This window comes from Phenylobacterium kunshanense, from assembly GCF_003254525.1.
In the GTDB taxonomy this organism is placed as follows: domain Bacteria; phylum Pseudomonadota; class Alphaproteobacteria; order Caulobacterales; family Caulobacteraceae; genus Phenylobacterium; species Phenylobacterium kunshanense.
The window spans coordinates 163,468-273,281 of the sequence record NZ_QFYS01000006.1 but is presented as its reverse complement, the minus strand read 5'-3'; the positions used below and the strand labels follow the sequence as shown (position 1 = coordinate 273,281).

The window sequence follows — 109,814 nt, the reverse complement described above, 5'->3', positions numbered from 1 at the left end:
GTGCTGGGCGGCGAGGCGGTCGATGATCGCCTCTTCGCCGTAGAGGCGGCCCTCGACGAGGTCGACCGCCAGCATCCGGCCGGGCTGGATGTGGCTCTTGCGGACGATCCGCGATTCCTCGACGCGGCACATCCCGGCCTCGGACCCGACGATCAGCAGGCCGTCGGACGTTTCGGCGACGCGCAGCGGACGCAGGCCGCTCCGGTCCTTGCCGGCCACCACCCAGCGGCCGTCGCTGGCGCAGACGGCGGCGGGGCCGTCCCACGGCTCCATCACCGCGTTGCAGTACGAATAGAGCGCGCGATGTTCGGGCTTCATCTGCGCTTCCGGCCGGGCGTTCCAGGCCTCGGGGATCAGCAGGGCCTTCGCCATGGGCGCCTCGCGGCCGGCGCGCACCAGCACCTCGAAGGTGTTGTCGAGGGCCGCGGAGTCCGAACCGCCAGGCTGGATCACCGGCTTGATGTCATCCTGGTAGTCGCCGAAGGCCCCGGCCGCCATGCGGATCTCGTGGCTCTTCATCCAGTTGACGTTGCCCTTCAGCGTGTTGATCTCGCCGTTGTGGGCCAGCATCCGGAACGGCTGGGCCAGGCGCCACTCCGGGAAGGTGTTGGTCGAGTAGCGCTGGTGGAACACAGCCACCGCGGCCTGAAACCGAGGGTCCGTCAGGTCCGGGTAGAACTCGTCGATGTGCTGGGCGAGGAACATGCCCTTGTAGATCAGCGCCCGGGCCGACAGCGAGCAGATGTAGAAGTGCTGGATGTTGGCGGCGGCGACCCGCTTCTCGATCCGCTTGCGGCAGAGGAACAGTGCCCGCTCCAGCGCCTCGCCCTCCAGGCCCTGGGGCGGCGAGAGCATGATCTGCTCGATCTCGGGCCGGGTGGCGTTGGCCTTCTCGCCGATCACCGAGGTGTCGGTCGGCACCTGTCGCCAGCCGTAGATGTAGAAGCCGAAGCGCAGGGCCTCGCTCTCCACGATCGTGCGCGCGGCCTCCTGGGCGGCGAGGTCGGTGCGGGGCAGGAACACCTGGCCCACGGCGATCGGGCCGGGACGCACCACGTGGCCGATGCGCTCGACGTGGGCGGCGAAGAAGTCGCGCGGCACGCTGACCAGCACGCCGGCGCCGTCGCCGGTCTTGCCGTCGGCGTCGACCGCGCCCCGGTGCCAGACGGCCTTCAGCGCGCGGATGGCCAGCTCGACCACCTCGCGGCGCGGCTTGCCGTCGATGGCGCAGACCAGACCCACGCCGCAGGCGTCGTGCTGGGCGGTGATGTCGTAGCCGCCGTTGGCCTCCAGCAGGCGCAGGCGGTCGTGTTCGTAACGGGCGAGGATGTCGGTCACGGGAGTCACTCCGCCGGCTGGAGGGCGTCGGCGCGGGCGTGCGCGGCGAGGTAGCGGTGGATGGCGTCGGCGGCGTCGCGGCCGTCGCGGATGGCCCAGACCACGAGCGAGGCGCCGCGGACGATGTCGCCCGCCGCGAAGACCCCCGGAATCGAGGTCATCAGGTTGCGAAGGTCGGCCTTCACCGTGCCCCAGCGGGTGACGTCCAGGTCGTGGGCCTCGAGGGCGGTCTGCAGGTCTTCAGGGTCGAAGCCGAGCGCCTTGATCACCAGGTCCGCCTTGAGGTCGAAGTCGGCGCCGGGAATCTCTTCCGGGCTCTGGCGGCCGGAGGCGTCGGGCGCGCCGAGGCGCATGCGCGCGGCCTTCAGGCCGGCGGCCTTCAACGCTTCGCCGGTGACGGCTTTCGGCGCCGCAAGCCACTCGAAGATCACGCCTTCCTCAATGGCGTTCGCGACCTCGCGGTCCGAGCCGGGCATGTTCTCCCGGTCGCGCCGATAGAGGCAGGTCACCGAAGTGGCGCCCTGGCGGATGGCGGTGCGCACGCAGTCCATGGCCGTGTCGCCGCCGCCGATCACCACCACGTGCTTGCCGTCGGCGTTCAGCCGTCCGTCGTCGAACTCCGGAACCGTGTCGCCGAGGCCCTTGCGGTTCGAAGCGATCAGGTAGTCGAGCGCGGCCACCACGCCTTCCGACCCGGCGCCCGGCACGCTGAGTTCGCGGGCCTTGTAGACGCCGGTGGCGATCAGCACCGCGTCATGCCGCTCGCGCAGCTGCTGCAGGGTGGCGTCTCGGCCGACCTCGAAACCCAGGACGTACTCGACCCCGCCCTCCGCAAGGCGGCGGGTTCGCCGCTCCACGACGTCCTTCTCCAGCTTGAAACCGGGGATGCCGTAGACCAGCAGGCCGCCGGGCCGGTCGTGGCGGTCGTAGACCGTCACCGCATAGCCCTGCTCGCGCAGGCGCTCGGCGGCGGCCAGACCCGCGGGGCCCGCGCCTATGATCCCGACGGACTGGCCACGGTCACGGGCAGCCGCCAGCGGTCGCACCCAGCCTTCCTCCCAGGCCTTGTCGGACAGGTAGCGCTCGACCGCGCCGATGGTGACCGTGCCGTGACCCGACTGCTCGATGACGCAGTTCCCTTCGCACAGCCGGTCCTGCGGACAGATGCGCCCACAGATTTCGGGCATGGCGTTGGTGGCCTGGGAGAGGGCGTAGGCTTCCTCCAGCCGGCCCTCGGCCGTCATCCGCAGCCAGTCCGGGATGTTGTTATGGAGCGGGCAGTGGGTCTGGCAGAACGGCACGCCGCATTGCGAACAGCGCGAGGCCTGCTCGGCCGCCTTGGCGTCGATGAAGTCGCGGTAGATCTCGTGGAAGTCGTGCGCGCGCGCCTCGGCCTCGCGCTTCTCCGGCGTCGCCCGCGGCGTGACGGTGAACTTCAGCATGCGCTCGGCCATGGCCGCGACCTCCGGAACCCGAGCCGGCCAAATAGACACAGATTTCCGCCTGGGAAAGACTATAATCCAAATATGGGACCATAGTGCGGCTGCATCTTAGCTCCACCCATGATGTACGACGGGCGCTTTCCTCTAATAGTCCAATTTTGAGATTAACGGCGAAGCGGCATAGGGTGCGCGGCCTTTGCTGTGTTGAGAGGGACGCCGTGCTGCCGGATTGGGTCTATGCGATCGTGCTCGCCGTCATCGAGGGCCTGACCGAGTTCATCCCGGTCTCGTCCACGGGCATGATGCTGCTGGCGAAGCAGGCCATGGGGCTGCCGGACGGCTTCTGGGACACCTTCGCGGTGATGATCCAGCTCGGCGCGATCCTGGCGGTAGTGGTCCTCTACTTCGGAAAGCTCTGGAAGCAGGTGATCAGCCTGCCGACCGACCCTGAGGCGCGGCGGTTCGCGCTCAGCGTCATCCTGGCCTTCGTGCCATCGATCGTGCTGGGGCTCGCCTTCCACGACTTCATCAAGGCGGTGCTGTTCGACAGCCCGGAGATCCAGTGCATCTCGCTGATCCTGGGCGGGATCGTGCTGCTGTTCATCGATCGCTGGGCGCCGCCGCCGGTCGCCCATGACGCGTTCAAGCTGCCGCTGGTGAAGGCCTTCGCCATCGGCATGTTTCAGGTGCTGGCGATGATGCCGGGCGTGTCGCGGTCGGGCGCCACCATCGTCGGCGGCATGCTGTTCGGGGTCGAGAAGCGCGCCGCAGCGGAGTTCACCTTCTTCCTGGCGATTCCGACGATGCTGGGCGCCTTCGTGCTCGACGCCTGGGAGAGCCGCTCTCAGCTCACGGCCGATACGATGCCCCTGATCGCGCTGGGGTTCGTGGTGGCCTTCGTCGTGGCCCTGGTGGTGATCCGCACCATGCTGGCGGTGGTCACCAGCCGCGGCCTCGCGCCGTTCGGCTGGCTGCGCATCGCCATCGGCGGCGCGGGCCTGGCGCTGCTGAGCCTGACCTGATCGGAATGGACCGGGCCGGGCTCAGGCCCGGCCGGCTTCCATCTCGCGCGCGTCCTGGTCGGCGTACTGGCCGCCCTTGCGGTAGCGGTAGAGGTAGGTCGGCAGAACGGCCTCGAGCGAGGTCGGCGTGATCCCCAGCTCCGCCAGGCCGGGAGCCTGGCCGCTGACCACGTTGTCGGCCTTCAGCAGTGTGACCTGGTCGGACGTGATCGGGGGTGGAAGGATCGCTGAAACGAGATCGCCCACGCTGCCGAGCATGCCGGCGACCGGCCACGGAACGGGGACGAGGGCGCGGCGCTGATCCGTCTCGGCCAGCATCATCTCCAGCAGTTCCCGGAAGGTGTGCGTGGCGGGGCCGCCCAGTTCATAGGTCTTGGCCGCCGCGCCGGGATCGGTGACGATCTTCGCCAGCGCACGGCCGACATCACCCACGAACACCGGCTGGAAGCGGGTATGCCCGCCGCCGATCAGCGGCAGCACCGGGCTGAACTGGGCCATGGCGGCGAAGCGGTTGAAGAAGCCGTCGCCCTGGCCGAACACGATGGACGGCCGCACGATCGCGGCGTCCGCGTAGACCGCGCGTACTGCGGCCTCGCCCTCTGCCTTGGTGCGGGCGTACTTCGACGCCGAGTTCGGATCGGCGCCGAGGGCCGACATCTGGATCATCCGCGCCACGCCCTGAGCCCTGGCGGCTTCTGCGACGTTCTTCGCGCCCATGGCGTGGACAGCCTGGAAGCCCTGGCGCCCGCCCTCGTACAGAACGCCGACAAGGTTGAGCGCCGCTGTCGCGCCCTCGAGCGCGCGATTCAGCGAATCAGGGCTGCGGATGTTGGCCTGAGCGATGTCCACCTGGCCGACATCGCCAAGCAGGCGCATGCGATAGGCGAGGTTGGGATTGCGCACCGCGACCCGGATGCGCCAGCCGGCCTTGGCCAGGTAGCGCACGGCCTGCGTCCCGATAAAGCCGGATCCCCCGAAGACGGTGACGAGGTTTTGCATGGCGGCGTGACCGGTCCTCTGGCCCCTGGAAAGCCTGCGGCTTAGACGATGCGGCCCCGCGCCGCAATGCGACTGAGCCGTCATCCCAAAAGGCGCGTTGACCACGGGGGTTCGGCGCCATATGTAGCCGCCTCCCGATCCGACGGGTTGGGCCCAGGTGGCGGAATTGGTAGACGCGCTGGCTTCAGGTGCCAGTGGCTTAACGGCCGTGAAGGTTCGAGTCCTTTCCTGGGCACCACCCGTCGGTCGGGATGTTGCTCTTCCCGATCAGATTTAGCGATCAGCGGGCGCCAGACCGGCGCTGGCGGCTGCCCGCGCATGACGAAGGCGACGAGGGATTTCCCCGCCGCCTTCATGGTCGTCGACCTGTAGGGAGATGTCGGGCGGCCGCAGCGACCGCCCTTCCTCAGGCTCAGTGCATCTTGAAGCGGATCGGCACCGACTTCGGGCCGCAGACGAAGCTGGCTTCCATGCGCCGGCCGGGGCCGTCCATCTCCACCGACTCAAGGCGCGGCAGCAGCTCTTCCCAGAGGACCCGCATCTCCATACGGCCCAGGTGCTGGCCAAGGCACACGTGGGCGCCATAGCCGAAGGCCACGTGCTTGTTGGGCGTGCGGGTGACGTCGAAGTCGTAGGGATTGTCGAACACCGCCTCGTCGCGATTGCCGGACGGATAGCTCAGGAACAGCCAGTCGCCCTTGGCGATCTTCTTCCCGGCCAGCTCGGTGTCCTCGGTCGCGGTGCGCATGAAATGCTTCACCGGCGTCTCCCACCGGATCGATTCCTCGATCAGCCCCTTGATGAGGGAGGGGTCCTCCTTGACCTTCTTGAACTGGGCCGGGTTCTCGGCCAGGGCCCAGAGGGCTCCCGCCGTGGTGCTGGAGGTGGTGTCGTGGCCCGCGGTGGCCGCGATGATGTAGTAGCTCATGGCCTCCAGATGGCCGAGCGGCTGGCCCTCGATCTGGCCATTGGCGATGATGCTGGCCAGGTCGCCGCGCGGGTTGCGGCGACGGTCCTCGGTCATCTCGTTGAAGTAGGCGATGAAGTCCGCGACCGTGCCCTGGATGTTGGCGAGGGCCTGGTCGGTGTCGCCCACCTGGCCCTGGCTGCGGTTCAGCTCGGGGTCGGCGCTGCCGAACAGTTCCTGGGTCAGCTTCAGCATCCGCGGCTCGTCGGCCTCGGGCACGCCCAGCACCTCCATGATCACGTGCAGCGGGTAGAGGAAGGCCACGTCCTTGGCGAAGTCGCAGCGGTCGCCATGGGCGGCCATCCGGTCGACGAAGCCGCGCGCGATCTCGCGGACCCGATCTTCCAGCGGGCGCAGGTTTTGCGGCGCGAAATAGCCCTGGGTAAGGCGGCGGTAGTTGGCGTGGTCCGGGTTGTCCATCTGGACCAGCGAGCGGACCAGGTGCGGCGAGCCGCCCATCATCGCGCGAACCTTCCGGTCGGCCTCGATGGTGGTGAGGACGGTCGACCGGTCACCGTTGTGGAAGAGCTCGTTCTTCAGCTCCACCTCGCGGATATCCGCCTGGCGGGTCACGACCCAGAACGGGTCGAAGCCTTCGACCTCCGCAACGTCCAGCGGGGAGTCGGCCCGCAGCGCGCGGAACGCATCCTCAATCGGCTGGAAGGCGGCGTAGGCCTTCGGATCCACGATGGTTTCGGCGATCTCCTTGGCGATCATGTCGCGACTTCCCTCTCCTGCCGGCGGCGCCGGGTGTTCGTTGCGCTGAACGTAAGTCCAACTTGCTATACGTTCAACAAGTAAGTACGAATCGGGCCATGGGCCAGGCGATGCGGCGCACACAGGCGGAACGAAGCGACGAGTCCGAGCGGAGGCTCTTGGACGCGACGGCGCGCGTGGTGGCGGAGCACGGCGTGTCGGCCGCGACCTTCGACGCCATCGGCCGCAGCGCGGGCTACAGCCGGGGGCTGGCGACTCAGAAGTTCGGTTCCAAGCAGGGGCTGATCGAGGCGCTGATCTCGGACCTGCACGATCAGCAGGAGGCGAAGCTTGCCGCCTATCACCTCGACCAGCGTCCGGGCCTCGAGGCCGTGCTGGAATACGTCGACCTCTACCTCCGACACCTGGGCGACAGCCCGGCCTCGCGCGCCTACTTCATGCTGCTGGCGGGTTCGGTCGCCGACGCATCGGACCTGCGCGCGGCGTTCGAACGCTCGCACGAGCGGGTGAAGGCGCGGCTGGTCAGCCTGATCCGGCGGGGCCAGGCGGGGGGCGGCCTGCGGCCGGAGCTCGACGCCGACTCGGCGGCGCTGATGGTGGGCTCGCTGCTGCTGGGCGTGAGCGTGCAGTGGCTGGTCGACCCGCAGGTCGACCTCGACGCGATCCGGCGCACCAGCCTGCAGACACTGAAGCTGGCGCTCGCGGCGCCGGCCGGGAAATAACAGAAGAACGGGAGGGGCCCGCGTGACACAGGAACCCTACAAGACCTGGCAATGCCGCACCTGCGGCTACCTCTATGACGAGGAAGCGGGCGATCCGGGCGAAGGACTCGCCCCGGGCACGCGCTGGGCCGACATTCCGGCGGATTGGGTGTGCCCTCTTTGCGGCACGCCCAAGGCCGATTTCGACATGGTGGAGATCTAGGCGGTATCGGGCGGCGTCGCTATGCGCCGCGCCGAACACCGGGCGGCCTCACGCGGCCTTGGCTATCTCGCGCTTGAGGGCCGAGATCGCGACGCCCACAGCGCTGCTGGCGGCCGCATAGGTCGTTCCCGCGCCGAGGAGCTGGGTGGCCGCGTCGTAGTTCCGCGCGTTGATCTCGCGGGCCACCTGACCGGCGGCGCGGTGAAAGGCCGTATGCTTCGTGCCGAGGTCGCTGAACATGACCGACGCACCGTGTGCACGCTTGCCTTCACCCTGCAGCCAGCGGCCGAGCTCGCAGCAGTTGTCGGCGGCGATGGTGGCTGCATCCACCGCTTCACAGCGTTCGATGGCGCTGCGCAGCTTGATCTTCCATTCGGTATGGGCCGCGATGGCCGAATCCAGGTTCATCTGCCTTCCTCTTTCATCTCGCGACGAAGTCTGAAGCGCTCGCGAGGTGAAGGGCGGCTTAATAGGCGGGTCTCGTGACACAAACTGGGTAGGGACCTATAAGCCGCAGGACGAAGGCCGTCGAAACGGCCTCGGCCGGGCCTGCCAGGCAAGCCCATGCCGTTGAGGTTGGAGTTCTAGGCCGAAGTGACCACTTACGTTCATGAAGGCGACCTGCCTGTCGGCGTGCTGGCCGGGGCGAGCGCCGTTGCTGTCGATTCCGAAACCATGGGGCTACGCCTGGGGCGTGACCCGCTCTGCGTGGTCCAACTCTCCGACGGGCAGGGCGACGCCCACTTGGTGAAGCTTGATCGCTCGACCTACGACGCGCCCAATCTCAAACGCCTGCTGACCGATCCTGCGGTGCTGAAGATCTTTCACTTCGGCCGCTTCGATATCGCCATGTTCTCGCTGCACCTGGGCGTGGTGACCGCACCCGTCTACTGCACCAAGATCGCCTCGAAGCTCGCTCGCACCTACACGGATCGCCACGGCCTGAAGGACGTGACCAAGGAACTGCTGGGGGTCGACATCTCCAAGGCGCAGCAGAGCTCGGACTGGGGCGCGGCCAAGTTGTCGGACGATCAGGTGGCGTATGCCGCGTCGGACGTCCTGAACCTGCACGCCCTCAAGACCCGCCTGGACGACATGCTTGCCCGCGAGGGCCGCGACCACCTGGCGAAGGCCTGCTTCGACTTCCTCCCGCAACGCGCCCTGCTGGACGTGGCGGGGTGGGAGGATGTCGATATCTTCGCGCATGCTTAGATAGGTCCCATGACGGCCGCTCACGCCCCGATCTCCGCCGAGCCCCGCCGCGCCGATTTCGAGCGCTGGCGCCGCCGTTCGCGCCTGATCCGCACGCTGCGCGTGGTCCTGCCCGCCGTGATCGTCCTGATCTTCCTCGGCCTGATCGGCAGCGTCGCCTGGTCCACCTTCAACGCCCAGCCCCGGGCGGCGCAGGTGGGTGATGAGCCCATCCGCCTGATCAGCCCCCGCTTCGTCGGCCGCGACGACAAGGGGCGGGCTTTCGTGCTGACGGCCGAGTCCGCGATACGCGATCGGCTCGACTACCAGCGCGTGATCCTGAAGAAGCCGGCGCTGGTGCTGGACGAAAACGGTCCCGACCAGATGCGGATCAACGGCGCCGACGGGGTCTTCCACGAGCAGAGCGGGAAGCTGGAATTGTCGAATGGGGTGCGCATGGAGGACGCCGAAAACGCCTTCACGACCGCGGCTTCGCTGTTCGACACCAAGACCGGCGAGGTCGTGGGTTCAGGCCCCATTCAGGGCGCGGGTGGTCTTGGAGAAATCCAGGCTCAGTCCTATGGCGTATACGGCAAGGGCGAGACCATGGTTTTCAAGGGCGGCGTCCGCACGCGACTTGAGACGAAGAAATAGGCGGCGAGCGCAGAAAGAAAAAAGATGAAGTCCCTCGTCATTCCCACCGTCATCGCCGCGGCCCTGATGGCCGCTACGACGGCGCACGCCCAGCAACTCGGCCCCAACTCGGAAGGTCCGGTCGACATCACTGCCGATGAGCTAGAAGTCCAGAACAAGGCCTGCGTCTCCACCTGGCGCGGCAAGGCCGAAGCTCTTCAGGGGCAGGCGCGTCTGCGCGCGGACGTCATTCGGGCGATCTTCGCCACCAAGCCGGGCGCGGCCGGCGGTACGGGCACAGGCGCCTGCGGCGACCTCATCCGGATGGAGGCCGAGGGCTCGGTCTACTACGTGACCTCCAAGGACCAGCGCGTCCGCGGCGACAACGGCGTCTATGACGCGCAGAACTCGACGGTCACGCTCACCGGGGACGTCGTGGCGGTGCAGGGGCAGAACGTGCTGCGCGGCTCCAGGATGGTGTTCAACACCGAAACCGGCGAGGGTCGTATGGTCGGCACGGCCACGGGCAAGAACGCCAGCGCCCGCCCGCGCGGCGTCTTCTATCCCTCCAAGAAGTCGCAGAGCGCCTCGAAGTGAACGCGCCGGAGCGGATCCAGACCCAGGCCAAGGGCGCCATCCCGACGGATGGCCTCGTGGTCGACAACATCGGCAAGTCGTTCCGCGGCCGGCCGGTGGTGAAGGGCGTCTCCCTGCGGCTCTGCCGGGGCGAGGTGGCTGGCCTGCTGGGTCCGAACGGCGCGGGCAAGACCACCTGCTTCTACATGATCACCGGCCTGATCCCGGCCGACTACGGCGCCATCTACCTGGACGGCGAGAACATCACCGCCCAGCCGATGTACCAGCGCGCCCGCATGGGCGTGGGCTACCTGCCGCAGGAGACCTCGATCTTCCGCGGTATGAGCGTCTGGGAAAACGTCATGGCCGTCGTCGAACTGCGCCAGCGTGACGCCAAGAAGGCCCGGGACACTGTGAACGAGCTGCTGGGCGAACTGCGGATCGAGCACCTCAAGAATTCTCCGGCGGTTTCGCTGTCGGGCGGCGAGCGCCGCCGGGTGGAGATCGCCCGTGCGCTCGCGTCCGAGCCGTCGTTCATGCTGCTCGACGAGCCCTTCGCCGGCATCGACCCGCTGGCCATCGCCGACATCCGCGAGGTGATCGGCTATCTGAAGCAGCGCGGCATCGGCATCCTGATCACCGACCACAACGTCCGCGAGACGCTCGACATCATCGACCGCGCCTCGATCATCCACGCGGGCGAGGTGCTGTTCGAGGGCAGCCCCGACGAGATCGTCGATGATCCGGAGGTGCGCCGCGTCTACCTCGGCGACCGCTTCACCTAACTGCGCCAGCGCAGGGTCGCGGGCTCCACGGGGTTGACGAACGGCCGGCCCTCTCGGCGGCTCGCCAGCCATTCCCGCTTCAGCGCCTGGTACCACTTGGCCTGCCGGTCGGCGTCGTCGATCCAGAGCAGGGTCGGGTCGTGCTTCAGCCCCTGGTTCTGCAGGTTCACCATTTCGGCGTCCTGCCGCAGGAACGTCCGCGCCATCCGCGAGATCACCGGCTTCAGCAGAGTGAAGGCCGGGTGGTCCGACCAGGCGAGCTGGGTGATCTGGGTCCGCCCCGCATCGATCGGTGTCAGGCAGGTGAGGGACAGCACCTGTCGCCGGCCCACGGTGACGTGCTCCCAGCGGTAGCCCGGCAGCCGGAAGGTGATCTCGGTCTGTGGCTGGCCGCCGAGGATCGCGTAGGCGCGGCTGTTCTTCGACGGGGCGTGTCGCGCCATGGCGAAGCCGTAGTCCCGCGGCTCGAACCGCTTCTCCTTGTCATGCTCGCTGCCGGCGGTCCGCCACCACCACTGGCGATGGACGTAGGGGCCATGCGCCGGGTCCATCAGGCCGACGACCGCCTGGTCGATGTGGGCCTCGAAGACCATGCGGTCGGCGATCTTCGGCCGCCCGCCGACCACGCCCGGGAACTGCGGCGGCGGCATGTCCGGCTCGGCCGCTGGATCGGCGCCCACCCAGACGAACACCATCCCCTGGTTTTCCGCGACAGGATAGCGGCGCACGCGGATGCGGGAGATGTCCATCGCCTGATCCGCCGTCAGCGAGGGGATCGCTGCGCAGGCGCCGTCCGCGCCGAATCGCCACCCATGATAGGGGCACGCGATCGTCTCAGCGCCCCCGACCTCCCGGTGGAAACTGCCAGCCGACAGGGGCGCGGCGCGGTGCGGACAGACGTCCCGCAGGGCGAAGATCGCCCCTGAGCGTGAGCGGCCGAGCGCCACGGGCTCGCCCGCCACCTGCATGTGCGTCAGCCGGCCGGGCTTCAACTCGTGGCCGAGGCCTGCCAGGTACCAGGCGTCGGTCAGGAATCCGTGGCCGAAGCGCGCATCGGCGCGCGCGGTGCGGGTCTCGCCGTCGGGCATGCTGCGACTTTAGCGGGCTAGACGAGCCGCAGGAAGGCCGCGGCGAGGGGCGACAGGCCCACCGATCCGCCGCGCAGGTCGGCCTCGCCGGTCCGCAGCGGCAGGAGTTCGGCCCGCTCCAGCGACGGGTGCGCGAGCACCTGTGGCGCGTCCCCGAAATTGAAGACGCAGATCACCTCATCTCCGGCATGTCGCCGGACGAAGGCCACCAGCGGCGCGTCCACCCCCAGGAACTCGATCTCGCCCAGCGCCAGCGCGGACGTCGCCTTCCGGAAGGCGATCATCTCGCGGGAAAAGTTCAGCACGGAGTCGGGGTCTTCGCCCTGTTCCTCGACGGAAAGGCCCGCGTGTTCCCGGGCGAGCGGCAGCCAGGGATCGCCGGTGGTGAAGCCCATGTTGGGCCCGGTGGTCCAGGGCATCGGCGTGCGGCAGCCGTCCCGCCCGCCGTCGTAGGGCCAGTAGAGATCGCCCACGGGGTCGCGGAGCTGGTCGCGGGTCAGGCTGGCCTGCGGCAGGCCCAGTTCCTCGCCCTGGTAGATGAGCGTCGTTCCCTTCAGCGAGACCAGCAGGGCGAACAGCATCTTCGCCAGCTCGGGCGATGCGTCCTTGCCGCCGAACCGGCTCACCGTGCGCGGCACGTCATGATTGGAGAAGCTGATCGTGGGCCAGTGGCCGGGGTAGCTCTCCAGCGTCGCATAGTGCTGGGTCACGAACGTCGGCTGCAGCTTGCGCGCCAGCAGCATCACGAAGGTGTAGCCGGAGTGCAGGCCCTCCGTCGGCGTGCAGTAGGCGCCGCACCGCGCCTCCTCCTCCGAGAACTCGCCGAAGACGAAGCGGTCGCCGCCGTTCCGCCCATCGTGCGCCTCCACGCGGCGCCGGATGAGGTCCAGCATCTCCACGTTCTCGGCCAGGTTCGAGTCGTAGAGGTGCTGCTGCAGGTTGCCGGCGTGGCTCCAGTGCAGACCCCGCCGTTCGTCCATCGGCACCGGTGGGTTGGGCGTCAGCGCCTCGTCATGCAGATAGGTGCCGGCGACATCCAGGCGGAAGCCGTCGACGCCCCTGGAGAGCCAGAAGTCGAGGACGGAGAGGGCCGCCTCGCGGGCGTCCGGGTCGCGCCAGTTCAGCTTGGGCTGCTGTCGCAGGAACTTGTGATGGTAGTGCTGGCGTCGCGCCGGCTGGTAGGCCCAGGCCGGGCCGCCGAAGACGCTGAGCCAGTTGTTCGGCGCCGTGCCGTCATCCTGAGGGTCAGCCCAGACGTACCAGTTCGCCTTCGGCCCCTCTCGCCCGCCGGTGAGGCTCTCCACGAACCAGGGGTGGACGTCGGAGGTGTGGCTGAGCACCTCGTCCAGTACGACCTTCAGGCCGCGATCATGCGCGGCGTCCAGAAGCCGCTGGAAATCCTGGGGCGTACCGTAGTCCGCCTGGATCCCCTCGAAGTCGGCGATGTCGTAGCCCCAGTCGCGGTTCGGCGAGGGGTGGATCGGCGACAGCCAGATCCCGTCCACCCCCAGCGACTGGATGTAGTCCAGCTTGGCTTCGACTCCCGGCAGGTCGCCATGACCGTCACCGTTGCTGTCGAAGAAGCTGCGGACGTAGACGTGGTAGAGGATCGCGCCCTTCCACCACGCCTCGGCCACGGGATCAGACCTCGGACGCGTCGGTGATGATCTTGCCCACCAGGCCGTACTCGACGGCCTGCTCGGCGCTCATCCAGAAGTTCCGCTGGGTGTCCTTGACGATCTTCTCGTAGGTCTGGCCGGTCTCGCGGGCGATGAGGCGGTTCACCCGCTCCTGCATCTTGATGATCTCCTCGGCCTCGATCTGGATGTCCGAGGCCTGGCCGCGCACGCCGCCGGCCGGCTGGTGCAGCAGGAAGCGCGTGTTCGGAAGGCAGAGCCGGTTTTCCTTGGTGGCGCCCAGGTAGATGTGGGCGCCGGCGCTGGCGACCCAGCCCGTGCCGATGACCTTCACCGGCACGCCGCAGAAGCGGATCATGTCGTGGATGGTGTCGCCGCTTTCGACGTGGCCGCCGGGCGAGTTGATGATCACGCGGATCGGCTGGTCGCTCTCGGTGGCGAAGGCCGTGATCTGGGCCGTGACCCGTTCGGCCAGGCGCATGTCGATCTCGCCGAAGATCAGCACGGTGCGCGACTTGAACAGCGCGTTCTGAACCGGCCCGGCGGTCATCGGCATGTCGGGCTGGCGGCCCTTCTCGTCGCCGTCCTCGTCGTCGAGATAGGAAGTCCACTTCAGCATAGGGGTCGCCTTCAAAGAGTGTCTCGTCTCTGGAGTTATTGGTCCTCGCGCCGGACGGCAAGCCCGGAGGCGGTCGGCCGTCGGTCTTCCGCACCCCGACAAGCCAGTCGCCTGAACCAGGAGGCCCGCGCGCACGGCGCCCAGACAGCCAATGCATTTGAACATCCGGGATGCCGGCGCGCCTTGACCGAACGTCAGGAGCCGTCGCAAATGGCGCCAACTTTAAACAACCGTTTGGATGGAGCGCCCCGATGAGCCAGGTCCTGGAAGCCCCCCCTGTCAGCGTCAACGGCCTGTTCGACCTCACCGGCAAGGTGGCGGTGATCACCGGCTCCTCCCGCGGCATCGGCCGCGCCATCGCCGAGCGCATGGCCCAGCAGGGCGCGAAGGTGGTGATCAGCTCGCGCAAGGCCGGCCCGTGCGAAGAGGTCGCCGCGGTCATCAACGAGCGCAGCCCCGGCCACGCCATCGCCGTGCCGGCCAACATCTCGTCGAAGGAAGACCTTCAGCGTCTGGTGGACGAGACCCGCAAGGCGTTCGGCAAGATCGACATCCTGGTCTGCAACGCGGCCTCGAACCCGTTCTACGGCAGCCAGCTCGACATCCCGGACGAGGCGTTCCGCAAGATCCTCGACAACAACATCATCGCCAACAACTGGCTGATCCAGATGGTCACGCCCGAGATGCGCGAGCGGAAGGACGGCGCGATCATCATCGTCTCGTCGATCGGCGGCCTGCGCGGCTCCACCGTCATCGGCGCCTACTGCATCTCCAAGGCGGCCGACATGCAGCTGGCGCGCAACCTCGCCCAGGAGCTGGGGCCCGACAACATCCGCGTGAACTGCATCGCCCCCGGTCTCGTGAAGACCGACTTCGCCAAGGCGCTCTGGGACACCCCCGCCGGCGAGGCCCGCGCCAGCTCGGGCACGCCGCTGCGCCGTCTGGGCGAGCCCGACGACCTGGCGGGCGCGGCCGTCTATCTCGCCTCGCGCGCCGGCGCCTGGACGACGGGCCAGACGCTGGTGGTGGACGGCGGTTCGACCTGCTGACGATCCCAACCCCGGCTTGCCATTTTTCAAACGGGCGTTAGAGCCTTCGGTATGGCTGATGACGTGACCAAGCCGGCGGCGGCTACGAAGGAAACGTACGACGATCGTCCGTTCCACTCCGAGGACCTGCCGCCGGAAGTGCGGGCTCCGCTCGCGCCCTACAAGGGCGAGGCGCCGGCGTCTCCTGCCTGGTTCCAGTGGGCGATCGCCCAGGAGCCCGAGCGGTCGTTCGTCGGCTCGCACGGCGCGCGGCTGGAGGCCCTGACCTGGGGCGAGGTGGGCAGGCCCGGCCTGCTGCTCGTGCACGGCAACAGCGCCCACGCCGACTGGTGGAGCTTCATCGCGCCCTATCTGGCGAAGGACTTCCGGGTCACCGCCATGTCGCTGGCCGGCATGGGCGATTCCGACTGGCGGGAGAACTACCGCTTCCACGACTTCGCCGAGGACGCCGATGCGGTGGCCAAGGCCACGGGCCTGTTCGCCGACGGCCAGAAGCCGATCTACATCGGCCACTCGTTCGGGGGCGGGCAGGTCTTCTTCGCCGCCGCCCGCTATCCGCACCTGATGCGCGCGGCGGTGCTGGTCGACACGGGCTTCGGCGGGCCGCCGCCCGAGGTGCTGGAAGAGCGCAAGAAGCGGGCGGAGATGCTGGCCAACATCCCCAGCGCCGACCGGCCCAGCCGCGTCTACCCGACCATGGAGGCGGCGCTCGCCCGGTTCCGGCTGATGCCGCCGCAGCCGGCCGAGAACCACTACATCCTCGACTTCATCGCCCGCCGCTCGCTGAAGCGCGCGCCGCTGCCCGAGGGCGGCGAAGGCTATGCGTGGAAGTTCGATCCCAACATGTGGGACAAGCTGGACCGCTCGGGCGGCTTCTTCGACGGCGTGATGCCGAAGCTGGAAGTGCCGATGATCCATCTCTATGGCGACAAGAGCCGGATCATCGAGCGTCGCGCCTCGGGCGAGAAGAGCTTCCTCGACGAGCAGGTGCGCGAGATCGAGATCCCGGACAGCCACCATCACGTCATGATCGACCAGCCGCTCGCTTTGGTCGCAGCCCTCAGGACGCTTTTGGCGACCTGGCCGGGTTGAGCCCGAACAGGGGTTCGTGTATCGCCGCAGGCGACTTTTTCCATTTTCCGAAGAGAGTGAAATCCTGATGGCCGGAGACACGTCCGACTACCAGCGCGGCGCCATGGAGATCGCCGAGCAGACCTCGACCTACAACCTGGTCATGGGCATGACCAAGTGGGGGTCGCTGTACCTGTCCGCGTTCCTGCTCCTGCTGGTCCTGTGGTTCTGCGTGCCGACCGCCGGCTTCTTCGCCGGCCTGATCGCGGCCGTGGTCATGATCGCCGCCGGCACGGTCGTGCTGCGCGATAAGAAGGACGCCGCCGCCCACTGAGGCGCGTGAACGTCTGATTCGAGAGGCCTCCGCTCCGGCGGAGGCCTTTTGCATTTGCGGAACTCTTGATCCTCGAACGCGGGTCGGCCCGGGGCAAAGCTCGTGCGTGCGGGCATCCTCCTGGTCCGGGTTCGGCTCGAAAATTCCACGACTTCCCGCGTTGCAGCAAAATTCGTTCAAACAATCGTTTGAACCGACCGCCGCTGCGTCTGGACACCCCGACTGACGCTGCCTATGGTCCGGCCCCTGTCGCGCTTCATGGGGGTCGTCGCGAACCATGCCCGTTATCGCTGTCACCAAGGAACGCCGGGCCGGTGAAACCCGCGTGGCGGCGACGCCCGAGACGGTGAAAAAGTTCATCGGCGCAGGCTATTCGGTGGTCGTGGAGTCTGGCGCCGGCGACGGCGCCTCGATTCCCGACGCCGACTACGAGGCCGCCGGCGCGACGCTCGCCAAGTCGGTGAAGGACGCCGTCGGCAAGGCCGATATCCTGTTCAAGGTCCGCGGTCCCGAGGCCGACGAGATCAAGGCGCTGAAGCCCGGCGCCATCGTCGCGGCGACGCTCAACCCCTATCAGGACCGCGCCACGCTGGACGCGCTGGCGGCGCAGGGCGCCACAGCCTTCGCCATGGAGTTCGTGCCGCGGATCACGCGCGCCCAGGTCATGGACGTGCTCTCCAGCCAGGCGAATCTGGCCGGCTACCGTGCGGTGATCGAGGGCGCCGAAGCCTATGGCCGCGCCCTGCCGATGATGATGACCGCCGCGGGCACGGTCGCCCCGGCCAAGGTGTTCATCATGGGCGTCGGCGTCGCCGGCCTGCAGGCCATCGCCACGGCCCGCCGCCTGGGCGCGGTGGTCACCGCCACCGACGTGCGCCCGGCCACCAAGGAACAGGTCGAGAGCCTGGGCGCCAAGTTCATCGCCGTCGAGGACGAGGAGTTCCAGAACGCCCAGACGGCCGGCGGCTACGCCAAGGAGATGAGCAAGGAATACCAGGCCAAGCAGGCCGCGCTCACCTCCAGCCACATCGCCAAGCAGGACATCGTCATCACCACGGCCCTGATCCCGGGCCGGCCGGCGCCGCGCCTGATCACGGCCGAGCAGGTGGCCTCGATGAAGCCGGGCTCGATCATCGTCGACCTGGCCGTCGAGCAGGGCGGCAACACCGAGGGCGCCAAGCCGAACGAGACGGTGGTCACCGCCAATGGCGTGAAGATCCTCGGGTTCACCAACCTTCCCGGCCGCATCGCGGCCGACAGCTCGGCGCTCTACGCCCGAAATCTCGTGGCCTTCTCCGAGCTGTTCAAGACCAAGGAGGGCGCCTTCGCCCCGGACCTCGAGGACGAGATCCTGAAGGCGGCCTGCGTCACCCACGGCGGCGCCGTGGTCCATCCCTCGCTCAAAGCTTAAGCCGGAGCCCCGCAATGGACGTCGATCCGACCGTCTTCCGCCTGGCCATCTTCGTGCTGGCGATCTTCGTCGGCTACTACGTGGTCTGGAGCGTGACCCCGGCCCTGCACACGCCGCTGATGGCCGTGACCAACGCCATCTCCTCGGTGATCATCGTGGGCGCCCTCCTGGCCGCCGCGGCGAGCGGCGCGGGCGGCGAGGCCTCCGGCAACGTGATGATCTCCAAGGGCGCCGGCGCGATCGCCGCGGCCTTCGCGGCGGTGAACATCTTCGGCGGCTTCCTCGTCACCCAGAGGATGTTGGCCATGTACAAGAAGAAGTCGAAGTAGCGGATCGGGTTGGGGGCAAACGCAATGAACGCCAACCTCGCGGCGATCCTGTACCTCGTTTCCGGGGTGCTGTTCATCCTGGCCCTGCGCGGGCTGTCCTCGCCGGTCACCAGCCAGGCGGGCAACCGCAACGGCATGATCGGCATGGCCCTGGCCGTGGGCGTGACGCTGGTCACCCTGTTCGGCGAGGGCAAGCTGGACGGCCTGACCCTGGCGCTGATCGGCGCCGGCGTGGCGGTCGGCGGGACCATCGGGGCGGTGATCGCCCGCCGGGTGGCCATGACCTCGATGCCGCAGCTCGTCGCCGCCTTCCACAGTCTGGTCGGCATGGCGGCCTGCCTCGTGGCCGTGGCCGCGATCTACACGCCCGACGCCTATGGCATCGGCGTGCCGGGCGAGATCCACCTGACCTCGCTGATCGAGCTCAGCCTCGGCCTCGCCATCGGCGCCATCACCTTCTCGGGCTCGGTCATCGCCTTCGCCAAGCTGAACGGCAACATGAGCGGCGCGCCGATCCTGCTGCCCGCCCGTCACCTGCTGAACATCGTGATCGCCCTGGCGATCGTCGCGCTGGTCGCCATCCTGGTGATGAGCGGCGGTACGGCGATCTGGGCCTTCTGGGCGATCTTCGCGCTCAGCCTGCTGATCGGCGTCACCCTGATCGTCCCGATCGGCGGCGCGGACATGCCGGTCGTGGTCTCGATGCTGAACAGCTATTCGGGCTGGGCGGCCGCGGCCCTGGGCTTCACGCTCGAGAACATCACCCTGATCATCACGGGCGCCCTGGTGGGCAGCTCGGGGGCCATCCTCAGCTACATCATGTGCAAGGGGATGAACCGCAGCTTCATCTCGGTGATCCTGGGCGGCTTCGGGGCCGACGACAGCGCGGCGGTCGCCGGCGGCAAGGTCGAGACGCGGCCGACGAAGCAGGGCTCTGCCGACGACGCGGCCTTCATCATGAAGAACGCCTCGAAGGTGATCATCGTCCCGGGCTACGGCATGGCCGTGGCCCAGGCCCAGCACGCCCTGCGCGAGATGGCCGACAAGCTGAAGGAAGAGGGCGTGGAGGTGAAGTACGCCATCCACCCCGTCGCCGGCCGGATGCCCGGGCACATGAACGTGCTGCTGGCCGAGGCCAACGTGCCCTACGACGAGGTGTTCGAGCTGGAGGACATCAACTCCGAGTTCGCCACCGCCGACGTCGCCTTCGTCATCGGCGCCAACGACGTCACCAACCCCGCCGCCAAGACCGACCCGGCCTCGCCGATCTTCGGCATGCCGGTGCTGGACGTGGAGAAGGCCCGCACCGTGCTGTTCGTGAAGCGCGGCATGGCGGCCGGCTACGCGGGCGTCGAGAACGAACTGTTCTTCCGCGACAACACCATGATGCTGTTCGCCGACGCCAAGAAGATGGTCGAAGGGATCGTGAAGGCGCTCTGACGCGCCTTCAACCCGAACTCAGCCGAGGGGGTCGCCCGGGCCGAAGCTCTGGCCGGTCACGCCGATGGGCGGCTCGTCCTGCTCCAGAGGCGCGCCGCGACGGGTCACCAGGATGTAGCCGTCTGCCTGGCCGTCTCCGTCCAGGTCCACGTCCACGCGAATGACGGGCGGCGCCAGCGATGGCCCGAACGCGCCACCGCCGCTGCCAGACTGCACGCCGAAGTCGGAGGTCGGATCCGTGTTCGGGCCCGGCGGCGCGAGGTTGGTCGGGTCCGTCGCCGGCGGCTCACCGGGATTCTGCCGGAACTCCGGCAGCCGGATCTCCTGCCCGAGTTGGGTGAACAGGCGATCGCCCTCGCCGGCTGAGAAGTCGAGGATCACCCCCAGCAGCGTTCCGGCATGACCTTGTCCCGGCGCGCCCGTGACCACGAAAGTGTCGGCGCCTTCGCCCCCTTCGGCGACCACGCCCGCGGACAGTTCGACACGGTCGTCGCCGGCGCCCCCCAGCAGGGTGTCGTGGCCGCCGCCGCCGCGAAGCGTGTCGTCGCCGGCGCCGCCCTCGATCCGCTCGCTGGCCTCCGTGCCGACCAGCAGGTCGTCATCGGCCGTGCCGGCGAGCGTGGCGGGAGCCTTGGTTTCCGCGGGGGCTGCTGCGATGACGATGGTCGGCGCCGGCGGAGCTTCTGGCTCGGCCGCTGGCGGTGGGGCCGGAACGCCGGCCGTCTGCACCTCCATGGGCGTGCTGCGGGAATCGGCTCCGGCGGACAGGGCCGCCTGTGCAGCGCGCTGATCCGACGGGTCGCGCAGTGCGGCCCCTTGCACGGCCAGTTCGCGCTCCTGCGTCGGCGCCTCGGCGTCGGGAGCCGGGGGTGCGTCCTCGATCGGCAGGGGCGCGGCGGGGAGTTCGGCCGCTTCGGCAGCGTCGCCGACACTGGCGCTCTCGTAGAAGAAGGCGGTGGCCGCCAGCAGCGCCAGGAAGGTCTGTCCCTGACGGGCGCTCAGCGAGAACGGCAGGATGGTCGCCGACTGCGGGGCTAACGCTTCCTCGGCCGCGTCGAGACGTTCGCGCAGGGCGGTGTGCAGGTCGACACTCTCGTTGACCATGTCATCGATGGCCGAGTGGACGACGAACTTGCCGTCGATCCTCGCCACGTGGATCAGGACATCGCCGCTCTCATCGGTGACGACGCACCAGGGATCGCCCTCGTCGGTGGCGCCGAAGATCACTTCGACCCGGACGCCGCTCGCCGCCAATCGATCGGCCAGTTCCTCCAGGCGCGCGCGCTCGGCGGCGCTCCAGTCGCCGCTGTCCCGAACCCGCGCGATGAAGGGAACGACCTGACCCATGTGCCCTAGCGAAACGTCTCCTGCGGCCTAGCCGGCGGCCTGGCTCTTGGCCTGCTCGCCGCCGAACAGCAGCCGGAACAGTTCCGGCTCGTAGTAGCGGAGCAGGGTCTTGGCGAACTCACCGGGCTCCAGGCCCAGAGCCTCGGCCCAGGCGCCCTGGGTCTCGATCGGAAGGCGGCCCAGGCCGCTCTCCACCTGCGAGACGAAGGTGTAGTAGCGCAGGCCCACCTGCTCGGCCAATTCCGCTTGCGTCAAACCGGCCTGCTCGCGCTCGGCCTTCAGCCAACGGCCAGCCTGCTGGCGCAGCAGCTTGATCTGGGCGGCCTTGGCGGGATCGGTCGCAGGTCTCGGCATCAGGGGCTCCAGGGCTGGCGCATACGCCCTTGCAGGACGTCCGCAAGCCCGATAATACAGTATTTACGCAACAAATAACTACGCGACGTGTAGCCGCTGGTTCACCGCCTATCACGGCGATGGTTTTCGGGAAAGCTATGAAGCGACTGTTCGTGTCCGCGGCTCTGCTGCCGCTCCTGCATGCGGCCTCGGCAAGCGCCGAGACGAAGATATCCACCGCGACGACCGCGCCGGTCCGGACATCGACGATCGCCGGCGGCCAGCCCGATAGCATCCTGATCGAGACGGCGGGCTCCATCGCTCCGACGACAGCGGGGGCGGCCGTGACGGTCGACAGTTCCCACGCCGTCACCAATAGCGGCTCCATCACCTTCAATGGCGTGAGCGGCGCCACCGGCATCCTGGCGACCGGCGAGGTCGGGATCGGCATCGCGAACGCGGGCTCGATCAGCCTAGTGGAGGACTATACCGCGACCGACACGGACTCGGACGGGGACGTCGACGGCCCGTTCGCCCAGGGGACCGGGCGCTATGGCGTGCGGGTGCAGTCGCCGACGTTCGTAGTCGGAAACATCGCCAGCAGCGGATCGATCGCCATCGAGGGCAATGACTCGGCGGGCATCTCGGTCGAGACGCGGCAGATCGGGGCCGTGACCACCTCGGGAACCATCAGCGTCATCGGCGACCGCAGCGTCGGCGTGCGCGTGGACTCGATTTCAGGCGACGTGAAGATCCTCGGCGCCGTCTCGGCGCAGGGCGAAGGGTCGGTGGGAGTCCAGGTGGGCCAGGTCGACGGGGCGCTGGTGCTGCAGAACGGCATCACCGTCACCGGCTATCGCACCAACTCGCGCCAGACCGACGCCGTGCGGGCCAAGTTCGACGCCGACGACCTGAAGCAGGGCGGTCCGGCGGTGCGGATCACGGGCAGCGTCGCCAAGGGCGTCCTGCTTGATCGCCCGCCGGCGGATACGTCGACGACCGACACCGACGAGGACGACGACGGCGTCGTCGACACGGCTGAGGCCACGGCCTCGATCATCTCCTACGGCGGCGCCCCCGCCATCGACATCGGCGGCGCCACCGCGACGACGCTTGGGGCGGTCGGGACGGGCGTCCTGCAATACGGGTTCGTGAACCGGGGCACGATCACCGCGGACGGTGTCAACGACGGCGTGGCGGCCACGGCCCTTCGGATCGGCCAGCCGGGCGGCGGGACCGTGACGGTGCAGACGGGCATCCACAACGACGGGGGCACGATCGTCGGCCGGTCCTATCTCGCGCAGTCCACCGGCGTGCTCCTGGGCGCCGGCGCCGTCGTCCCCGCGTTCGTGAACTCGGGCGTCGTGGGCGCCGAACAGAATGGCGGCCTGCATGACGCCCGCGCCCTGGTCGACCAGTCGGGCACGCTGTCGTTCGTCGACAACTTCGGGACCATCAAGGCGGTGGTCACGCCGGCGACCGGCGTGACCCAGACCGGGCGGGCGGTCGCCATAGACCTGTCGGCGAACACGTCCGGCGCGCTCATCCGCCAGTCGAAGCTGACGAGCACCGCGGTTCCCACGATCGGCGGCGACGTTCTGCTCGGCAGCGGCGACGACCGGCTCGAACTGCTGGGCGGCACGCTGAGCGGCACGATGAGTTTCGGGGCGGGCCGTGACTCCCTGCTCATCGACGGCGGGGCTGCGGTGGCCGGCCGTATCGTGGATGCCGACGGGACGCTCGCTCTCGATCTCCGCGAGGGCAGCCTTACGCTCTCCAACACCGCTGTCGTCGGGCTCAGCACGCTGAACATCGGCGCAAAGGGCGTGCTCGCCGTCAGCATCGATCCGTCGGTCACGACGACCCGCCTCAATGTCGCGGGCGCAGCGACGGTGGCCGCGGGCGCCCAGGTGGCGGTGACCCTGACCGGCATCTCCCGGGGGACGAAGTCCTTCCAGATCGTCCAGGCGGGTTCGCTTGAGGTGGGGCAGGCCGGGGCGACGCTGGCGGGGGCGCCATTCCTCTACCAGGCGGCGCTGCGCGCCGAGACTTCGGCGGGCGCCCTCTATGTCGATCTGCGCCCCAAGACGGCGGCCGAACTGGGACTCAACCGGTCCGGAGGCCAGGCCTATGAGGCCATCCTCGCCTCCCTCGACAAGGACGAGGCCATCGAACAGGCCTTCCTGGGCCAGAGCGCCAGGGCCGGGTTCCAGAACCTGTATGACCAGATGCTGCCGGATCACTCCGGCGGCGTGCTGATGTCGGCGGCGGCGATCTCCTCCGCCGTCTCTTCCGCCGTCGCCCAGCCGATGGCCATCGACACGACGTCCGGCTCGGGCGTGTGGGCCCAGGAGGTGGTCTTCAACATGCGCCGCGACCGGGTCGACGCCATGGGATTCAAGAGCCAGGGCTTTGGCTTCGCGGCCGGCTATGACCTGCAGGGCGAGGCCAACGCCCTCGGCGCCAACGTCAGCTTCGTCACAGCGGACGTGAAAGACCGGGGCTCGGCCGCCGGCGAGGAAACCTCGATGAACCTGATCGGCGCCGGCCTCTACTGGCGCGTCGATGGGGGCCCGCTCCAGGCGGCGGTGCGCGGCGGTTTCGGCTACGCCTTCCTCGAGGGCGACAGGCGCCTCATCGCCGAGGATCTTGGCTTGCGCGCCAAGGCCAGCTGGAACGCCTGGATGGTCGACGCCTACGCCGGCGCCTCCTACGAGTTCCGGGCCGGCCCCTTCTACGCCCGCCCCGAGCTGTCGGCGAGCTACCTGCGGCTTGCGGAGGATGGGTACAGGGAGAAGGGCGAAAGCGCCGGCTTCAACCTGACGGTCGACAAGCGCTCTGCCGACATGCTGACCGGCGAAGCCCTGCTGGCGATCGGCTGGCGGTTCGGCGACGAGGTCTACTTCGCGCCCGAGATCAAGGGCGGCTATCGCACCAAGCTCGCTGGCGGTCCCGGGAAGACCACCGCCCACTTCGAAGGCGGTCAGGATTTCACGCTGTCACCGGAAGATGCGTTCAAGGGCGGCGCCGTCGTGCGCGCGGGGTTCCGGGGCGGGGCCGCGCGCGTCCTCTACGCCGTCAACGGCGGAGCGACGCTGGACGATGACTACGAGGAGTATGACGTCCGGGCGACCATCCGCTTCCAGTTCTGAGTCTCCGGAGGATGTTCGCCTGTCGGGGGCGCCGGTTTGCCGCCGGCCCGGATTTTGCCTAGAACGCCCGGCAGCCTGCCGACCGGTCCCGCGTTGGAAACGGCGGGCAGGATCGCGGTGGTGGAGACTCTGGGTTGGCGGACCGCAACGGCATCGGTGGCAGACGTGGGCGGCGACGGGCGGCGGAAGCCGGGATCGTCGTGGTCGCGGGGCTGGCCGCCTTTGCGGTGGCGCATGCCTCGCTCCTGACCCCTGAGCCGGCGTCCAGGCCGGCGGCTCGCGCCGTCCTGACCAGTGCGCCGGCCACGGTGCGTCAGCCCGTCGAGGACGACGTGCTCATCGCGTTCGAGGAGCCGGTTCCGGGGCACGCGGTGGTCTCGCCCTTCGGCCTGCGCCAGCTTCCCTGGGAGGGCAATGGCCGCCTTCACGAAGGCGTCGACATCTCGGCCGACAGCGGCGTGCCGGTTGTGGCCGTCGCGGACGGCACGGTCGTGGAGGCGGGGACCAAGGGAGGCTACGGACGCTACGTCGCCGTCCGGCATGCGGCAGGCCTCACGACATTCTATGCTCACCTTGGCGGCATCCGCGATGGGGTGAAGCCGGGCTTGCCGATCAAGGCGGGCGAACCGCTCGGCCGTATCGGATCGACGGGGGTGTCGACCGGCCCGCATCTGCACTTCGAAATCCGCGACCCGCAGGACCGGCCGCTCGATCCCGCCATGTTCCTGGGGCGTGCGTTCGCGGAAGCGGGCGATCTGCCACTCGACAAGGCAAAGCGCTATTCCGGTCGGGTGCGGATGGCCTACGTCTCCTTCATTCCCGAGAGCAAGCGCGCGCTGATGGCGGCGAAGGAAGGCAAGCCCATCGTCGTGCGCCGCGCCACGACCGACGCCCAGGACCTCGTCGCCGCCGAGCGCAATCTCGAAGGCCTGGCGCGCGATGCGGCCAAGGCCGAGAAGATCGACGGGCTCAAGCAGTTGTCCATTGGCCCCGACGGCCGCCCGCGGGCGCAGCTCGCCCTTTGAGCCCGCCAACCTACCGGGGCCAGCGTGTGGACATCGGCGGCCGCGCGTTGCGTACGGTCCGCGCCGGGCCATCGTCCAGCGATCATCCCCTGATCGTGTGCGAGCACGGCGCCTTCGGCTGCGCCACGGACTGGGCGGTCGTGCAGGAGAAGCTGGCTCAGAAGGGCCTTCGCAGCCTGTCCTACGATCGTGCCGGCCTTGGCCACTCCGACCCTGGTCCGGCGCCCCGCGACGGCCGGTCGATCAACGACGACCTGGAAGCCTTGCTGGGGGTGCTGGGCGAGGCCGGCCCCATCCTGCTGTGCGGACACTCCATGGGCGGGCTGATGGTCCGCCTCTTCGCGCTTGAGCGGGAGCGCGACCTGACCGGCCTCGTGCTGGTGGATGCGGTGACGCCGGACGTCTTCAGTCTTCCCGGTGGGCCCGCCGCGATCCGGGGCTTCGGACGGGTGCTGCAGGCGGTGAGCTATGGCGCGAAGGTCGGGCTGATGGTTCCGGTCTCCTACGTCAGCGGCAACCTGATCGGCCTGCCCGGGGCGTCGGCGGCCGAGAAGCGGCGTATCCACGCCTCAGCGCCCCACGCCCACGCGGCGGCCGCGGAGGTCATGTGCTGGCCGGCGACATCCGTCATGGCCGGGGCCATCGACCTGCCTACGGACCTGCCCGTCGCCGTGGTGACCGCCGGGGCCGTCAGGTCACGCCGGGCGCTCAAGCACATTCAGGAAGCGCCGGCGCGGCGCTCGCGGAGCGGCTACGTCGAACACGTGGAAGCGGCGACCCACGCCAACCTGCTGGGCCCCCGCTACGCGGACGCCGTCGTCCGCGGCGTCGAGCACGTGCTTCAGTCGGGCTCGCGCTGAATCAGGCCCGCGGCGGCGCGCAGCCGCGCGCCCACCAGGCTGGGCGTTTCGGCAGCGGCGAGGAGCCTCGCGGCGCCGTCATCCATAGAGATCGGCAGTGCGCCCCGCGCGGCCGGCGGCAGGCCGCGCAGGCTGGCCCGTTCCGTGGGCGACAGCCGCCGGGCTGCGCCGGCGAGCCGCCGCACGGGACCGTCGCCATGCAGCTCGAAGCGGCCGTCCCAAACGCAGGGGCGTATCCCGTCGGCGAGTCCCCCCCGTCGGGCCTCGCCGGCTTCGCGGAAAACCCGAAACTCCGCGCTGTCGGCTTCGACGCGCGCGCCGGCCAGGGTTGCGACCACGGGGTCGCCGTCTCGCAAGGCCGCCGCAAGGCGCGCGACCCGGCTCGCCGCCGGGAGGTGGGAGCCGCCGCCTGCACAGACGGTCGCCAAGGACACCAGCCGCGTGACCTCGGGCTCGGATGCAGCCGCCAGGGCGCTTCGCGGCAGGCTGATGACCCCGCCCGCCTCCGACGCGAGAGCCGCGAGCGCGAGGGGGGGCTCCTCGTCCACTGGCTCGACCCAGGGCGCGCCGGCCGCTCGCGCGCGGCTGCGGGCGAAGCGCGGATCGTCGTTTGCAGGGTCTTCGATCCAGGTTTCGCCGCGCGCCTCGAGCCAGCTTCTGAGGTCGGCGCGCGAGACCCCGAGCAGGGGGCGAAGGACGAAGATCCCCCGACCCTCCGGCCAGGCTGGCGAGGGGGACCATTCGCGCGGCGAGGGGGTGGTCGACCCGGCGGCTCTCATAGCGGCGGCCTCGCTGACGTCGTCGGCCGTGTGGCCCATCAGCAGCACCTTGGCGCCGGCGCGGCGTGTCGCCTCCGCCAGCAGGCGGTGCCGGGCAGACCGGGCCGCGGCCGGCAGACCGGTCGTCGGCTTCTCGCCTGTCCAGACCGCCGCCTCGAAGCGTCGGCCAAGCCGCGCGGCCAGGCCGGCGCAGCGTTCCGTCCAGGTGACGCTTTCGGGCCGCAAGCCATGATCCACGGTCAGGATGACGAGCTCGCGACCCTGCGCGTGCGCCCAGGCGTCCGCCATGAGCGTCAGCGCCAGGGAGTCTCCGCCCCCCGACAGGGCGACGGCAAGGGGCGGGCCGGATCGCCGGAGGCGTCGGTCGAGGACCGCTCGGACGGCGGCCTCTAGGCCGCGCACTTCGCCTGGGTGCGGGTCGCCGCAGCGCGGCTTGCCACGTTGGCCGGCGCCTTCGGGTAGCGGCGGGTGAACTCGGCCAGGGTCTGGCAGGCGTCGGCCGGCTTCTTGAGCGCGACGAGAGACCGAGAGAGCTCGACCACGGCGTCGGGCGCCCACGAAGTCTGGGGCCAGCCGCGGATGGCCCCGATGTAGGCCTTGGCGGCGTCGGCGTGGGCGCCGCGGACGCTGAGCGTCTTGCCCCACCAGTAGCTGGCCTCGGGGGCGCGGGGCGCGTCGGCATGGTTCGCCACATAGGCCGAGAAGGCGGCTTCGGCGGCGTCGTAATCGCCCGCCAGCATAAGCTGCCGCGCCTCGGTGAAGTCCTTGGCAGGATCGCCGGCGGGGACCGCGGTTGCGGCCTCTGCGGCGGCAGGCGTCGCACCCGCCGCGAGATCACCCTCGATCTTCGCCAGCTTGTCCGACAGGGCCTGGACCTGGGCCTTCAGGGCGGCGTTCTCCCGCTTCGCCTGGTCGAGGTCGAAGGTGGTTGTCTCGAGGGACCCGTTAAGGCGCCGGAGGGTCTCTTCGAGGTCCTTCAGGCGCTCGCCCATCTCCAGCATGCGGGCGTCGGTGTCCGCCGGCTGCACGACGACCGGCTTCCCGGAGTCGCGCAGCTGGAAGACGATGGATCGCAGCTCGCGAACGATCTTCTCCATCCGCTCCACCCGCCGGGCGTCGCGGGCGTCGAGCGGATCGACCGCGGCTTCGGGCAGCGGTGTCTGCGCCACGGCCGGACCCGCCGTCGCGAGGACGGTGAGCGCGGCCAGGATCAGGGAGAGTCGTGCGCGCATCGTCGGGCTAGCGGGCGCCGGAGACGATGGCGGTGCGGGCGTTCCGGTTCTTCTGCCAGGCCTCCTCGCCGCTGCCGGCGTCGAGCGGCTGCTCCTTGCCGAACGAGATGGTGGCGATGCGGTCGGCCGCGATGCCGCGGTTCACGAGGAACTCGCGCACCGAATTGGCGCGGCGTGCGCCGAGGGCGAGGTTGTATTCCCGCGTGCCGCGCTCGTCGGCGTTCCCCTCGATGCGCACGCGGACCGAACCGTACTGGCGCAGCCAGCCGGCCTGGGCGTCCAGGATCGGCTGGGCGTCGGCGCGGATGTCGTGCGAGTCGGTGTCGAAATAGACCCGGTCACCCACGTTGACGACGAAGTCCTGGGCCGAGCCCGGGACCGGGGCCGTCGACTGCTGGTCCACCGGACCGGGGCCGGGGGGCAGCGGTGTCTGCGGTTGGGTCTGGGCCGGCGGCTGCTGCACCGGGTAAGTGGGCTGGGCCTTCTTGGCGCAGGCCGCCAGCGAAGTGGCGGCGACGCCCACAAGGGCGAGCCGGACCAGGGTGTAGCCGTTCAAGCTGCGGACCATCTGGGTCTCCTGCGGTCGAGGTTGCGAATCACTATCGAGATGTATCGGGCGGGATTGGGGCGCAAGACTAGTTAAGCAAAGGCGACCATGCTGGATCCGATCCCGCCCCGGGATAAGGCATTGGCTGAAGGATCCGGCCCGTGACATCCACGCTCCATAACTTGGGCGGGCCGCCGGGGGTTTCACGCGAGAACATCAGAACCCGGCCATTGGGCGCCCAGGTCGGGCCTTCGTCCAGATAGCTGGTGGTCAGCAGCCGCTCGTCCGAGCCGTCGGGCCGCATCACGCCGATATGGAACTGGCCGCCGGCCTGCTTGGTGAAGGCGATGAACTCGCCGGTCGGGCTCCACACCGGCGTCGTATAGCGCCCGCCGCCGTTCGAGATCCGCCGCGCGCCCGAGCCGTCCGCGCCCATGACGTAGAGCTGCGGCGATCCCGAGCGGTCCGAGTTGAACACGATCCGCGCGCCGTCGGGCGAGAACGACGGCGAGGTGTCGATGGATGGGTCCGAGGTCAGTCGGCTGGAGGAACGGTTCGACAGGTTCATCACATAGATGTCGCTGTTGCCGCCCCGCTCGACCGAGAATGCGACGCGGCCGCCGTCGGGGGAGAAGCGCGGTGCGAAGACCATGCCCTGGAACGACCCCAGGCTTTCCCGCCGGCCGCTCTCCAGGTTGTAGAGATAGACGGAGGCCGAATCCGGCCGCAGCGCCATGTAGGTGATTTCCTGGCTGGTGGGCGAGAAGCGCGGCGTCATCACGATGGAGTCGCCGCCTGTCAGGTAGCTGGGGTTTGCGCCGTCCTGATCCATGATGGCGAGGCGCTTGATCGTCTTTCCGCGCGCGCCGCTCTCGGCGACGAACACCACGCGGGTGTCGAAATAGCCCTTCTCGCCGGTCAGCCGCTCGTAGACCGCGTCCGAGATCTTGTGCGCCACGCGGCGCCAGTTCTCAGGGCTGGAGGTGAACTGCAGGCCCAGGAGCTGCTGCTCGGCGAACACGTCCCACAGGCGGAAGTCCACCCGCAGGCGGCCACCCTCGACAGTGACCTGGCCGTTGACCAGGGCCTGGGCGTTGATCGTCTTCCAGTCGCCGAAGCGCGGCTGGACGGCGGCGGTGAGGTCCTTCTCGATGAAGCTGGCAGGGTCCAGCGGCCGGAACAGGCCCGAGCGCTGCAGGTTGGCGGCGATCACCTGCGAGACGTCGGCGCCGACCTGGCCGCCGCCGAAGGCCGGTACGGCGATGGGCAGGGGCTGGACGTCGGCGCGGTTGACGTTGATCTCGATCTCCGCGCGGGCAGGGCTCGCCAGCGCGAGCGCCGTGATCGCGCAGAGCAGCGAGAACAGCAGGGCCATGATCTGGCCGGCGTGGCTGCGGGCGGTCTTGGTCATCGGTCGCAGGCCTCTCGGGCGTTGAAGTTGACCGCGATGCGGTCGCCGTAGAATTCGCGGGGCAAGCCCCGGAAGGGCGCGGCCGCATAGACGGCGCGCACGGCGCGCTCGGCGGCGGCCTGGGAGACCGGCGTGCGTGCGCCCCTGATCTCCGAACTCACGTCACCGACCACCTGGCCGCCGACGCCCAGGCGGAACGTCACGCGGACCAGGACGTCGCGTCCGCCCTCGACCTCGCAGTTCGGGTTCCATCGACGCTGGAGCTCCTCGGCCAGGCCCTGCAGCGCCGCGCCGGCGGCGAGACCGGAGCCGGTGGTCTGGCGTGCGACGGGGGCGGTCTCGGGGCGGCTGGCGCCCTGGGCGGCCGAGGATGGGCGCTGGGGCGCGTTCCGGGCCGGCCGCGTCAGGCTGGCGGCGAGGGCGTCCAGGTCCAGGCTCTTCTCCGCCGGCTTCGCGGCCGCTTTTGGGGCGGGGGCGGGGGCCTTCTCGGCGGGCTTGGGCGCGGCCTTGGGCGAGGGCGGCGGGGGCGCGGGTTGCGGCGGTGGCGGGGCCGGCTCAGGCGGCGCCTCGGCCACCGGCTCCTCGGTCTGCGCCGTCAGCGTCTCAGGACCCTGGACGGCAGGACGGGTGTCGACGTCGGGCGCGCTCGAAACGATCGTCACCGGCACCACCGATCCGACCTTCAGGTCCCGACTGCCCCAGCTCACCATGAACGCAGCCGCCACCGCCGCGTGCAGGGCGATGGAGCCGAGCGCCGCCGGGGAGACCTCGAACCGCCGGGCGCGGGCCGTCGTCACGGAGCGGCCTCCTCCCCCGCCGTCGCGTCGGAGCCTTCGCTGCCCGAGGATGGGCCGCCGGTGTCGGTGATCAGGTTGATCGAGGTGAAGCCCGACGTGGAAAGCGAGGCCATCACCCGCGCCACGACCTCGTAGCTCGCCCGCCCGTCAGCGCGGACATAGATGGGACGGGTGGTGTCGCTGGCCATTTCCTTGAGGCGGGGCGACAGGCTGGCGAAGGGCGTCTCGGTCTCGCCCACATAGAGGCGGCCGTCCGAACGGATGGAGATGGTGATCGGGTCGGGCACGTCCTGCATGGCGCCGGCCTCGGTCTTGGGCAGCTCCACGGGGACGCCGGCGGTGAGCAGAGGCGCCGAGATCATGAAGATGATCAGCAGCACCAGCATCACGTCGACCAGGGGCGTGACGTTGATCTCGCTGAGCGCGCCGCGCCGCCCGCGCCCGTAGCGTCGCCGCCGCTTCGCGCCGCCGCCTGCCGCGAAGGCGTCGTTGGCCGAGAGCGCCATATCAGGCCCGCTCCGCCAGCCGCCGCTGGATGGCGGTGGAGAGGTCGTCGGCGAAGCCTTCGAGGCGGGCCGCGTACTTTCCCGCAGCGGTCGAGAAGCTGTTGTAGAAGATGTAGGCCGGGATGGCGGCGACGAGACCGATGGCGGTGGCGAACAGGGCCTCGGCTATCGAGGGCGCGACCACGGCCAGCGACGTGTTCTTCTGGATGGCGATGGCCTGGAAGGACCCCATGATCCCCCAGACGGTCCCGAACAGGCCGACGAACGGCGAGGCCGTGGCGACGATGGCCAACGAGCCGAGGCCGGCTTCGACCTGCGCCGCCTCGCGCGCGATGGTGGTGTCGAGCTGACGGTCGATGCGCTGGATCAGCAGCGCGATCTGGCCCTCGCTGGCCGACCCCTTGGCGCGGGACTCCCGCCACTCCTTCAGGGCGCCCTGCAACATGCGGGGCAGGGCGTGCTTCGGTCGTTCCCCGGCTTCGGCGGCGACCTCCTCCAGGCTGCGGCCCGAGGCGACGGCGTCTTCGAACCGGTCGGCCTCGCGGTTGAGGCGGGCGAACTTCACCAGCTTGTCGATGATGATCGTCCACGACCAGAGCGAGGCGAGCGCCAGGCCGATCATCACCAGTTTCACGACCCAGTCGGCGCGCAGGAACAGCGACACCATGCTGAAGCTCTCGGGGCTGACGGCGGTGGCCGGGTCCATCGTGTCTCCTGGTCGTCTCGGCTCTGGTTGGCGGGCTTAGGTGGCGAACTTATGGCGCGGCGAGGTAGGGCGTGATCGCTTCGGTCAGCCCGGCCGGCGGCCGGCGCGCACGGCCGGCGGCGTCGATGCAGGCGGCCTGGACCACCGCCTCGGCGATCAGCTCCTCGCCGCGCAGGATGCGTTGGCCGATGAACAGCCGCGGCCCCTTCACCGCATCGTAGGTGGTGCGGACCAGGAGGGCGTCGTCCACGCGGGCCGCGCGCCGATAGTCCACCTCGATCCGGGTGACGGTGAAGGCGGCGTTCTGGGCCAGCAGGGCCTGATGGCTGACGCCCATCACCCGCAGGAAGTCGCTCCGGCCCCGCTCGAAATAGCGCAGGTAGTTGGCGTGATAGACGACGCCGGTGAAGTCGGTGTCCTCATAGTAGATCCGGACCGGCAGGACGTGCTCGCGGCCGTCCACCCAGCCGGCGCTGGGCTCGGCGTTCATTCGAAGAGGTCTCCGGCCGGCGGCTGGCCGACGCCCTTCGGGGCGGCGAGGCCAAGGTGGTCGTAGGCCTTGGCGCAGGCCATCCGGCCGCGCGGCGTGCGCTGGATGAAGCCCTGCTGCAGCAGGAACGGCTCGATCACGTCCTCGACCGCGTCGCGAGCCTCGGCGATCGCATAGGCCAAGGTCTCCACCCCCGCCGGACCGCCGGCGTAGTTCTCGATCAGAGCCCGCAGGTAGCGGCGGTCCAGGGCGTCCAGGCCCTGTTCGTCCACATCCAGGCGGGCAAGCGCCGAGGCGGCCGCCGCCCGGCCCACGACCTCGGCGCCGTCGGCGGCGGCGAAGTCACGGACCCGGCGGAGGAGCCGCCCGGCCACCCGTGGCGTGCCCCGCGAGCGGGCGGCGATCTCCAGCGCGCCCTCGGGCGTCAGCGCCATGCCCATCTTGGCCGCGGCGCCCATCAGCACCTTCTGCAGTTCCTCGTGAGTGTAGAATTCCAGGCGGATCGGGATGCCGAAGCGGTCGCGCAAGGGCGTGGCCAGGAGGCCCGCGCGGGTGGTGGCGGCGACCAGGGTGAACGGCGCGAGGTCGATGCGGATCGATCGCGCCGACGGGCCTTCGCCGATCACCAGGTCGAGGACATGATCCTCCATCGCCGGATAGAGGATTTCCTCCACGTTGGCGGCCAGGCGATGGATCTCGTCGATGAAGAGGACGTCGCGCGGTTCGAGGTTCGTCAGGATGGCCGCGAGGTCGCCGGCCTTGGCGAGCACGGGCCCCGACGTGGCGCGGAAGTTCACGCCGAGTTCGCGGGCGACGATCTGGGCGAGGGTGGTCTTGCCGAGGCCCGGCGGTCCGAACAGCAGCACATGGTCCAGCGCCTCGGCCCGCTGCTTGGCCGCTTCGATGAAGATCGACAGGTTGGCCTTGGCCTGCTGCTGGCCGACGAACTCGGCGAGCGTCTGGGGGCGCAGCGCCTTGTCCGTCGGCTCGAACGGCTGAGCGTCGCCCGAGACGATGCGGGTCACCGTCCCAGCTCCTGCAGGGCCGCCTTGATCAGGGCGGGCGGCTCGGCGTCCTCGCCCAGCCGGACGGCGGCGGCTTCGACGACCCGTCGGGCGGCGGGCTCGGCGACGCCCAGGCCCATCAGCGCCGCGACAGCCTCGCCCGAGGCCGAGGGCTTCGCGGGCTGGGCGCTGGGGATGGTCGCGTGGAAGGCCGCCACAGGGCCGTCGTGGATCGGCTTACCCTTCAGCTCGGTGACGATCCGCAGGGCGAGTTTCGGCCCGACGCCGTTGGCCCGCGCCACAGCGGCCTTGTCGTCGCGCGCCACGGCGGCGGCGAGCTCGGCGGGCGGCAGGACGTCCAGCACCGCCAGCGCCGCCTTTGGGCCCACCCCCTGGATGGTCCGGAGCAGCACGAAGGCCTGCCGGTCGTCGCGGGTCAGGAAGCCGTAGAGGGTCAGGCCGGTCTGTTCGCCCCAATGGCTTTCAACATGCAGCAGGGCTTCCTGGCCGATCTCCGGCAGGCGCGAGAGCGTGCGGCTGCCGCAACGGGCGACGTAGCCCACGCCCATCACGTCGATCAGGGCCTCCTCTTCCCCGATCTCGGCCACGGTTCCGCGCAGGCGCCCGATCATGCGGCGCGCTCCCGACGGCGGCAGGGGCGAATCAGGTTCGGCATGTGTTCCCAACAGGTACCGCAGGGCGGACTCAGGGGGAATGATGCGCGGCTTATGCGGCGCGTGATCTGGCCAGCTCGGGCGGCTAGGATCACAGAGGATGGAGGCGGTGATGATGCGCATGATCCTGGCGGTGCTGGCCCTGACGCTGGCGTTTGCGGCTCCGGCCTCAGCGGGGAGCCCGCGGGATCGGCTGGTGGCCTCGCCCCAGTGGCTCGCGAAGCGGCTGGCCGATCCCGACCTCGTGATCCTCCAGGTCGGGGACAAGGCGGGCTACGCGGCGGGCCACATCCCCGGGGCGCGGCTGGTGAGCCTGGCCGACGTGGCGGCGCCGGCCCAGGGACCGGACAGCCTGATCCTTGAGATGCCGGATGCGGAGACCCTTCGCGGCAGGCTCGCCGCGCTGGGCGTCTCGGATCGCTCGCGCATCGTGGTCGTCCCGACGAAGGACGGCATCCAGTCCGCGACGCGCGTGGTGTTCACTCTGGACATGGCCGGTCTCGGCGCACGCACGCGCCTGCTCGAGGGCGGGCTGCCGGCCTGGAGTGCAGCCGGCCTGCCGCTCTCCAGCGAGGCGCCGGTGGTGAAGCCCGGCAAGCTTTCCGCGCTGAAGATGCGTCCCATGATCGTGGACGCGGCATTCGTGCAGCGCCACGCCGACGCCAAGGGCTACGCCGTGGTCGATGCGCGGGCGCCCGAATTCTACTCCGGAGCGAAGGCCGGCGGTACGCCGGCGCGGCCCCACAGGGCGGGCCACATCCCCGGCGCCCGCAGCGTGCCGTTCGTCTCCGTCACCACGCCCGACCTGACGCTCGCGCCGGCGGACGAGGTGGCCGCGCGGTTCAAGGCCGCCGGCGTGAAGCCTGGCGACACCGTCATCACCTACTGCCATGTGGGCCAGCAGGCCTCGGCTACGCTGTTCGCGGCCCGGTCCCTTGGTCTGAAGGTGCTGCTGTACGACGGTTCATACGAGGACTGGTCCCGCCGCGACGGCGCCGTCAGCGCGGACGCGCCCTAACAATTCGGCCCGGCCGGTCAGGCCACCCGGCGTGCGCTGCGGGTGTGGGCGTGGGCGATGGCGACGGCCAGGGCGTCGGCGGCGTCGGCGCTGGTCTTGCCCGCGGTGGGCAGCAGCCGGGCGATCATCCAGCCGACCTGGGCCTTGTCGGCTCCGCCGGTCCCCACGACCGCCTTCTTGACCACGCTGGCCGCGTACTCGGCGACGGGGAGCCCCGCCCGGGCCGGCGCCACCAGGGCCATGGCGCGGGCGTGGCCCAGCTTCAGCGCCGACTGGGCGTTGGTGTTCATGAAGGTCTCTTCCACGGCCGCCTCGTCCGGCGCGTGGGCGGCGACCACGGCCGAGATCTCTTCGAAGAGGATGAGCAGTCGTTCTGAGAAGGGCAGGCTGTCGTTGGGTGCGATCACCCCATGGGCCACATGGCTGATCCGCGCGCCCTCGCAGGCGATGACGCCCCAGCCGGTGCGACGGAGCCCGGGATCGAGGCCCAGGATGCGAAGGGGGCGAGTCGCGTTCATCGTCTGTTCGGCTAGGATGCCGGAACGAGAGACGCCTGGGAATGGTGAAGGGGTGGTAAAGGACGACCAGCGAAGGGGGCGGCCAGGCCCCCAGATTGGGTAAGTCGGCGCCTCTGAAAGTGCCTGGAATTCCTCGAAAAACGCCTTTCCAGCGAATCCCGAGCGCAATTGCAGCCTCCAGGTAGTGGCGCGAAAGTTGTACCGCCGATACCTAAACTGCAAATACGTGCCATTTCGGGGTATCGCATGTTCAAGCATCTGGTTTCTGGCGTCGTCGGCGCTGCGGCGCTCGCCATCGCCGGCTCGGCTTCGGCGGCGACTTATGTGTCGTATCTTGAGTACAAGAACGACGCGCCTTTCACGAAGGTGGCCCCGCTCGGCAAAGTCACCCTCACGGAAATCTCGCCGGACACGGTGGACGTGGTGGTGACGCTGTTCGCCCCTCAAGTCGGCTTCGTGAACACCGGCAACGGCAGCAACAAGGCCCCATTCACCTTCAATCTTACGGGCGACTTCGAAGTCACCGTGTTCAACGAGGTGGCTGGCCAGCAGTTCGTGGATGGCGGGTACGGCGCCTTCCAGAACAACAACTTTGGCATCTACACCAACAAGATCGGTTGCTGCGGCGGCGTGCAAGGCGGCGGGGCGTACGATCCGACCGATCTGCATTTCCGCGTGACGAACCTGGGCGCGGGCGGCCTCACCTTTGCGGGCGTCGGCGCCACGATCGTGGATGGCAAGCTGACTGCGATGGGCACTGGGCCGAGCTTCACGTCCACTTCCGAGGTTACGGTCCCGAACGGCAATGGGCGAGGCAACGGCGGCGGCACGGTTCATCCGGCGGGCTTCTGGTTCTCGGCTGATGTCGTCACCAGCACCGGTGCGACGTTTAACATCGCCGCCCGCGACGCCTTCGTTCAGACCGGCGCCATCCCCGAGCCGGGCACCTGGGCGCTGATGATCCTGGGCTTTGGTGGCGCGGGTGCGGTCCTGCGGCGCCAGCGCCGGCTGGCGCTCGCCTAGTACTCTCCTGCAAGCAAATGACAGAAGGCCCCGGTGGAAACGCCGGGGCCTTTCTTGTTGGGCGAGATCTCAGGCTCAGCGTCAAATGTCTCAGGGACGGCAGCCAGACGGATGCACGTCCAGGGCGGTAGATTCCGCCAGGTTTCCCCCTATGAGCGACTGAACGTCGTGAAGTTGACTGACCGTCGCGCTCAGGCTGAGTCACGTCGTTGTGAGTATACCTATGGGTGGTGAACGACGTTTGGCGAAAGTGTTAACGACCTTCCCTCGGCATAGGGAACTTCAGCTGAGGGCTTGGCCATGATGAAGACTCTACTCGGCAGTCTGGCCGGCGTGACGATTCTCGCGGCAGCGGCTTCGGCGTCAGCGGCCGTGGTCATAGACACCGGCGCAAACGGGCCGGCCAACAAGAACGTCGACTGGGCCCAGGAAGCTGGTGGCGACAACTTCGTCTACGGGGTCATCAACAACACCAGCATCGGTGTCGTCGTTGAAGGCGCCGAGGACATCAAGACCAGCAGCCAGGGCGGCGTGGTTTGGATCGTCCCGACCGTCGGCTCGGGCCTCGACTTCCTGAGGTTCAGCCTCGACGGTTACGATTTCAGCTCGTTCGAGGTCGACCTGAAGGATCCGACCGGAAACAACGACACCTGGTCCGTGACGATCCTGACCAACGATGGGACCACGGAAACCTTCAACAACTTCAACGGCGGGTTCATCAACGCCTACGGCACCGGCGGCACGCGGATCAGCAGCGTGGAGTTCCAGACCAGCGGCGACATCACCGGTGTCGGCCAGGTCCGCTTCGGCGGGGCTCGGGAGATCGGCGTGGTTCCGGAACCTGCGACCTGGGCGATGATGATCATGGGCTTCGGCGCGGCCGGCGCCTTGCTGCGGCGTCGCCAGAGCGCGTTCGCCTAGACCAGTTCCCCGGCGCCTGACCCCAGGCGCATCCCCGAGGGGGCCCCGACGCCGCGCGCCGGGGCCCTTTGGCGTTCAGCGCCAGAAGTGGAAGGCGTCCCAGCCGGCCTGCATCGCCTCGGGCGGCACGCCGAGCAAGGCGGCCAGGGTGACGGCCACGGCGAACAGGCCCGCGCTGAATCCCGGGATGAAGAAGACGGCGCCCAGCAGGATCACCAGCGCCAGCCCCTCCAGCTTGTGAACAGCGGGGGCCCAGGTCTTGGGAAGGAACGGCCGGAGGGCGTTGAAGCCGTCGAGCCCTGGTAGCGGCAGCAGGTTCAGCACCAGCGCGGTGGCCTGCAGGAAGGCCAGCATGGCCACGGCGGCGAAGAGCGGACCCGGGAGGGCGACCCGGCCCCAGAGGTTCAGCACGAAGGCCAGCACAAGCAGCACCGCCAGCGTCGCTCCCGGCCCGGCCAGGGAGGCGGCCGCGCGCCAGCTGCGGCTGCGCATCAGGTCGTTGCGCAGGTAGACCGCGCCGCCCGGGAAGCCGATGCCGCCCAGCGCCAGGGCGATGAGGGGCAGGATGAGGCTGGTTCCCAGATCGCCGTACCGGCGCGGGTCGAACGACAGATAGCCCTTCTCGGCCACCGTATGGTCGCCGGCGAGGTAGGCGACGCCGGCGTGCGCGAACTCGTGCGCCATGACGGCCAGGATCCATCCGGTCAGCACGAAGCCGAAGGTCAGCGGCGTCGGCCCGTCCGGCCACAGCGCGAGACCCGCGCCCAGGCCGACGAAGATCGCGAGCAGGCTCAGCCCCACGAGGTTGTTCGGCGGCTTCGCCGCGGCAGGGCTCGCCGCGGCGGGCGCATCGGTCTCGAACGTCATCGCGCAGAGATCGTCCGTCGCCGGCGGGCTGGCAAGGCCGGTCGGCTGTTGCGAAAGCTCTGCTGTAGGGGTTTCCTGCGCCCATGAGCGAACTCGCCTCACCTCCGGCGCCAGAAGGCGCCAGCCGCGCGCGCCTCGACGAGCTGCTGTCGCGCATCATCGACCACCCTGAACAGCGGGTTCAGATCTCCGAGGAGATCGAGCGCGACTTCACCCAGCGGCGTGCGGTGATGGTGCTGGACATGAGCGGCTTCTCGCGCACGACCCAGGTTCACGGCATCGTCTCGTTTCTGCTGATGATCCACCAGATGCGGTTTCTGGCGGTGCCGACCATCGAGGCCTGCGGCGGTACGATGGTGAAGGCGGAGGCCGACAATCTCTATTGCCTGTTCGAGCGGGTGGAGCAGGCGGTGGCCGCGTCACGCGAGATTATGCGCCAGCTCGCGACAGTGAATGTCCTGCTGCCCGCGACCCGCCGGCTCTACGCCTCGATCGGCATCGGCTTCGGCGACCTGCTGGTGCTGGGCGCGCACGACCTGTTCGGCGACGAGGTCAATCTCGCCTCAAAGCTGGGCGAGGACGTCGCCCAGGGCGGGATGATCCTGCTGACGGAGGCGGCGCGCCGTCAGCTCGACCCCGCGGTGGTGACGCTGGAGGAGCGGGCGAGCATCTCGGGCCTGACGCTGGTCTATCACGCGCTGGCTTAGTCGGCCTCGGCGTCGGCAAGCTACGCCTTGCGCGCCGCGGCCACGAGCGCCCGTATCATCCAGTGACGGACGGCGCGCGCCTGGTCCTTGTCGACGCCCAGCACGTCCTTGAAGGCGACAAGCGCCTCGACACCCAGCAGCGGGACCAGCGCGGCCTTCAGGTGGCGCAAGGCGTCCGGCTGGAACTGGTCCCGCACCGGATCCAGGGCGGCGTCGATCAGCGGCGAACGGCGGTTCTGGCGCACTGGCGCGTCTGCGTCTGTCGTTGGCTGCAGGCTGCCGGCCAGCAGGGCGCGCATGGCTGGCTCGTTCGCCTCCAGCATGGTGAAGAGCGCATCGTCGAGCCGCTCCAGCCGCTCCGCCGGATCCGTCGGCGCCCCGGGGCCAAACAGGTCTTCGGCGCGGGGCACGGCGACGTGCAGCCCGGCCTCGAACAGCAGCGCCTCAAGGCCGGGAAAGTAGCGGTAGGCCGTTGCGCGCGAGACGCTGGCCGCCTCGGCGATCTCCTCGAAGGTGGGGGTGCGCCCGTCGCGCATCAGGCGGCTGGCGGCGTCCAGCAGGTCCCTTCGGGTGCGCAGGGCGCGGTTGCTGACGGCCTGGCTCACTGGGGAAGCTGCTGGAGGATCGCGGCGAGGTCGACCCAGACGTTCTCGCGCTTCATGCGGCCATCGTCGGCATACTCGACGACGTGCAGCAGGCGAAATTCAAGAGGCCGATTGCGGCCTTCGACGCCGAACGGGCGGCCGGGCGCGCGGCCGCTCCAGACGCTCTCGTCGACCAGGAAGTCGTCGCCGTAGAGCCGCCTCACGGTGCGGATCCTGCCATCCGCCAGGTCCGCGAACAGCGCCTCGTAGAAGCCGCGGGCCCCATCCGGGCCGGTGGTCGGGCCCGTGGGCGAGCCGACGATATCGTGGACGGCGTCGGGCGTCAGGGTGGCGAGCACGCCCTCCACGTCGTCGGCCTGTTCATAGCCGAAATGTTCGTCGATACGGGCGTCCATCTGGGCGTGGGTGAGCGACATGGCGCGTCTCCATCGGTTGTGGAGACGTCCACTAATGAGACGCAATTCTCAAATCAAGACAAAAATCTTATATTGAGGGTGGCCCGTCAGCCGCTGGGGACGGCGTAGTCGCGGGCGCCGGCGGGGCCGGGGGCGGCGCCGCTGGCACGCGGCTCACCCTGAGAATCCGCACGGGTCTGACCAGCATCTCGCCGTGCATGGCGCCTTCGCCCTTGTTGGGGTCGGTCGGCATCACGATGATCTTGCGGATGACCTCGAGCCCTTCGACCACCTGACCGAAGGCGGCGAAGCCTGGGGTGGCCCTGGGGTTCTTGGGGTCGGCGTCCAGATAGCTCATGTCCCCCAGCATGATGGACCAGTCGGCCTGGGCGGTGCCGGGCGCATGGCGCCCCATGGAGATCACCCCGTCCTTTCCATGGGTCAGGCCGGTCTTTGTCGTCGGCTCGTGGGCGATGGGCGGCAACACCTTCCTGGGGTCGTTCTGCAGGCCGCATTGCACCAGACCGTAGTCGTCGCCCTTGTAGTCCTTCGGCTTGCTCGCCCGGTAGCAGGCCGCGCCGCTGAAGAGCCCGCGGTCCACGTACCGGAGGTAGTTGGCCACGGTGACCGGCGCCTTGTCGCGATAGAGCTCCACCACGAATGCGCCGGCGGCCGTCTCGACTTTCACGCGCGGATTGGCGGGGGGCGTCGGCGGGCTCGGGGCGGGCGTGGCTGGCGGCGGAGGAGCCGTGGGCGTCTGGGCGATCGCAACGGAGGCGAGGGCGAGGGCGGCGGCAAGGCCGGGCAGGACAGCGTGGAGCATGCAGCCAGGTTAGCCTCGCGGCGCCGGCGGCGTCATCCTCTCCGGCACTTCACGTAGGTGTCTGTCCGGCTGACGGCCCGCAGTCCGGCGTTTGTCTCGATCAAGGCCTGGACGCGCGTGGCGCAAAGCCGTCGGGCGCGGCCCTGGTCCCAGACCGTGGAGCCGACCACCGAGACGACGCGCCCCGAGCGCCCGTCGGGAGCCATCTCGACCCGCAACACCCGCCCGGCCTCCCGCGGCGTTGGAGTCCCCGCGAAGGCCTTGCGGGCGTTGGCGCGGGCCTGGTCGAGCGTGCTGGCGCCGTAGGGCACGGGGGGCTTGTCGCCGACGTAGGCCTGGTCGGTGAAGGTTGCATCGGCCGTGAAGCTGGCGAAGTAGCGATCGAGTTGGCTGGCGTTCCAGGCGGCTTCCTGCCGGGCGACGAAGGCGCGGACGTCCGCCTCGCGGATCTGGGCGGCGGCCGGCATGGCCGCCAGGACGGTCGCGGTGGTTAGCAGGGAAAGCCAGCGCATCGGGTCAACCTTCGAGCCATCGCATTCGGTAGCCGTTCATCGCGGTTTCGCCCAGCCGCTCCAGCAGCCGCCAGTTCACGATCGCGCCGATCGGTGCGCCGACCACCGGGATCATCTGGGCCAGCTTCGCCAGGTCGATGTAGTCGCGATATTGCTGCTGGAAGGCGCGCCAGTCGAAGTGTTCGAAGTCTGCGGGATGCTGCCGGGCGCTCCAGCCCTCCAGTTCGTGGAACACGGCGGCGCGGTGTTCGGCGCCGGAGAACGCGAGCTGGAACAGGCCCAGTATGAACAGTCGCTCCTCGAAGTGGTCGGCCTCGTGGCCGTAGACGGCGCTGAGGTCGAACAGCAGCTTGATCTTGATGACCAGGAGGGCCGGGAAGTCGGCCAGGGCCATCCAGAAGCCGCCGGCGCCCGTGACGCCGCCTTCCACCGCCGCCGTCGCCCGGTAGCTGCTGATCGCCGCCAGCGCCCGGCGGTCGCGTTCCGCCAGCGACGCGCCGATGAGCGCCGGGGCAGTCGTGAGGTCCGCGCCCGTGAGGATCGTTCGCGTCATGCCCTCGATCACCGTCGTGACCGTCGCATGCACCTTCTCTGGGATGAGCCGGTTGATCCGGCCCTGCATTTCACGGGCGGCCCGGTCGAGGGGGCCGGGCGGTCGGAGCACGTCCGAGCGCCAGCGATCGACCTCGCCGCGCGCCCAGCGCTCGTAGGCCTCGTCCGTGAGGTCGGCTGGCGGGGTCGCGCGGACTATCTGAACACCAGAAGCTGCAGCAGCCACGCGACGAACGCCGTCAGGGCGACGCCGACCAGGAATCCCCGCACGAAGGCGCCGTTGCGTTCCCACCAGATCCGCCGCGCGCGCATGCGCTGGGCGCGATCGACCTTCCGACGTTGCATGCGTGTTCCGTTCCCCAGCCTGCGCACCTTCTAGCCCAGCGGCCGCCAGCCGGTCGAATCCGGAACCGCCAGCGAGGCTGCGCGTTGCTGTCGCGTCCGCCAGGGTGCTTGGCGGACAGGGTCTGGTTTTTTGGGGGGCGACGACGTGCCGGATAGCGCGGAGCTGGCCAGCTTCGTCCGCGAGCATATGCGCTCGGTCTGGGCGGTCGAGCTGCTGCTCGTGCTGCGCCGCGACGCTGATCGCGCCTGGTCGCCGGAACAGCTGGTCGCTGAGCTCCGGGCTTCCATCAATCTGGTGCAGGACAATCTCGCCGCGTTCGAGCGGAGCGGGCTGGCGATAAGCGGGGAAGGGGCGTGGCGTTATGCGCCGGCCAGCCCCGTGATCGATGCGCTCGCCGCCAGGCTCGAGGCGGCCTACCGCGAACGTCCCGTCACCATCATCAATCTCATCGCGCGACCGGATCCCGTCCAGGGTCTGGCCGACGCGTTCAAATGGCGAGGCGACAAGTGATGGCGGCGGAACTCGGACCTTCCCTCGTCTATGCCCTGTGCCTGGCGGCCAGCGCGCTGTGTGCGTTCCTGTTGCTTGCCGCCTGGCGCGAGACACGATCCCGGCTCCTGTTCTGGACGGCGCTGGGCTTCGTCTTCCTGGCGCTGAACAACCTCTTCCTGGTCAGCGACCTGATCGTCTTTCCCGATCTCTATCTCTGGCCGATGCGCCAGGCCGCCTCGGCGCTGGCCGTCGGCGTCCTGCTCTACGGCTTCATCTGGGAGGCGGAGCGGTGACCCAGCCAGATCCGACCATCGCGGCCTTCTCCGCCGGCGCCCTCTGCCTCGGCTTCCTGGCGGTCGGCCTCTTCTTCCTGAAGTTCTGGCGCCGCACGGGCGACGGCCTGTTCGCCGCCTTCGCCGTGGCCTTCGCCCTGCTGGCGGCCAACCAGGCCGCCCCGGTCATGCTCGACATTCCGGACGAGCACCAGGGTTACATCTATCTGCTGCGCCTCGCGGCCTTCGTGCTGATCATCGCGGCCGTGCTGCGCAAGAACCTGGTGCGGCGGTAGGCCTATTCCCGCCAATCCGCGACCGTGGCGCCGTCGGCCGTCTCGAAGGAGACGCGCTCCAGCGTGATGCTCACGAGGCACACCGGCCGCTGGTCGGGCCCGCCGGCCCGGCACCGGATCGGCCGGCCCCCTGCGTCGGCGATCTTGCCGCGCACGACCAGTTGCAGGGGCATGGCCGGAGGCGGGGCGTCCGGTTCAAGCTTCACCGTCGTGCGATAGGGGCGCTCGCCCCGCCGAGGAATCCGGGACCCACCGGCGGCGAAGACGCGGACCAGGCCGAGGCTCTCGCCGCTTGCGGGACCTTCCACGCCGCTGGAGGCCGGACATGCGGCCGACGTGATCCAGGGACGCCGCAGCCAGAATCCCTCCAGCGCTTCCGCTGGGGAGTCGGGGGCGGAGAAAGCCTGCCGCCACCCCTCATCGGACCACGACGTCGCGGTCATCTGGATCGTCATCGCCCTGCGGTCTTCGTCGATGACATAACCATCCGCGGTCTCGGATGGGCGGGGTCCGGCGCAGCCAAATGGCTGGCGGGCCTCGAAGCGGCGGCCGGCAAGGGCGGCCACGTCCTGCGGATACGCTGCGCCCGCTGCGTGCGCCTCGGCGGCCGTGGCGGCCACGGCGATGAGGTCGGCGCGTGAGAGAACGGGAAGAGGCGCAGGGACCGCCGGCGAGAGAGGCGCTGGCGCCGCAGGGCTCGGCGTTGCGGGCTCGGGTTCGGCGCGGGAGCAGGCGGCCAGGAATGACGCAAACGCCACGGCGGTCAGCCGGCGTACCGAACGGGTCGGCGGATAACGCATGGCCCAACGATAGCAGCCGTACGTCCGATGGCCTACGCTCGGGCGCATGACCTTCGACCAAACTGCTGCGCTGGCCGTGCTGGTGGTCGTGGTGGCGGCCTTGATATGGGGGCGCGTGCGCTCCGACGTCGTGGCGCTGGCGGGCGCCGCCGCGCTCCTTGGTCTGGGCGTGGTCCGCCCCGTCGAAGCGCAGAGCGCCTTCGCGAGTCCAGCGCTGATCGCCTTGGCGTCGCTGTTCGTCATCGCCTATGCGCTGGAGCTGTCGGGCGTGCTCGACGCGCTCATCGCGCTCGCCATCCGCCTTTGCCGGCGTCTGGGCGCGCTTGGGATCTGGTTGGTGATCGGCATATGCGGCGGGGCGTCCGCCTTTCTCAACAACACCCCCATCGTCGTCCTTGCGGCGCCCGTTGTTCGGGATGTGGCCAACGCTCAGGGGCTGTCGCCGCGCCGGTTTCTGATTCCGCTGTCATACGTGACCATCCTGGGCGGCGCCTGCACGCTGATCGGTACGTCGACCAACCTGCTCGTCAACGACATGGCGCGGAGCGCAGGCCAGCCGGGGTTCGGCCTCTTCGACATCACGCCCGTGGCGCTGGTGGTGGCCCTGGCCGGGGGCGCCTACCTCCTCCTGGCGGCGCCGAGACTGCTGAAGGGAAGCGGCCCGTCCAGCGAGGATGAACAGTCCAGGGACGCGCTCGCCGAAGCCTCGCACGCCCAGACAGGGTCGGTGGGCGACCCGACCCTGTTCGCCCAGCCGCGACCACTCGACTTGAGAAAGGGACTCATATCGCTGGTGGTCTTCGTGACTGTGGTGGTGGTCGCCGCGCTCGGCTACGCGCCGATCGCGGCCGCCGCCTTCACCGGTGCGGTGGGGCTCATCCTGATGCGGGTCATCAGCGCCGACGAAGCCTATCGCGGCCTGCGTCCCGAGATCCTGCTGCTCATTGCGGGCATGGTCGTCGTCGGCCTTTCGCTTGAGGTCTCAGGACTCGCCAGCGCCGCCACGAACGGCCTGATCACGGCCGTTCAGGGCTTGCATCCCCTGGTCGCCCTGGCGCTGCTGTACGGCGTCACGCTGTTCGCGACCGAGGTATTGTCCAATGCGGCCGTAGCCGTCCTGGCCACGCCGCTGGCGGTTGCGCTGGCCGAAAGCCTGGGCGTCAGCCCGCAGCCCTTCCTGATCGCCATCATGCTGGCCGCGAGCGCCGCCTTCGCCACGCCCTTCGGCTACCAGACGAACGTGCTGGTCTACGAGATGGGGCGGTACAGTTACCTGGACTTCCTGCGTGTGGGCTTGCCGCTCAACCTGATCACCTGGGGAGCGGGGATGCTGGCCATCCCAGCGTTCTTCCCGTTCTGACGCTTACTTCGCCTCGGCGATCGTCTTCATGGTCGCCATCACGCCGGCGAACATCTGCTGGCGGCGGGTCCTGTTGGCGTCCCTCTGCTCCGCCGGGATCGAGGTCTGGTCGAAGAACAGGGTGTAGACGAGCTTGGATTTCGCGTTGTCCACCGGCCGGATCTCGACCGTGCCGTGGTACAGGATCTTCGTGTCCACGTCGGCGTAGGTGTACGACATCGGAGTGACCGCCACGATCACCTCCTCGATCCGGTTGGCTATCTTGCGGACCGCGCCCAGTTCGCCGTCCTTGCCCGAAGTGATCTCGCACGGCGCCTTCAGCCAGGCGCCGATGTCGCAGTAGCCCTTGAGTCTGGACCATGCCGTGGCGGCCGGGGCGTTGATCTCGGTCTCCTGGACGATCGAGACGTAGTCCCCAGCGGCCCGGGCCGGAGCGGCGACGGAAAGCGCGGCCATGCAGGCGGCGAGGCAGGCGATGGTCTTCATGGTGGTCCCCCCGATGTGGAGGCTACCTTAGCGAGGTGGACGCCGCGGCGCCTATCACCTCAGAAACATCGGTACGACGAAGAGCGCCAGCAGCACGATAACCGCGATCGCCAGGATCAATCCCGCCTTCGGATTGGAGCCAAGAAGCCCCTCCCGCGGTCGCGGGGGCTTGGGGGGCGGCCGCTTGCGCTCCGCTTCCTTCGCCTTGCGATACCGGTTGAGGTCGGTGATGCGCTGGTCGTCCTCGGGCGGGGGCTTGGCCATCAGCCGGCGAGCTTCTCCAGATCCTCGGCCGAGATGTCGGCGTTGGAGTAGACGTTCTGGACGTCGTCGTCGTCCTCCAGCGTTTCGATCAGCTTCATGAGCGTGGCCACCGCGTCGCCCGACAGGGGCGTGAGCGCCTTCGGCCGCCAGGCGAGCTGGGTCGACTTGGCAGGCCCGAGGGCCGCTTCCAGGGCGGCGGACACTTCCGAGAGCTGTTCGAAGGCCGTGTAGACCGTGTGGCCGTCCTCATCGGATTCCACATCGTCCGCCCCGGCTTCGATCGCGGCCTCCATGACCTTGTCTTCCGAACCGGCGTCGGCGCCGTAGACGATCTGACCGACCCGGTCCCACATGAACGATACCGAGCCCGTCTCGCCCAGGTTGCCCCCACACTTGGTGAAGGTGGAGCGGACGGTGGAGGCCGAGCGGTTGCGGTTGTCGGTCAGGGCCTCGACGATGACGCCGACGCCGCCGGGGCCGAAGCCCTCGTAGCGGATTTCCTCGTAGGACTCCGCGTCGCCGCCAGCCGCCTTCTTGATGGCCCGGTCGATCACGTCCTTGGGCATGGACTCGGCCTTGGCGTTGGCCACGGCCAGGCGCAGGCGCGCGTTCATGTTGGGATCGGGCAGGCCAGCCTTGGCCGCCACGGTGATCTCGCGCGAGAGCTTGGAGAACAGCTTGGACCGGGCCGAGTCGGCGCGGCCCTTGCGGTGCATGATGTTCTTGAACTTTGAATGTCCGGCCATGGTCCCTTGGAGTCAGCCGTGGATGCAGGCGCTGCTTCTACACCGGCGGTGCGGGCGGGCGGAACCCCCGAGGCGGCAGCGGGTTAGCTTGGCGGCAACCCGGAGCGACGCTCATGAGCGTGGAAACAGACGAATTCTCCACCGAGACGACGCCCGCCGACGGCGAACTCGTCCACTGGATGGAGCCTGGCGAGTTCCGCGCCGGCGCGGCGGGGCTCGCGGCGGCTTTTGCGCTCGGCGCCGCGGCGGCCTGCGGAGCCATCATGGCCTGGCGATGGCTCGCGCCCAGACGGGAGGGATTGCCGCCGTGGAAATGAGGCCGAGGCCCCGTCCATTGACCGTCAGGCGGCGACCGCTGCCGGGCGCCGGCGGAGCGCGGCGCCGATGCTGGCGAACCCCAGGATCATCATCGCCCAGGTAGCCGGCTCCGGGACGGCCTGGAACCTCCAGTCGCCAAAGCCCGGCGTGTGAATCTCGCCGTTCTGGTTGAGGCTGGCGAAGACCGCCGTCCCTTCGATGAAGTTTCCGATCGATGCGGAGGCCTTCGGGGCGAGGACCGATCCGTACCAGCTCTTGGACCCGAAATTCAGGCTCGTGGCCTCGTAGAAGTTCCAGATCACCTTCGTGCCCAGTCCCGAGGGACCGTTGAAGTTGAACCCGCCAGGCAGGGCGATGTTCGAACCCGCCACATTGACCACGACCGCGTCGTAGCTGGTGGGGAAGGCGAACTGCAGGTTGCTGGTGGCGCCGAGGGCGGCGGGCAGGTCGGCGATGCTGTAGACCGCGACGCCGGACCCTGCGCCGGGATTGAACGTCAGGTTGCCGCTGACGGGCGTGGCCGTGTGCGTCTCATCGAGGCTGGCCAGGTAGAGCGACAGCTCGTTGAGGCCCGCGAACATGGCGTCGCGTTCCGCCGCCAGGGACGCGCCGAGACCGGGGTCCTGGATGACCACATTGCCGTTGATGTTGGTGTTGGCGAGCGTGCCGCCGTAGGTGAGCGTATGCGGCGCCGGGGATTGGAATTCGACGCCGCTCACCACGTTGCCGCCCACAAGGATGTCGCCGCGGACGTTCTTCTTCCCGCCGTCCACATTGCCGACGACGGTCAGGCCGGCGCCCGAAAGGTTGTCGAGATTGTAGTTGCTGGCGTTCCCCAGCACCGAGCCGCCGACGAAAGCGCGTCCCTCGACCTCGCTCGACGAGGTGACGTTCCCCTGGACGATGAGGTTGTAGCGGCCCATCGCGTCGAGGGCGGCGTTCATCTCGGTGACGCCCGCGTGGGCCGCGCCCGCCGTGAGTGCGCCCATGCAAACGGCCAGCGACGCCGCGGTCTTCCGCAGATTCATATTGGTGTCCCCCGACGAGAGTTCGTCGGCCTTAGCGACTGCAGCATGCGTGCGCAATCTGCTTCGCGCAGGAGGCGATCAACGAATTGCTGCGCTGCACACGGGCGCGGGCTCGGTCGGGCGGGGCTGCTCAGGCCGCGAGCGGCAGGCGCCGGCGGCGCAGGACGGCGCCGATGCCGCCAAAGCCGAGGATCATCATCGCCCAGGTCGCCGGTTCGGGCACGGCCGTCCGCATCTCGTCGATGCTGAGGCTGCCGGCGAAGGCGCCCATCCGCACCGCGCCGTTCTGGTACATATCCCGGGCGACGACCGTGCCTTCGACGAAGTTGTTGGTCTTGAGGTAGGCGTTGGGCGCGAGGATCGAGCCGTACCAGCTCTTGGATCCCAGATCGACGCTGGTCGCCTCCCAGAAGTTCCAGATGACCCGCGTGCCGAGTCCCGTCGGGCCATTGAAGTTGATGCTGCTGGGCAGCTTCACGGTGGTCCCGGCGACGTTGACGATCACCGCGTCATAGGTCGTCGGTGCGTTGAAGACGAGCTGGCTGCGGGTCTTCAGCGCCTGTTCCAGGTTCGCCAGGGAGAACACGGCCACGCCGGCGCCTGCGCCTGGATCGAAGATCGCCTGCTGCCCATTCGCCGAATAGGTCAGGACGTCCGTCGGCGTCAGGCCGGAGAGGTACGCCGAGGTCGCGAGCAGGTCGGTCGCGAATGCGCCGGTCTGGTCGTCGATCAGGTCCTGCAGGCCATCGGTGGTGTCGTCGCCACCGTGCTTCGCGCCATTCGAATTCGACACCGAACCGCCGTGGTAGATGTGCTGGGCGTTGGTGTTCTTCACGTCGCCGCCGGCATAGACCGAGGCGCCATTGGCGTTCACCCCCTTGGCGTCGCCGCCCACCATGACCTGGCCGCCGCCATTCATATTGGCGCCCGACGTCAGGTCGCCGCCGACCTTGAGGTTGCCGCCGTTGCCCACGTTCTTGGCGCCACCGGTGACGTCGCCGCCGACGGTGAGCGCCGTGCCGGACTGACCGCCGGGCTTGGTGAAATAGTTGGAGGACCCGCCCGAAAGGTTGCCGCCCACGAACGTGCGGCCCTGGACCTCGGACGTGGACTTCAGGTCCTTGAGGACGATCAGGTTGTAGTCCCGCATCGCCTGCAGGCCCCCGTTCACCTGGGCGGCATTGGAGGCGGGGGGCAAAGGATCGGCCGCGGCCACGCGCGCGCCGGCCAGGGCGGTGGCGGCGGTGAGGACAAGAAGGGTCGGACGCATACGCATCAGCCGACCTACGCACGGGCGCGGTTAACGGAGGCGCCAACGCGCCGCTCACCGCTACTCATTCTGGGGGGCCTAGAGGCCGGCGATCTTGCGCCCGCAGGCCGCCAGCGCCTCGCCGGCAAGGCCGTGCGCGAGCTGGAGCCGACGCGTCTCCACGTCGACATCACCATAGGGCCAGAAGCGGATGGTGCGGGCGCGGCCGCCCCGCGCCGGCCGGACAATCAGCTCGATCTCCCGCGTCATGTCGCCGGGCGTCAGCTTCAGCGACTCGATCCGCATGCCGTCGCGCAGGCCGCTGTTCCAGGCGGGACCCCGACGGCGGACGCCCTTCACGACCTTGGAAGCCTGCGACGCCGCATGGTCAAAGCCGGCGTCGAACCCCGGCGTCACCGTCACCCGGGCGTCGAGGCAGCCGTCGAACATCTGCTCCGGCAGCGGGATCACCGCCCCGCCGTCGGCATAGCGGGCGATGTCGGGCCTGAGGTCGATCTGCGCCACGACCCAGGCGGCGGAGACGAGGCCCGTGACCACGTCCGGTCCCTGGCCGGGCGGGAACTGTTGGTAGTGATCGCGCATCCTCAGGATCACGTCGTCCAGGTCGGCCTTGCCGCCGGTCTTGCGCCGAATGTCCTCGTCCCACTTGAGGGCGAGTATCAGGGCGCGCGAGCCGGGGTCGCGGGCGGTGTCGGCCTCGGCGAGCTGGCCGACGGCTGAATCCGGGGTCAGCAGGCCTGATCGGAGCAGGCTCCGCTCCGCGGCCAAGCCGGCGATCCCGTCGGCCAAGCGTCGCGCTGAACTCGGCGCCTCTTCCATGCGGCCGAGCCGTTCCGGGACCCAGGCGCGGACGTACGCAGAGGCGATGGCGCGCTGCAGACCTCTGTCGGAGATGCCAGCGACGGGGAGGGCCACGGCGTCGCCGCGGTTCAGGGGCTGGTCGGCCGCCGGGGTGCGGACCACCAGGACCGGTCCGGCCCCGTCGCCAAAATAGGCGCGGTGGGCGACGATCACGGGGACGGCTGCATCCGCGAGCTGTTCGGCCATCGTAGCGTCGCGGCCCCGCAGGGCGGCGCGCAGGACTCCGTTCGAAAGCGTCCGCTGCGCCACATGCAGGTCGGGCCCGGCGACAATCACAGACTGGCGGACCGCGGCCACCGTCAGCGCCCGTCCCATCGCGCCGTGTTCCAGGTCCGTCGCCGTCGCCCAACCCTTTGGGAGGCGCGACCATCGGAAGGTGGCGGCTGCGCCCTCCAGGCCGGAGGGCGCGGCGAAGAGGGACTCGCCCAGCGCCGCGACGCCGTTGGGCGACGAGGGAGACCGGTAGCGGATCGCGATCTTCGCACCCGGGCGGTGACGGAGCGTGGCCGGAGCCGTCAGCTGGGCGCCAGAGACCGCGAGGCCCGAGGCCAGCCGTTGGGGGATGATGAGTTGCGTCTCGCCATCCGGCTCGCCACGGAAGCGTAACTCGACGTCCAGCTTCCCGTCGGCCGCGACCCCCAGCCGATAATCCACGGTCTCGGGCTTGCCCGCCCCCATCAGGAGGACGGCGGTGGCGGTGAGGGCGAGGAGGCGCATCAGGCCTTCTTAGACCGGTTCGACGGGCTCGCAGTCGAAGCGGTCGATCTGGCCGTTTTGAAGGCGGTAGATCGCGTCCTGCGGCACGTCCTGCGCCAGGGTGGCGTGGCGATCCAGCCCCGCATAGGCCCCGCGCACAAGGCGGCCCGTAACGCCGTGGCTGACGGCGATCACCCGACGCTCGCTCTCCGGCGGCAGGTCGGCGAGCCAGCTTGCGGCCCGGGCGTGGACGTCCTCGAACGTCTCGCCGCCCGGCGCGCCGAAGAACCATTCGCCGGTTGCGAAGCGCTCGGGATGGATCTCCGCGACTTCCGCCCGGAGCCGCCCTTCCCACTCGCCGCAACAGACCTCTGCGAGCCGGGCGTCGGTCTCGACGGTGAGACCGGTGGCGCGGGCCACCGCCTCGGCGGTGCGCTGCGCCCGGCCGATCGGGCTTGCGACGAGCCGCCAGCCACCGCCCTCGCGGGCGACGAGGTCGGCGGCGAGCCGCGCCATGGCTTCCGCCTGCCGCAGGCCGAGCGGCGTGAGGTCGCTTTCGGTGTGACCCTGGATCCGGCGTTCCCGGTTCCAGAAGGTTTCGCCATGGCGCAGGAGGATGATCATTTCTTGCGGCGGACGACCGGGTGGGAGGTCGACAGGCCGCCGTCCACCGCCAGGGTCTGGCCGTTGACGTAGGAGGCGTCGTCCGAGGCGAGGAACAGGGCCGCCGCGGCGATCTCTTCCGGTTGGCCGTAGCGGGTGGTCGGGTTGAGTTGGCCGATCTTGTCCTCGTTGCCGCGGGCGCGGGCGCCATCGAAGATGGGCTTGGTCATGCCGGTCTCGATGAGGCCGGGAGCCACGGCGTTGACGCGGATGCCCGTGCCGTACAGCTCGTTGCAGGCGGTCTGGACGAGGCTGATCACCCCCGCCTTCGAGGCCGAATAGGCCGGGCCGCCGGCGCCCGAGCGGATGCCCGCCACCGAGGCGGTGCAGATGATCGAACCCTTGCCTTGGGGGATCATGGCTTCGGAGGCGTACTTCACGCCCAGGAACGCGCCGATCAGGTTCACCCGCAGGATCTCGGCCCAGTAGTCGGCCGTCTGCTCGTGCAGCGGGGCAAAGCCGCCGGAGATGCCGGCGTTGGCCCAGAAGATGTCGAGCGCGCCGTACTCGGCCTTGGCCCGCTCCACGAGACCCTTCACGAAGGCGTCGTCCCCGGCGTCGCCGACCACCGCGACCGCCTTGCCCCCGGCGGCCTTGATCGCCTCGGCGGTTTCGGCGACGGCCTCGGCCCTGTCGGCGATGATCAGGCGCGCGCCCTCGGCGGCGAACAGCTTGGCCGAGGCCCGGCCGATGCCGCTGGCCGCGCCGGTGATGACGGCCGAGCGGCCGGAAAGACGTCCCATGATGTTCCTCTGATGACTCAAGCGTTGGTCTTGGCGCGGCTGGCTGCGGCGCAGATGGCGTCGACGAAAGTGTCGTAGAGAGCCGGCGGCACGTCGTGGCCCATGCCGGGGATCATCCGCAATTCGGCGCCGGGGATGGCCGCCGCCGTCTCGCGCCCGCCGACCGGCTGGACGAGCGGATCGTCCTCGCCATGGAGGACGACGGTCGGGACGTTGAGCTTGCGCAGCTCCTCGGTCCGGTCGCCGTCGGCGCCGATGGCCTGGCGCTGACGGCCCACCCCGGCCGGGTTGAAGGCTCGGGCGTGCTCGGCGACCACGCGCTCGCGCAGCTCGGCGTCGGTCCAGGGATAGGCCGGACTGCCGATGACGCGGGCGTTCTTCACCCCGTGGGCCACGAAGGCCTCGTAGTCCGCGGCCGGATCGGGCGGCGGGTTGCTGATCACCGCCATGGCCTCGGGCGTGGCGACCACGTCGCCCGACGGCGCCGACATGATCGAGGTGAGCGACAGAACCCGCGCCGGATAGTCGATCGCGATGCGCTGCACGATCATGCCGCCCATGGAGACGCCGGCGATGTGGGCCTGCTTCACGCCGGCCGCATCGAGCACCGCCATTGCGTCGGCGGCCATGTCCTTCAGGATGTAACGGTCGCCCGACTTGAACCAGGTGGAGAGCCCCGTGTCGCGGTTGTCGAACCGGATGGCGCGGTAGCCCCTGGCCACCAGTTTCTCGCAGAACGCCTCGGGCCAGCGGGTCATTTGCGACCCCAGGCCATTCACCAGCAGCACCGTTTCCGGCCGGTCGTCGCCGAAGCTCTGGTACTCGATCTCGACGGCGCCGTTTCGCGCTCTAGGCATCAATAGTCCTCCCTGCCGCGTACCTTGAGAGTTGTGTCCTGGCTGCTGCGACAATCCCTGCACGTGAATCGGCTGGTCTTCCGAAATCTTGTGCGCCAATCATGGTCGCCAGAATCGCCCGCGGGGAGGGGCCGAGCCGAAGCATGCGCGTGATCGTTCCCCTGTTGCTGTCCCTGGCGATGTGGGCGTTCATCCTGCTTGGCCTTGCAGGCCTGTGGCTGAAGATCTTCGGCTAGAGGCCGTCAGGGGATCAGCAGGACCCGTCCCACCGCCTGACGGCTTTCGATGTAGCGGTGCGCCTCGGCCGCCTGCGACAGCGGGAATTCGCGGTCGATCAGCACCTTCAGTTCGCCCTTCGCCACGTCGCCGATCAGGCGCTGGATGTTGGCCTGCACCCGGTCAGTGTTGATTTCGGCGCCCAGGAACACGCCCGAGAGGCTGCGGTTGCCGCCCATCATCGAGCCGACGTCCACGGTCATGGGCTCGCGGCCGGCCTGGCCCACCATCGACACCCGGCCGCGGTAGGCGAGGCTGAGGATCGACGACTGCAGGGTGGGGCCGCCGACGGAATCGACGATCACGTCGCAGCCCTTCTTGTCGGTGAGGCGCATGACCTCCTGCACGACGTCGTGGGTGCGGTAGTTGATGCCGTGGGTGAGGCCATAGGCCTTCAGCTTCTCAAGCCGCTCGTCCGACGAGGCGGTCGCCAGGACCATGGAGGCGCCCGCCCGGGCCGCGAGCTGGATCGCGGCTACGCCCACGCCGGACGCGCCGGCCTGGACGAGGACGACCTCGCCCTTCTTCATGCGGCCGAACTCGAACAGGCAGTCGTCGGCGGTGCCGAAGGTGACCGGGATGACCGCCGCCTCCTTCGTGCTGAGGCCGTCGGGGATCTTCCAGGCGGTGCGGGCCGGCACGGCGCGCAGCTCGGCGTGGCTGCCGAAAGCGCCGGTGGTGCACACCCGGTCGCCGACCTTCAGCGTGGTGACCTCGGCGCCGACCTCGACCACCTCGCCGGCGGCCTGGTAGCCCACGATGTGGGGATGGGTGACGAGGGGGCCGCGGAAGCGGTTCAGGGTGTCGCCGCCTTCGATCGACACCGCCTCGACGCGGATCACGACGCCCTTGGGATGGCATTGCGGGTCGGGAACGTCCTCGTAGCGCAGAACCTCGGGACCGCCATTCTTGTAGTAGACCGCAGCCTTCATCGGCCCATCCCCTCAAACATCTGTTTGACTTCACACATTCCATGCCGATGGTGCTGACGCAAGGGGAGGGTGCCATGGAACTGGCCAAGCCGCGCATCGACATCGGACTCGCGACCAACGACCTCCAGCCCATGCTGGCGTTCTGGCAGGGTGAGGTGGGCGTTCCGCTGGATCACGTACTGCCGATCCGGCGCGGCCAGGACCAGCACCGGCACGACGTGCTCGGTAGCGTGCTGAAGATCAACCACCACGAGGCGCCGCTGCCGGCCACCCCGCCCAGCGGCTACCGCGAGTTGCTGATCGCGCGCCAAGGGCTGGCGGCCCCGAAGGCCATGGCCGATCCCGAAGGCAATCGGGTCACGCTCGTCCCACCGGGCTTCGAGGGCGTCACCCAGATCGGCGTGCGGCTCGGCGTGCGCGACGTCGAGGTCCATCGGCGCTTCTATGGCCAGGCCCTGGGTCTGCCGGAGGAGCGGCCGGGCGTGTTCCGCGCCGGCGAGAGCCTCGTCCTGCTGGAGGCCGATCCGGATGCGCCGGCCGACGCCCAGATGCAGGGGCCGGGCTGGCGCTACATCACCCTCCAGGTCTTCAAGGTTGACGCCGAGCACGCCAAGGTCCTGGCGGCTGGAGGGCGCGAGGCGCTGGCGCCCGTGACGCTGGGAACAACGGCGCGTATCTCGATGGTGCGCGATCCCGACGGCAACTGGATCGAGCTGTCCCAGCGCGCGTCGATCACCGGCTCGCTGGAGGCCTGACCACCGACCTCCCTATGCGAAAGGGGCTCCGGCGTCGCCGCCGGAGCCCCTTCGTCGAACATGTCCGCGCCGGGCCTCAGGCCGCGGCGAAGCGGGTCCGGCGGAGCATCGCGCCCGCGCTGCCGAAACCGAGGATCATCAGCGCCCAGGTCGCCGGCTCGGGCACCGCGCCTACACTGTCGCTGGTGAGCAGCCGGGTGTGGAAGTTGCAGCAGGCGAAACCGAGATTGCTGTCAGGGTTGTCGTAGCTCATGACGTTCATGTTCCGGTTGGAATAGGCCGTGAACGTCGGGCCGGGGTTGATCGGAGCGGCGTAGTCACCGCTCACGTACAGGGGAGAGCCTGGCGCGCCGACGGCGCCGACGGCGTACCAGCGTCCAGCGTTGAGGTTGAAGGAGAACAGATCGGAATAGAACCAGTCGTACCCTTCGCCGGCGACGACGTGGCTCACATCGCTGAACACGGTCTGGCCAGTGGAAGTCGGGTCGACGCCATTGCCCAGATCGATGATCACGAACTTGACGTCGGATTCGCCGCCTCGAAGACGGGAGCCAATCTGGTTGATCGTCTGGTCAATGTTGGACTGGAAGACCGCGGTGTAGCCGTAGTTCGAGATTTGAGCGTGGTATTCGCTGCGGGTGAAGTTGTCGTAGATGACGGCGGCCTGGGCCGCGCCGCCGACGGACAGCATGGAAAAGGCCGCGAAAGCGGCTGCGATCTTCAACTTCATCAGAATCCCCGACTCAATGCCGGCGCACCCTCGCCGGTGGCGACGTTCAGGCGTGATTTGCCGGCCGGAAGCTAGACAATTCCCCGCCGAGGGGAATTGTCATCCGAGCGCACGCAAAGGGAGCCGCCGGCCTAGCCGTTCCGCTTCACCCAGTTGCGGATCGCCGAGATGATCACGTCCTGGGTTTCGGGCTGGAGGTAGGCGTGCATGGGCAGGCTGATGACCCGCCCGGCCGCGGCCTCCGTCACCGGCAGGCCGCCGGGCTGCGGATAGCGGGCGTAGGGCGCCTGTCTGTGCAGCGGGATCGGATAGTAGACCGCCGTCGGAACGCCCTCGCCCCGCAGGTGGGCCGCCAGGCCGTCGCGGTCGTCGGTCTCGATGGTGTATTGCGCCCAGACGGAGACGCCGCCGTCCATCACGGCTGGCGTGCGGACCACGTCGCCGAGGCCCTCGGCGTAGCGGGCGGCGACGTTGTTCCGGGCCTCGATCTCGTCGGCGAAGATGGTCAGCTTCTGCAAGAGCACCGCGGCCTGGATGGTGTCCATCCGGCTGTTCATCCCGACCCGCATGTTCAGGTATTTGGGGTCATGGTCGAAGGTGCGGCCTTCCAGGTCGGACTTCACCGCCTGGCCGTGGACGCGCAAGGAGACCAGCAGGTCGTGAAGGCGCACGTCCTTGCACAGCACCGCCCCGCCGTCGCCGTAGCAGCCCAGCGGCTTGGCCGGGAAGAACGAGGTGGTGGTCACGTCCGCCCAGTGGATCGGGTGGTGACCCCGGAGCGTGCCGCCGAAGCCCTGGGCGCTGTCGGCGATCAGCTTCAGGCCATGCTGCGCACAGACGGCCGCGATGGCCGGATAGTTCGCGGGCTGGCCGAACAGGTCGACGGCGATCACGGCACGGGGCGTGAGCTTGCCCTCGGCCTTCACGGCCTGGATCGCGGCGTCGAGCTTGGCGGGGTCGAGGTTGTAGGTGTCGGGCAGCACGTCCACGAACACCGGCGAGGCGCCCACAAGCGGCATCGCCTCTGCGGTCGCGGCGAAGGTGAAGGACGGGCAGAAGACCGCGTCCCCGGGTCCGATCTCCCAGGCCATCAGCGGCAGCACGAGGGCCTCGGTGCCCGAGCCGCACGACAGCGCAAAGGGCGCCTGGCCGAAGGCGGCGAGCTCGGCCTCGAACTGGGCGATCTCGGGGCCCATGACGTAGGCGCCCGAGCGGACCACCTTGAGGATCGCGTCCTCCAGCGGCTGGCCGAGGCGGGCCCGCTGGGCCTGGAGATCGATGAACGGGATCATGGCCGCGGCTTATGCCCTGCGTCGCGCGCCGCGGCCAAACACGCTTGGTGTCGGATGATTTCCCATCCGACGCAGCGGCGTCACTCGGCCTTGTAAACGACCCCGTCCTTCATCACGAAGCCGACCTTGGTCAGGATCGTGGCGTCCTTGGTCGGGTCGCCGTCCACGGCGATCAGGTCGGCGCTGTAGCCGGGGGTGAGGCGGCCGGCGACCTGGCCCAGCTGCAGGTGGTCGGCGGCGTTGACCGTGGCGGCCTGGATCGTCTCCAGCGAGGTCATGCCCGCCTTCAGCAGGAGGGCGAACTCGCCGGCGTTGTCGCCGTGGGCCGAGACTCCGGTGTCGGTGCCGAAGGCGATCTTGACGCCGGCCTGATGCGCGCGCCGAGTCATATCCAGCATCATCGGTCCGGCCTGCAGCGCCTTGGCGGTCTGGGCGGGGGTGAAGAAGTTGTTCGGGCCCTTGGCGATGCCGACCACGAAGTCGCCCGCCATCAGGGTCGGCACGAGGTAGCCCCCGTTCTTCTTGAGAAGCGCGATGCCCTCGGCGTCGAGCCAGGTGCCGTGTTCGATGGAGTCGCCGCCGGCCTTCAGGAAGCTGGTGATGCCGTCGCCCCCGTGGGCGTGGGCCGTCACGCGGCGACCCATGCGGTGCGCGGAGTCCACGATCGCCTTCAGCTCCTCGTCCGAGAACTGCTGGCCCAGGCCCGCGGCGGTGTTCGAGAGCACGCCGCCGGTGGCGGTGATCTTGATGACGTCGGCGCCCTTCCAGACCTGTTCGCGGACCGCGCGCGAGCAGTCGGCCGCGCCGGAACAGACCGACTCCGGCCGCAGCACGTGCATCACGTCCTCGCGGTAGCCGTTCACGTCGCCATGGCCGCCGTGGATCGAGATCGCCGAGCCGGCGGCGACGATGCGCGGTCCGGGAACGTCGCCGAGGGCCGTGGCCTTGCGCAGGGCGAAGACGGCCTCGTTGTCGCCGCCGAGGTCGGCCACGGTGGTGAAGCCGGCCATCAGGGTCTTGCGGGCGTAGCGGGCGCCCACCATCGCCTGCTCGGCGCCCGACTGGGTCACCTCTTCCAGGCGGCTGTTCGGGTTCTGCTGGCCGGTGATGTGGACATGGCTGTCGATCAGGCCGGGCAGGACGAACCGATCCTTAAGGTCGACGACCTTGCCGCCGGGCTCGGAGACGTAGCCGTCGGCGACCCGCACCACCTTGCCGCCCTGGATCACCAGGGTCTTCTGCGTCTCGACCTTGCCGCTCGCGGGGTCGACCAGAACGCGTCCGGCCTGGACGAAGGTAGTCCCCGCCGTCTGGGCGGCGGCGGGCAGGGCGATGGCGGCGGCGCAGAGTGCAGCCAGGGCGAACGTCTTCAACTGGAATCCCCCGAAAAACAGGTTTGGGGGACCCTAGATGCGACGTCCGGAAACCGCCAGGGGCGGGCTTCAGATCTGCCGCGCGCGGCCTTCCCAGTAAGGCGCCCGCACCTTGCCGCGCTGGATCTTGCCGGCCTCGGAGCGCGGCAGCTCGGTGACGAAGTCGAGGCTGCGGGGGACCTTGAAGCTGGGCAGGCTGTCGCGGGCGAAGGCCAGGATCTCGTCGGCCAGCAGGCTGGAGGGCTCGTAGCCCGGCTTCAGCAGGATCACGGCCTTCACCTGCTCGCCCCACTCGTCGTGCGGGACGCCCACGGTGGCGCTGTCGGCGACCGCCTCATGCTTGATCAGCTCGTTGTCGATTTCCTGCGGATAGATGTTCACCCCGCCGGAGATGATCGTCTCGGCGCTGCGGCCGGTGAGGAACAGGTACCCGTCCTCGTCGAAGTAGCCCATGTCGCCCATGGTGAAGTAGTCGCCGACGCGGGACGCCTGGGTCTTCTTCTCGTCCTTGTAGTAGGTGAAGCCGCCCCCCGGCGGGAGCTGGTGATAGATCGTGCCCGAGACGTTCGGCGGGCACTCGTTCCCGGCCTCGTCGAGGATCTTTGAGCCCAGCAGCTCGGGCTTCTTGCCGACGGAGCCGGGCTTCTTCAGCCACTCCTCGGAGTTGATCATGAAGCCCGCGCCGCCCTCGGAGCCGGCGTAGTATTCGCTCAGCACCGGACCGAACCATTCGATCATCGCGTACTTCACTTCGGGCGGGCACGGGGCCGCGCCGTGAACGATGTATCGGACGCTGGAGACGTCGTACTTCGCCTTCACCTCGGCCGGCAGAGCCAGCAGGCGCTGGAACATGATCGGCACCAGGTGCATGTGCGTGACCTTGCGCTCGGCGATGGTGCGGAGGGTGTGTTCCGAATCCCACTTGTCGAGGAACACCAGGGTTGCGCCGGCGCCCATGGCGGCTCGTACGTCGAAGGCCAGCGGAGCGGCGTGGTACGCGGGGCCCGCACAGAGCTGCACCGAGTGGGCGTCGTAGCCGCGCATGGCGTACATGGCCTGGGGCGTGACCACCGGCGTCGGGCGGAACACGCCCTTCGGCCGGCCTGTGGTGCCCGAGGTGTAGAGCATCTGGTTGCCGAGCACCGGGTCGTCGATGTCGGACGGGTCGAGGCCGGCCAGCGCCTGATCGTAGTTCGTGAAGCCATCGAGGCCGCCGCCCACGGCGATCTTGAGGCGCAGGTTCGGCGCCTGGGCCGCAGCGGGGGCGACGGTGGCGATCCGCGCCTCGCCGAACAGGGCCTGGGCCTCGCAGTCGTTGAGGATGTAGGCGACCTCCTCGGCGGTCAGGTGCCAGTTCACGGGGGTGATCCGGAAGCCGGCCCGCAGGGTCGCGGACTGGATCTCCAGGAACTCGTGCCGGTTGGACATCACCAGCGCCACGCCGTCGCCGGCCTTCAGGCCCGCCTTGCGCATCAGCCGCACGAGGCGGTTGGCGTTGGCGTTCACTTCGGCGAACGATCGCGTCGCGCCGTCCGGGTCGATCACGGCCGCCTTGTTCGGCTGTACATCGGCCCAGACCGCCATGGTCATGCCGTTGAGCGCGGCGGCTTCCAGCCGCTCGGCCACGCTTTCCCGTTCCTTCACCGCTTCCATCCCGTCTTCCTCCGTGCGCCGTCTTGAGGCGGCGTCATTCCCGTTCTTCGAAAACGACCATGACACGGCGGAAGGCGGGCGGACAACGCCGAGTACGTTGCGGCGGCGACATGTAGCGGCAGGCATGTGGTCGCCTTGTCAGCGGCGACAACTCCCGCCACGCTTGGCCAATGGTTGCGCCGCCTGGGCCAGAGGCCGCCGGGTCGTGGGACGCCGATGCGTTGCGGCGGCTGTCGCGCCTGTCACTCGACTACCTGGTCGACTCCATCGAACTCAGCCGCGCCGGGGGCGATATCATCGACCGGCTGCTGATCGCCGCGATACTCGACGCCAATGTCGCGCCCGTGAAGCAGGATGTGGGCCTGCAGTTCGCCTATGGCGCGCTCGACGACGCCCCGCCCGAAGGGGTGCGACGCCCCGTCAGCATCAATGCGGTCGCCCATTCCCTGCGCTTGCCGTTCGAGACAGTCCGGCGGCGGGTGGCTCGGCTGGCGCGCCAGGGCGTCTTCGTGATGACGCCGCGCGGCGTGCTGGTTTCCCAGACGCGCCTCGAGTCACCGGCGTTCAAGGCCCTGAGCTTGGCCCGATACGAGCGGCTCCGGCGCTTCTATAGCGACCTGACCGACGCCCAGGCGTTGCCGCCGATCCCCATCGCAGGCAGCGAAACGGTGGGCGATGTCATCGATCTCAACGGCGTCTCCCCGCCGGTGCGTGTCGCGAACCGCGTCCTCGCCGAGTACCTGATGCGCTGCATCGAGGCGGTCACGAGCCGCGTCGGCCATCCGGTGGACGGTCTTCTCCTGCTGCATGTGGCGCGGGCCAACCTGCCTCCAGACGGGGAGGCGGCCGGGCCGCTCGTGCCGGTGCGGACGGCGGTGCTTACGGATCTCATGGCCCTTTCGCCTGAAATCGTCCGCCGCCGACTGCTGACCTTGGAGCGGGCAGGATACTGCCGACGCTCACGGGAGGGGACCGTGCTAGGCCCGGCGGTCGTAGAGCACCCCGCGGCCGCGGCCCTGCTGCAGGAGAACGCCGGCAACATCGAGCGTCTGTTCAACCGGCTGGCCCGACTGGGCGTGCTCGCCGCCTGGGCCGAATCCTAGGCCTTCCCTCAGCGCGTAAGCTTTCGGAGCGTCCAGCCGCCCGCGGTCGCCCCGACGGCGGTAAGGAACGTGCCCCAGGTGATGTCGATCAGGGTGATGTGCGTGGACCAGACCTTCAGCGTCGCCTGGTTGGTGAGGTCGTAGGTGGCGTAGCAGAGGGCGCCCAGCATCGCGCCGGTGAGGGTGGTCTTGATCAGCGGCTTGTCGCGGGTCGGCCAGACGGCGAGGGCCAGGACGCCGGCGATGTAGACGAAGTAGAAGACCACCGCGGGTCCGATCCGCGCCTCGCGCAGGGCGACGGGGTCGAGGGTCGGGAAATAGACCTTGGGGCCCGCCTGCGTCAGCCAGACATAGTCCATGGCCGCGAAGGCGACCGCGGTCGCCAGGTAGGTCGCGATCAGTCTCAGCATGATTTCCCCCCGCCTCACGCCGGCCTCAGCCGGTAGTGGCTGACGCCCCATTCCGCACCGCCACGGTGGCCGAAGAGTCCGGCGGTGGCCAGGAAGAACAGGCGCCAGCGGCGATGCCAGAGGGTGGCCTGGTCGCCGTAGACCTCGTCCAGCACCGGCCGGATCTTCGCGATGTTGCGGTCGTAGGCCTCAAGCCAGTGCAAAGCGGTCTTCTCGTAGTGGGTCCCGCTCCAGCGCCAGTCCTGTTCCAGGGTGAACAGGTCGGGGAACTGGGTGATCAGGCCGTGGCTGGGCATCACCCCGCCCGAGAAGAAGTACTTGCCGATCCAGTCGGCCTCGTCGTCGACGTCGAACCGGTAGGGCGTGGTCCGGTGCGTGAAGACGTGGATGAAGAGCCGACCGTCGGGCTTCAGCCAGCCCTTCACGCGGGTGAGCAAGGCCCTCCAGTTCGCCATATGCTCGAACATCTCCACCGAGACCACGCGGTCGAATTCACCGTCCGCCTGGAAGTCGTTCATGTCACAGGTGATCACGTCCAGGTTCGAGAGGCCCCGCTCCTGCGCCCGGGCCAGGATGAAGGCCCGCTGGCTGGCCGAGTTCGACACCGAGGTGATGCGGGCGTTCGGATAGGCCTTGGCCATCCACAGCGAGAGCGAGCCCCAACCGCAGCCGAGCTCCAGGATGCGCTGGCCATCCTTGAGGTCGGCGTGGGCGGCGGTCTCGGCGAGGCCATGCTCCTCGGCCTGGGCCAGGGTGTCGCCGGGGTTCGCGTACAGGGCGCAGGAGTATTTCAGCTGCGGGCCCAGGCAGTTCAGGAAGAACTCCGCCGGCACCTCGTAGTGCTGGGCGTTGGCCGCGTCGGTGTGCTCGGCGATCGGGCGCTCGGCCATCTCGCGGGCGAAGGCCGCGTCCGCGTCCGCTCCGGCCGCGGAGAGCTGGCGGCGAGCATTGGCGACAAGCAGGTGGATCGCGGTCTTGCGAACCACGTCGGGCAGGGGCGCGCCTTCGAAGGTGTCGATGATGGCGGCGGTCAGGCTCATTCGGAACTCAGGCTTTCTTGGGGGGAGACGGGAAGAAGACGGGCACGCGGCGCTGGTAGTCGCGGAAGGCCTCGCCGCGGGATTCCAGCATGGCGGCTTCGAGCGGCGGGACGCCCGAGACGTGGCGCAGCAGGCCGTACATGACCGCCGGCGCGGTCAGGCTGAGCCAGGTGAGCGGCCGGCCGGGGTCGAGGGCGATGACCGGATAGGCAAGCCACCCCAGCCATTGGAAAAAGTAGTTCGGGTGGCGCGACCAGGCCCAGAGGCCGGTGTCGATCACCTTGCCCCTGTTGGCGGGATCGGCGCGGAAGCGCTTCATCTGGGCGTCGGCGACCGCCTCGCCGGCGATCGCCACCAGGAATAGGGCCAGGGCCGCGGCGTCGCGCAAGGCCGGCGCCGGACCGGGGGAGTGGGCGGCCAGGAGCACGGAAACCGAAAGCAGCGCCGTCGCCGGCGCCTGCGGCAAGGTCACGAACAGCATGCCCATCGGATAGCGGGGGCCGAAGTCCTGGCGGAACTTCGCATAGCGGGCGTCTTCGGGATGGCCGGCGACGCGGGGGGTCAGGTAGAGGCCGAGGCGCGTGGCCCAGAGCACGACCATGGCCGCAACCAGGGTCTGGCGGGCCGGTTCGATGTCGCCCACGGCGGGCCAGAAGGCGGCGACGGCCAGCACCGCGCCCGAGCCCCAGGTCCAGAAGACGTCGGTCCAGCCGCCGTTGCGGCGCGCCAGGCCGAACGCCCACGCCGCGACCATCACCGCCAGCATGGCGACCAGCACGCCCAGCACCAGTTGCAGCAGCATCCGACCTCCGCCCAGCCATACGAACATGATCCGCGCTCAGACGCATCCGGCGCTGTGATGATCGCGTAGCATTTGCTAAGCACCTGGACGGGGGAAGACCGCACGTACCAGGCGCTTGCGTGCTTCTTGAGGGTGATAGTTCGAATGAGTGGTGGTGACCGCCTGCGGGTGGCCGTGGTCGGCAGCGGTGTCGCGGGCCTTTCGGCTGCCTGGCTCCTGGCGAAGCGACATGACGTGACCCTGTTCGAAGCCGATCCGCGCCTTGGCGGCCACGCGAACACCGCCGAGGCGCCGGGCCTGAACGGCCCCGTGCCGGTGGACACCGGCTTCATCGTCTACAACGAGGGCAACTATCCCAACTTCACGGCGCTGCTGGCGCATCTGGGCGTGCCCAGCGTGAACGCCGACATGTCGCTGAGCGTGTCGCTGGACGACGGCGACTTCGAATATTCCAGCTACGGCGCGCTCGGAGTCTTCGCGCAGAAGCGCAACCTGTTCTCGGCCCGGTTCTGGGGGATGCTGCGCGACATCACCCGCTTCTACCGGCGGGCGCCGAAGGACCTCGCGAGCCTCGACACCCCGATGACCTCGCTGGAGGACTATCTGGAGGCGAACGGCTACTGCCAGGCGTTCCGTGACGACCACCTGCTGCCGCAGGCGGCGGCGATCTGGTCGACGCCGCTGAAGGAGATCGGCCAGTACCCGGCCGCCTCCCTGATCCGCTTCTTCCTGAACCACGGGATGATGAGCATCTTCGGCCGCGGCCTGTGGCGCACCGTGCGCGGCGGGTCGAAGGCCTATGTGGAAAAGCTGCTGGCCGACTTCCCGGGCGAGCAGCGCAAGAGCGCCCGCGTGGCCGGGGTGAAGCGCGACGCCAACGGCGTGGAGCTGCGCCTGGCGGCGGGCGGCCGTGAGCGGTTCGATCAGGTCGTGATCGCCACCCACGGCGACACGGCGCTGTCGCTGCTGGAGGATCCGACGCCCGAGGAGCAACGGATCCTGGGCTGCTTCCGCTACAGCCGGAACCTCGTGGCGCTGCACACCGACACCTGCCTGATGCCCAAGCGCCGGCGGGCCTGGTCGAGCTGGAACCACATCGGCTATCGCGACAAGCCGGGCGAGGGGGCGGTCAGCTACTGGATGACCCGCCTGCAGAGCCTGAAGGACGCGCCGGACCTGTTCGTCACGCTGAACCCCAACAAGGAGATCGCGGCGGACAAGCTGATCCGGACCGAGATCTACGACCATCCGCTCTTCGACGGCGCGGCCATCGCCGCCCAGAAGGAGATCTGGGACCTGCAAGGCGTGCGGCGGACCTGGTTCTGCGGCTCGTACTTCGGCCACGGCTTCCACGAGGACGCGCTGCAGTCGGGCCTTGCGGTCGCCGAGCAGCTGGGCGGCGTCGAGCGGCCATGGACGGTGCCGGACCCCAACGGCCGGATCCACGTGCGCGAGCCGGCGCTATCGGAGGCGGCGGCCTAGATGCCGGCCTCCGGGATATATCCCGGGCTCGTCACCCACGCCCGGCTCAAACCCCGCGTCCACAAGCTGCGGTACCGCATCTTCATGCTTCTACTGGACCTGGACGAGCTGGAGACGCTCGACCGGGACCTGAAGCTGTTCTCGCGGGCCCGGTTCAACCTCGTCGGCTTCGATCCGCGCCGGCACGGCGACGGTTCGGACACCCCGCTGAAGGCGCAGGTGGAGGCCCAGCTCGCCGCCGCCGGGATCGCCCACGGCGGTCCGGTGCGGATGCTGGCCATGCCGCGGATCCTGGGCACGGGGTTCAATCCGCTGACGGTCTACTACTGTCACCGTCCTGACGGCGCGCTGAGCGCCATCCTCTACGAGGTGAACAACACCTTCGGCGAGCGGCACAGCTATCTCATCCCGGCCGACAACGCGCCGGTTGTGAAGCAGGCCTGCGAGAAGGGCTTCTATGTGTCGCCCTTCATGGACATGGACCTCTCGTATGCCTTCCGCATGCGGCCGCCGGGCGACGAGGTGCAGGTGTTCGTGGACGTGGACGACGCCGAGGGCCGGGTGCTGGCCGCCGGTTTCACCGGTCGCCGGCAGGACATGACCGACCGCAACCTCCTGAAGGCCTGGATTGCCCATCCCTGGATGACCCTAGGCGTGGTCGCCGCCATCCACTGGGAGGCGCTGTTCATCTGGCTGAAGGGCGAGAAGATTCGCCAGCGGCCGCCCAAGCCTGAGTGGTCGGTGACGGTGGTGACGCCGGCGACGGTGGCCGGCTGACGTTTCCTGCTCGGATACACGGCGCCGATCTCGCCGTGTGCGCGTTGGGGCGTTGCGTGCAATCAAGGCGCGGCCCACAGTCAGGCCTCACTGGCCGTGTGCATCCTTGGGGAGTCTGATGAACAGCCTGATCCGTCGAGTCTCGCGCCTGGCGCTTCTGCTGGTCGCGCCGCTGGTGCTGGCCGCCTGCGGCGTCAACACCATCCCGACCCAGGAAGAGCGGGCCAAGGCCCAGTGGGCCGAGGTGCAGAACCAGTATCAGCGACGGTCCGACCTGATCCCGAACCTGGTCGCGACCGTGAAGGGCTATGCGGCGCAGGAGTCCAGTGTCCTGATCGGCGTCTCCCAGGCGCGGGCCGGGGCGCTGCAGGTGCGGTCCGACGCGGGCATCACCCAGGACCCGGCGGCCTTCGCGCGCTACGCGGCGGCGCAGCAGCAACTGTCGCTCGCCATCGCCCCGCTGCGGGTGCTGCAGGAGCAATATCCGGACCTGAAGTCGAACGAGAATTTCATGGCGCTCCAGAGCCAGCTCGAGGGCACTGAGAACCGCATCGCGATCGCCCGGCGCGACTACAACGAGGCGGTCCGCGACTACAACACGACGCTGCGGACCTTCCCGCAGATCATCTGGGCGAAGACGGTGCACAGCGGGTCGAAGCCGATGCAGCTGTTCGAAGCCGCTGCCACGGCGCAGAGCGCGCCGACGGTCGACTTCGGCGCCCAACCGGCTGGCGCACAGCCCGCCGGCGCTGCGCCCGGATCGGCTCCGCCGAAGTGACGACAGCGGTCGCCCCGCGCGGCGGAGTCTGGCTGGCGCTCCTCCTGGGGCTCCTGCTGCCGGCGCTTGCGCTGGCGGCGCCGAAGTTCCCGCCGCTCACCGGGCGGGTGGTGGACGAGGCCAAACTGCTGTCCCCGGCCGCCGAGCAGCAGCTCACTGATGAACTGGCCGCGCTGGAACAGCAGACCGGCCACCAGGTGGTGGTCGCCACCCTGCCCACCCTGCAGGGCTATGAGATCGAAGACTACGGCTACCAGCTGCTGCGCACCTGGGGCATCGGCCGCAAGGATCAGGACGACGGGATCATCCTCATCGTCGCGCCCAACGAGCGGTCGGTGCGGATCGAGGTCGGCTACGGCCTGGAGCCGGTGATGACCGACGCCCTGTCGAGCCTGATTCTCCAGCGCGCCGTGCTGCCTGCGTTCAAGGCCGGCGACTACGAGAAGGGCGTCGTGGACGGAACCCGCGCCATCGTGCGTCAGATCGGCTTGCCCGAGGACCAGGCGAAGGCCGAGGTCGCCAAGGCCGAGGCCCAGCGCGCCGCGGCGGCCCGGGAGGCGGACGGCGGCGGGAGCATCATCCCGATCATCTTCGCCATTCTCGTGGTCTTCTGGGTCCTGAGCGGGGTGATGCGCGCCTTCGGCGGCGGCCGTCGGCGGGGGCGCGACAGCGGCCTCTGGTGGCTGCTGCCGCTGATCCTGTCGAACTCGGGCCGCGGCCACGGCGGCGGCGGGTGGAGCGGTGGCGGTGGCTTCGGCGGCGGAGGGTTTTCCGGTGGCGGCGGATCGGGAGGAGGCGGCGGCGCCTCGGGACGCTGGTGAGCGGCAAGCCCCTGCTTTCGGCGGATGACCTGGCCGCGATCGAAGCCGCCGTGCGGGCCGCCGAGGCGCGGACGTCGGGCGAGATCTACTGCGTCGTGGCGGAGGACAGCTCGGACTATCACGCCACCCCCGTGGCCTGGGCGGCCGGCGTCGCCCTGCTGGCGCCGGCGCTGCTGTTGCTGGGCGGCGTCGAAGTGACCGTGCCCGACATCAGCGCCTTCGGCGGCTGGAGCGCGGCGCAGGTGGAGGACATCGGTGAAGCCTCGGTCCGTGCGGCGCTGGTCGGCACACTGCTGCTGCAGGTGCTGCTGTTCGTCGCGACCCTGCTGATCGTGGCCATCGGCCCTGTCCGGCGAGCGCTCACCCCGCGCGGCCTGAAGCGCGAACGGGTGCGCCAGCGGGCGGAGGAACAGTTCCTCTCAAAGAACCTGCACGCCACCCGAGAGCGGACCGGTGTCCTGATCTATGTCTCGGCGGCGGAACATATGGCCGAGCTGATCGCCGACGAGGGCATCCACGCCGAGGCCGAGCCGGGCGTCTGGGACAAGGCCATGGCGGCGCTCACCAGCGGATTGCGGCGTGGCGAGCCGGCGGCGGGCTTCACCGCCGCCATCGCCCTGTGCGGTGAGGTGCTGGCGCAGAAGTTCCCGGCCCGGCCGGACGACAATCCGAACGAACTGTCGGACGCGGTGGTGGTGCTTCCGTCGACGTAGGCGGCGACGGCGCGACGAACATTGCCGTTCTGTCATTCACCCGCGCTTTGCCCCGCCCGGTCCGCGCGGTAGCATGACCGCACAAGGCGGAGACGACGGGCGATGGCCTATACCCTCAATGTGAACGGCAAGGCGCTGAGCGCCGACGTGGACGGCGATACGCCGCTGCTCTGGGTGTTGCGCGACACCCTGAACCTCGTGGGCACGAAGTACGGCTGCGGCGTCGCCGCCTGTGGCGCGTGCACGGTGCACATCGACGGCCAGCCGATGCGCTCGTGCCAGATCCCGGTGGAGAGCGTGGGTAAGGCGAAGGTCAGCACCATCGAGGGCATGGCCGCGAACCCGGTGGGGAAGAAAGTCCAGGCCGCCTGGACCGAGCTGGACGTGGCCCAGTGCGGCTATTGCCAGGCTGGCCAGATCATGAGCGCCACTGCGCTGCTTACGAAGACGCCGAAGCCGACGGACGAGCAGATCGACGAGGCCATGAACGGCAACATCTGCCGCTGCGCCACCTACGTCCGCATCCGCGCCGCCATCAAGCGCGCCTCCGGCCAGAAGGAGGCCTGAGCCATGACCTATCATGACAAGTCGCCGCCGGAGTCGGGCGCGAACCGCCGCGAGGTCTTGGTGTCGGTCGGCGCCGGCGGCCTGACCCTAGGCTTCGCCATGGCCGGCAAGGCGCACGCGCAGGACGACGCGCTGCGGCCACTGAACGCCTACGTCACCGTCGCGCCCAACGGCCAGGTGACCATCCTCGCCAAGAGCCCCGACGTGGGCCAGGGCGTGAAGACCATGCTGCCCATGCTGATCGCCGAGGAGCTCGACGTGGCGTGGGAGGACGTGCGGGTCGAGATGGCCCCGAACGATCCCAAGACCTACGGCCGCCAGTTCGCCGGCGGCAGCATGGCGACGCCCATGCACTGGGACGAGCTCCGCCGCGTGGGCGCGGTGGCGCGCGCCATGCTGATCCAGGCGGCGGCCACGGCGTGGAACTGTGGCCCTGGCGACTGCACGACCACGCCCGGCCATGTGGTGCACAAGCCTTCGGGCAAGAAGCGGACCTACGGCTCGCTCGCTCTTGCCTGCGCCAGCGTCACCCCGCCCGATCCAAAGACCGTGCCGCTGAAGGACGCCAAGGACTATCGCATCGTCGGCAAGCCGCAGCCGCAGTACGACACCGCCAAGATCGTGACGGGCCAGCCGCTGTTCGGCATCGACCAGCGCCGGCCGGGGATGCTGTACGCGACCTTCATCAAGGCCCCGGTGTTCGGCGCCAAGGTCGCCAGCGCGGACCTGGAAGCGGCCAAGGCCGTCAAGGGCGTGAAGGCCGCCTTCATCGTCGAGGGCGACCCGAACGCCTTCACGCCGGGTCCGGGCCAGATCGGCCAGGGGCTGATGCCCGGCGTGGCCGTGGTGGCCGACAGCTGGTGGGCCGCGCGCAAAGGGCGCGACCGCCTCAACGTCAAATGGGCCGACCATCCCAGCGCGGCGCAATCCAGCGCGGGCTTCGCCGCCAAGGCCAAGGAGCTGGCTGCCGGCAAAGGCGTGCGCCAGACGCGCAATGACGGCGACGTCGATGCGGCGCTGAAGGGGGCCGCCAAGACGGTGGAGGCAGCCTACGCCTATCCGTTCCTCAGCCACGCCAACCTCGAGCCGCAGAACTGCACCGCCGAATTCAAGGACGGCAAGCTGGAGGTGTGGGCGCCGACCCAGAACCCCGAGCCGGGCCGCCAGCTCTGCGCCAAGACGCTGGGGCTGAAGCCCGAGGACATCACGGTGCACATGGTCCGCGGCGGCGGTGGTTTCGGCCGCCGTCTGGCCAACGACTACATGGTCGAGGCCGCCTGGATCGCGCGCGAGGCGAAGGCCCCGGTAAAGCTGGTTTGGACGCGCGAAGACGACATGCAGCACGACCACTACCGTCCGGCGGGCTGGCACTTCCTGAAGGGCGGCGTGGACGCGCAGGGCAATCTGATCGCGCTGTCCGACCACTTCGTCACGCCCAGCCACGGTGAAGGCCCGGCGCCCAGCGCGGGCATGTCCGCCGCCGAGTTCCCGGCCCGCTTCGTGCCGAACGTCCGCTATGAAGTCTCGCCGATGCCGTTGGGCGTGCCCACCGGGCCGCTGCGGGCGCCGGGGTCCAACGCGCTGGCGTTCGTCTTCCAGTCGTTCATCGACGAGCTGGCACACGCGGCCGGCCAGGATCCCCTGGCGTTCCAGCTCAAGCTGCTGGGTGACAAGGACGTGGTCGGCGAGCCGCCGGCCGCCTTTGGCGCGGGCCGCATGCGCGGCGTGCTGAAGGCCGTGGGCGAGATGTCGGGCTGGGCGGATCGCGGCAAGCTGCCCAAGGGCGAAGGCATGGGCGTCGGCTGCTACTACAGCCATCTCGGCTATTTCGCCGAAGTCGCCCATGTGGCGGTCTCGCCCGACGGCGCGGTGAAGGTGAAGAAGGTCTGGGTCGCTGCGGATGTGGGACGTCAGATCATCAATCCGGCGGGCGCGCTCAACCAGGTGCAGGGTTCGGTGCTGGACGGCCTTTCCGAGGCGCTGCACCAGCAGATCACCATCGCGAACGGCGCCGCTGAGCAGAGCAACTTCACCGACTATCCGCTGATGCGGATCTCGGAGGCGTGCCCGGTTGAGGTGAAGTTCCTGAAGACGGACTTCAACCCGACCGGCCTGGGCGAGCCGGCCCTGCCGCCGGCGATCCCGGCGCTGACCAACGCCATCTTCGCGGCGACGGGCAAGCGGGTGCGGAGCCTGCCGATCACGCCGGATATGCTGAAGGCCTAAGCGCGTAGGGCGAAGGGAGAGGCGGAAACTCCTCGACCTTCGCTGCGGCCTTTGCATGATGCGTCCCAAACAAGTGTTTGAGGGGACGCCAGTGAAGACGCTTCTGATCGCGAACCGGGGCGAGATCGCGGTGCGCATCGCGCGGACGGCGGCCGAGATGGGCCTGTCGACCGTGGCCGTCTTCTCGGAAGACGACGCGGCGTCCCTGCACGTGCGCAAGACCGACCAGGCCGTGGCGCTGAAGGGCTCGGGGCCAGCGGCCTATCTCGACATCTCCCAGGTGGTGGCCGCGGCCAAGGCAGCGGGCGCCGACGCGGTGCATCCCGGCTACGGCTTCCTGGCCGAGAACGCGGCCTTCGCCCGCGCCTGCGCCGAGGCCGGCCTGATCTTCGTCGGTCCGACACCGGAAACGCTGGAGCTGTTCGGTGACAAAGGCCGCGCCCGGGCGCTGGCGCAGAGCTGCGGCGTGCCCGTGCTGTCCGGCACGGATGGGCCGACCACGCTCGACGAGGCAAAGGCGTTCCTGGCCGCGAACGGCGCGGTGATGGTCAAGGCCGTGGCCGGCGGCGGCGGACGGGGCATGCGGCCGGCGGCCACGATCGAGGAGCTGGAGGCGGCGTTCGCGCGATGTGCGTCGGAGGCGATGGCGGCGTTCGGCAACGGCGACCTCTACGTCGAGCGGTTCCTGCCGCACGCCCGGCACATCGAGGTGCAGATCGTCGGTGACGGGAGCGCTGTGAGCCACCTCTACGACCGCGAGTGCTCGCTTCAGCGCCAGCGCCAGAAGGTGGTGGAGATCGCGCCGGCCGACATGCTGCCGGCGGCCGTGCGCGAGCGGCTGTTCGCCCATGCCGTCGCCCTGGGCCGGGCCGCCGGCTACCGCGGCCTCTGCACGATCGAGTTCCTCGTGGATGGCGACGAGGCGGTGTTCATCGAGGGCAACGCCCGCCTGCAGGTGGAGCACACGGTCACCGAGGAGGTCACCGGCCTCGACCTCGTGCGGCTGCAGCTCCAGATCGCCGCCGGCCACACCCTGGCCGAGCTGGCGGTGACCCAGGATCGCATTCCGGAGCCGCGTGGCCATGCGGTGCAGGCGCGGGTGAACCTGGAGACGATGGCGGCGGACGGGTCGGCGAAACCGGCGGGCGGGACGCTGTCGGTGTTCGAGCCGCCGTCCGGACCCGGCGTGCGCGTCGACGGCTTCGGCTACGCCGGCTATCTCACGAGCGCCCGCTTCGACAGCCTGATGGCCAAGGTGATCGTCCATGCCGGCGCCGGCGGCCTCAGCCGCGCGGTGGCGAAGGCCTACCGGGCCCTGTCGGAGTTCCGCATCGAGGGCAGCCCGACCAATATCGCCTTCCTGCAGAACCTGCTGGCTCATCCCGCCGTGGCGGCCGGCGAGGTCCACACCCGCTTCATCGAGCAGCACATGTCCGAGCTCACCGGCGAGCCCGAGGCGCATCCGCGGCTCTATTTCGACGCCGCGGCGCGGGGCGAGACGTCGGGCGGCGCACGAGCCGAGCCGCAGGCGCCCGCCGGCACGACGGCGCTGCGTTCGCCGCTGCAGGGCACGGTCATCGGCCTCGCAGCGGAGGCGGGCGAGACGGTCCGCAAGGGCCAGGCGCTGGTGATCCTGGAAGCCATGAAGATGGAGCACGTCATCGCGGCCGAGGCCGCCGGCGTGGTCCGCGCCCTGGCGGTGGAGATCGGCGAGACCGTCTTCGAGGGAAACCCGCTGGCCTTCCTGGAGGTCGATGAGGCAGGCGCGACCGTGGACGACGCCGAGGCCGCCATCGACCTGGACCACATCCGGCCCGACCTAGCCGAGGTGATCGAGCGCCATCGGATCACCCTGGACGCGGCGCGGCCCGAGGCGGTGGCGCGGCGGCGCAAGACCGGCCAGCGGACCGCGCGGGAGAACCTGGACGACCTGTTCGATCCGGGCAGCTTCCAGGAGTACGGGGCCATGGCCATCGCCGCCCAGCGGCGGCGGCGTGAACTGGCCGACCTGCAGGTCAACACGCCCGCCGACGGCATTGTCACCGGCGTCGGTGAGGTGAACGGCCGGCTGTTCGACGAGGACAAGGCGCGGTGCGTGGGCCTCGCCTACGACTTCACCGTGCTGGCGGGGACGCAAGGCCATTTCAATCACAAGAAGACCGACCGGATCCTGGAATTCGCCGAGCACTGGAAGGCGCCGATCATCTGGTACACCGAGGGCGGCGGCGGCCGGCCCGGCGATGTGGACGGCGGCCAGCTCTCGGCCTCGTCGCTGGACACCACCAGCTTCACCACTTTCGCTCGACTGTCGGGCCTGGCGCCGAGGATCTCGATCAACTCGGGCCGCTGCTTCGCCGGCAACGCCATCTTCTTCGGCTGCGCGGACGTGACCATCGCCACCCGCTACTCGAACATCGGCCTGGGCGGTCCGGCGATGATCGAGGGCGGCGGCCTCGGCGTCTTCACGCCGGACGAGATCGGGCCGTCGGACGTCATGTACGCCAACGGCGCCATCGACGTGCTGGCCGAGGACGAGGCCGAGGCGACGGCTGCGGCCAAGCACATCCTGGGCATGTTCCAGGGCGCGGTGCGCGACTGGGATTGCGAGGACCAGCGGCGCCTTCGCCACCTGATCCCGGAGAACCGGGTACGGGCCTACGAGGTGCGCGAGGTGATCCGCACCCTGGCCGACACAGGGTCGTGGATCGAGCTGCGCGGCGGCTACGGCAAGGGGATGATCACCGGCTTCCTGCGGATCGAGGGCCGGCCGATGGGCCTGTTCGCCAACGACCCGCGCCACCTGGGCGGGGCGATCGACTCCGAGGGAGCGGAAAAGGCCGGGCGGTTCCTGCAGCTCTGCGACGCCTTCGACGTGCCGGTGCTGTCGCTGTGCGACACGCCAGGGTTCATGGTCGGCCCGGCCAGCGAGACGACCGCGGCGGTCCGGCGCGGCTCGCGCCTGATGGTCACCGCCACCAGCCTGACCGTGCCGCTGTTCACGGTGGTCCTGCGCAAGGGCTATGGCCTCGGGGCGCAGGCGATGTCGGGCGGCGACTTCTCGGCGCCGGCCATGACCATCGCCTGGCCGACCGCCGAGTTCGGGCCCATGGGCCTCGAGGGCGCCGTGCGGCTCGGCTACAAGAAGGAGCTGGACGCCCAGCCCGACGAGGCGGCGAAGAAGGCTCTGTTTGAGAAGCTGGTCGGCCGGATGTACGAGACCGGCAAGGCCCTCTCCGTGGCCTCGGTGGTGGAGATCGACGCGGTCATCGACCCCGCCGAAACGCGCGCCTGGCTTGTGCGAGGGCTCAAGGTCTGCCCCGTCCCGCCCCGGGCGCCGGGCAAGAAGCGGCCGTTCATCGACACCTGGTGACAGGTCTGACGCGGGGTCACCATTGCCAGCGCGGCCGCAGCGGGCAGGGTAGGGTCAACGGGAGGAACGAGAGATGGCGAACCTGAAGCGCTGGGTGCTGCGCAACCGGCCGGCGGGCGAGATCAAGCCGGGCGACCTGGAGCTGGTCGAGGAGCCGATCCGCGACCTGGCCGACGGCGAGGTGCTGGTGCGCACGCTGTACCTGTCGCTCGACCCGACCAACCGCATCTGGATGAGCGACCAGGACCAGTACATGCCGCCGGTGCAGATCGGCGAGACCATGCGCGGCGGCTCGCTGGGCGTGGTGGAACGGTCGCGCTCCGACCGGTTCAAGCAGGGCGACGTGGTCAACACCGGCCTCGGCGGCTGGAGCACCCACACGATCGCGAACGGGGCCTTCCTGATGCCCGCGCCGCAGCTGCCGGGCGTGCCGCTGACGGCCTATATGAGCGTGCTGGGCGCCACGGGCCTGACCGCCTGGTTCGGCATGTGCGACATCGGCAAGCCCCAGCCCGGAGAGACGGTGGTGGTCTCGGCCGCCGCGGGCGCGGTTGGCTCGGTGGCCGGGCAGATCGCGAAGCTCAAGGGCGCGCGGGTCATCGGCATCGCCGGCGGCAAGGCCAAGTGCGACTGGCTGACGGGCGAACTCGGGTTCGACGGGGCCATCGACTACAAGCACGAAGACGTCGGCGCGGCCCTGGACCGCCTGTGCCCGAACGGGATCGACGTGAACTTCGAGAACGTCGGCGGCGACATCATGGACGCCGTGGTCTCGCGGATGAACAACTTCGGCCGCATGCCGCTGTGCGGGATGATCTCGACCTACAACGACGACCGCCGACCCGCCGGGCCGACCGACTTCGTGCGGGTGCTGATGCACCGCCTGACCATCCGCGGCTTCATCGTCACGGATTTCCTGCCGCGGGCCGGGGAGGCGATGGCCGAGCTGATCCCCTGGGTCACCGAGGGCAAGCTGAAGTGGAAGGTTCACGTGGACCAGGGCCTGGAGGGCGCCATGGACTCTCTGCAGCGCCTGTTCACCGGCAATCACGACGGCAAGCTGCTGATCCAGGTTTCTCCTGAACCCTGACGCGACGTGACTGTTGCCACGCCGTCACGTCCAGATACCGTCGGTTCCAACAAGAACCGCTCGGGAGGAACAAGCGTGGCGGTCGTGGAAGGCGTAGGCGGCAGTATTCCCGCGAGTGATGGCGCCGTGGAGAGCGCAGCTCATGCGAAGCCACCCGGCGGGGTGAAGTTCTTCTACAGCGTCGGGCAGATCGTCGAGTCCGGCTATCTCGCCGTCAACGGCTTCATCTTCTTCTACTACACGGCCGTGCTGGGGCTGTCGGGCAGCATGGTCGGCGCCGCGCTGGCGATCAGCCTGGTGCTGGACGCGGTCGCCGATCCGCTGATCGGTTCGTGGTCCGACAGCGTCCGCTCGCGTTTCGGCCGCAGGCTTCCCGTGATGCTGATCGGGGCGCCGCTGACCATGGTCACCATGGGCCTGCTGTTCTCGCCGCCCGCCGGCCTGACGCCGTTCCTGCTGTTCCTCTGGCTGACCGTCACCAAGATGAGCGTCCGGGCTTTCGCCTCAGTCTACAACATCCCCTACTTCGCTCTGGCCGGGGAGATGAGCGACGACTACGCCGAGCGGGCGCGGATCGTCGCCTGGCGCCTGCTCGCCGGCGTGCTGGCGACGGTGCTCATCAATGCCCTGGCCTATTCCATTTTCTTCGCGGGCGAGGGCGGTCTGCAGCGGCCCGGGAACTACCCCAGCTTCGGCTGGGCGATCGCCGCCATCGTCCTGGCCGGCGGCCTGATCTGCTGCGCCGGCATCTGGCGCTATGCCGCACGGCTGCCCCAGCCCGTGCATGCGCCCGAGCCCATGGGGCGTCGGTTCCTGGGTGAACTGACGGAAATGGCCCGTAACCGCTCGTTCCGGATCCTTTTCCTGTCGATGCTGCTGTTCACGAGCGCGGCCGGTCTGCACAGCGCCCTGCAGAGCCACAACTACGTCTTCGTGTGGAAGCTACGACCCGAGACGATCCAGTACACGGTCTACGCCTACCTCTTCGGCATTCTCATCGGCATCCCGATGACGCCGGCGCTCCTGCGGGGAATGGAGAAGAAGGCGGTGGTGGTGATGGGGCTCGCCGCAATCGTCGTGGCCTACACGGTGCTGCCCGTGCTGCGCGTGGCCGAGGTGTTCACCCTGACCGGCGTTGAGGCCCTGCCCTGGCTGTGCGCCACCACCTTCTTCGTGGGGATCGCATCGGGACTCATCTTCATCGCCTATCCGTCGATGATGTCAGACGCCGCCGACGAGCACGAACAGCTCTTCGGCGTCCGGCGCGAGGGCCTGTTCTTCTCGGGGCTCGGGTTCGCCGGCAAGGCCGCGGCGGGGGTAGGTACGCTGGTTGGCGGATTCGCGCTTGATCTGCTGCGTTTCCCCCGCGACCTGGGCCGGCAGGTGGACGCGGTCGTGGCCGAAGACGTCCTCAAGGGGCTCGTGATTGGCTGGGGGCCGCTGCCAGCGGCGCTGTGCATCCTGGGCGCCCTGATTTTCGCGCCCTACGCGATCACGCGCGCGCGTCATGAGCAGATCGTCGCCAATCTCCGCGCCAAGCGCGCGGCGCAGGCGGCGCCGGGCCTGGGGCCGTGAGCACCGTCAGTGGGGGACGTAGCTCCGGAGCACGTCCTCGATGATCCGCTCCAACTGCTCGATGGTGCCGCACTGCTTGGCCACGTGGCAGAAGCGGGCATAGCGGTTCATGACGCTGTCGCCCTGGCCCCAGTAGCTCTCGGGCTCGGGGTTCAGCCAGATCACCGCCCGCGAGCGGTCGTGGATCTGCTTCATGATGTCGAGGCGCGGGTCGGCGAAGTTCGAGCGGCCGTCGCCCAGGAAGATCACCGTGGTCCGGCGGTCCAGGCTGTCGAGGTGCTGGTCGGCGAAGTCCTGCAGCGAACGGCCGTAGTCGGTCTGCTGGAAGCCGATCTCCTGGAGCACCTTGAAGATCGCCTGCTCGACGCCGTGGTCGTCGAGGATGTCGTTCACGCTGATCATCCGGCCTGAGAAGGCGAAGGCCTCCATCCGGTCGACGACCTCATTCAGAGAGTAGAGGAAGGTCAGCAGGAACTGGGCGGCGGCGGCGACCGACTTGGAGACGTCGCAGATCGCCACGATCGACGGCTTGTCGATCTTTTTGGTCTTGAACTCGATGTCGAACGGCACGCCGCCATAGGCCAGCGACTTGCGCAGGGTCTTGCGGACGTCGAGGTGGCCCTTGTTGGCCACGTGGCGGCGGCGCGAGTACTTGGCGGCCAGCCGCTTGGCCATCTTCCGCACCAGCCCCTGCATGAGCTGATAGTCGACCGGATCGACCCCGCCGTCGGCGTTGAGCTGCTTGCGGGCCAGGCGCTCCTCGCGCAGGGCCTGGGCCGAGCCGGCGGCATAGAGCTCGTGCTGGCGGGCGACGTAGAGCTGCGCCTGTTCGAACAGGTTGCGGCGCGCGCCTTCCAGGCGCTCGGCCAGGCCCTCGCCCTTGCCGTCGGGCATCCGGCGGGCGTTGGCGATGATCCGCTCGATTTCCTCCAGGCCCATCTCCTCCAGCAGGCGGCGGGTCATGCGGCTGCGCTGGGTGGTCAGGCGAATCTCGGCGACGCCGGCGCGGGTGGCGGCCTGCTCCATCGCCTGCTGGACCTGGTTGGCGTCGCCCTCCAGTACGGCCTTGGCGAGGGCGCTGTCGGCCACCTGGGCTCGGTCCTCATCCGAGAGTTCCTGATGGCCCTCCTCGGGAGGCGGCTGGAGCTGGACCGCGTCGCGGGCGAAGAAGGTCTCGAACACCTGGTCGAAGCGCCCGACCTCGTCCTCGGATTTCGCCAGGGCCGAGCACAGGCCGTCCCTGAACAGCTCGCGGTCGGCATAGCCGGTGATCGCCACCGCCCGCGAGGCGTCGATCGCCTCGGCCGGCGAGACGCGGACGTCCGCGGCGCGGAGGGCGCGGAAGAACTCCTCGAGGGTGTGCTGCATCATGGCCGCGCCACCTCAGCGCTTGTGCAGCAGCTCGACCACCTGGGGCTCGACGGCGGCGATGTCCTGCTCGAACTTGAGGATGACGTTCAGGGTGTCGCGGACCACGTCGGCGCCCAGGCTGTCGGCGTGCAGCAGCACGAGGGCGCGGGCCCAGTCCACGGTCTCGGAGATCGAGGGCGCCTTGCGCAGGTCCATGGTGCGCAGGGACTGGACGAAGGCCACCAGCTCCCGGGTCAGCTTGGCCTCGATGCCCGGCACGCGGCTGGCGACGATCCGCTCCTCCAGCGCCGCCTCGGGCAGCGGGATATGCAGGTGCAGGCAGCGGCGCTTCAGGGCGTCGCCCAGGTCGCGGACATTGTTCGAGGTCAGGAACACCAGCGGCGGCGTCTTGGCCTTCAGCACGCCCAGCTCGGGCACCGAGACCTGGTAGGCCGACAGCACCTCCAGCAGGAAGGCCTCGAAGGCCTCGTCCGACTTGTCGATCTCGTCGATCAGCAGGACGCAGCCGTCGTCTTCCTTCAGGGCGCGCATCAGCGGGCGCGGCTCGAGGAACGGCTCGGAATAGAAGAGGTCGCCCATGCCGTGCAGGCGGACCATGGCCTCGTCCATGTCGGCGGCGTCGGCCAGCGCCTCGCCCATCCGGTCCTTGAGGATCTGGGTGTAGAGGAGCTGCTTGCCGTACTTCCACTCGTACAGCGCCTTTGACTCGTCGAGGCCCTCGTAGCACTGCATCCGGATCAAGGGCAGGCCGAGCAGTTTGGCGGTTGAGAGCGCCAGTTCGGTCTTGCCGACGCCGGCCGAGCCCTCGACCAGAATCGGCTTCTCCAGCTTGACCGCCATGTAGAGCGCCGTGGCGATGCGGCGGGAGGCGATGTAGCCGACGCTGGCCAGGCCCTCGATCAGGGCCTCGACCGAGGACATCGGGTCGGCGGGCGCATTCGCCGCCGTCTGGGAAATGGTCAAAGTCTCAGGCTTTCGAAATCGAACGATGAAAGCCCGATTGTGCCGCGCGGGACGGCGCGGTGCAAACAGGTGTTTGAGTTTTCGGTTGGCGAGGCAGCCGCCCCCTCCGCGTGGAAGGCTGGAGGGGGCGACGCAGCCTAGACGTCGAACGTCACGCCCTGGGCGAGCGGCAGGGTCTTGCCGTAGTTCAGGGTGTTGGTGGCCCGGCGCATGTAGGCCTTCCAGGAGTCGGAGCCCGCCTCGCGGCCGCCGCCCGTCTCCTTCTCCCCGCCGAACGCCCCGCCGATCTCGGCGCCCGAGGGGCCGATGTTGACGTTGGCGATGCCGCAGTCCGACCCGCGCGCCGAGATGAAGAGCTCGGCCTCGCGCATGTCATTGGTGAAGATCGACGAGGACAGGCCCTGGGGCACGTCGTTCTGCAGGGCGATGGCGTCCGCCAGGTCGCGATACTTCATCACGTAGAGGATCGGGGCGAAGGTCTCGCGCTTCACCACGTCGGCCTGAGAGGCCATCTCCACGAGCGCCGGGCGGGCGTAGAAGGCCTCGCCCATCTCGACGCGCTCGCCGCCGGTGACGGCGCCGCCCGCGGCCTTGGCGTCGGCCAGGGCCTTCTGCATCAGCTCGAAACCTTGCGCGTCGATCAGCGGGCCGACCAGCGTGCCGGCCTCGCGCGGATCGCCCACCTTCACCGAGCCGTAGGCGGCCTTCAGGCGCGGCAGGAAGGCGTCATAGACGCTCTCGTGTACGAACAGGCGGCGCAGGGTGGTGCAGCGCTGGCCGGCGGTGCCCATGGCGGCGAAGGCGACCCCGCGCAAGGCGAGGTCGAGGTCGGCCGAGGGCGCGATGATCGCGGCGTTGTTGCCGCCCAGTTCCAGCAGGGCGCGGGCGAAGCGTTGCGCGAGCCGCGGGCCGACGGCGCGGCCCATGGCGGTGGAGCCGGTGGCGCTGACCAGCGGGACCTTGGGATGGTCGACCAGGGCCTCGCCGACCTCGCGGCCGCCGATCACCACCGACGACAGGCCGGCGGGAACGTCGCCGAACTTCGCGCAGGCGCGCTCGAACAGGGCCTGCACCGCCAGCGCGGTCAGCGGGGTCTTCTCGGACGGCTTCCAGACGCAGGCGTCGCCGCAGACGAAGGCGAGGGCCGAGTTCCACGACCACACGGCCACGGGGAAGTTGAAGGCCGAGATGATGCCGACCACGCCCAGCGGGTGCCAGGTCTCCATCATCCGGTGGTCCGGGCGCTCGGTGGCGAGCGTCAGGCCGAAGAGCTGCCGGGAGAGGCCGACCGCGTAGTCGCAGATGTCGATCATCTCCTGGACCTCGCCCAGGGACTCCGAAGTCACCTTGCCGGCCTCCAGGGTCACGAGGGCGCCGAGATCGGCCTTGGCCGCGCGCAGCTCCTCGCCGAACAGGCGCACCAGCTCGCCGCGGCGGGGCGCCGGGACGTTGCGCCAGGCCAGGAAGGCGCCGTGGGCCGCCTCGATGGCGGCGTTCACCTGGGCTACGCTGGCGTCATGGACCTGGGCCATGACCTCGCCGGTCACGGGCGAGCGGACGGGGCGGTTCCCGCCGGTCCAGAGGGACTCGGTAACGCCCAGGCGGCCGAGGACGGCGGCGGCTTCCGCCGCGGCGGAGGTGATCTTGGATTGCACGGTCATGGTCTACTCGGCGGCGGCGCGAAAGGACACCTCTTCCGGCGCGTAGTAGCGCCCGAAGCGGTTGGCGAGGAAGGCGTCCAGCGGAATGTCTTCCTGGCGGATGAAGCCCGTCGCCGGCAGCGAGCCGTCGGCCAGCATGTCGAGCACCGCGCAGATGGCGCCGGCGGTGGTGATCTGGATGGCGCTCTTCACCTCGCCGCCGATCTCCTGGGCGTAGACCTTGTTGACGTAGGTCTCCTGCATCAGGCGGCCCTCCTTCATCCCCGAGACGGTGACGAAGACGATGACCACGTCCTGCATGGTGGCGGGGACGGAGTTCTCAAGGATGTCCTTCAGGACGTCGCGGCGGTTGCGCAGGTTCAGGTCGTTGAGCAGCGCCTTGATGATCGCCGCGTGGCCGGGATAGCGGATGGTCTTGTAGTTCAGGTTCCGCACCTGGCCGTCGAGGGTGTGGCAGAGGGTGCCCAGGCCGCCCGAGGTGTTGAAGGCCTCGTAGGTCACGCCGTCCAGGGCGAACTCCTCGCGCTCCTCCATGGCCGGCGTCTCGCGCAGCTTGCCGTTCACGATGGCCTCGCACGGCTCGCAGTACTCGTTGATCACGCCGTCGGTGGACCAGGTGAGGTTGTAGTTCAGCGCGTTCGACGGATAGCGCGGCAGGGCGCCGACGCGCAGGCGCACGTCATGCAGTTCGTCGAAGTGCTTGATCAGGTCCCACGCGGCGATGGTGATGAAGCCGGGGGCCAGGCCGCACTGAGGGATGAAGGCGGTTTTGGAATCGGCGGCGAGCTCGCGGACCACGCGGCTGGAGGCGACGTCCTCGGTCAGGTCGAGGTAGTGGGCGCCGGCGGCCTTGGCGGCGCGGGCCACGGCGGTGGTCAGGTGGAACGGCGCGCAGTTCACGGCGGCGAAGCAGCCTTTGATGCGGGCGGCCAGGGCCTGGTCGTCGTCGATGGCCATGGCGGCGGTCTCGACGTGCGCGCGGCCGTCGAAGTGCTTCAGCGCGGCGGCCGACTGGTCGACCAGCAGGACCTCATAGGCGCCCGAGCCGACCAGCAGGTCGACAACCGTGGATCCGATCTTACCCGCGCCGACGACGGCGACCTTGCGCATCATGTGAAGCTCCTCCGAATTGCGAGCCAGAATCGGCGGGGCCGGCGCCGCTTTCAACTGGCGCTTGGTCGGAATGCTGCGCTAATCTGGGCGGATCGCCGGACCTATTGTGCGGAACGCCGAAAATGGACGACCTGGACGAACATCTGCTGGCCCGCCTGCGCGACAACGCCCGCGCCCCGGTGGCCGAACTGGCGCGCGCGCTCGGCCTCTCGCGCACCACGGTGCAGAGCCGCCTGGCCCGGCTGGAGCGCTCGGGGATCATCGCCGGCTATGCGGTGAAGGTGGCGCCGGCCTACGAGGCGGGCCGGGTCCATGCCTTCGTCATGCTCACCGTCGAGCCCAAGCAGGCGGCGGCGGTGAACGCCGCTCTGAAGCGGATGCCGGGCGTCCGTCGGCTGCAGTCGGTGAGCGGGCCGTTCGACATGATCGCCACGGTGGAGGCCGCCGGCGTCGCCGAGATGGACGCCGTCATCGACGAGATCGGCGCGGTCAAGGGCGTGGAACGGACCAACACCTCGCTGGTGCTGTCGACCAAGTTCGACCGCTGACTATCCGTCCCGATCGCGGAAAGGCCCTCGCGCCGCCGCGTCGTACCGCGCCCACATCGGCGTGCAGTCCACCACCTGGCGCTCGGCCATCGCGCGGTCGATGGCCATCACGGTGAGGCCTGCCTCCATGGAATCGTACGGGGTCACCGGGAAGGCGGCGCGGCCCTCCAGGGCGGCCAGCAGGTCCCGCGCCATGGCCTGGTCGGCGCCGTTGTGGGCGTCGGCGGTGCGCTCACCGTAGTCGATCCGGTCCGGCTTGCCGCGGAACAGGGCCCTGCGGACCATCAGGCGGTTGCGCACCAGGTCGGCGATCAGCGTCCCCTCGGTCCCGGCCACGTACCAGCGTCGTTCGGTGAGCGAGGTGTGGCTGTTGGCGTGGAACGACAGGCGCACGTCGTTGGCGTACTCCACCAGCGCCACCTGGTGATCGGCGACGTCCATGTCCGAGGCGAAGGCGTCCTCCGCGCCGGACCAGCCGGCCTCGCGCAGGGCGTAGGCGGCCGAGCCATCCTCGTAGGCGCGGGGTGGGTCCTTTCGGTCCGGGGTGAAGATCCGCCGGCCGCCGAAGCTGGCCACCCGCTCGGGCCGGGCCCCGACGATGCGGCCGAAGATGTCGAAGTCGTGGACCACCTTGTCGAGGAAGTACGAGCCGCCCCAGGCCTGCCGCCGCCGCCAGTTGCGGGCCAGGTAGCCGCCGTGCTCGGGCGGCAGATGCTCGGTGGCGTCGATGGAGATCACCTCGCCCAGGTCGCCGGCGTCCACGCGCGCCAGCACGTCGCGCACGATGGGCAGGGAGCGCATCACCAGCCCGACGTACACCGGTGGCGCGGTCCGGTCGGCGAGCCGGCGCGCCAGCACCTCGGTCTCGTCCTCGGTCCGAACGATCGGCTTTTCGGCGAAGATGGGCGCACCCGTCTCCATCGCCGCCAGCAGGTGCTCAAGGTGCAAGTGGTTCGGGGCGCCCAGCATCAGCAGGTCGTAGGGGCCGCGCGCGAAAAGCTCGGCCGGATCGGCGCAGGCGCGGCCCATGGAGACGCCCGCCGCGGCCAGGATCGGCGCGCCGACGGGCGCCGGGTCGACATAGGCGTCGAGGCGGAGATTCCAGCCGACCTCCTGCATGGCCGCGATCACGTGCGCGATCCGCTGCCCCAGCCCGATCACCCCGATCCGATACGTCATGGCGCCCGCCCTCCCGGCGGCCATGTGATCAGCTTCGGGCGGACCGCGCCAGCCGCAGGCGATTGTGCACGTCGGTGGCCGCGATTGCGCCCTCCCCGCAGGCGGTGGAAATCTGGTTGAGGCCGCGGACCACGTCGCCGGCGGCGTAGAGGCCCGGCACCGAGGTCTCCTGGTGGTCCCCGACCACGAGCCTGCCGCTGCTGTCGAGCTTTGCGCCGGCGTCCTCGGCCAGCCGGACGCGCGGCGTGACGCCGAGGGCCGAATAGACGGAGTCGAACGACCGGGATTCCCCCGCGCCGAGGTCGAAGGCGACGATGCGCCGCCGCTCGATTCGGACGGCCCGGATAGCGCTGCGGACGACCTCCACGCCGGCGCTCTTCAGCTTGCGGACCGTGGCCGGCGGCAGGGGCGCCTCGCCCACATGGAGGAACGCGACCTGGTCCGACCAGGTGCGCAGGAAGATGGCCTCCTGGGCGCCATGGTCGTCGCGGCCGATGACGCCCACGCTCTTGCCGACCACCTCGTAGCCGTCGCAGATCGGGCAGATGCGCACCAGGCCCCGGAAGACGCCTTCCTCCAGACCGGGGATCGGGGGGGCGTTGTCTTGCACGCCGGTGGCGAGGATCACCGTCGCCGCCGAGAATTCGCCCGCGCCGGTGGCCAGCCGGAAGCCGTCCCGGACCTTCCGTAGAGATTGCGCGCTGCCGCGCACGATCTCAGCGCCATAGGCCTCGGCCTGTCGTCGCATCCGCCCCAGCAACGTCCGGCCTCCCACGCCGTCCGGAAATCCGGGATGGTTCCGCGTGCGCGGAATCCAGCCGGCCCGGCTTTCTCCGGTCTCGATCACCCTGAAGCGGCGCCGGAAGCGGGCGAGGTAGATCGCGGCGGTCAGTCCCGCCGGGCCGGCGCCGATAATGATGCAGTCGAGGTCCGTCGGATGGTCCATGGCCGCCACAACGCGCAAGGCCAAGCTCGGTTACGCCGTCTCAACCAAAAAGGTTCAAGAATGCCCGTGACTTGGGAATCCCGGCCGGGCCATGAAATCACTGTCGCGCAGGTTCCTGGTCAGCATCGGCCTGACGTCCCTGATCCTGACCCTCCTGACCACGCTGGCCGGTTTCCTGGTGTTTCAGCGCGAACTGTCGAACCGACAGGTGGCCTACCTTCAGGACTACGTCGCAGAGCGCACCAGCAACGTCGAACGACGGTTCTCGAACCTGGCCGCCCTGCACGAGGCGGCCGGCGAGGAGCTGGCGCGACGCATGGCGCGGCTGTCTGACGCCGAGGTGGACCGGCTCGCCGACGAATACTTTCCGAAGCGTCCGGATGGCTCGCGCCGGAGCGCGGACGCCTGGTTCGACGGGGTCCAGAAGAACGGCAGCTACATCTACGGAATGGGCGCGCTTCTGACCCAGCCCGACGAGATGACCCGTGACGAGAGACGGACGCTGGTTGCGGCGTTCGAGCTGGTGGCCAACTTCGGCCAGGCGGCTCAGAAGGACTACGACAACTTCTACTTCTTCACCCCGCCGAAGACGCGGCTGGTGATGTTCGGGCCTCAGCGGCCCGACAAGCTGATGTTTTATCGGCACGACGCGCCCGCCGACCTGGACATCTCCCAGGAGGAGATTTCCTCCCTGACCCAGCCGGCGAACGATCCCCAGCGCCGCACCCGCTGCACCAGCCTGCAGCGGCTAGTCCAGGACACGGTGGGCGATCGGCTGGCCACGGGCTGTTTGACGCCGGTCTATGTGGACGGTCGTCATGTGGGGGCCTTCGGGTCGTCGATTGAGTTGACGGGCTTCCTGGCGAACGCGGTCAAGACGTCGCTGCCCGGCGCTACCGGGCTGATCGTCACCAGCAAGGGCGAGCTCATCTCGTACCCAGGCTTCCGCACACCCGGTCAGGCAAAGGAGAGCGTCCTGGCCGCCTACGAGAAGCGGCTCGGACTGAAATCGCTGGTGGCGGTCATCGCACGGGACGGTCGCGCGAGCGGCGTGGTCGACAGCCCCGACGGCCAGCAGATCGTCGCCTACGGGCGGCTGCATGGGCCCGACTGGTACCTGATGCTGGCCTATCCCAAGGCCGCGGTGGCGAAGTCCGCGGTCAGATCGGCCTCCTGGGTCTTGCTGCTCGGCGCTGTCGCTACCGTGGTCCAGATCCTGGTCTTCATCTTCGTGGCCCGCCGGACGATCACCTGGCCGCTGCAGCGCCTGGCCGCCTCCTGCGAACCGGCTGCGCCAGGCGAGATCGCCCGGCCGGACCTGGGCGCTGAGGCCGGCCGCCAGGACGAGATCGGCGTGCTGGCGCGCGCCCTGGTGTCCGAGCGCGAGAAGGTCGACGGGGTGATGGCGTCGCTGGAGGACCGCGTCGCCGAGCGCACCGCCCAGCTCGAGCGCGCCAACGCCGAGAAGTCGCGCTTCCTGGCCAACATGAGCCATGAGCTGCGGACACCGCTGAACGGCGTCATCGCCGTCTCCGAGACGCTTTCGCGCGAGCAGGCGACGCCGCGCGGGCGCGAGCTGGCTGAGCTGATCGTCTCGTCGGGCCGGCTGCTTGAGCGCGTGCTCACCGATATCCTCGATTTCTCGAAGATCGAGGCCGGCGAGATCAAGCTGACCCACGACACTTTCGACATGTCGACGCTCGTCGGCCGGATCGCCGAGCTGCACCGGGCGTCGGCCGAGGCCAAGGGGCTGGATTTCGGGTGGAGCGTCGCACCGGGCGCCGACCGGCGCTTCGCCGGGGACACCGTGCGCCTGACCCAGGTGCTCTCGAACCTCCTCTCCAACGCGGTGAAGTTCACCGAAGCGGGCGAGGTGCGGCTGTCGGTCGACCTCGCGGACGACGAGGTGAGGTTCAGCGTCCGCGACACCGGCATCGGCTTCGACGAGGAGGTCCGCCAGCGGCTCTTCCGTCGGTTCGAACAGGCCGACGATTCCATCCGCCGGCGGTTCGGCGGCACGGGCCTGGGCCTGGCGATCAGCCGCTCGCTCGTGGAGCTGATGGGCGGGGTGGTGGACGTGACGTCCACGCCTGGCGCGGGCTCGGTGTTCACCGTCACGGTTCCGCTGGAAACCGTGGAGGGCGAGGCGGTGGAGGCGGCCGAGGATCCGTTCGAGGCGGTCGACATCGCGGGCGCGCGGGTGCTGCTGGCTGAGGACCATCCGACCAACCAGCAGGTCGTGCAGCTCGTGCTGGGCGCCGTGGGTATCCAGCCGGTGGTCGTCGAGAACGGCGTCCAGGCCCTGGACGCCCTTCGGGCGGCGTCGTTCGACGTGGTGCTGATGGACATGCAGATGCCCGAGCTGGACGGCCTGTCGGCGACGGCGCAGCTCCGGGCGTGGGAAGCGGCCGAGGACCGTCCGCGCACGCCGGTGATCATGCTGACCGCCAACGCCCTGGACGAGCACGTACGGGCCAGCCACGAGGCCGGGGCCGACGCCCACCTCTCCAAGCCGATCCGCGCGGATGCGCTGATCGCGGCGATCGTGCAGGCGATGGCCGGGCGCGCTCAGGGGGCCGAAGCGGCCGCCTGATCCCCGTCGAGGTAGATCGGGTTTCCGATCAGCCACGGCCGGCCATCGGCGTCGACGACTACAGCCCGGAGCCAGTGACGGCCCGCCGCCCCGGCCACCGCCAGGTCCACGGTCTCGTCGTCCCCGGCCAGCGTCCGTGGCTCCAGCACCCGGGTCGCCGCGTCGGCGCGGAAGACCAGCCGTCCGCCCGCCGCGCCCTTCACGCGGAGGCGAAGCCGCGCGTCCTTGCCGGGCCCGAGGCTCAGGACATCGCCCATCCGCGCGGTGACGCCGTTGGCTTCGGCCGTCATGTCCAGCAGGCGGTCGGGCGAGCCCTGGACGTCGACGAAGGCGTGGCCGGCCCGCAGCCCCGCCAGGATGGCGTCCTGGCTGAGGTTCTCGGCATGGACGACCGTCGTGGGCACGCCGACGGCGCGGTCGCCCGCCAGGGCTGGGTCGTGATTGTCCGAGCCGCCGACCGCTGTGATCCGCCGTCCCTCGTTCAGCCTGGCCTCCCAGAAGCCGATCCCGGAGAGCGGACCGGAACTAATGGCGCCGTTGACCACCTCGACCGCCTGGATCCGGCTGTCGCCCGTCGGGGCCGTCCAGCCGCAGCCCATGCAGACCTCGCCCGAAGGCAGGCCGGGGTGGTTGACCGACGCCAACCCGCCGGCGGCCGCCACCTGGTCGAGGATGGTGTCAAGGCTCGGCGCCCGGGGGGCTCCGAGCTGGAAGTCCAGTGGGGCGGTCACGCCGAGCACGTTCATGTGGCCTCGGAAGGTGGTGATCTCGCGCCCGGGGATCAGAAGCAGGTCGCCAAAGAGGGGCTGCAGCTCGGCCAGGGCCTGGTGGTGCGAGGTGGTGTTGTGCTCGGTCACCGCCACGAAATCGAGACCGCGTCCGGCGGCCGCCTCCAGCGTGCGGAACAGCGGGCAGGGGACGCGCTGGCCCGTCCGTCCGGCGCAGGACCCGTCCGAGTGACCCGTGTGCAGGTGCAGGTCGCCGCGGTACCAGCCGAGGCCGGACTTCAGCGGCGCCTCGGCGAATCCATGGAAGACGGGGCTGTCGTTTAGGGTGATCTTCGCCGTGTATTCCGCGCGCCCATCCTTCCGCAGGTTGGGCACGCCCAGGATCAGCCGCCATTCGCCGGCTGGCAGCGGACCGGGCAGGTAGGACGGCGTGGCCCAGGTCTCGGTCACGGTGAACCGCGCCTTGTTCCCGCCGCTCCAGCCCCGGAACCGCTGTGGGTCGCGCAGGCCGAGGTCGATAGCCGACTTCTCGTCCTTGCCAGTGTAGGCGAATTCCACGGTGACAGCGGTGGTCCCGGCCGGCACGCGGAACGGGACCTCGCGAAAGGTCTGATGGTCGGCGCCGGTCATCACCCCGGTCAGCGTCAGGGTTCCTGCGAAGGCGGGCGTGGCCGACAGCGCGGCGAGCGCCGCCAGCCACGCCGCCCGCATCAGGGCGCCTCGTTCGAGAAGATGATCGTGCCCGACGCGGCGAACATGCCGCCGACGCCATGGCAGACGCTGATCTTCGCGTCCGGCACCTGGGCGGGGGCGATCCCGCGCATCTGCCGAACGCTCTCCTGCAGGGCGTACATGCCGTACATCCCGGAGTGCATGTACGAGAGGCCGCCGCCGTTGGTGTTCAGCGGCAGCTTCCCCCCGATGGCGGTGTTCCGCTCCCGGATGAAGGCCGCGGCCTCGCCCGGCTTGCAGAAGCCCAGGTCCTCCAGGCCGTACAGCGGCAGGTGGGCGAAGGCGTCATAGATCATCAGGTGGTCCACGTCGGCGTGGCTGATCCCGGCCGTCTCGAACGCCTTCTTCCCGGAGATCTTGAACGCCGTCGACGAGGTGAAATCGTACATCTGCGAGACCATCGGCGTCTCGACGCTCTCACCCGTGCCCAGCACGTAGACAGGCTTGCGGGGGAAGTCCTTCGCGCGGTCGGCCGAGGTCAGGATCAGCGCCCCGCCGCCGTCGGTGACGAGGCAGCACATGAGGAGGCGGAATGGCCAGGCGATCATCGGCGAGTTCAGCACGTCGTCGACGGTGATCGGGTCCTTCATGCTGGCACGCGGGTTCTTGGCCGCCCACTCGCGCTGGATCACCGCCACCCAGGCCAAGTCTTCTTCGGAAAGGCCGTAGGTCTTGAGGTAGCGCAGCACCGGGACCGTGAACATGGTCGGTGGGGTGGTCACGCCGTAGGGCATCTCGAACTGGCCCATCAGGCTGGACGGCGAACGCCCGAACCCGCCGGCGCCCACGCGGCTGCGGCCGCTCTCGCCGTGGGTGATCAGGATGGTCTTGGCGAGGCCCGCGTTGATCGCCGCCGCCGCGTGGCGGACGTGCAGCATGAACGAGCAGCCGCCGACCGACGTGCCGTCGGCGTAGGTGGGCTTGATCCCCAGGTAGTGGGCCAGCTCCACCGGGCTGATCCCGGCGGTGGCGACGCCGTCGATGTCCGACGGCTTGAGCCCCGCGTCGGCCATGGCGTTCAGCGCGGCGTCGGCGTGGAGGGCGATCACCGACTGGTCCGGGATCTTGCCCATGCGGGTGGTCTCGGCGGCCCCGACGACCGCGACGGATTTCGGCTTCATGTGGCTCACCCTTGGGCCGGCGCGAACAGGGGCAGGGTGATGTCGTCGGTCTGCTTGGAGAACGACACCTTGAGCGGCATGTCGAGCTGCAGCGCCTCGGGCGTCTGCGGGCAGTCCACGATGTTCGTCATCATGGTCGGCCCCTCGGCCAGCTTAACCACCGCGATGGCGTAGGGCTCCGTCCCCATGTCGGGGCGCGGGCGGTGGTTGATGACGTAGCTCCAGAGCACGCCTTGGCCGCTGGCCTTGTAGACCTCGACCTCGCGGTTCCCGCACTTGGGGCAGAACGGCCGCGGCGGGAAATAGCTCTCGGTGCAGGCGACGCAACGCTGGAGGCGCAGCTCGCCCTCCCGGCATCCGTCCCAGAAATGGCGTGTCTCCGGCGTAGGCTCCGGCAGCATGCGTGGCGGCATGGGGTAATCCGTCCCTTCGAAATATCGGTGTGCTCTTGGCCCGGAAATCACCGGGCGGCGCAGCAAAGACGAGCCTGGGACGCTTGTCACCCCCGGATCGCTCGGCGGCAGGGCCCGGCCCTTAGTCGCCCACGAACATCGCCGCCATCACCATCACCAGCCCCAGGGTGGCAGCGTTCCAGGAGAAGGTTCGAAGCCAGGGGACGCCGGCGGCGTAAAGCGGCAGGAACAGGACTCTTCCCGCGAGATAGAGCGTTGCGCCGATTTCCCCGACCCAGGTCCCGGTGCGGCTGCGCATCTCCAGCATCAGGACTGCGGCCGCGAAGATCGAAAAGGTCTCCAGGAAGTTCCGCTGGGCCCGGTCCAGCCGCCCGGCGACCCCGGCTGGTCGCAGGTCCTCGTCCCGTGCTCCCACGGTGTAGGCGTTTCCGACCTGCGCCTTGAACGTGAACGAGGCGGCTGACAGGTGGACCAGCCCTAGCACCATGGCGCCGAACAGCATCCAGATTTCCCACGACATGAGGCCCTCCTGCGACCAACGCGCGAGGTCTCCGCGTAACACGGTTCGCGGGCGAGCCGCGCACGGACAGCCGCCGTTCGCCGTGGCATCCTCCCGCCATGCACGACCCCTTCGACCTCCAGCGGTTCGTCGAGGCCCAGGACGCCGGCGAGACCTACGCTCATGCCCTGACCGAGCTGCGCGCCGGCCGCAAGCGCACGCACTGGATGTGGTTCGTCCTGCCCCAGCTCGCCGGCCTGGGCTCGAGCCCCATGGCCCAGCGCTATGCCATCGCCTCTCTGGCCGAGGCCCGCGCCTACCTCGCCCATCCGATCCTCGGTCCGCGCCTGATGGCCTGTGTGGAGGCCATGAACGGCCTCCAGGGGCGCACCGCCCACGAGGTTCTCGGCAGCCCAGACGATCGAAAGTTCCGCTCGTGCCTGACCCTGTTCGCGGCTGCGGCGCCGGGAGAGCGGGCGTTTACCGAGGCGCTGGCGCGATACTATGCAGGCCAGCCTGATCCGGCGACCTTGGCGCTGTTGGATGCCGGATGATCCTCGGCTGCGCCGCCTGCCGACCCTCGCAAATCAATGGACGCTGGCCCGGAAGGCGGATAGCTCCGCGCTTTTCCGGACCGGCCGCATTCCGTGAACCCCGCCGCACGCCTGCAAGCCACCCTCGAGCTGCTTTCCGAGGTCGATAGCGCCTCGCGCCCCGCCGACGCCGTTGTCTCGGCGTGGTTCCGTACCCGGCGCGACATCCGCGACGAGGCTCGCGGCGAGATTTTCGAGCTCCTCTACGCGGTGCTGCGCCATCACGCCCGGCTGGTTTGGTGGCTGGCGAAGCACGGACGGCCCGCCACGTCTCGCAACCGTCTGCTCGCCTGGCTGGCGCTGGGAGAGGGCAAGTCGCGCGACCAGATCCAGCGGCTGTTCAGCGGCGGGCGGTTCGCGCCGACGGCCCTGACGGATGACGAACGCGGCCTGCTGGGCCGGCTGCAGGGCGGCTCGATCGACCATCCAGCCATGCCCGAGGACGTGCGCGCCGAGTGTCCCGACTGGGCGCTGGAGCCCCTGCGCCGCCGTTTCGGGCCGGCGTTCCCGCGCGAGATGGCGGCCATGCTGGCGCCCCCGCCGCTTGACCTGCGCGTAAATCCGCTGAGGGCCACGCGCGAGGCGGTGCTGACCGCCCTGCGCGGCCTGGGCCTCGCCGCCGAGCCCTGCCGCCTGGCGCCGTTCGGGGTGCGCGTCGCCGAGCGGCCATCCCTCTCCCGCCTGCCGATGCTGAAGACCGGCGAGGTCGAAATCCAGGATGAGGGCTCGCAGCTCGTCGCCCTGCTGGTGGACGCGCGGGCCGGCGATCGCGTGGTCGACTTCTGCGCCGGCGCCGGCGGCAAGACCCTGGCGATCGCCTCGCAGATGGCGAACAAGGGTGTGGTGATCGCCTGCGACGTTTCCGAGAACCGGCTGAAGCGCGCCGCCGATCGGTTCCGGAATGCCGGCCTGCACAATATCCAGACCCGCCTGCTCTCCAGCGAGCGGGACAAATGGGTCAAGCGTCACAAGGCTGGTTTCGACCGCGTGCTGGTCGATGCGCCGTGCAGCGGAACCGGCACCTGGCGGCGCAATCCGGACGCCCGCTGGCGCACCGAGAACGCCGGGCTCGAGACCCTGCTGCCGCTACAGGCGTCGATCCTGGACAGCGCCGCGCGCCTGGTGAAGCCGGGCGGCCGCCTCGTCTACGCCACCTGCTCGCTGCTGCCGGAAGAGAACGAGGCCCAGGTCGAGGCCTTCCTGGCCGCGCATCCGGAGTTCCAGGTCGTTCCGCTGCGCGAGGCCGCGCCGCAGATCACGGATTCAGGCCACCCGCAGCACCTCTCGCTCACTCCTGCCCGCCACGGCACGGACGGCTTCTTCGCGGCGGTGATGGCGCGGGGCGACGCGAAACTCACTTCCTGAGCGGCACGCCCTTCGTCGTGAACTTCGTCCCCGGATGGCGCTTGTGCCGGCCTGGGCCCGAGGGTCGCCCACCGCCGCCCGGCTGATGGGCGGGCACGAGCTGGTCCGGGCGCGGGCCGATCAGGTCGGCGCGGCCCATGGCCTTCAGCGCCTCGCGCAGGACCGGCCAGTTCTCGGGGTCATGGTAGCGAAGGAACGCCTTGTGCAGGCGGCGTTGGCGCAGGCCCTTCACGGTCTCGACCTTTTCGCTCGCCCCGTGCCGCACGCCCTTCAGCGGGTTGACGCCGGAGTGGTACATGGCCGTGGCGGTCGCCATGGGAGAGGGCAGGAAGGTCTGCACCTGGTCGGCGCGGAAGCCGTTCTTCTTGAGCCACAGCGCGAGGTTCATCATGTCCTCGTCGGTCGTGCCCGGGTGCGCGGCGATGAAGTACGGGATCAGGTGATACTTCTTGCCCGCCTTCTTCACGGCGGCGTCGAACATCTCCTTGAACCGGTCGTAGGTCCCGATCCCCGGCTTCATCATCTTGTCGAGCGGGCCGTCCTCGGTGTGCTCGGGCGCGATCTTCAGCAGGCCGCCGACGTGATGGGTGACCAGTTCCTCGACGTACTCCGGGCTCCTGACGGCCAAGTCGTAGCGCACGCCCGAGGCCACCAGCACCTTCTTGACCCCCTTCACCTCGCGCACCTTGCGATAGAGCCGGATCAGGTCGTCGTGGCTGGTGTTGAGGTTCGGGCAGATCTCCGGGAACACGCACGAGGGGCGCCGGCACGCCGCCTCGATCTTCGGGTCCTTGCAGGCCATGCGGTACATGTTGGCGGTCGGACCGCCGATGTCGGAGATTACGCCGGTGAAGCCCGGCGTCCGGTCCCGGATGCGCTCGATCTCCTGCAGGATCGAGCCCTCGGAACGGCTCTGGATGATCCGCCCCTCGTGCTCGGTGATGGAGCAGAAGGTGCAGCCGCCGAAACAGCCGCGCATGATCGTCACCGAGAACCGGATCATGTCCCAGGCGGGGATCTTGGCGTCGCCATACGACGGATGCGGCGCCCGCGCGTAGGGCAGGTCGTAGACCGCGTCCATTTCCTCGGTGGTCAGCGGGATCGGCGGCGGGTTCAGCCACAGGTCGCGGTCGCCGTGCTTCTGGACGAGGGGACGCGCGTTGCCGGGATTGCTCTCCCGGTGCAGCACGCGCGAGGCGCGGGCGTAGGCTTCCGGGTCCTGCTCCACCTGTTCGTAGGATGGCAGGCGGATGACCACGTCGCCGGGGCGGCGGGCGGCGCCCTCGTCGGCGGAGTCGAGGTCGTCGGCGTGCAGCTCGGCGTAGGTCTCGGGAACCTTGCGGAACAGGGCCACGCCCCGGATGTCGGTCAGCTCGCGCGGCGCCTCGCCGGCGGCCAGCCGCCGCGCCACCTCGACCACGGCGCGCTCGGCGTTGCCGTAGAGCAGCAGGTCGGCCTTGGCGTCGGCGAGCACCGAGCGGCGGATCTTCTCGGACCAGTAGTCAAAGTGGGCGATGCGGCGCAGCGAGGCCTCGATGCCGCCGAGGATGATGGGGACGTCCTTGAACGCCTCGCGGCAGCGCTGGGAATAGACCAGGGTGCAGCGGTCGGGCCGCCGCCCGCCCTCGCCGCCGGGCGTATAGGCGTCGTCGCTGCGGATGCGACGGTCCGCCGTGTAGCGGTTGACCATCGAGTCCATGTTGCCGCCGGTGACCCCGAAGAACAGCCGGGGTCTGCCCAGCGCCTTGAACGGCTCCGCGGATTGCCAGTCGGGCTGGGCGATGATCCCGACCCGGTGCCCCTGCGCTTCCAGCAGCCGCCCGATGATCGCCATGCCGAAGCTGGGATGGTCGACATAGGCGTCGCCGGTCACCAGCACGATGTCGCAGGCGTCCCACCCCAGGGCGTCCATCTCCGCCCGGCTCATCGGCAGGAACGGCGCGGCCTGCGCCGGGTCGGAAGCCCTGGAAAACAGGGGCGTTTCGACGTGGGCCTTGATGTCCATGCCGACGGATAGGCGCGCGGCGTCGCGAATTCAATCACCCGGACGTCGCAGGGCGGACGCGTCCGCCTCGACGGCGGAGGTCGTCACGTGTTTTCATTCCCTTCAACCAAGGAGCGAATGATGCTGGCTGGATGCGATGCTGTCGCCTTCGTCGCGACGACGGACTACGACCGGGCCCGCGCCTTCTACGAGGGCGTTCTGGGCCTCCCGGTGCGCAGCCAGGACCAGTTTGCGCTGGTTCTGCAGGCCAAGGGCGTCAAGCTGCGGGTCGTCAAGCTCGCCAGCGTCACGCCATCGCCGCACACCGTATTCGGCTTCGAGGTGGCGGACGTGAGAGCCATGGTTCTGGCCTTGAAAGCCAAGGGCGTGGTCTTCGAGATCTACGAGATGTTCGGCGAGGCCCAGGACGCGGACGGAGTCTGGACGCCGCCCGGCGGCTCGGGTGCGGTCGCCTGGTTCAAGGATCCCGACGGGAACCTGCTCTCGATCTCGTGCAGCGCCGGTTAGGCCCCCTCGCCCTCACACCCGACCGAACACGCCTTCGAACGCCGCCAGCCCTGGCGCGCTGAACTGGACGATGCGTGTCCCCTCCATCCGCCGCGCCCAGCCCAGGGCGTAGATGCGGGAGAGCAGGCCCGCGCCCATCACCCCGGCCAGGTGACTGCGGCGGACGCTCCAGTCCAGGCAGGCCTTGCAGAGGGGCCGGCGGCCGGCGGGGGCCAGGGCGACGCCGAAGTCGCGGGCGAAGGCGTGGCCGGCCTCGGTCAGCACCAGCGAGCCCTCTGCGTCGACGATGCGGCCCTGGGCGACCAGGGCGTCCAGCATCGCCACGCCGAGCTCGCCTGCGAGGTGGTCGTAGCAGACCCGCGCGCGGCGCAGGGCCGGGTCCCTGGGGCCGGGGCGGGTGCGCATGTGGCCCGCGCGGTCGGCGAGCAGGGCGAGGTGCTCCATGGCCTCGGCCACGTCCTGACCGGCGAGGGCGAAGTAGTTGTGGCGGCCCTGGACGCGGCGCGTGACGAGGCCGCCCGTTTCGAGCTGGGCGAGGTGCGAACTGGCGGTCTGGGGCGTGACGCCGGCCTCGCGGGCCAACTCGCCCGCGGTCAGCGCCTGGCCGCCCATCAGGGCCGACAGCATGTTGGCGCGGGCCGGCTCGCCCATCAGGGCGGCGACGCGGGTGATGTCGGGGCCGAGCCTCATGGGGTGAGCTTAGCCCATCCGGCGCGCGGACGCTTCGGTGGTCGGCGAACCTTGGGGACCGGCGGGGCGGCTATCGGGACGGCCTCGAAAACATGAGGCTCCCATGACCGTCACCTGCTGCATCCGCTATGTGATCGACCCGTTCCAGAGGGACGCCTTCGAGGCCTACGCCCGGAACTGGCTGACCATCATCCCCGCCTGTGGCGGCGACCTCCTGGGCTATTTCCTGCCGCACGAGGGGACCAACAACGTGGCGCTGGCGATGATCTCGTTCCCGAGCCTCGCCGCCTACGAAGCCTATCGCGAGCGGCTGAAGACAGACCCGGCCGGCGCGGCCAATTTCGCCATGGCCGAGGAGAAGCGCTTCATCCTCAGCGAGGAGCGCACCTGGCTCACGCCCGTCACGCTCTAACGGTCAGGACCGCAGCGTGTTCTCGGCCTTCATCGCCTCGTAGGCGCGGCGCAGGACAGCGGCGCAGTCCTCGATCGTGTCGCGGAACAGGTCGAGCTGGCGGTCGTATTCGCCGCTTTCCAGCTTCTCGATCACCGGATCCTGCGCGAGGGATTGCTGCTTCGGCAAAGCCATGGACGCCCACCTGTTGTTGTGGGCGCGACCCTGGCCCCGACAGCGCTTCCGCCGGGTTAAGGCGGTCAGACCGGAGCGGTAGAAAGCCTGCGGCGGTCCGTCGCAGCCACCAGCTCGGCCCAGATCGCGTCCTGCCGCGCCGTGTCGCCGGTCGCCTCGGCGGCAGCGTGGGCCACCACCAGCGCGCCGCGCAGCCGGTCGTTCTCGGCCTGAAGGACCGAGAGGCGGAGGTCGGCGTCTTCGCCAGGCTCGCCCAGGAGGGCGCGGACGGCGCGGTTCTCCTCCACCAGGATATGAGCCTGGCGATCCCACATCTCGGCCGCGACGCCAAGAAGGGCCGCCGACAGGCCGAGATCGCTGGCGCGTTCGGCTTCGGGCACGCCGGGCATGGCGTTCTTCACGAGCAGGCCGGCCAGTTCGGCCAGCACGTTGGGGACCGGCGGGTTCATAGCTTGCCCATCACCTTCAGCATGGCCCGCTCCTGGGCGTTGATCAGCCACCAGGCCGGATAGATCATGATCGGCGCCCGGTTGCCGCCCGAGTTGAAGGCGGCGGCCGAGCCGACCCAGATGCCCTGGCCCTTCACGCAGTTGAACAGGGTCCACCACTTCAGCGCGGTCGGGTCGGCCTTGAGGCCCGAGGCCGCTTCCCAGGCGGCGACCGCCTCGGCCTCCGTGCAGAGGCCCCCGACACGGCCCGATCCGAAGCTCCAGATCGGCTGCAGACTCCAGCCCAGGTCCTCCAGCGGATCGCCCAGGTGGCACATCTCCCAGTCCAGGACGCCGTGGATATCGCCGGCCTCGTCGTAGAGGAAGTTGCCGGTCCGGTAGTCGCCGTGGACGACGCTGAGCTTCTGGGCCGGCGGCGGCGGGTTGGCGCGGAGCCAGCGGATGGCCGCCCGCGTCACCGGCAGCGGCTCGGCCTCGTCCCGGTCGATCAGCGCCTCCCAGTGGTCGAGCTCGCGCGACCAGCAGGCGTCGAGAGGCGGTGCGTCCATGAACGACGTGAGCCCGGCGGCGGCCGGGTCGGCCTTGGCGATCTCGCCCAGGATCGTCCACTTGCGCGTCGCGATCTTCGGCAGCACGGCGTCGTACGCGCCCGAAAGCAACACCTGGGGCGAGGCCTGGAAGCCGGCGATCTCCTCGGCGACGAAGAACGGATGGTCGAGCGCCTCGCTCGCTTCCTCCAGCCACAGCATCTCGGGCACCGGCACGGCCGAGCCGCGGAAGGCGCGGTAGGCCTCGAACTCCACGCGGCGCTCGGTGTCGATCAGGCTGGCCGGCGGGTCGCGGCGCAGGATCAGCTTGCGCTGGCGCGCCTCGCCACCCTCGGTCCAGGCCAGGCGGAAGCGATAGGTCTCGCGGCTGGCGCCGCCCGAGATCCGCTCCAGGTCGGTGACCGCGACACCCGTGGCGAGCGGCATCCTGCCGGCGATATAGGCCGCCAGCCGGCCTTCCAGGGGATGGGCCATGGTCAGGCGAACTCGAACCGCAGCGGCAGGCGCTTGGGCCCGTTGACGAAGAAGGCCTGGCTCATGGCCGGCTCACCCGCCAGCTCGACCGACTTCAGGCGCGGGATCATCTCTTCCCAGAGGATCCGCATCTCCATCTTGGCCAGGTGCTGGCCGAGGCAGACGTGGGCGCCGTAGCCGAAGGCCAGGTGCTTGTTGGGCTTGCGGTCGATGCGGAACGTGTCCGGCGCCTCGAAGACCTCCTCGTCCCGGTTTCCGGACGCGTAGCAGAGCATCAGCCAGTCGCCCTGCTTCACGGCGCGCCCACGGACCTCAGTGTCCGCGGTGGCGGTGCGCATGAAGGTCTTCACCGGGGTGGTCCAGCGGATGCTCTCGTCCACCAAGCCCGGGATCAGCGAGAGGTCGGCCTTCAGCTTCTTGAACTCGGCCGGGTTCTCGGCCAGCGCCCACATGGCGCCGCCGGTCGACGACGAGGTGGTGTCGTGACCCGCGGTGGCGACGATGATGTAGTAGCTCATCGCCTCCAGGTCGGAGATCGGCTGGCCGTCGATCTTCGAATTGGCGATGATGCTGGCGAGGTCGTCCGTGGGATTGGCGCGCCGGTCCTCGGACAGCTTGCGGAAATATTCGAAGAAGTCGGTGATGACGCCGAAATCGAGCGGTCGGTCCTCCAGCGGCTTGTCGCTGGCGGCGTTGCGGCCCAGCTCGGGATCGGTGGCGCCGAACAGCTCCTGGGTGAGCTTCAGCATCCGCGCCTCGTCGCTCTCGGGCACGCCCAGGATCGTCATGATCACATGCAGCGGGAAGTGCAGCGCCACCTCGTTGACGAAGTCGCACTCGCCGCCCTTGGCCGCCATCTTGTCCACCGCGGCTCGGGCGATGACGCGGATGCGCTCCTCCAGGCTGCGCAGGTTCTGCGGCATGAACCACGCCTGGGTCAGGGTGCGGTACTTGTGGTGGTCGGGCTCGTCCATGTGGATGAGCGTCCGCAGAAGATGCGGGCTGCCGCCCATCATTTCCCGGACCTTCCTGTCGGCGACCTGGCTGGTGAGCACCGGGTTGCGATCGCCGTTGTGGAACAGGTCGTTCTGGCGGCTGATCTCGAGGATGTCCTCGTGCTTGGTCGTCACCCAGAAGGGATCGACGCCCTCGACCTCCGCGACCCCGAACGGCTCGTTCTTCCTAAGCCAGCGATAGGTGTCGTGGATCCGGCGGTCGGCATAGGCCGCGGGATCGACGAGGTTCGCCGCATGCTCCTGGGGAATCCGGTGGTCGGCCGCGGTCATGACGCCCATGTTGAAAATTCGTCGCCCGAGTGACGCGAGGTCACGGGGGACGACGCCTCCCTTTTTTCCTTATCGTGCCGATCAGATACCGCGCGCTGGCGGCCGGGCAAGGCTGACCGAGCGTCAACAGGGAAGGAAGCTGCGGGCATGCTGACCAAGGGCGACGACTATCCGATCCACCAGACGCCGGAGCCGATCGCCTACGCCGGCTCGGACCGCAACTTCTACGACCGCTACTTCTTCAACGCCTACGCGCCCGACGGGTCAGCCTTCATGGCCGCGGCCTTCGGCGTCTATCCGGCGCTGAACGTCGCCGACGCCCACGTCGCCATCGTCAAGGACGGCAAGGAATACTGCCTTCACGCCTCCCGCGTGCTGGGCATGGAGCGGATGGACATCAGCGTCGGTCCGATCGCGATCGATATCCTGGAGCCTCTGCAGCGCCTGAAGCTGACGGTCACGAAATCCGAGGGCATCGCCGGCGAAGTGGTCTTCGAGGGGCGCTCGTTCCCGATCGAGGAGCCGCGGTTCGTACGCCGCGTCGGGCCGCGCCTGTTCATGGACTACACGCGCCTGACCCAGAACGTCCGCGTCTCCGGCTGGCTGGAGGTGGATGGCCAGCGGCTGGAGCTGAACGGCTGGGTGGGCACCCGCGACCGTTCGTGGGGCATCCGGCCGGTGGGCGCGGCCGACCCGCAGCCGACCCCGGGCGCAGGCATCCCGCAGTTCTTCTGGCAGTGGACGCCGGTCAACTTCGCGGACCGCTCGGTGTTCTTCCACATCAACGCCGACGCCGACGGCAAGCCGTGGAATACGCGGGCGGTCATCCTGCCCGACGGGGCAGGCCCCGATGGCGGCCACCATACCGAGGCGGCGACGATGGAGACGGAGCTGATCCCCGGCACCAAGCACGCCAAGTCGGGCAAGCTGACCATCCCCATGGACCAGGGCGCGGCGACCATGACGCTGGAGCCGATGGCCACCTTCCTGATGCGAGGCATCGGCTACGGCGGCGATTGGCGCCACGGGGCGCTGAAGGGGGAATTGGCGGTCGCGCGCGAAGACCTCGACTGCGAGAACTTCGACCAGAACGACATGGGCAACCTGCACATCCAGGCGATCAGCAAGGCGACGCTGTCGGTCCCCGGCCAAGCCGATCAGCAGGGCGTCGGCGTGTTCGAGCAGCTGATCCTGGGGCCCTACCGGCCGCTGGGATTCTAAGCGCCTCGCCGCGTCAGGTCTTCCGGCCCGGCCGCTCGGTCACGGCCCGGAAGACCATGTCGTAGAAGTCCTTGGCGAACTGCTCGGTCTGGCCGAGAGGACTGTTGCGCAGGTCTTCGCGGATCGTCTTGCGCAGGGCGCGGCGACGCTCGGTGTCGACCGCCAGCTTCACCGCCAGGGCCTGGAACTCGTCCTGCGATCGGGCGCACAGATCGCCCAGGCCCGCGTTCGACAGGATCGAATAGCTGAGCCGCTCGTAGAAGGCCTCGCCGACGAGGGTGATGAGCGGCACGCCCATCCAGAGGCTCTCGGTCGTGGTCGTGCCGCCGGTCAGCGGGAACGGGTCGAGCGTGACGTCCAGGTCGTTGTAGTGCGGCAGGTGCGCGCCGCGCACGGCGCGCCAGATGAGGCGGTCGGCGCTGACGCCCTCTTCGGCGAAATAGCGGGCGATGTTCCGCTGGAAGCTCTCGCCGCTGGCCTCGGGCCGGACGAAGGCGAACTTCGACCCGGGGACGGCGGCGACCACGCGCGCCCAGGCGCGGAGGACCTCGCGGCCATACTTGTGCGGATTGTTGGCCGTACCGAAGGTGACGAAGCCGTTGCGCTCGCTGGGCAGGTCGGGGCTGATCTCGGTATGGTCCGAGAAGAACGCCTTGCCCAACGCCAGCCAGGTGTGCGGCATGATCAGCGGCGTTTCGATCAGGTACTCGGGCCGCGTCGGCCTCGAGTAGGGATCGCAGACGAAATAGTCGATGCTGGAGAGGCCGGCCGAGTGCGGGTAGCCCAGCCAGCTCGCCTGCAGCGGCGCCGGCCGGTAGGCCATCACGTCCAGCTTGTTCATGTGGGTCGAGCCGCCCAGCTCGATCAGGATGTCGAGCTGGTCCTCGGCGATGCGTTCGGCCGCCTCCCCGACGCCGATGTCCGGCCACCAGCGATAGGCGGCGACCTGCCGGGTGATGTGACGCATCGCGGCGTCTTCCTGGCCCGTGAAGTAGGAATAGACGAACACCTCGAACCGATCCCGGTCGATGTGATCGAAGAGCGGCATCGCGAAGTAGCCGACCGGGTGGGCTCGCAGGTCCGACGACATGAAGCCCAGCCGGATCTTGTCGCCCCGCGGACGTGGCGGCGGACGACGGATCGTACGGCGTGCGGCGGCCGCCTCGATCTCGCGGCCCCAGATGCGGTGCTGTTCCACCAGCTCAAGGCGGTCCTCATCACTGCGCACCCGGCCGAGTTGCTTCAGAAGGGCGGTGTGGCGGCCGCTCTTCGCCCACGCGCGGCCCAGCGATGTGAAGTCGCCGACCGCATCCATGGCGTCGTAGTCGCAGACGCGGACGAACACCTCGGTCAGAATCTTGGTGGCGGACTCGTTGAACTCGTTGGCCCGGGTCAGGAGCGGCAGCGCCAGGCGGTAGGCGTGCTCGATGTGCGCGCCTTCCTGCGCGTCGCGCGTGCGCTCCAGGCTCTCGATGTAAGAGGTGGCGTAGTCCAGCTTGCCGGGCTCCAGCTCAACTGCCCTCGCAAGGTGTGCATTTGCCTGTGGCCGGTCCTGGTCGGTCAGCATGACGCCGAGCTGGTAGTGGATCCACGCGTCGTCAGGATGTGAGGGCAGAAGCGACTTGAGGTAAGCCACGGCCTGCTTCGTCTGCCCCGACCGACGCAGGAGCACCACCCGCGCTTCCATCAGGCGCTGGTTGCCTGGCAAGGCTTCCAGCGCCTTGTCGAGGGTCTCGACGGCCTCCGCGTTGCGGAGCTCCTCGTTGAGAATGCCGATCATGTCGAGCCAGGCCTCGACGCTGTCGCGCTTCAGCGCGATGGCCTGGCGGAGCCGCATCAGCGCCGGATCGATCCGGCCGAGCTTGGCCAGCGCCCGGCCGAGCTGGCGCTGGAACTCCGGGTCGCGGGGCTGGGTGCGGACCAGCTTGGTGTAGACGGTCTCCGCCCGCGCGGCCTCGCCCAGGTCCAGCAGGACGTTGCCGAGATTCTGCTGGGCGGCCAGCGCCTTGGGGTTCAGCTTGATCGCCTGCTCGAACAACGGGATCGCCTCGGCCTGGCGCCTCAGCTTCCGCAGCAGCACGCCGCGGGTGTTCAGCAGGTCGTAGTCGCGTGGAAAGCGTTGCAGCCCCTGCGCCGCATACGACTCCCCTTCGGCGAAACGCCCGGCGTTGTAGAGCTGGACCACGAGGGCGCGATAGACCTGAACGGCGCGGGCAGGGTCCTCGCTCACGGCGGCGATCAGATGCTCGATCGCCTGTTCCCTTCGCCCCGCATTCAGGGCCGCCTGCGCCGCCGCCAGCCGATCGCTCATGCCGAAACCTTCTAAACCTCGCCGGGTAGCCCTTACGGCGCTCCCTCCGTCGTGGCTAGAGCACGTCCCGGGCGCCCTCGCTCATTCCGGCCGGGACAAGGGGCTTGCCCTGGGCGAACCGCCACTTCAGCGCGAGGATCGTCGCCGAAAGGATCAGGCACACCACATTGGCGCCGACCACCGGCCAGGCCCGCGACAGCACCCCGTAGGCGATCCAGAGGCTGAATCCGGCCACAGTGACGGCGTACATACGGAGCGAGACCGAACTCGCGTCGCGTTCCCGCACGATCTTGGTGATCTGCGGCACGAAACTGGCCATCGAGCAGAGGGCGGCCCCTGTCCCGATGACGTCGGCGATGAGGGGCACGGGCGGTCAGCCCGCGGCGGTTTCGGTGTCCATGGGCACGCTAACGGAAAGCCGCAGCCCGGGTTGCGTCGCGTCGGTGGTGAGTTTTCCGCGAAGCTGCTGGGCCATGAGCTGCGCGACGGTGAGGCCGAACCCAGACGGCGGCGCGCCCGGCGGCATGCCCACGCCATCGTCGCTGACCGACAGGTCGAAGCCATCGGTGGTCCGCCGGAGAGCGACCCGCACGCGCCCGGAGCGGCCGACGGGATAGGCGTGCCGGAGCGCGTTGCCGACCGCTTCGCTGACCAGCAGGGCGATCGGCGCGGCCTGTCGCCCGGCGATCGTCACCGCGTCGAGGTCGAGGTCGATGGACACGTCGTCCCGCCCGGCCGAGCCTGCCAGGTCGCCGACGATCTCGCGGATGAGCTGGGCGAGCTGGACCTTCTCGCTGTCGTCGATCCAGTCCACGTGGCGATGCGCCACGCTGACGGCCGCGACCCGCTGCTGCACCCCACGCAGGGCCCGCCGCGCGCCATCGTCAGTGGCGCGGCGGCCCTGGAGCATGACGATCGAGGATATGAGCTGCAGGGTGTTCTTGACGCGGTGCTCCACGTCGCGATGACGCGCCGCCTGGCGCTCGAGCGCCTCCTCCGGATTGTCCGTCGAACTGGCCATCCCGTCTCCCCGTCGTCAGGCCACTATGCGAACATGTTACCCCACGTCCATGCCGTTGGGGTTGCGACGAGGCGTCGCCGCGCGCGGAAGTCGGATATCTGCCATCAATTCAGGCTGGCTTGCGCTTGACCGCGAGGATCGCGCACGCCAAAGCCGCCGACCATGAACATCCTGCTCGTGGGCTCCGGCGGGCGCGAACACGCCCTGGCCTGGAAGATCGCGGCCTCGCCGCTGGTGAAGCGGCTGGTCGCCGCGCCTGGCAATCCCGGCATGGCCGCCCAGTGCGAAGTGCGGAGCGTTGCGGCCACGGACGTGCCCGCCCTCGTGGCCCTGGCGACGGAGATCGCCGCGGATCTCGTGGTGATCGGACCGGAATCCGCCGTGGCCGTGGGCCTTGGCGATGCACTGCAGACGGCAGGGATCCCCTGCTTCGGCCCGGTCGCCCAGGCGGGCCAGTTGGAGTCGTCCAAGGCCTTCACCAAGGCCTTCACCGACCGCTACGGGCTGCCCACCTCGGCCTATGCAGTGTGCGAGAGCGCCGATGACGCAAAGCGGGCGCTGGACCGGTTCGAGCCGCCCTACGTCATCAAGGCCGATGGCCTGGCGGCCGGCAAGGGCGTGGTGATCGCGCCCGAGCGCGGCGAGGCCGAGGCGGCGATCGACGACGCCTTCGGCGGGCGCTTCGGCGCCGCCGGCGCGCGGGTGGTGGTCGAGGAATTCCTGGAGGGCGAGATCGGCTCGCTTTTCGCCCTCTGCGACGGCAAGAACTCGATGCTGTTCGGCTGGGCCCAGGATCACAAGCGCGCCTTCGACGGCGACCAGGGCCCGAACACTGGCGGCATGGGCACCTATTCGCCCGCGCCGGTCTTCACGCCCGAGCTGGTGGAGCAGGTCCGCACGCGCCTGGTGGAGCCGGCGTTCGCCGGGATCGCGGCGGACGGGGCGCCCTACCGCGGCGTGCTGTTCGTGGAGCTGATGGCCACGAAGACGGGGCCGAAGCTGGTGGAGTTCAACGTCCGCTTCGGCGATCCCGAGTGCCAGGTGCTGATGCTCCGGCTCGAGAGCGACCTCGTGCCTTACCTCGTGGCCTGCGCCGAGGGGCGGCTGGCCGAGATGCCGCCGCCGGTGTGGCGCGACGAGGCGGCGATCTGCGTCGTCCTGGCGGCGAAGGGCTATCCCGACCAGCCGGCGGCGGGCGGCGAGATCCGCGGGGCGGACGCCGACTTCGGGCCGGACGTGGCGGTCTTCCATGCGGGAACGCGGCTGGACGAGGTCGGCGTACTGCGCGCCGCCGGGGGCCGTGTGCTGAACGTCTGCGCCCGCGCCGCGACCCTCCGCGAGGCTCGGGACAAGGCCTATGCGGCCATCGCGCAGATCGACTTCCCCGACGGTTTCTGCCGCACCGACATCGGCTGGCGGGCTCTAGGCTAGCCGCTCGGCCACGGCCCTGAGCGCCGGCAGCGCCACCGTGTGCCAGGCGTGTCCGAGGCCGCCCCGCACATGCTCGGTCTCCCGGTCGTCGAACTGGTCCCAGCCAGAATGGGTCAGGCGCACATGCGTGCCGCCCGAGATGTTACTGAGCCGGATGTCTACGAAGGTGTCCGGCGTCTCGGGAAAGCCCCAGCTGAACGAAATCCGGCGCGGGCGGTCGACGATCTCGATCCGGCAGGCGATGGCGTCCGTCACGTCGTCAGCCTCGCGGCGGGGACGGTCGGGCTGCAGATAGAAGATGTGCCCCGGTGCGGGGAGGAACCGCAGGCAGCCCATCCATTGGCCGACCAGATCAGGCTCGGTCACGGCGCGCCATACCTGGTCGCGCGGGGCGGCGATCTCGATGACCGACTGGATGTCCTCGACCATGGCCCCCGTTTGAGCGGTTCGCGCGACGCCGCGTCAAGGCTCCTTGCTCCGGCGGTGGCAGCGTCGCTAAAAGGGGTTCAAACAACTGTTGGAAGCTAAGGGGAAACGCCATGGCCGTGACGACCGACGTGGCCGCCGAGCAGGCGCGCGAACAGGCCAATACCGGCACCAAGGAAGTGGCTGAAACCCACCGCTTCGACGAGGCGTCGCTCGCCCGGTGGATGGAGGCGAACGTCGAGGGCTACGCGGGCCCGCTCGAGGTGCGCCAGTTCAAAGGCGGCCAGTCGAACCCGACCTACCAGCTCATCACGCCTGGAAAGAAGTACGTGCTGCGCCGCAAGCCGCCGGGCAAGCTGCTGCCCTCGGCCCACGCGGTGGACCGCGAGTTCAAGGTGATCTCGGCGCTGTATCCGACCGGCTTCCCGGTGGCCCGCCCATACGGCCTGTGCACCGACGACAGCGTGATCGGCACCTGGTTCTACGTCATGGACATGGTCGAGGGGCGGGTGCTCTGGGACCAGACCCTGCCGAAGTACGAGCCGGCCGAGCGCAACGCCATCTTCAAGGCCAAGATCAAGACGCTCGCCGACCTGCACAACACCGACTACGCCGCGATCGGCCTGGAAGACTACGGCAAGCCCGGCAACTACATGGCCCGCCAGGTCGACCGCTGGACCAAGCAGTACAAGGCCTCCGAGACCCGTCACATCGAGGAGGTCGAGCGCCTCATCGAGTGGCTGCCGAAGACCTGCCCGCCGCAGGAGCGGACGTCGATCGTCCACGGGGACTACCGGCTGGACAACATGATCTTCCACCCCACCGAGCCCCGCGTGATCGCGGTGCTGGACTGGGAGCTGGGCACCCTGGGCGAACCGCTGGCCGACTTCACCTACCTGCTGATGAACTGGATCAACGGGACGATCTCGCAGCTGCCTGACCTGAAGGCGCACGGCATCCCGACCATGGACGAGGCGGTGGAGTACTACTGCAGCCTCACCGGCCGCACGGGCCTGCCCGACCTGAACTGGTACATCGCCTACAACAGCTTCCGGCTGGTGGGCATCCTGCAGGGCATCCTGGGCCGGGTCCGCGACGGCACGGCCAACCACCCGGACGCCGCCAACATGGCGCCGCGCGTCACGGCCCTGGCCGAAATGAGCTGGGCCTACGCCAAGAAGGCCGGCGCGAGCTAAGGGCGCGCCAGCAGGGCGTCCAGCGCCGCCTCGTCCGTGAACACCGCGCGGACGGGCCAGGGCGTTACGCGTGCGCGCCACGTCGAGGGCAGGCGTGCCCAGTCCTTCTCCGTGGTGACGAGACCGGCGCCGAACTGGGCCGCGCGGTCGGCCAGGCGCTTGAGTGTGGCCTCGTCGTACCGGTGATGGTCGGGAAAGGGCAGGAAGTCCTTCAGATCGCAGCCGGCGGCCTGCAGGGCGCGCTCCACCTTCCACGGCTTTCCGACGCCAGCGAAGCCCACCTGTGGCCCGGGCGGCGGCGGCGCTGCGGGTTCAAGACGAGCCGTGAGGACGGGTATTGGCGCAAGTTGCGCCAGCAGTTCCGGATCCGGGGCGTCGAGGTCGCCGGGCAGCAGCAGCACCACGGCGTCCGCACGGGCGAGGCCGGCCCTCAGCGGTTCGCGCATCGGGCCGGCGGGGAAGACCCTTCCGTCGCCGAAGGGCCACTCGCCGCCACGCGTTTCCCCGTCGACGACCACGAGCGACAGCGTCTTGCGCACCGAGGGATTCTGATGCCCGTCATCCATGACGATGGCTCGGACGCCCGCCGCTGCCGCGGCTCGGGCCCCGGCGGCGCGGTCGCGGGCGATCCAGACGATCAGGTCGCTTGCCAGCATCAGCGGCTCGTCGCCGACTTCGGCGGCCGTGTGCCGGGTCGGATCCACCCGCAGGGGGCCGACTTCGGTCCCGCCGTAGCCCCGCGACAGCACCGCCGCATTCAGCCGGTAGGCCAGCTCGCGAACGATGGGCGTCTTGCCCGTTCCCCCAACGGTGAGGTTGCCGACGCAGATGACGGGGATGCCGGGATCGAAGGGCGTTCTCCGGGCGATCCGCCGCGCAGTTGCTGCGGCCCAGATCCACGACAACGGCGTCAGCAGGGCGCGCGGGACAAGTCCGACCCGGCGGTCGCGGCTGTACCACCAGCGGGGCGTGGCCAGCTTCATGCGGGGAGCAGCGGCGTCAGGAGGTCGAGGGCGGTGTCGATCGCCCGATTCTGCTGCGTCGCGTGATCCAGGGCGGCTTCACCCATTCGGCGGGCGATGTGGGGATAGTCCAGCAGGCCGCGGATGTGACGCCGGAGGGCCGTCGCATCGCATGCCTCGATCGCGGCGGCGTCCGCGAACAGGCCTGCGTAGAGCTCGGCGGCGTTGAAGACGTGCGGTCCGGTGACGATCGGCCGCCCGATCCGCGCCGGTTCCAACGGGTTGTGCCCCCCGATGCCGGGAAGGAAGCCGCCGCCCATCACCACCACGTCCGAGAGCCGGAAGAACAGGCCGAGCTCACCCAAGGTGTCTGCAACGTGGATCGGGCCTGTCGGCGTTTCGCCGGCGGATCGTCGGCTCGCGCCGAACATCCGCGCCAGCTCCGGTCCCCGATCGGGGTGGCGGGGTGCGATGATCAGCAACGCCTCGGCATCGTCGAAAACGGCGGCGCGGAACGCCTCGACGACGATCTCCTCCTCGCCGGGATGGGTGCTGGCGGCGAGGACGACGGTTCTGGAAGCGGCGGCGGTGCGCAGCCGCGCGAGTTCTGCCTCATCCGCCGGCAGCGGGTCGCCGGCGAGCTTCAGGTTCAGCTTCGGACCCGGAGTCCCCCCCAGCCCGCGGATGCGCCCGGCAGAGGCCTCATCCTGTGGCAGGACCAGGTCGAAGGACGAGAAGACCTCGTGCGCCGCCACCGGATAGCGGCTCCAGCTCCGGGCGCTTCCCTCGGTCATTCGGGCGGAGACCAGGGCCAGGCGTACGCCGCGCCGGTGGCCCTCAAGGATCAGGTTGGGCCAGAGCTCGCTCTCGACGAAGATCCCGAGCGAGGGGCGCCAATGGTCCAGGAAGCGCCGGATCGGACCGGGGAGGTCGAGGGGAAGATATTGATGGACGACGCCGGCCGGCAGGCGCTGCGCCAGCATGGCGGCGGCTGTGGTGGTGCCGGAGGTGACGAGCAGCGGGAGGTCTGGCCGGCGGCCGCGCAGCGCCTCGATCAGAGGCAGCAGCGACGTCGCTTCCCCGACGCTGACGCCGTGCAGCCAGACGAGGGGGCCGGCAGGCCGCGCGACGCCGGCGTGGCCCAGGCGTTCGCCCAGTCGCGCGAGGTCTTCCTTGCCGCGCGCTGCGCGTCGCCGCAGCACCATCGGGGCGAACGGCTCGATGAGGCCGGTCAGGG

At 69.4% G+C, this 109,814-nt stretch carries 112 protein-coding genes, 1 tRNA gene and 3 pseudogenes (2 of these 116 only partly in view); 47 read left to right on the top strand and 69 right to left on the bottom strand.

Annotated features, from left to right (window positions below):
- Both gltB and DJ019_RS14905 read right to left on the bottom strand, forming a co-directional pair.
- Positions 1–1,302, bottom strand: the 5' end (the start) of a protein-coding gene (gene gltB, locus DJ019_RS14910; RefSeq protein WP_240606502.1) for a glutamate synthase large subunit. The gene continues 3,204 nt to the left of window position 1, outside the view; only the first 1,302 of its 4,506 coding nucleotides appear in the window; its start codon is at positions 1,300–1,302; the stop codon falls past the left edge of the window.
- Between the two features lie 41 nt (positions 1,303–1,343).
- Positions 1,344–2,792 (bottom strand): NAD(P)-dependent oxidoreductase, encoded by a 1,449-nt coding sequence (locus tag DJ019_RS14905; protein WP_111276830.1) that lies wholly within the window; start codon positions 2,790–2,792, stop codon positions 1,344–1,346.
- Between the two features lie 209 nt (positions 2,793–3,001).
- Here DJ019_RS14905 and DJ019_RS14900 point away from each other — a divergent pair, with 209 nt between their 5' ends.
- Positions 3,002–3,802, top strand: a complete 801-nt coding sequence (locus DJ019_RS14900; RefSeq protein WP_111276878.1) for an undecaprenyl-diphosphate phosphatase — start codon at positions 3,002–3,004, stop codon at positions 3,800–3,802.
- Between the two features lie 21 nt (positions 3,803–3,823).
- On the opposite strand, the gene DJ019_RS14895 is transcribed toward DJ019_RS14900, so the two are convergent.
- The gene (locus tag DJ019_RS14895; RefSeq protein ID WP_111276829.1) at positions 3,824–4,801 is read right to left on the bottom strand and encodes a complex I NDUFA9 subunit family protein; all 978 of its coding nucleotides are present in this window, start codon (positions 4,799–4,801) and stop codon (positions 3,824–3,826) included.
- Between the two features lie 151 nt (positions 4,802–4,952).
- Between DJ019_RS14895 and DJ019_RS14890 the strand changes: the two genes are divergently transcribed.
- Positions 4,953–5,039, top strand: a tRNA-Leu gene (locus tag DJ019_RS14890).
- A gap of 174 nt (positions 5,040–5,213) precedes the next feature.
- Here DJ019_RS14890 and DJ019_RS14885 read toward each other — a convergent pair.
- Positions 5,214–6,485, bottom strand: a complete 1,272-nt coding sequence (locus tag DJ019_RS14885; RefSeq protein WP_111276828.1) for a cytochrome P450 — start codon at positions 6,483–6,485, stop codon at positions 5,214–5,216.
- Between the two features lie 158 nt (positions 6,486–6,643).
- Here DJ019_RS14885 and DJ019_RS14880 point away from each other — a divergent pair, with 158 nt between their 5' ends.
- Positions 6,644–7,207 carry a TetR/AcrR family transcriptional regulator gene (locus DJ019_RS14880; protein ID WP_240606496.1) on the top strand — a complete coding sequence of 188 codons (564 nt, stop codon included), beginning with the start codon at positions 6,644–6,646 and terminating at the stop codon, positions 7,205–7,207.
- A gap of 22 nt (positions 7,208–7,229) precedes the next feature.
- Complete coding sequence (locus tag DJ019_RS14875) at positions 7,230–7,409, top strand: rubredoxin (RefSeq protein ID WP_111276826.1); 180 nt, start codon at positions 7,230–7,232, stop codon at positions 7,407–7,409.
- A 48-nt stretch (positions 7,410–7,457) separates the two neighbouring features.
- Here the strand turns inward: DJ019_RS14875 and DJ019_RS14870 are convergent, their stop codons facing one another.
- Entirely contained in the window at positions 7,458–7,817 is a 360-nt protein-coding gene (locus tag DJ019_RS14870; RefSeq protein ID WP_111276825.1) for a CZB domain-containing protein, read from the bottom strand.
- 186 nt (positions 7,818–8,003) lie between these two features.
- On the opposite strand from DJ019_RS14870, the gene DJ019_RS14865 reads away from it, so the two are divergent.
- Genes DJ019_RS14865 through lptB form a run of 4 tightly spaced genes read left to right on the top strand, consistent with a single transcriptional unit; the run spans position 8,004 to position 10,594 of the window.
- Positions 8,004–8,621 carry a ribonuclease D gene (locus DJ019_RS14865; RefSeq protein ID WP_111276824.1) on the top strand — a complete coding sequence of 206 codons (618 nt, stop codon included), beginning with the start codon at positions 8,004–8,006 and terminating at the stop codon, positions 8,619–8,621.
- A gap of 9 nt (positions 8,622–8,630) precedes the next feature.
- Positions 8,631–9,254, top strand: a complete 624-nt coding sequence (lptC, locus tag DJ019_RS14860; protein ID WP_111276823.1) for an LPS export ABC transporter periplasmic protein LptC — start codon at positions 8,631–8,633, stop codon at positions 9,252–9,254.
- A 24-nt stretch (positions 9,255–9,278) separates the two neighbouring features.
- Entirely contained in the window at positions 9,279–9,830 is a 552-nt protein-coding gene (locus tag DJ019_RS14855) for an LptA/OstA family protein (protein ID WP_111276822.1), read from the top strand.
- Between the two features lie 38 nt (positions 9,831–9,868).
- Positions 9,869–10,594, top strand: a complete 726-nt coding sequence (lptB, locus tag DJ019_RS14850; protein WP_111276877.1) for an LPS export ABC transporter ATP-binding protein — start codon at positions 9,869–9,871, stop codon at positions 10,592–10,594.
- Here lptB and DJ019_RS14845 read toward each other — a convergent pair.
- Genes DJ019_RS14845 through DJ019_RS14835 form a run of 3 tightly spaced genes read right to left on the bottom strand, consistent with a single transcriptional unit; the run spans position 10,591 to position 13,938 of the window.
- Positions 10,591–11,682: an aromatic ring-hydroxylating oxygenase subunit alpha gene (locus DJ019_RS14845; RefSeq protein WP_111276821.1), complete on the bottom strand. Its 1,092-nt coding sequence runs from the start codon at positions 11,680–11,682 to the stop codon at positions 10,591–10,593. The two genes, lptB and DJ019_RS14845, sit on opposite strands and share 4 nt — an antisense overlap.
- A gap of 17 nt (positions 11,683–11,699) precedes the next feature.
- Positions 11,700–13,319, bottom strand: a complete 1,620-nt coding sequence (locus DJ019_RS14840; protein ID WP_111276820.1) for an alpha-glucosidase — start codon at positions 13,317–13,319, stop codon at positions 11,700–11,702.
- Positions 13,320–13,323: 4 nt separating this feature from the next.
- Complete coding sequence (locus DJ019_RS14835) at positions 13,324–13,938, bottom strand: ATP-dependent Clp protease proteolytic subunit (protein WP_111276819.1); 615 nt, start codon at positions 13,936–13,938, stop codon at positions 13,324–13,326.
- A 251-nt stretch (positions 13,939–14,189) separates the two neighbouring features.
- On the opposite strand from DJ019_RS14835, the gene DJ019_RS14830 reads away from it, so the two are divergent.
- The 6 genes from DJ019_RS14830 to DJ019_RS14805 all read left to right on the top strand — a co-directional run bounded on the left by DJ019_RS14830 (position 14,190) and on the right by DJ019_RS14805 (position 19,572).
- Entirely contained in the window at positions 14,190–14,987 is a 798-nt protein-coding gene (locus DJ019_RS14830) for an SDR family oxidoreductase (RefSeq protein ID WP_111276818.1), read from the top strand.
- 51 nt (positions 14,988–15,038) lie between these two features.
- Positions 15,039–16,079: an alpha/beta fold hydrolase gene (locus tag DJ019_RS14825; RefSeq protein WP_111276817.1), complete on the top strand. Its 1,041-nt coding sequence runs from the start codon at positions 15,039–15,041 to the stop codon at positions 16,077–16,079.
- Between the two features lie 67 nt (positions 16,080–16,146).
- Positions 16,147–16,392 carry an aa3-type cytochrome c oxidase subunit IV gene (locus DJ019_RS14820; RefSeq protein WP_111276816.1) on the top strand — a complete coding sequence of 82 codons (246 nt, stop codon included), beginning with the start codon at positions 16,147–16,149 and terminating at the stop codon, positions 16,390–16,392.
- Between the two features lie 277 nt (positions 16,393–16,669).
- Complete coding sequence (locus DJ019_RS14815; protein WP_111276815.1) at positions 16,670–17,803, top strand: Re/Si-specific NAD(P)(+) transhydrogenase subunit alpha; 1,134 nt, start codon at positions 16,670–16,672, stop codon at positions 17,801–17,803.
- A gap of 14 nt (positions 17,804–17,817) precedes the next feature.
- A complete protein-coding gene (locus DJ019_RS14810) occupies positions 17,818–18,132 on the top strand; it encodes a proton-translocating transhydrogenase family protein (protein WP_111276814.1) in 315 nt (104 codons plus the stop codon).
- Between the two features lie 24 nt (positions 18,133–18,156).
- Positions 18,157–19,572, top strand: a complete 1,416-nt coding sequence (locus DJ019_RS14805) for an NAD(P)(+) transhydrogenase (Re/Si-specific) subunit beta (RefSeq protein WP_111276813.1) — start codon at positions 18,157–18,159, stop codon at positions 19,570–19,572.
- An 18-nt stretch (positions 19,573–19,590) separates the two neighbouring features.
- Here the strand turns inward: DJ019_RS14805 and DJ019_RS14800 are convergent, their stop codons facing one another.
- Both DJ019_RS14800 and DJ019_RS14795 read right to left on the bottom strand, forming a co-directional pair.
- The gene (locus DJ019_RS14800; protein ID WP_111276812.1) at positions 19,591–20,919 is read right to left on the bottom strand and encodes a calcium-binding protein; all 1,329 of its coding nucleotides are present in this window, start codon (positions 20,917–20,919) and stop codon (positions 19,591–19,593) included.
- A gap of 27 nt (positions 20,920–20,946) precedes the next feature.
- Positions 20,947–21,273, bottom strand: coding sequence for a helix-turn-helix domain-containing protein (locus DJ019_RS14795; RefSeq protein WP_111276811.1), 327 nt, complete (start codon positions 21,271–21,273; stop codon positions 20,947–20,949).
- 137 nt (positions 21,274–21,410) lie between these two features.
- Here DJ019_RS14795 and DJ019_RS14790 point away from each other — a divergent pair, with 137 nt between their 5' ends.
- The 3 genes from DJ019_RS14790 (at position 21,411) to DJ019_RS14780 (ending at position 26,289) form a co-directional block, all read left to right on the top strand.
- A complete protein-coding gene (locus DJ019_RS14790) occupies positions 21,411–24,404 on the top strand; it encodes an autotransporter outer membrane beta-barrel domain-containing protein (RefSeq protein WP_111276810.1) in 2,994 nt (997 codons plus the stop codon).
- A gap of 134 nt (positions 24,405–24,538) precedes the next feature.
- Positions 24,539–25,429: a M23 family metallopeptidase gene (locus DJ019_RS14785; RefSeq protein ID WP_111276809.1), complete on the top strand. Its 891-nt coding sequence runs from the start codon at positions 24,539–24,541 to the stop codon at positions 25,427–25,429.
- A complete protein-coding gene (locus tag DJ019_RS14780; RefSeq protein WP_111276808.1) occupies positions 25,426–26,289 on the top strand; it encodes an alpha/beta fold hydrolase in 864 nt (287 codons plus the stop codon). Before DJ019_RS14785 ends, DJ019_RS14780 begins: the two co-directional genes overlap by 4 nt.
- Here the strand turns inward: DJ019_RS14780 and tilS are convergent.
- From tilS to ruvA, 10 genes are all read right to left on the bottom strand, one after another.
- Entirely contained in the window at positions 26,271–27,470 is a 1,200-nt protein-coding gene (tilS, locus tag DJ019_RS14775; RefSeq protein ID WP_111276807.1) for a tRNA lysidine(34) synthetase TilS, read from the bottom strand. The genes DJ019_RS14780 and tilS overlap by 19 nt on opposite strands.
- Positions 27,458–28,300, bottom strand: coding sequence for a tol-pal system protein YbgF (ybgF, locus tag DJ019_RS14770; protein WP_111276806.1), 843 nt, complete (start codon positions 28,298–28,300; stop codon positions 27,458–27,460). Before ybgF ends, tilS begins: the two co-directional genes overlap by 13 nt.
- A gap of 7 nt (positions 28,301–28,307) precedes the next feature.
- A complete protein-coding gene (gene pal, locus DJ019_RS14765; RefSeq protein WP_111276805.1) occupies positions 28,308–28,868 on the bottom strand; it encodes a peptidoglycan-associated lipoprotein Pal in 561 nt (186 codons plus the stop codon).
- 67 nt (positions 28,869–28,935) lie between these two features.
- Entirely contained in the window at positions 28,936–30,258 is a 1,323-nt protein-coding gene (gene tolB, locus DJ019_RS14760; protein ID WP_420849878.1) for a Tol-Pal system beta propeller repeat protein TolB, read from the bottom strand.
- Positions 30,255–31,055: an energy transducer TonB gene (locus DJ019_RS14755; RefSeq protein ID WP_111276804.1), complete on the bottom strand. Its 801-nt coding sequence runs from the start codon at positions 31,053–31,055 to the stop codon at positions 30,255–30,257. The genes tolB and DJ019_RS14755 overlap by 4 nt, the downstream gene beginning before the upstream one ends.
- Positions 31,052–31,561 carry an ExbD/TolR family protein gene (locus tag DJ019_RS14750; RefSeq protein WP_111276803.1) on the bottom strand — a complete coding sequence of 170 codons (510 nt, stop codon included), beginning with the start codon at positions 31,559–31,561 and terminating at the stop codon, positions 31,052–31,054. Before DJ019_RS14750 ends, DJ019_RS14755 begins: the two co-directional genes overlap by 4 nt.
- A 1-nt stretch (position 31,562) precedes the next feature.
- Positions 31,563–32,267 (bottom strand): protein TolQ, encoded by a 705-nt coding sequence (gene tolQ, locus DJ019_RS14745; RefSeq protein WP_111276802.1) that lies wholly within the window; start codon positions 32,265–32,267, stop codon positions 31,563–31,565.
- Positions 32,268–32,316: 49 nt separating this feature from the next.
- Positions 32,317–32,757 (bottom strand): tol-pal system-associated acyl-CoA thioesterase, encoded by a 441-nt coding sequence (ybgC, locus tag DJ019_RS14740; protein ID WP_111276801.1) that lies wholly within the window; start codon positions 32,755–32,757, stop codon positions 32,317–32,319.
- A complete protein-coding gene (gene ruvB / locus DJ019_RS14735) occupies positions 32,754–33,782 on the bottom strand; it encodes a Holliday junction branch migration DNA helicase RuvB (RefSeq protein WP_111276800.1) in 1,029 nt (342 codons plus the stop codon). Before ruvB ends, ybgC begins: the two co-directional genes overlap by 4 nt.
- Positions 33,779–34,393, bottom strand: a complete 615-nt coding sequence (gene ruvA / locus DJ019_RS14730; protein ID WP_111276799.1) for a Holliday junction branch migration protein RuvA — start codon at positions 34,391–34,393, stop codon at positions 33,779–33,781. The genes ruvB and ruvA overlap by 4 nt, the downstream gene beginning before the upstream one ends.
- 154 nt (positions 34,394–34,547) lie before the next feature.
- Between ruvA and DJ019_RS14725 the strand changes: the two genes are divergently transcribed.
- Positions 34,548–35,453, top strand: coding sequence for a sulfurtransferase (locus DJ019_RS14725; protein ID WP_165844023.1), 906 nt, complete (start codon positions 34,548–34,550; stop codon positions 35,451–35,453).
- Between the two features lie 17 nt (positions 35,454–35,470).
- Here the strand turns inward: DJ019_RS14725 and ruvC are convergent, their stop codons facing one another.
- Positions 35,471–35,971 carry a crossover junction endodeoxyribonuclease RuvC gene (gene ruvC / locus DJ019_RS14720; protein WP_111276797.1) on the bottom strand — a complete coding sequence of 167 codons (501 nt, stop codon included), beginning with the start codon at positions 35,969–35,971 and terminating at the stop codon, positions 35,471–35,473.
- A 246-nt stretch (positions 35,972–36,217) separates the two neighbouring features.
- Between ruvC and DJ019_RS21230 the strand changes: the two genes are divergently transcribed.
- Both DJ019_RS21230 and DJ019_RS21700 read left to right on the top strand, forming a co-directional pair.
- Positions 36,218–36,994 carry a PEPxxWA-CTERM sorting domain-containing protein gene (locus tag DJ019_RS21230; RefSeq protein ID WP_205854176.1) on the top strand — a complete coding sequence of 259 codons (777 nt, stop codon included), beginning with the start codon at positions 36,218–36,220 and terminating at the stop codon, positions 36,992–36,994.
- An 831-nt stretch (positions 36,995–37,825) separates the two neighbouring features.
- Positions 37,826–37,915, top strand: a pseudogene (locus DJ019_RS21700) (PEPxxWA-CTERM sorting domain-containing protein); the annotation flags it as partial.
- Between the two features lie 75 nt (positions 37,916–37,990).
- Here the strand turns inward: DJ019_RS21700 and DJ019_RS14705 are convergent.
- A complete protein-coding gene (locus DJ019_RS14705) occupies positions 37,991–38,782 on the bottom strand; it encodes a site-2 protease family protein (RefSeq protein ID WP_111276795.1) in 792 nt (263 codons plus the stop codon).
- A gap of 83 nt (positions 38,783–38,865) precedes the next feature.
- Here DJ019_RS14705 and DJ019_RS14700 point away from each other — a divergent pair, with 83 nt between their 5' ends.
- A complete protein-coding gene (locus DJ019_RS14700) occupies positions 38,866–39,489 on the top strand; it encodes an adenylate/guanylate cyclase domain-containing protein (protein ID WP_111276794.1) in 624 nt (207 codons plus the stop codon).
- A gap of 20 nt (positions 39,490–39,509) precedes the next feature.
- On the opposite strand, the gene DJ019_RS14695 is transcribed toward DJ019_RS14700, so the two are convergent.
- The 6 genes from DJ019_RS14695 to DJ019_RS21400 all read right to left on the bottom strand — a co-directional run bounded on the left by DJ019_RS14695 (position 39,510) and on the right by DJ019_RS21400 (position 42,721).
- Positions 39,510–40,094 (bottom strand): TetR/AcrR family transcriptional regulator, encoded by a 585-nt coding sequence (locus tag DJ019_RS14695; protein WP_240606494.1) that lies wholly within the window; start codon positions 40,092–40,094, stop codon positions 39,510–39,512.
- Entirely contained in the window at positions 40,091–40,510 is a 420-nt protein-coding gene (locus DJ019_RS14690) for an ester cyclase (RefSeq protein WP_111276793.1), read from the bottom strand. Before DJ019_RS14690 ends, DJ019_RS14695 begins: the two co-directional genes overlap by 4 nt.
- A gap of 67 nt (positions 40,511–40,577) precedes the next feature.
- Positions 40,578–41,312, bottom strand: coding sequence for a peptidylprolyl isomerase (locus tag DJ019_RS14685; RefSeq protein WP_111276792.1), 735 nt, complete (start codon positions 41,310–41,312; stop codon positions 40,578–40,580).
- A 32-nt stretch (positions 41,313–41,344) separates the two neighbouring features.
- Positions 41,345–41,824: a hypothetical protein gene (locus tag DJ019_RS14680; RefSeq protein ID WP_111276791.1), complete on the bottom strand. Its 480-nt coding sequence runs from the start codon at positions 41,822–41,824 to the stop codon at positions 41,345–41,347.
- Between the two features lie 4 nt (positions 41,825–41,828).
- Complete coding sequence (locus tag DJ019_RS21405) at positions 41,829–42,602, bottom strand: EcsC family protein (protein WP_276310016.1); 774 nt, start codon at positions 42,600–42,602, stop codon at positions 41,829–41,831.
- Entirely contained in the window at positions 42,572–42,721 is a 150-nt protein-coding gene (locus tag DJ019_RS21400; RefSeq protein ID WP_240606493.1) for a hypothetical protein, read from the bottom strand. The genes DJ019_RS21405 and DJ019_RS21400 overlap by 31 nt, the downstream gene beginning before the upstream one ends.
- Before the next feature lie 130 nt (positions 42,722–42,851).
- Between DJ019_RS21400 and DJ019_RS14670 the strand changes: the two genes are divergently transcribed.
- From DJ019_RS14670 to DJ019_RS14660, 3 genes are read left to right on the top strand one after another with little or no spacing between them, the layout of a single operon-like run.
- The gene (locus tag DJ019_RS14670) at positions 42,852–43,232 is read left to right on the top strand and encodes a hypothetical protein (RefSeq protein WP_165844012.1); all 381 of its coding nucleotides are present in this window, start codon (positions 42,852–42,854) and stop codon (positions 43,230–43,232) included.
- Complete coding sequence (locus DJ019_RS14665) at positions 43,232–43,507, top strand: DUF5985 family protein (protein ID WP_205854175.1); 276 nt, start codon at positions 43,232–43,234, stop codon at positions 43,505–43,507. The genes DJ019_RS14670 and DJ019_RS14665 overlap by 1 nt, the downstream gene beginning before the upstream one ends.
- Entirely contained in the window at positions 43,504–43,782 is a 279-nt protein-coding gene (locus DJ019_RS14660) for a DUF5985 family protein (RefSeq protein WP_205854174.1), read from the top strand. The genes DJ019_RS14665 and DJ019_RS14660 overlap by 4 nt, the downstream gene beginning before the upstream one ends.
- Positions 43,783–43,784: 2 nt before the next feature.
- Here DJ019_RS14660 and DJ019_RS14655 read toward each other — a convergent pair whose 3' ends face one another.
- Complete coding sequence (locus DJ019_RS14655; RefSeq protein ID WP_133255311.1) at positions 43,785–44,582, bottom strand: hypothetical protein; 798 nt, start codon at positions 44,580–44,582, stop codon at positions 43,785–43,787.
- Positions 44,583–44,628: 46 nt separating this feature from the next.
- Here DJ019_RS14655 and DJ019_RS14650 point away from each other — a divergent pair, with 46 nt between their 5' ends.
- On the top strand, positions 44,629–45,942 hold the full coding sequence (locus DJ019_RS14650) for an SLC13 family permease (RefSeq protein ID WP_111276787.1): 1,314 nt from the start codon (positions 44,629–44,631) through the stop codon (positions 45,940–45,942).
- A gap of 3 nt (positions 45,943–45,945) precedes the next feature.
- Here DJ019_RS14650 and DJ019_RS14645 read toward each other — a convergent pair whose 3' ends face one another.
- Genes DJ019_RS14645 through DJ019_RS14635 form a run of 3 tightly spaced genes read right to left on the bottom strand, consistent with a single transcriptional unit; the run spans position 45,946 to position 47,438 of the window.
- The gene (locus DJ019_RS14645; protein WP_111276786.1) at positions 45,946–46,428 is read right to left on the bottom strand and encodes an SRPBCC family protein; all 483 of its coding nucleotides are present in this window, start codon (positions 46,426–46,428) and stop codon (positions 45,946–45,948) included.
- Between the two features lie 54 nt (positions 46,429–46,482).
- A complete protein-coding gene (locus tag DJ019_RS14640; protein WP_111276785.1) occupies positions 46,483–46,692 on the bottom strand; it encodes a hypothetical protein in 210 nt (69 codons plus the stop codon).
- The gene (locus DJ019_RS14635) at positions 46,692–47,438 is read right to left on the bottom strand and encodes a YebC/PmpR family DNA-binding transcriptional regulator (protein ID WP_111276784.1); all 747 of its coding nucleotides are present in this window, start codon (positions 47,436–47,438) and stop codon (positions 46,692–46,694) included. Before DJ019_RS14635 ends, DJ019_RS14640 begins: the two co-directional genes overlap by 1 nt.
- 113 nt (positions 47,439–47,551) lie before the next feature.
- On the opposite strand from DJ019_RS14635, the gene DJ019_RS14630 reads away from it, so the two are divergent.
- Positions 47,552–47,755, top strand: coding sequence for a hypothetical protein (locus DJ019_RS14630; RefSeq protein WP_111276783.1), 204 nt, complete (start codon positions 47,552–47,554; stop codon positions 47,753–47,755).
- Between the two features lie 24 nt (positions 47,756–47,779).
- Here the strand turns inward: DJ019_RS14630 and DJ019_RS14625 are convergent, their stop codons facing one another.
- The 8 genes and pseudogenes from DJ019_RS14625 to DJ019_RS14595 all read right to left on the bottom strand — a co-directional run bounded on the left by DJ019_RS14625 (position 47,780) and on the right by DJ019_RS14595 (position 55,082).
- On the bottom strand, positions 47,780–48,784 hold the full coding sequence (locus DJ019_RS14625) for a collagen-binding domain-containing protein (protein WP_111276782.1): 1,005 nt from the start codon (positions 48,782–48,784) through the stop codon (positions 47,780–47,782).
- A 130-nt stretch (positions 48,785–48,914) separates the two neighbouring features.
- Positions 48,915–49,013, bottom strand: a pseudogene (locus DJ019_RS21695) (PEPxxWA-CTERM sorting domain-containing protein); the annotation flags it as partial.
- A 36-nt stretch (positions 49,014–49,049) separates the two neighbouring features.
- Positions 49,050–49,934: pseudogene (locus DJ019_RS14620) on the bottom strand (collagen-binding domain-containing protein); the annotation flags it as partial.
- Between the two features lie 198 nt (positions 49,935–50,132).
- Complete coding sequence (locus DJ019_RS14615; RefSeq protein WP_111276780.1) at positions 50,133–51,632, bottom strand: M61 metallopeptidase family protein; 1,500 nt, start codon at positions 51,630–51,632, stop codon at positions 50,133–50,135.
- Positions 51,633–51,641: 9 nt separating this feature from the next.
- Positions 51,642–52,235, bottom strand: a complete 594-nt coding sequence (locus DJ019_RS14610; RefSeq protein WP_111276779.1) for a histidine phosphatase family protein — start codon at positions 52,233–52,235, stop codon at positions 51,642–51,644.
- A complete protein-coding gene (locus tag DJ019_RS14605) occupies positions 52,232–53,017 on the bottom strand; it encodes an SDR family NAD(P)-dependent oxidoreductase (protein WP_111276778.1) in 786 nt (261 codons plus the stop codon). Before DJ019_RS14605 ends, DJ019_RS14610 begins: the two co-directional genes overlap by 4 nt.
- 17 nt (positions 53,018–53,034) lie before the next feature.
- On the bottom strand, positions 53,035–53,874 hold the full coding sequence (locus DJ019_RS14600) for an alpha/beta fold hydrolase (protein WP_111276777.1): 840 nt from the start codon (positions 53,872–53,874) through the stop codon (positions 53,035–53,037).
- A gap of 242 nt (positions 53,875–54,116) precedes the next feature.
- A complete protein-coding gene (locus tag DJ019_RS14595) occupies positions 54,117–55,082 on the bottom strand; it encodes a quinone oxidoreductase family protein (RefSeq protein WP_111276776.1) in 966 nt (321 codons plus the stop codon).
- Positions 55,083–55,156: 74 nt separating this feature from the next.
- On the opposite strand from DJ019_RS14595, the gene DJ019_RS14590 reads away from it, so the two are divergent.
- Complete coding sequence (locus tag DJ019_RS14590; RefSeq protein ID WP_111276775.1) at positions 55,157–55,837, top strand: VOC family protein; 681 nt, start codon at positions 55,157–55,159, stop codon at positions 55,835–55,837.
- A 76-nt stretch (positions 55,838–55,913) separates the two neighbouring features.
- Here the strand turns inward: DJ019_RS14590 and DJ019_RS14585 are convergent, their stop codons facing one another.
- The 4 genes from DJ019_RS14585 to DJ019_RS14570 all read right to left on the bottom strand — a co-directional run bounded on the left by DJ019_RS14585 (position 55,914) and on the right by DJ019_RS14570 (position 60,885).
- The gene (locus tag DJ019_RS14585) at positions 55,914–56,567 is read right to left on the bottom strand and encodes a PEPxxWA-CTERM sorting domain-containing protein (RefSeq protein ID WP_111276774.1); all 654 of its coding nucleotides are present in this window, start codon (positions 56,565–56,567) and stop codon (positions 55,914–55,916) included.
- Positions 56,568–56,698: 131 nt separating this feature from the next.
- Positions 56,699–57,859: a DegT/DnrJ/EryC1/StrS family aminotransferase gene (locus DJ019_RS14580; protein WP_111276773.1), complete on the bottom strand. Its 1,161-nt coding sequence runs from the start codon at positions 57,857–57,859 to the stop codon at positions 56,699–56,701.
- A gap of 80 nt (positions 57,860–57,939) precedes the next feature.
- On the bottom strand, positions 57,940–59,217 hold the full coding sequence (locus tag DJ019_RS14575; RefSeq protein ID WP_240606500.1) for a metal-dependent hydrolase family protein: 1,278 nt from the start codon (positions 59,215–59,217) through the stop codon (positions 57,940–57,942).
- 84 nt (positions 59,218–59,301) lie between these two features.
- Complete coding sequence (locus DJ019_RS14570) at positions 59,302–60,885, bottom strand: AMP-binding protein (protein WP_240606492.1); 1,584 nt, start codon at positions 60,883–60,885, stop codon at positions 59,302–59,304.
- 170 nt (positions 60,886–61,055) lie between these two features.
- On the opposite strand from DJ019_RS14570, the gene DJ019_RS14565 reads away from it, so the two are divergent.
- Complete coding sequence (locus DJ019_RS14565; RefSeq protein ID WP_133255310.1) at positions 61,056–61,988, top strand: hypothetical protein; 933 nt, start codon at positions 61,056–61,058, stop codon at positions 61,986–61,988.
- Between the two features lie 8 nt (positions 61,989–61,996).
- On the opposite strand, the gene DJ019_RS14560 is transcribed toward DJ019_RS14565, so the two are convergent.
- Genes DJ019_RS14560 through DJ019_RS14550 form a run of 3 tightly spaced genes read right to left on the bottom strand, consistent with a single transcriptional unit; the run spans position 61,997 to position 64,267 of the window.
- Complete coding sequence (locus DJ019_RS14560) at positions 61,997–62,398, bottom strand: DUF2177 family protein (RefSeq protein WP_111276770.1); 402 nt, start codon at positions 62,396–62,398, stop codon at positions 61,997–61,999.
- A gap of 14 nt (positions 62,399–62,412) precedes the next feature.
- Positions 62,413–63,438, bottom strand: a complete 1,026-nt coding sequence (locus DJ019_RS14555) for an SAM-dependent methyltransferase (protein ID WP_111276769.1) — start codon at positions 63,436–63,438, stop codon at positions 62,413–62,415.
- 7 nt (positions 63,439–63,445) lie between these two features.
- Positions 63,446–64,267 (bottom strand): DUF1295 domain-containing protein, encoded by an 822-nt coding sequence (locus DJ019_RS14550; protein WP_240606491.1) that lies wholly within the window; start codon positions 64,265–64,267, stop codon positions 63,446–63,448.
- A 117-nt stretch (positions 64,268–64,384) separates the two neighbouring features.
- On the opposite strand from DJ019_RS14550, the gene DJ019_RS21225 reads away from it, so the two are divergent.
- From DJ019_RS21225 to DJ019_RS14500, 10 genes are all read left to right on the top strand, one after another.
- Complete coding sequence (locus DJ019_RS21225) at positions 64,385–65,722, top strand: NAD(P)/FAD-dependent oxidoreductase (RefSeq protein WP_111276767.1); 1,338 nt, start codon at positions 64,385–64,387, stop codon at positions 65,720–65,722.
- Positions 65,723–66,499 carry a DUF1365 domain-containing protein gene (locus tag DJ019_RS21220; protein ID WP_111276766.1) on the top strand — a complete coding sequence of 259 codons (777 nt, stop codon included), beginning with the start codon at positions 65,723–65,725 and terminating at the stop codon, positions 66,497–66,499.
- Between the two features lie 118 nt (positions 66,500–66,617).
- Positions 66,618–67,277, top strand: a complete 660-nt coding sequence (locus DJ019_RS14535; protein ID WP_111276765.1) for a LemA family protein — start codon at positions 66,618–66,620, stop codon at positions 67,275–67,277.
- Positions 67,274–68,098 (top strand): TPM domain-containing protein, encoded by an 825-nt coding sequence (locus tag DJ019_RS14530; protein ID WP_205854173.1) that lies wholly within the window; start codon positions 67,274–67,276, stop codon positions 68,096–68,098. The genes DJ019_RS14535 and DJ019_RS14530 overlap by 4 nt, the downstream gene beginning before the upstream one ends.
- The gene (locus DJ019_RS14525) at positions 68,095–68,811 is read left to right on the top strand and encodes a TPM domain-containing protein (protein WP_240606490.1); all 717 of its coding nucleotides are present in this window, start codon (positions 68,095–68,097) and stop codon (positions 68,809–68,811) included. Before DJ019_RS14530 ends, DJ019_RS14525 begins: the two co-directional genes overlap by 4 nt.
- A 102-nt stretch (positions 68,812–68,913) precedes the next feature.
- Complete coding sequence (locus DJ019_RS14520) at positions 68,914–69,378, top strand: (2Fe-2S)-binding protein (RefSeq protein ID WP_111276764.1); 465 nt, start codon at positions 68,914–68,916, stop codon at positions 69,376–69,378.
- Positions 69,379–69,381: 3 nt separating this feature from the next.
- A complete protein-coding gene (locus tag DJ019_RS14515; protein WP_111276763.1) occupies positions 69,382–71,604 on the top strand; it encodes a xanthine dehydrogenase family protein molybdopterin-binding subunit in 2,223 nt (740 codons plus the stop codon).
- Between the two features lie 91 nt (positions 71,605–71,695).
- On the top strand, positions 71,696–74,974 hold the full coding sequence (locus tag DJ019_RS14510; RefSeq protein ID WP_338066094.1) for a carboxyl transferase domain-containing protein: 3,279 nt from the start codon (positions 71,696–71,698) through the stop codon (positions 74,972–74,974).
- Positions 74,975–75,047: 73 nt separating this feature from the next.
- Complete coding sequence (locus DJ019_RS14505; protein ID WP_111276762.1) at positions 75,048–76,064, top strand: NADP-dependent oxidoreductase; 1,017 nt, start codon at positions 75,048–75,050, stop codon at positions 76,062–76,064.
- A 126-nt stretch (positions 76,065–76,190) separates the two neighbouring features.
- Entirely contained in the window at positions 76,191–77,639 is a 1,449-nt protein-coding gene (locus tag DJ019_RS14500) for an MFS transporter (RefSeq protein WP_205854172.1), read from the top strand.
- A 6-nt stretch (positions 77,640–77,645) separates the two neighbouring features.
- Here the strand turns inward: DJ019_RS14500 and DJ019_RS14495 are convergent, their stop codons facing one another.
- The 4 genes from DJ019_RS14495 to DJ019_RS14480 all read right to left on the bottom strand — a co-directional run bounded on the left by DJ019_RS14495 (position 77,646) and on the right by DJ019_RS14480 (position 82,747).
- A complete protein-coding gene (locus DJ019_RS14495) occupies positions 77,646–79,010 on the bottom strand; it encodes a vWA domain-containing protein (RefSeq protein ID WP_111276760.1) in 1,365 nt (454 codons plus the stop codon).
- Positions 79,011–79,022: 12 nt separating this feature from the next.
- The gene (locus tag DJ019_RS14490; RefSeq protein WP_111276759.1) at positions 79,023–79,973 is read right to left on the bottom strand and encodes an AAA family ATPase; all 951 of its coding nucleotides are present in this window, start codon (positions 79,971–79,973) and stop codon (positions 79,023–79,025) included.
- Positions 79,974–80,110: 137 nt separating this feature from the next.
- Positions 80,111–81,634, bottom strand: coding sequence for an L-piperidine-6-carboxylate dehydrogenase (amaB, locus tag DJ019_RS14485; RefSeq protein ID WP_111276758.1), 1,524 nt, complete (start codon positions 81,632–81,634; stop codon positions 80,111–80,113).
- Positions 81,635–81,637: 3 nt separating this feature from the next.
- Positions 81,638–82,747: a saccharopine dehydrogenase family protein gene (locus DJ019_RS14480; protein WP_240606489.1), complete on the bottom strand. Its 1,110-nt coding sequence runs from the start codon at positions 82,745–82,747 to the stop codon at positions 81,638–81,640.
- 122 nt (positions 82,748–82,869) lie between these two features.
- Here DJ019_RS14480 and DJ019_RS14475 point away from each other — a divergent pair, with 122 nt between their 5' ends.
- Positions 82,870–83,295, top strand: a complete 426-nt coding sequence (locus DJ019_RS14475; protein ID WP_111276757.1) for an Lrp/AsnC family transcriptional regulator — start codon at positions 82,870–82,872, stop codon at positions 83,293–83,295.
- Here DJ019_RS14475 and DJ019_RS14470 read toward each other — a convergent pair whose 3' ends face one another.
- Both DJ019_RS14470 and DJ019_RS14465 read right to left on the bottom strand, forming a co-directional pair.
- Positions 83,296–84,474 carry a Gfo/Idh/MocA family protein gene (locus tag DJ019_RS14470; protein ID WP_165844021.1) on the bottom strand — a complete coding sequence of 393 codons (1,179 nt, stop codon included), beginning with the start codon at positions 84,472–84,474 and terminating at the stop codon, positions 83,296–83,298. It lies immediately after the preceding gene.
- Between the two features lie 28 nt (positions 84,475–84,502).
- A complete protein-coding gene (locus DJ019_RS14465) occupies positions 84,503–85,444 on the bottom strand; it encodes an NAD(P)/FAD-dependent oxidoreductase (protein ID WP_240606488.1) in 942 nt (313 codons plus the stop codon).
- Between the two features lie 67 nt (positions 85,445–85,511).
- On the opposite strand from DJ019_RS14465, the gene DJ019_RS14460 reads away from it, so the two are divergent.
- Positions 85,512–88,013, top strand: a complete 2,502-nt coding sequence (locus DJ019_RS14460; RefSeq protein ID WP_111276755.1) for an ATP-binding protein — start codon at positions 85,512–85,514, stop codon at positions 88,011–88,013.
- Here the strand turns inward: DJ019_RS14460 and DJ019_RS14455 are convergent.
- The 4 genes from DJ019_RS14455 to DJ019_RS14440 form a co-directional block, all read right to left on the bottom strand.
- Positions 87,989–89,452: a CehA/McbA family metallohydrolase gene (locus DJ019_RS14455; protein ID WP_111276754.1), complete on the bottom strand. Its 1,464-nt coding sequence runs from the start codon at positions 89,450–89,452 to the stop codon at positions 87,989–87,991. The two genes, DJ019_RS14460 and DJ019_RS14455, sit on opposite strands and share 25 nt — an antisense overlap.
- On the bottom strand, positions 89,452–90,594 hold the full coding sequence (locus DJ019_RS14450; RefSeq protein ID WP_111276753.1) for a thiolase C-terminal domain-containing protein: 1,143 nt from the start codon (positions 90,592–90,594) through the stop codon (positions 89,452–89,454). The genes DJ019_RS14455 and DJ019_RS14450 overlap by 1 nt, the downstream gene beginning before the upstream one ends.
- Positions 90,595–90,599: 5 nt before the next feature.
- Entirely contained in the window at positions 90,600–91,007 is a 408-nt protein-coding gene (locus DJ019_RS14445) for a Zn-ribbon domain-containing OB-fold protein (RefSeq protein WP_111276752.1), read from the bottom strand.
- A 121-nt stretch (positions 91,008–91,128) separates the two neighbouring features.
- Entirely contained in the window at positions 91,129–91,527 is a 399-nt protein-coding gene (locus tag DJ019_RS14440) for an MAPEG family protein (RefSeq protein ID WP_111276751.1), read from the bottom strand.
- Positions 91,528–91,625: 98 nt separating this feature from the next.
- On the opposite strand from DJ019_RS14440, the gene DJ019_RS14435 reads away from it, so the two are divergent.
- Together DJ019_RS14435 and DJ019_RS14430 are read left to right on the top strand one after the other, a co-directional pair.
- Positions 91,626–92,060 (top strand): DUF1810 domain-containing protein, encoded by a 435-nt coding sequence (locus DJ019_RS14435; RefSeq protein WP_111276750.1) that lies wholly within the window; start codon positions 91,626–91,628, stop codon positions 92,058–92,060.
- Positions 92,061–92,153: 93 nt separating this feature from the next.
- On the top strand, positions 92,154–93,464 hold the full coding sequence (locus DJ019_RS14430; protein WP_111276749.1) for an RsmB/NOP family class I SAM-dependent RNA methyltransferase: 1,311 nt from the start codon (positions 92,154–92,156) through the stop codon (positions 93,462–93,464).
- Here DJ019_RS14430 and DJ019_RS14425 read toward each other — a convergent pair.
- Positions 93,454–95,469 (bottom strand): YgiQ family radical SAM protein, encoded by a 2,016-nt coding sequence (locus DJ019_RS14425; protein WP_111276748.1) that lies wholly within the window; start codon positions 95,467–95,469, stop codon positions 93,454–93,456. The genes DJ019_RS14430 and DJ019_RS14425 overlap by 11 nt on opposite strands.
- 117 nt (positions 95,470–95,586) lie before the next feature.
- On the opposite strand from DJ019_RS14425, the gene DJ019_RS14420 reads away from it, so the two are divergent.
- Entirely contained in the window at positions 95,587–95,976 is a 390-nt protein-coding gene (locus tag DJ019_RS14420) for a VOC family protein (protein ID WP_240606487.1), read from the top strand.
- A 12-nt stretch (positions 95,977–95,988) separates the two neighbouring features.
- On the opposite strand, the gene DJ019_RS14415 is transcribed toward DJ019_RS14420, so the two are convergent.
- The gene (locus DJ019_RS14415; RefSeq protein WP_111276746.1) at positions 95,989–96,666 is read right to left on the bottom strand and encodes an ArsR/SmtB family transcription factor; all 678 of its coding nucleotides are present in this window, start codon (positions 96,664–96,666) and stop codon (positions 95,989–95,991) included.
- A gap of 103 nt (positions 96,667–96,769) precedes the next feature.
- Between DJ019_RS14415 and DJ019_RS14410 the strand changes: the two genes are divergently transcribed.
- Positions 96,770–97,078 (top strand): NIPSNAP family protein, encoded by a 309-nt coding sequence (locus DJ019_RS14410; protein ID WP_111276745.1) that lies wholly within the window; start codon positions 96,770–96,772, stop codon positions 97,076–97,078.
- Between the two features lie 3 nt (positions 97,079–97,081).
- On the opposite strand, the gene DJ019_RS21000 is transcribed toward DJ019_RS14410, so the two are convergent.
- The 4 genes from DJ019_RS21000 to DJ019_RS14395 form a co-directional block, all read right to left on the bottom strand.
- Entirely contained in the window at positions 97,082–97,252 is a 171-nt protein-coding gene (locus tag DJ019_RS21000; protein ID WP_165844020.1) for a hypothetical protein, read from the bottom strand.
- A gap of 65 nt (positions 97,253–97,317) precedes the next feature.
- On the bottom strand, positions 97,318–97,701 hold the full coding sequence (locus tag DJ019_RS14405; RefSeq protein ID WP_111276744.1) for a hypothetical protein: 384 nt from the start codon (positions 97,699–97,701) through the stop codon (positions 97,318–97,320).
- On the bottom strand, positions 97,698–98,723 hold the full coding sequence (locus DJ019_RS14400; RefSeq protein WP_111276743.1) for a phosphotransferase family protein: 1,026 nt from the start codon (positions 98,721–98,723) through the stop codon (positions 97,698–97,700). Before DJ019_RS14400 ends, DJ019_RS14405 begins: the two co-directional genes overlap by 4 nt.
- 2 nt (positions 98,724–98,725) lie before the next feature.
- Positions 98,726–100,018, bottom strand: coding sequence for a cytochrome P450 (locus DJ019_RS14395; protein WP_240606486.1), 1,293 nt, complete (start codon positions 100,016–100,018; stop codon positions 98,726–98,728).
- A 138-nt stretch (positions 100,019–100,156) separates the two neighbouring features.
- Here DJ019_RS14395 and DJ019_RS14390 point away from each other — a divergent pair, with 138 nt between their 5' ends.
- Entirely contained in the window at positions 100,157–101,230 is a 1,074-nt protein-coding gene (locus DJ019_RS14390; RefSeq protein WP_111276742.1) for an Rv3169 family protein, read from the top strand.
- A 13-nt stretch (positions 101,231–101,243) separates the two neighbouring features.
- Here DJ019_RS14390 and DJ019_RS14385 read toward each other — a convergent pair whose 3' ends face one another.
- The 3 genes from DJ019_RS14385 to DJ019_RS14375 are packed head-to-tail and all read right to left on the bottom strand — an operon-like array spanning position 101,244 to position 104,562.
- A complete protein-coding gene (locus tag DJ019_RS14385) occupies positions 101,244–103,541 on the bottom strand; it encodes an O-linked N-acetylglucosamine transferase family protein (protein ID WP_111276741.1) in 2,298 nt (765 codons plus the stop codon).
- Between the two features lie 55 nt (positions 103,542–103,596).
- Positions 103,597–103,908 (bottom strand): SemiSWEET family sugar transporter, encoded by a 312-nt coding sequence (locus tag DJ019_RS14380; protein ID WP_338066093.1) that lies wholly within the window; start codon positions 103,906–103,908, stop codon positions 103,597–103,599.
- A 6-nt stretch (positions 103,909–103,914) separates the two neighbouring features.
- On the bottom strand, positions 103,915–104,562 hold the full coding sequence (locus DJ019_RS14375) for a sensor histidine kinase (protein WP_111276740.1): 648 nt from the start codon (positions 104,560–104,562) through the stop codon (positions 103,915–103,917).
- Positions 104,563–104,724: 162 nt separating this feature from the next.
- Here DJ019_RS14375 and purD point away from each other — a divergent pair, with 162 nt between their 5' ends.
- Complete coding sequence (gene purD, locus DJ019_RS14370; protein WP_111276739.1) at positions 104,725–105,993, top strand: phosphoribosylamine--glycine ligase; 1,269 nt, start codon at positions 104,725–104,727, stop codon at positions 105,991–105,993.
- Here the strand turns inward: purD and DJ019_RS14365 are convergent.
- On the bottom strand, positions 105,985–106,422 hold the full coding sequence (locus DJ019_RS14365; protein ID WP_111276738.1) for an SRPBCC family protein: 438 nt from the start codon (positions 106,420–106,422) through the stop codon (positions 105,985–105,987). The two genes, purD and DJ019_RS14365, sit on opposite strands and share 9 nt — an antisense overlap.
- A 110-nt stretch (positions 106,423–106,532) precedes the next feature.
- Here DJ019_RS14365 and DJ019_RS14360 point away from each other — a divergent pair, with 110 nt between their 5' ends.
- Complete coding sequence (locus DJ019_RS14360; protein ID WP_111276737.1) at positions 106,533–107,615, top strand: phosphotransferase family protein; 1,083 nt, start codon at positions 106,533–106,535, stop codon at positions 107,613–107,615.
- Here the strand turns inward: DJ019_RS14360 and lpxK are convergent.
- Both lpxK and DJ019_RS14350 read right to left on the bottom strand, forming a co-directional pair.
- Entirely contained in the window at positions 107,612–108,598 is a 987-nt protein-coding gene (lpxK, locus tag DJ019_RS14355; protein WP_111276736.1) for a tetraacyldisaccharide 4'-kinase, read from the bottom strand. The two genes, DJ019_RS14360 and lpxK, sit on opposite strands and share 4 nt — an antisense overlap.
- Positions 108,595–109,814, bottom strand: the 3' portion of a protein-coding gene (locus DJ019_RS14350; RefSeq protein ID WP_240606485.1) for a 3-deoxy-D-manno-octulosonic acid transferase. 34 nt of this gene lie beyond the right edge of the window; 1,220 of the gene's 1,254 nt are visible here — the last part of the coding sequence; its start codon lies off the right edge, out of view; the stop codon is at positions 108,595–108,597. Before DJ019_RS14350 ends, lpxK begins: the two co-directional genes overlap by 4 nt.

Coding starts and splice junctions, on each gene's coding strand:
- DJ019_RS14905 (WP_111276830.1), bottom strand. CDS start 2,792: ATGGCCGAGCGCATGCTGAAGTTCACCGTCACGCCGCGGGCGACGCCG.
- DJ019_RS14895 (WP_111276829.1), bottom strand. CDS start 4,801: ATGCAAAACCTCGTCACCGTCTTCGGGGGATCCGGCTTTATCGGGACG.
- DJ019_RS14885 (WP_111276828.1), bottom strand. CDS start 6,485: ATGATCGCCAAGGAGATCGCCGAAACCATCGTGGATCCGAAGGCCTAC.
- DJ019_RS14870 (WP_111276825.1), bottom strand. CDS start 7,817: ATGAACCTGGATTCGGCCATCGCGGCCCATACCGAATGGAAGATCAAG.
- lptC (WP_111276823.1), top strand. CDS start 8,631: ATGACGGCCGCTCACGCCCCGATCTCCGCCGAGCCCCGCCGCGCCGAT.
- DJ019_RS14855 (WP_111276822.1), top strand. CDS start 9,279: ATGAAGTCCCTCGTCATTCCCACCGTCATCGCCGCGGCCCTGATGGCC.
- DJ019_RS14845 (WP_111276821.1), bottom strand. CDS start 11,682: ATGCCCGACGGCGAGACCCGCACCGCGCGCGCCGATGCGCGCTTCGGC.
- DJ019_RS14835 (WP_111276819.1), bottom strand. CDS start 13,938: ATGCTGAAGTGGACTTCCTATCTCGACGACGAGGACGGCGACGAGAAG.
- DJ019_RS14830 (WP_111276818.1), top strand. CDS start 14,190: ATGAGCCAGGTCCTGGAAGCCCCCCCTGTCAGCGTCAACGGCCTGTTC.
- DJ019_RS14825 (WP_111276817.1), top strand. CDS start 15,039: ATGGCTGATGACGTGACCAAGCCGGCGGCGGCTACGAAGGAAACGTAC.
- DJ019_RS14820 (WP_111276816.1), top strand. CDS start 16,147: ATGGCCGGAGACACGTCCGACTACCAGCGCGGCGCCATGGAGATCGCC.
- DJ019_RS14815 (WP_111276815.1), top strand. CDS start 16,670: ATGCCCGTTATCGCTGTCACCAAGGAACGCCGGGCCGGTGAAACCCGC.
- DJ019_RS14810 (WP_111276814.1), top strand. CDS start 17,818: ATGGACGTCGATCCGACCGTCTTCCGCCTGGCCATCTTCGTGCTGGCG.
- DJ019_RS14805 (WP_111276813.1), top strand. CDS start 18,157: ATGAACGCCAACCTCGCGGCGATCCTGTACCTCGTTTCCGGGGTGCTG.
- DJ019_RS14800 (WP_111276812.1), bottom strand. CDS start 20,919: ATGGGTCAGGTCGTTCCCTTCATCGCGCGGGTTCGGGACAGCGGCGAC.
- DJ019_RS14795 (WP_111276811.1), bottom strand. CDS start 21,273: ATGCCGAGACCTGCGACCGATCCCGCCAAGGCCGCCCAGATCAAGCTG.
- DJ019_RS14790 (WP_111276810.1), top strand. CDS start 21,411: ATGAAGCGACTGTTCGTGTCCGCGGCTCTGCTGCCGCTCCTGCATGCG.
- ybgF (WP_111276806.1), bottom strand. CDS start 28,300: ATGCGCGCACGACTCTCCCTGATCCTGGCCGCGCTCACCGTCCTCGCG.
- pal (WP_111276805.1), bottom strand. CDS start 28,868: ATGGTCCGCAGCTTGAACGGCTACACCCTGGTCCGGCTCGCCCTTGTG.
- tolB (WP_420849878.1), bottom strand. CDS start 30,258: ATGACCAAGACCGCCCGCAGCCACGCCGGCCAGATCATGGCCCTGCTG.
- DJ019_RS14750 (WP_111276803.1), bottom strand. CDS start 31,561: ATGGCGCTCTCGGCCAACGACGCCTTCGCGGCAGGCGGCGGCGCGAAG.
- tolQ (WP_111276802.1), bottom strand. CDS start 32,267: ATGGACCCGGCCACCGCCGTCAGCCCCGAGAGCTTCAGCATGGTGTCG.
- ybgC (WP_111276801.1), bottom strand. CDS start 32,757: ATGAACGCCGAGCCCAGCGCCGGCTGGGTGGACGGCCGCGAGCACGTC.
- ruvA (WP_111276799.1), bottom strand. CDS start 34,393: ATGATCGGGCGCCTGCGCGGAACCGTGGCCGAGATCGGGGAAGAGGAG.
- DJ019_RS14725 (WP_165844023.1), top strand. CDS start 34,548: ATGATGCGCATGATCCTGGCGGTGCTGGCCCTGACGCTGGCGTTTGCG.
- ruvC (WP_111276797.1), bottom strand. CDS start 35,971: ATGAACGCGACTCGCCCCCTTCGCATCCTGGGCCTCGATCCCGGGCTC.
- DJ019_RS21230 (WP_205854176.1), top strand. CDS start 36,218: ATGTTCAAGCATCTGGTTTCTGGCGTCGTCGGCGCTGCGGCGCTCGCC.
- DJ019_RS14705 (WP_111276795.1), bottom strand. CDS start 38,782: ATGACGTTCGAGACCGATGCGCCCGCCGCGGCGAGCCCTGCCGCGGCG.
- DJ019_RS14700 (WP_111276794.1), top strand. CDS start 38,866: ATGAGCGAACTCGCCTCACCTCCGGCGCCAGAAGGCGCCAGCCGCGCG.
- DJ019_RS14690 (WP_111276793.1), bottom strand. CDS start 40,510: ATGTCGCTCACCCACGCCCAGATGGACGCCCGTATCGACGAACATTTC.
- DJ019_RS14685 (WP_111276792.1), bottom strand. CDS start 41,312: ATGCTCCACGCTGTCCTGCCCGGCCTTGCCGCCGCCCTCGCCCTCGCC.
- DJ019_RS14680 (WP_111276791.1), bottom strand. CDS start 41,824: ATGCGCTGGCTTTCCCTGCTAACCACCGCGACCGTCCTGGCGGCCATG.
- DJ019_RS21400 (WP_240606493.1), bottom strand. CDS start 42,721: ATGCAACGTCGGAAGGTCGATCGCGCCCAGCGCATGCGCGCGCGGCGG.
- DJ019_RS14665 (WP_205854175.1), top strand. CDS start 43,232: ATGGCGGCGGAACTCGGACCTTCCCTCGTCTATGCCCTGTGCCTGGCG.
- DJ019_RS14655 (WP_133255311.1), bottom strand. CDS start 44,582: ATGCGTTATCCGCCGACCCGTTCGGTACGCCGGCTGACCGCCGTGGCG.
- DJ019_RS14650 (WP_111276787.1), top strand. CDS start 44,629: ATGACCTTCGACCAAACTGCTGCGCTGGCCGTGCTGGTGGTCGTGGTG.
- DJ019_RS14645 (WP_111276786.1), bottom strand. CDS start 46,428: ATGAAGACCATCGCCTGCCTCGCCGCCTGCATGGCCGCGCTTTCCGTC.
- DJ019_RS14640 (WP_111276785.1), bottom strand. CDS start 46,692: ATGGCCAAGCCCCCGCCCGAGGACGACCAGCGCATCACCGACCTCAAC.
- DJ019_RS14635 (WP_111276784.1), bottom strand. CDS start 47,438: ATGGCCGGACATTCAAAGTTCAAGAACATCATGCACCGCAAGGGCCGC.
- DJ019_RS14630 (WP_111276783.1), top strand. CDS start 47,552: ATGAGCGTGGAAACAGACGAATTCTCCACCGAGACGACGCCCGCCGAC.
- DJ019_RS14625 (WP_111276782.1), bottom strand. CDS start 48,784: ATGAATCTGCGGAAGACCGCGGCGTCGCTGGCCGTTTGCATGGGCGCA.
- DJ019_RS14615 (WP_111276780.1), bottom strand. CDS start 51,632: ATGCGCCTCCTCGCCCTCACCGCCACCGCCGTCCTCCTGATGGGGGCG.
- DJ019_RS14610 (WP_111276779.1), bottom strand. CDS start 52,235: ATGATCATCCTCCTGCGCCATGGCGAAACCTTCTGGAACCGGGAACGC.
- DJ019_RS14605 (WP_111276778.1), bottom strand. CDS start 53,017: ATGGGACGTCTTTCCGGCCGCTCGGCCGTCATCACCGGCGCGGCCAGC.
- DJ019_RS14600 (WP_111276777.1), bottom strand. CDS start 53,874: ATGCCTAGAGCGCGAAACGGCGCCGTCGAGATCGAGTACCAGAGCTTC.
- DJ019_RS14595 (WP_111276776.1), bottom strand. CDS start 55,082: ATGAAGGCTGCGGTCTACTACAAGAATGGCGGTCCCGAGGTTCTGCGC.
- DJ019_RS14590 (WP_111276775.1), top strand. CDS start 55,157: ATGGAACTGGCCAAGCCGCGCATCGACATCGGACTCGCGACCAACGAC.
- DJ019_RS14585 (WP_111276774.1), bottom strand. CDS start 56,567: ATGAAGTTGAAGATCGCAGCCGCTTTCGCGGCCTTTTCCATGCTGTCC.
- DJ019_RS14580 (WP_111276773.1), bottom strand. CDS start 57,859: ATGATCCCGTTCATCGATCTCCAGGCCCAGCGGGCCCGCCTCGGCCAG.
- DJ019_RS14570 (WP_240606492.1), bottom strand. CDS start 60,885: ATGGAAGCGGTGAAGGAACGGGAAAGCGTGGCCGAGCGGCTGGAAGCC.
- DJ019_RS14565 (WP_133255310.1), top strand. CDS start 61,056: ATGGTTGCGCCGCCTGGGCCAGAGGCCGCCGGGTCGTGGGACGCCGAT.
- DJ019_RS14560 (WP_111276770.1), bottom strand. CDS start 62,398: ATGCTGAGACTGATCGCGACCTACCTGGCGACCGCGGTCGCCTTCGCG.
- DJ019_RS14555 (WP_111276769.1), bottom strand. CDS start 63,438: ATGAGCCTGACCGCCGCCATCATCGACACCTTCGAAGGCGCGCCCCTG.
- DJ019_RS14550 (WP_240606491.1), bottom strand. CDS start 64,267: ATGTTCGTATGGCTGGGCGGAGGTCGGATGCTGCTGCAACTGGTGCTG.
- DJ019_RS21225 (WP_111276767.1), top strand. CDS start 64,385: ATGAGTGGTGGTGACCGCCTGCGGGTGGCCGTGGTCGGCAGCGGTGTC.
- DJ019_RS21220 (WP_111276766.1), top strand. CDS start 65,723: ATGCCGGCCTCCGGGATATATCCCGGGCTCGTCACCCACGCCCGGCTC.
- DJ019_RS14535 (WP_111276765.1), top strand. CDS start 66,618: ATGAACAGCCTGATCCGTCGAGTCTCGCGCCTGGCGCTTCTGCTGGTC.
- DJ019_RS14520 (WP_111276764.1), top strand. CDS start 68,914: ATGGCCTATACCCTCAATGTGAACGGCAAGGCGCTGAGCGCCGACGTG.
- DJ019_RS14515 (WP_111276763.1), top strand. CDS start 69,382: ATGACCTATCATGACAAGTCGCCGCCGGAGTCGGGCGCGAACCGCCGC.
- DJ019_RS14505 (WP_111276762.1), top strand. CDS start 75,048: ATGGCGAACCTGAAGCGCTGGGTGCTGCGCAACCGGCCGGCGGGCGAG.
- DJ019_RS14495 (WP_111276760.1), bottom strand. CDS start 79,010: ATGATGCAGCACACCCTCGAGGAGTTCTTCCGCGCCCTCCGCGCCGCG.
- amaB (WP_111276758.1), bottom strand. CDS start 81,634: ATGACCGTGCAATCCAAGATCACCTCCGCCGCGGCGGAAGCCGCCGCC.
- DJ019_RS14480 (WP_240606489.1), bottom strand. CDS start 82,747: ATGATGCGCAAGGTCGCCGTCGTCGGCGCGGGTAAGATCGGATCCACG.
- DJ019_RS14475 (WP_111276757.1), top strand. CDS start 82,870: ATGGACGACCTGGACGAACATCTGCTGGCCCGCCTGCGCGACAACGCC.
- DJ019_RS14470 (WP_165844021.1), bottom strand. CDS start 84,474: ATGACGTATCGGATCGGGGTGATCGGGCTGGGGCAGCGGATCGCGCAC.
- DJ019_RS14460 (WP_111276755.1), top strand. CDS start 85,512: ATGAAATCACTGTCGCGCAGGTTCCTGGTCAGCATCGGCCTGACGTCC.
- DJ019_RS14455 (WP_111276754.1), bottom strand. CDS start 89,452: ATGCGGGCGGCGTGGCTGGCGGCGCTCGCCGCGCTGTCGGCCACGCCC.
- DJ019_RS14450 (WP_111276753.1), bottom strand. CDS start 90,594: ATGAAGCCGAAATCCGTCGCGGTCGTCGGGGCCGCCGAGACCACCCGC.
- DJ019_RS14445 (WP_111276752.1), bottom strand. CDS start 91,007: ATGCCGCCACGCATGCTGCCGGAGCCTACGCCGGAGACACGCCATTTC.
- DJ019_RS14440 (WP_111276751.1), bottom strand. CDS start 91,527: ATGTCGTGGGAAATCTGGATGCTGTTCGGCGCCATGGTGCTAGGGCTG.
- DJ019_RS14435 (WP_111276750.1), top strand. CDS start 91,626: ATGCACGACCCCTTCGACCTCCAGCGGTTCGTCGAGGCCCAGGACGCC.
- DJ019_RS14425 (WP_111276748.1), bottom strand. CDS start 95,469: ATGGACATCAAGGCCCACGTCGAAACGCCCCTGTTTTCCAGGGCTTCC.
- DJ019_RS14420 (WP_240606487.1), top strand. CDS start 95,587: ATGATGCTGGCTGGATGCGATGCTGTCGCCTTCGTCGCGACGACGGAC.
- DJ019_RS14415 (WP_111276746.1), bottom strand. CDS start 96,666: ATGAGGCTCGGCCCCGACATCACCCGCGTCGCCGCCCTGATGGGCGAG.
- DJ019_RS14410 (WP_111276745.1), top strand. CDS start 96,770: ATGACCGTCACCTGCTGCATCCGCTATGTGATCGACCCGTTCCAGAGG.
- DJ019_RS21000 (WP_165844020.1), bottom strand. CDS start 97,252: ATGGCTTTGCCGAAGCAGCAATCCCTCGCGCAGGATCCGGTGATCGAG.
- DJ019_RS14405 (WP_111276744.1), bottom strand. CDS start 97,701: ATGAACCCGCCGGTCCCCAACGTGCTGGCCGAACTGGCCGGCCTGCTC.
- DJ019_RS14400 (WP_111276743.1), bottom strand. CDS start 98,723: ATGGCCCATCCCCTGGAAGGCCGGCTGGCGGCCTATATCGCCGGCAGG.
- DJ019_RS14395 (WP_240606486.1), bottom strand. CDS start 100,018: ATGGGCGTCATGACCGCGGCCGACCACCGGATTCCCCAGGAGCATGCG.
- DJ019_RS14390 (WP_111276742.1), top strand. CDS start 100,157: ATGCTGACCAAGGGCGACGACTATCCGATCCACCAGACGCCGGAGCCG.
- DJ019_RS14385 (WP_111276741.1), bottom strand. CDS start 103,541: ATGAGCGATCGGCTGGCGGCGGCGCAGGCGGCCCTGAATGCGGGGCGA.
- DJ019_RS14375 (WP_111276740.1), bottom strand. CDS start 104,562: ATGGCCAGTTCGACGGACAATCCGGAGGAGGCGCTCGAGCGCCAGGCG.
- purD (WP_111276739.1), top strand. CDS start 104,725: ATGAACATCCTGCTCGTGGGCTCCGGCGGGCGCGAACACGCCCTGGCC.
- DJ019_RS14365 (WP_111276738.1), bottom strand. CDS start 106,422: ATGGTCGAGGACATCCAGTCGGTCATCGAGATCGCCGCCCCGCGCGAC.
- DJ019_RS14360 (WP_111276737.1), top strand. CDS start 106,533: ATGGCCGTGACGACCGACGTGGCCGCCGAGCAGGCGCGCGAACAGGCC.
- lpxK (WP_111276736.1), bottom strand. CDS start 108,598: ATGAAGCTGGCCACGCCCCGCTGGTGGTACAGCCGCGACCGCCGGGTC.